85 protein-coding genes and 2 pseudogenes are annotated in these 99979 nt (G+C 43.2%); 48 read left to right on the top strand and 39 right to left on the bottom strand.

Going from position 1 to position 99979, the window contains the following annotated elements:
* Positions 1-459, top strand: a 459-nt coding sequence (locus M467_RS0115860; protein ID WP_235045163.1) for a hypothetical protein, incomplete at its 5' end; no start/stop codon positions are given.
* A gap of 118 nt (positions 460-577) precedes the next feature.
* On the opposite strand, the gene M467_RS0115855 is transcribed toward M467_RS0115860, so the two are convergent.
* The 19 genes from M467_RS0115855 to M467_RS31595 all read right to left on the bottom strand — a co-directional run bounded on the left by M467_RS0115855 (position 578) and on the right by M467_RS31595 (position 17235).
* Positions 578-2014 (bottom strand): ImmA/IrrE family metallo-endopeptidase, encoded by a 1437-nt coding sequence (locus M467_RS0115855; RefSeq protein WP_021065851.1) that lies wholly within the window; start codon positions 2012-2014, stop codon positions 578-580.
* Positions 2015-2018: 4 nt separating this feature from the next.
* The gene (locus tag M467_RS19630; RefSeq protein WP_021065850.1) at positions 2019-2306 is read right to left on the bottom strand and encodes a hypothetical protein; all 288 of its coding nucleotides are present in this window, start codon (positions 2304-2306) and stop codon (positions 2019-2021) included.
* Between the two features lie 5 nt (positions 2307-2311).
* Positions 2312-2761: a hypothetical protein gene (locus M467_RS31405; protein WP_021065849.1), complete on the bottom strand. Its 450-nt coding sequence runs from the start codon at positions 2759-2761 to the stop codon at positions 2312-2314.
* A gap of 9 nt (positions 2762-2770) precedes the next feature.
* Positions 2771-3925, bottom strand: coding sequence for a MobP2 family relaxase (gene mobP2, locus M467_RS19625; RefSeq protein WP_021065848.1), 1155 nt, complete (start codon positions 3923-3925; stop codon positions 2771-2773).
* Positions 3918-4169 carry a hypothetical protein gene (locus M467_RS19620; RefSeq protein WP_021065847.1) on the bottom strand — a complete coding sequence of 84 codons (252 nt, stop codon included), beginning with the start codon at positions 4167-4169 and terminating at the stop codon, positions 3918-3920. The genes mobP2 and M467_RS19620 overlap by 8 nt, the downstream gene beginning before the upstream one ends.
* Before the next feature lie 192 nt (positions 4170-4361).
* A complete protein-coding gene (locus M467_RS19615; protein WP_021065846.1) occupies positions 4362-5201 on the bottom strand; it encodes a hypothetical protein in 840 nt (279 codons plus the stop codon).
* The gene (locus M467_RS19610; RefSeq protein ID WP_021065845.1) at positions 5202-5780 is read right to left on the bottom strand and encodes a hypothetical protein; all 579 of its coding nucleotides are present in this window, start codon (positions 5778-5780) and stop codon (positions 5202-5204) included.
* A gap of 30 nt (positions 5781-5810) precedes the next feature.
* Positions 5811-6917, bottom strand: coding sequence for a lysozyme family protein (locus tag M467_RS31600; protein WP_021065844.1), 1107 nt, complete (start codon positions 6915-6917; stop codon positions 5811-5813).
* On the bottom strand, positions 6917-8869 hold the full coding sequence (locus M467_RS19600) for a VirB4 family type IV secretion system protein (protein ID WP_021065843.1): 1953 nt from the start codon (positions 8867-8869) through the stop codon (positions 6917-6919). Before M467_RS19600 ends, M467_RS31600 begins: the two co-directional genes overlap by 1 nt.
* Positions 8870-8886: 17 nt before the next feature.
* Entirely contained in the window at positions 8887-9507 is a 621-nt protein-coding gene (locus M467_RS19595) for a hypothetical protein (RefSeq protein ID WP_021065842.1), read from the bottom strand.
* Position 9508: 1 nt separating this feature from the next.
* Positions 9509-9808 (bottom strand): DUF5592 family protein, encoded by a 300-nt coding sequence (locus M467_RS19590; protein ID WP_021065841.1) that lies wholly within the window; start codon positions 9806-9808, stop codon positions 9509-9511.
* Positions 9809-9814: 6 nt separating this feature from the next.
* Positions 9815-11776, bottom strand: a complete 1962-nt coding sequence (locus M467_RS31395; RefSeq protein ID WP_420834470.1) for a pLS20_p028 family conjugation system transmembrane protein — start codon at positions 11774-11776, stop codon at positions 9815-9817.
* Positions 11777-11791: 15 nt separating this feature from the next.
* On the bottom strand, positions 11792-12208 hold the full coding sequence (locus M467_RS19585) for a hypothetical protein (protein WP_021065839.1): 417 nt from the start codon (positions 12206-12208) through the stop codon (positions 11792-11794).
* 16 nt (positions 12209-12224) lie between these two features.
* Positions 12225-12467, bottom strand: a complete 243-nt coding sequence (locus tag M467_RS19580) for a hypothetical protein (RefSeq protein WP_012390470.1) — start codon at positions 12465-12467, stop codon at positions 12225-12227.
* Positions 12468-12483: 16 nt separating this feature from the next.
* Entirely contained in the window at positions 12484-14718 is a 2235-nt protein-coding gene (locus M467_RS19575) for a VirD4-like conjugal transfer protein, CD1115 family (protein ID WP_021065838.1), read from the bottom strand.
* Positions 14719-14861: 143 nt separating this feature from the next.
* Positions 14862-15962 (bottom strand): hypothetical protein, encoded by a 1101-nt coding sequence (locus M467_RS19570; RefSeq protein WP_021065837.1) that lies wholly within the window; start codon positions 15960-15962, stop codon positions 14862-14864.
* 66 nt (positions 15963-16028) lie between these two features.
* Complete coding sequence (locus M467_RS19565) at positions 16029-16253, bottom strand: hypothetical protein (protein ID WP_012390467.1); 225 nt, start codon at positions 16251-16253, stop codon at positions 16029-16031.
* A 12-nt stretch (positions 16254-16265) separates the two neighbouring features.
* Entirely contained in the window at positions 16266-16448 is a 183-nt protein-coding gene (locus M467_RS19560) for a hypothetical protein (RefSeq protein WP_021065836.1), read from the bottom strand.
* Between the two features lie 298 nt (positions 16449-16746).
* Entirely contained in the window at positions 16747-17235 is a 489-nt protein-coding gene (locus tag M467_RS31595; RefSeq protein WP_021065835.1) for a helix-turn-helix domain-containing protein, read from the bottom strand.
* A gap of 334 nt (positions 17236-17569) precedes the next feature.
* On the opposite strand from M467_RS31595, the gene M467_RS19555 reads away from it, so the two are divergent.
* On the top strand, positions 17570-17791 hold the full coding sequence (locus tag M467_RS19555) for a helix-turn-helix domain-containing protein (protein ID WP_021065834.1): 222 nt from the start codon (positions 17570-17572) through the stop codon (positions 17789-17791).
* A gap of 450 nt (positions 17792-18241) precedes the next feature.
* Here M467_RS19555 and M467_RS19550 read toward each other — a convergent pair whose 3' ends face one another.
* From M467_RS19550 to M467_RS19535, 4 genes are read right to left on the bottom strand one after another with little or no spacing between them, the layout of a single operon-like run.
* On the bottom strand, positions 18242-20020 hold the full coding sequence (locus tag M467_RS19550) for a DUF7017 domain-containing protein (RefSeq protein ID WP_021065833.1): 1779 nt from the start codon (positions 20018-20020) through the stop codon (positions 18242-18244).
* Positions 20021-20032: 12 nt separating this feature from the next.
* Positions 20033-22921, bottom strand: coding sequence for an NERD domain-containing protein (locus M467_RS19545; protein ID WP_021065832.1), 2889 nt, complete (start codon positions 22919-22921; stop codon positions 20033-20035).
* 31 nt (positions 22922-22952) lie between these two features.
* Positions 22953-23969 carry a hypothetical protein gene (locus tag M467_RS19540; RefSeq protein WP_021065831.1) on the bottom strand — a complete coding sequence of 339 codons (1017 nt, stop codon included), beginning with the start codon at positions 23967-23969 and terminating at the stop codon, positions 22953-22955.
* Between the two features lie 35 nt (positions 23970-24004).
* Entirely contained in the window at positions 24005-24577 is a 573-nt protein-coding gene (locus tag M467_RS19535; RefSeq protein WP_021065830.1) for a hypothetical protein, read from the bottom strand.
* Positions 24578-24895: 318 nt separating this feature from the next.
* On the opposite strand from M467_RS19535, the gene M467_RS19530 reads away from it, so the two are divergent.
* The 4 genes from M467_RS19530 to M467_RS19515 all read left to right on the top strand — a co-directional run bounded on the left by M467_RS19530 (position 24896) and on the right by M467_RS19515 (position 28739).
* Positions 24896-26188 carry a hypothetical protein gene (locus M467_RS19530; RefSeq protein WP_021065829.1) on the top strand — a complete coding sequence of 431 codons (1293 nt, stop codon included), beginning with the start codon at positions 24896-24898 and terminating at the stop codon, positions 26186-26188.
* Positions 26189-26229: 41 nt separating this feature from the next.
* Positions 26230-26820 (top strand): tetratricopeptide repeat protein, encoded by a 591-nt coding sequence (locus M467_RS19525; RefSeq protein WP_021065828.1) that lies wholly within the window; start codon positions 26230-26232, stop codon positions 26818-26820.
* 46 nt (positions 26821-26866) lie between these two features.
* Positions 26867-27397, top strand: coding sequence for a zinc ribbon domain-containing protein (locus tag M467_RS19520; RefSeq protein ID WP_021065827.1), 531 nt, complete (start codon positions 26867-26869; stop codon positions 27395-27397).
* Between the two features lie 316 nt (positions 27398-27713).
* Positions 27714-28739: a tyrosine-type recombinase/integrase gene (locus M467_RS19515; protein ID WP_021065826.1), complete on the top strand. Its 1026-nt coding sequence runs from the start codon at positions 27714-27716 to the stop codon at positions 28737-28739.
* A 176-nt stretch (positions 28740-28915) separates the two neighbouring features.
* On the opposite strand, the gene M467_RS19510 is transcribed toward M467_RS19515, so the two are convergent.
* A complete protein-coding gene (locus tag M467_RS19510; RefSeq protein WP_021065825.1) occupies positions 28916-29968 on the bottom strand; it encodes an SH3 domain-containing protein in 1053 nt (350 codons plus the stop codon).
* A 377-nt stretch (positions 29969-30345) separates the two neighbouring features.
* Complete coding sequence (locus M467_RS19505; protein ID WP_021065824.1) at positions 30346-31476, bottom strand: sigma-70 family RNA polymerase sigma factor; 1131 nt, start codon at positions 31474-31476, stop codon at positions 30346-30348.
* 55 nt (positions 31477-31531) lie between these two features.
* Between M467_RS19505 and M467_RS19500 the strand changes: the two genes are divergently transcribed.
* The 10 genes from M467_RS19500 (at position 31532) to M467_RS19455 (ending at position 44254) form a co-directional block, all read left to right on the top strand.
* Positions 31532-34744, top strand: coding sequence for a DEAD/DEAH box helicase (locus M467_RS19500; RefSeq protein ID WP_021065823.1), 3213 nt, complete (start codon positions 31532-31534; stop codon positions 34742-34744).
* A 132-nt stretch (positions 34745-34876) separates the two neighbouring features.
* Complete coding sequence (locus M467_RS19495; protein ID WP_021065822.1) at positions 34877-35710, top strand: HNH endonuclease; 834 nt, start codon at positions 34877-34879, stop codon at positions 35708-35710.
* Between the two features lie 414 nt (positions 35711-36124).
* Positions 36125-37561 (top strand): hypothetical protein, encoded by a 1437-nt coding sequence (locus M467_RS19490; RefSeq protein ID WP_021065821.1) that lies wholly within the window; start codon positions 36125-36127, stop codon positions 37559-37561.
* An 850-nt stretch (positions 37562-38411) separates the two neighbouring features.
* Positions 38412-39476: a hypothetical protein gene (locus tag M467_RS19485; protein ID WP_021065820.1), complete on the top strand. Its 1065-nt coding sequence runs from the start codon at positions 38412-38414 to the stop codon at positions 39474-39476.
* Between the two features lie 704 nt (positions 39477-40180).
* The gene (locus tag M467_RS19480) at positions 40181-40963 is read left to right on the top strand and encodes a ParA family protein (protein ID WP_021065819.1); all 783 of its coding nucleotides are present in this window, start codon (positions 40181-40183) and stop codon (positions 40961-40963) included.
* Positions 40960-41649 carry a hypothetical protein gene (locus M467_RS19475; RefSeq protein WP_021065818.1) on the top strand — a complete coding sequence of 230 codons (690 nt, stop codon included), beginning with the start codon at positions 40960-40962 and terminating at the stop codon, positions 41647-41649. The genes M467_RS19480 and M467_RS19475 overlap by 4 nt, the downstream gene beginning before the upstream one ends.
* Positions 41646-42422 carry a ParA family protein gene (locus M467_RS19470; protein ID WP_021065817.1) on the top strand — a complete coding sequence of 259 codons (777 nt, stop codon included), beginning with the start codon at positions 41646-41648 and terminating at the stop codon, positions 42420-42422. Before M467_RS19475 ends, M467_RS19470 begins: the two co-directional genes overlap by 4 nt.
* Positions 42419-43228 (top strand): hypothetical protein, encoded by an 810-nt coding sequence (locus M467_RS19465; protein ID WP_021065816.1) that lies wholly within the window; start codon positions 42419-42421, stop codon positions 43226-43228. The genes M467_RS19470 and M467_RS19465 overlap by 4 nt, the downstream gene beginning before the upstream one ends.
* Positions 43229-43313: 85 nt before the next feature.
* Positions 43314-43871, top strand: coding sequence for a DUF6036 family nucleotidyltransferase (locus M467_RS19460; RefSeq protein WP_021065815.1), 558 nt, complete (start codon positions 43314-43316; stop codon positions 43869-43871).
* A 32-nt stretch (positions 43872-43903) separates the two neighbouring features.
* Positions 43904-44254: a hypothetical protein gene (locus M467_RS19455; RefSeq protein WP_021065814.1), complete on the top strand. Its 351-nt coding sequence runs from the start codon at positions 43904-43906 to the stop codon at positions 44252-44254.
* A 111-nt stretch (positions 44255-44365) separates the two neighbouring features.
* Here M467_RS19455 and M467_RS19450 read toward each other — a convergent pair whose 3' ends face one another.
* On the bottom strand, positions 44366-45112 hold the full coding sequence (locus M467_RS19450) for a hypothetical protein (protein WP_021065813.1): 747 nt from the start codon (positions 45110-45112) through the stop codon (positions 44366-44368).
* Between the two features lie 553 nt (positions 45113-45665).
* Here M467_RS19450 and M467_RS19445 point away from each other — a divergent pair.
* The 7 genes from M467_RS19445 (at position 45666) to M467_RS19415 (ending at position 56561) form a co-directional block, all read left to right on the top strand.
* Entirely contained in the window at positions 45666-48164 is a 2499-nt protein-coding gene (locus M467_RS19445; protein ID WP_021065812.1) for an MBL fold metallo-hydrolase, read from the top strand.
* Between the two features lie 16 nt (positions 48165-48180).
* Positions 48181-49623: a hypothetical protein gene (locus tag M467_RS19440; RefSeq protein WP_021065811.1), complete on the top strand. Its 1443-nt coding sequence runs from the start codon at positions 48181-48183 to the stop codon at positions 49621-49623.
* Between the two features lies 1 nt (position 49624).
* Positions 49625-51409: an Hsp70 family protein gene (locus tag M467_RS19435; RefSeq protein WP_021065810.1), complete on the top strand. Its 1785-nt coding sequence runs from the start codon at positions 49625-49627 to the stop codon at positions 51407-51409.
* 14 nt (positions 51410-51423) lie between these two features.
* Positions 51424-53130, top strand: coding sequence for a HEAT repeat domain-containing protein (locus M467_RS19430; RefSeq protein WP_021065809.1), 1707 nt, complete (start codon positions 51424-51426; stop codon positions 53128-53130).
* Between the two features lie 42 nt (positions 53131-53172).
* Positions 53173-54543, top strand: a complete 1371-nt coding sequence (locus M467_RS19425; RefSeq protein ID WP_021065808.1) for a hypothetical protein — start codon at positions 53173-53175, stop codon at positions 54541-54543.
* A 630-nt stretch (positions 54544-55173) separates the two neighbouring features.
* Positions 55174-56199, top strand: a complete 1026-nt coding sequence (locus M467_RS19420) for a restriction endonuclease (RefSeq protein WP_021065807.1) — start codon at positions 55174-55176, stop codon at positions 56197-56199.
* 20 nt (positions 56200-56219) lie between these two features.
* A complete protein-coding gene (locus tag M467_RS19415) occupies positions 56220-56561 on the top strand; it encodes a hypothetical protein (protein ID WP_021065806.1) in 342 nt (113 codons plus the stop codon).
* 174 nt (positions 56562-56735) lie between these two features.
* On the opposite strand, the gene M467_RS19410 is transcribed toward M467_RS19415, so the two are convergent.
* A complete protein-coding gene (locus M467_RS19410) occupies positions 56736-58616 on the bottom strand; it encodes a hypothetical protein (RefSeq protein ID WP_021065805.1) in 1881 nt (626 codons plus the stop codon).
* Between the two features lie 251 nt (positions 58617-58867).
* Here M467_RS19410 and M467_RS19405 point away from each other — a divergent pair, with 251 nt between their 5' ends.
* From M467_RS19405 to M467_RS19380, 6 genes are read left to right on the top strand one after another with little or no spacing between them, the layout of a single operon-like run.
* Positions 58868-60985 (top strand): dynamin family protein, encoded by a 2118-nt coding sequence (locus tag M467_RS19405; RefSeq protein ID WP_144060649.1) that lies wholly within the window; start codon positions 58868-58870, stop codon positions 60983-60985.
* A gap of 10 nt (positions 60986-60995) precedes the next feature.
* Positions 60996-63233 (top strand): dynamin family protein, encoded by a 2238-nt coding sequence (locus M467_RS19400; RefSeq protein ID WP_021065803.1) that lies wholly within the window; start codon positions 60996-60998, stop codon positions 63231-63233.
* A gap of 16 nt (positions 63234-63249) precedes the next feature.
* The gene (locus M467_RS19395; RefSeq protein ID WP_021065802.1) at positions 63250-65604 is read left to right on the top strand and encodes a dynamin family protein; all 2355 of its coding nucleotides are present in this window, start codon (positions 63250-63252) and stop codon (positions 65602-65604) included.
* Positions 65588-66373 (top strand): hypothetical protein, encoded by a 786-nt coding sequence (locus M467_RS19390; RefSeq protein ID WP_021065801.1) that lies wholly within the window; start codon positions 65588-65590, stop codon positions 66371-66373. Before M467_RS19395 ends, M467_RS19390 begins: the two co-directional genes overlap by 17 nt.
* Positions 66348-66641: a hypothetical protein gene (locus tag M467_RS19385; protein WP_021065800.1), complete on the top strand. Its 294-nt coding sequence runs from the start codon at positions 66348-66350 to the stop codon at positions 66639-66641. Before M467_RS19390 ends, M467_RS19385 begins: the two co-directional genes overlap by 26 nt.
* Before the next feature lie 13 nt (positions 66642-66654).
* Positions 66655-67611, top strand: coding sequence for a coiled-coil domain-containing protein (locus M467_RS19380; RefSeq protein ID WP_021065799.1), 957 nt, complete (start codon positions 66655-66657; stop codon positions 67609-67611).
* Between the two features lie 157 nt (positions 67612-67768).
* Here the strand turns inward: M467_RS19380 and M467_RS19375 are convergent, their stop codons facing one another.
* From M467_RS19375 to M467_RS19355, 5 genes are all read right to left on the bottom strand, one after another.
* A complete protein-coding gene (locus M467_RS19375) occupies positions 67769-70852 on the bottom strand; it encodes a type I restriction endonuclease subunit R (protein ID WP_021065798.1) in 3084 nt (1027 codons plus the stop codon).
* 14 nt (positions 70853-70866) lie between these two features.
* Positions 70867-72036, bottom strand: coding sequence for a restriction endonuclease subunit S (locus M467_RS19370; RefSeq protein ID WP_021065797.1), 1170 nt, complete (start codon positions 72034-72036; stop codon positions 70867-70869).
* Positions 72033-74597: a type I restriction-modification system subunit M gene (locus tag M467_RS19365; RefSeq protein WP_021065796.1), complete on the bottom strand. Its 2565-nt coding sequence runs from the start codon at positions 74595-74597 to the stop codon at positions 72033-72035. The genes M467_RS19370 and M467_RS19365 overlap by 4 nt, the downstream gene beginning before the upstream one ends.
* Positions 74598-74845: 248 nt before the next feature.
* Positions 74846-76696 (bottom strand): type I restriction-modification system subunit M/S, encoded by a 1851-nt coding sequence (locus M467_RS19360; protein ID WP_021065795.1) that lies wholly within the window; start codon positions 76694-76696, stop codon positions 74846-74848.
* A gap of 205 nt (positions 76697-76901) precedes the next feature.
* Positions 76902-77243 (bottom strand): YolD-like family protein, encoded by a 342-nt coding sequence (locus M467_RS19355; RefSeq protein ID WP_021065794.1) that lies wholly within the window; start codon positions 77241-77243, stop codon positions 76902-76904.
* 325 nt (positions 77244-77568) lie between these two features.
* Between M467_RS19355 and M467_RS19350 the strand changes: the two genes are divergently transcribed.
* The 3 genes from M467_RS19350 (at position 77569) to M467_RS19340 (ending at position 78766) form a co-directional block, all read left to right on the top strand.
* Complete coding sequence (locus M467_RS19350) at positions 77569-77892, top strand: hypothetical protein (RefSeq protein WP_021065793.1); 324 nt, start codon at positions 77569-77571, stop codon at positions 77890-77892.
* 67 nt (positions 77893-77959) lie between these two features.
* Positions 77960-78268 carry a hypothetical protein gene (locus M467_RS19345; protein WP_021065792.1) on the top strand — a complete coding sequence of 103 codons (309 nt, stop codon included), beginning with the start codon at positions 77960-77962 and terminating at the stop codon, positions 78266-78268.
* 162 nt (positions 78269-78430) lie between these two features.
* A complete protein-coding gene (locus M467_RS19340; RefSeq protein ID WP_021065791.1) occupies positions 78431-78766 on the top strand; it encodes a hypothetical protein in 336 nt (111 codons plus the stop codon).
* Between the two features lie 336 nt (positions 78767-79102).
* Here M467_RS19340 and M467_RS19335 read toward each other — a convergent pair whose 3' ends face one another.
* Positions 79103-79768: a hypothetical protein gene (locus M467_RS19335; protein WP_021065790.1), complete on the bottom strand. Its 666-nt coding sequence runs from the start codon at positions 79766-79768 to the stop codon at positions 79103-79105.
* A 203-nt stretch (positions 79769-79971) separates the two neighbouring features.
* The gene (locus tag M467_RS19330; RefSeq protein ID WP_021065789.1) at positions 79972-80313 is read right to left on the bottom strand and encodes a YolD-like family protein; all 342 of its coding nucleotides are present in this window, start codon (positions 80311-80313) and stop codon (positions 79972-79974) included.
* A gap of 371 nt (positions 80314-80684) precedes the next feature.
* Between M467_RS19330 and M467_RS19325 the strand changes: the two genes are divergently transcribed.
* Positions 80685-81140 (top strand): JAB domain-containing protein, encoded by a 456-nt coding sequence (locus M467_RS19325; RefSeq protein WP_021065788.1) that lies wholly within the window; start codon positions 80685-80687, stop codon positions 81138-81140.
* 235 nt (positions 81141-81375) lie between these two features.
* Here the strand turns inward: M467_RS19325 and M467_RS19320 are convergent, their stop codons facing one another.
* On the bottom strand, positions 81376-81957 hold the full coding sequence (locus M467_RS19320) for a DUF5067 domain-containing protein (protein WP_021065787.1): 582 nt from the start codon (positions 81955-81957) through the stop codon (positions 81376-81378).
* A 1162-nt stretch (positions 81958-83119) separates the two neighbouring features.
* Between M467_RS19320 and M467_RS31590 the strand changes: the two are divergent.
* From M467_RS31590 to M467_RS19295, 6 genes and pseudogenes are all read left to right on the top strand, one after another.
* Positions 83120-83350 (top strand): annotated as a pseudogene (locus tag M467_RS31590) (JAB domain-containing protein); the annotation flags it as partial.
* Positions 83351-83694: 344 nt separating this feature from the next.
* Positions 83695-83901 carry a hypothetical protein gene (locus tag M467_RS19315; RefSeq protein WP_021065786.1) on the top strand — a complete coding sequence of 69 codons (207 nt, stop codon included), beginning with the start codon at positions 83695-83697 and terminating at the stop codon, positions 83899-83901.
* Between the two features lie 136 nt (positions 83902-84037).
* Positions 84038-84421, top strand: coding sequence for a hypothetical protein (locus tag M467_RS19310; RefSeq protein ID WP_021065785.1), 384 nt, complete (start codon positions 84038-84040; stop codon positions 84419-84421).
* 412 nt (positions 84422-84833) lie between these two features.
* Entirely contained in the window at positions 84834-86279 is a 1446-nt protein-coding gene (locus M467_RS19305; protein ID WP_021065784.1) for a caspase family protein, read from the top strand.
* A 60-nt stretch (positions 86280-86339) separates the two neighbouring features.
* On the top strand, positions 86340-86948 hold the full coding sequence (locus tag M467_RS19300; RefSeq protein WP_021065783.1) for a hypothetical protein: 609 nt from the start codon (positions 86340-86342) through the stop codon (positions 86946-86948).
* Between the two features lie 553 nt (positions 86949-87501).
* Complete coding sequence (locus M467_RS19295; protein WP_021065782.1) at positions 87502-88530, top strand: hypothetical protein; 1029 nt, start codon at positions 87502-87504, stop codon at positions 88528-88530.
* A 99-nt stretch (positions 88531-88629) separates the two neighbouring features.
* Here the strand turns inward: M467_RS19295 and M467_RS31860 are convergent, their stop codons facing one another.
* Positions 88630-89790 (bottom strand): excalibur calcium-binding domain-containing protein, encoded by a 1161-nt coding sequence (locus M467_RS31860; RefSeq protein WP_021065781.1) that lies wholly within the window; start codon positions 89788-89790, stop codon positions 88630-88632.
* A gap of 961 nt (positions 89791-90751) precedes the next feature.
* Between M467_RS31860 and M467_RS0115810 the strand changes: the two genes are divergently transcribed.
* The 3 genes and pseudogenes from M467_RS0115810 to M467_RS19285 all read left to right on the top strand — a co-directional run bounded on the left by M467_RS0115810 (position 90752) and on the right by M467_RS19285 (position 92135).
* Entirely contained in the window at positions 90752-91324 is a 573-nt protein-coding gene (locus tag M467_RS0115810; protein WP_021065779.1) for a lecithin retinol acyltransferase family protein, read from the top strand.
* 181 nt (positions 91325-91505) lie between these two features.
* Positions 91506-91658, top strand: a pseudogene (locus M467_RS31880) (helix-turn-helix domain-containing protein); the annotation flags it as partial.
* A gap of 30 nt (positions 91659-91688) precedes the next feature.
* Entirely contained in the window at positions 91689-92135 is a 447-nt protein-coding gene (locus M467_RS19285) for a hypothetical protein (protein ID WP_144060648.1), read from the top strand.
* Between the two features lie 99 nt (positions 92136-92234).
* On the opposite strand, the gene M467_RS19280 is transcribed toward M467_RS19285, so the two are convergent.
* Positions 92235-93152, bottom strand: coding sequence for a tetratricopeptide repeat protein (locus M467_RS19280; RefSeq protein ID WP_144060647.1), 918 nt, complete (start codon positions 93150-93152; stop codon positions 92235-92237).
* A gap of 134 nt (positions 93153-93286) precedes the next feature.
* Here M467_RS19280 and M467_RS19275 point away from each other — a divergent pair, with 134 nt between their 5' ends.
* Complete coding sequence (locus M467_RS19275; RefSeq protein ID WP_034796973.1) at positions 93287-94591, top strand: M20/M25/M40 family metallo-hydrolase; 1305 nt, start codon at positions 93287-93289, stop codon at positions 94589-94591.
* A 76-nt stretch (positions 94592-94667) separates the two neighbouring features.
* Here the strand turns inward: M467_RS19275 and M467_RS19270 are convergent, their stop codons facing one another.
* Both M467_RS19270 and M467_RS19265 read right to left on the bottom strand, forming a co-directional pair.
* Positions 94668-95612, bottom strand: coding sequence for a DNA/RNA non-specific endonuclease (locus M467_RS19270; protein WP_031199913.1), 945 nt, complete (start codon positions 95610-95612; stop codon positions 94668-94670).
* A gap of 70 nt (positions 95613-95682) precedes the next feature.
* A complete protein-coding gene (locus M467_RS19265; RefSeq protein WP_021065774.1) occupies positions 95683-96066 on the bottom strand; it encodes a hypothetical protein in 384 nt (127 codons plus the stop codon).
* A 257-nt stretch (positions 96067-96323) separates the two neighbouring features.
* Here M467_RS19265 and M467_RS0115805 point away from each other — a divergent pair, with 257 nt between their 5' ends.
* The 5 genes from M467_RS0115805 to M467_RS19245 all read left to right on the top strand — a co-directional run bounded on the left by M467_RS0115805 (position 96324) and on the right by M467_RS19245 (position 99833).
* Complete coding sequence (locus tag M467_RS0115805) at positions 96324-96953, top strand: DUF1643 domain-containing protein (protein ID WP_021065773.1); 630 nt, start codon at positions 96324-96326, stop codon at positions 96951-96953.
* Between the two features lie 204 nt (positions 96954-97157).
* On the top strand, positions 97158-97973 hold the full coding sequence (locus tag M467_RS19260; protein WP_021065772.1) for an SRA domain-containing endonuclease: 816 nt from the start codon (positions 97158-97160) through the stop codon (positions 97971-97973).
* Between the two features lie 68 nt (positions 97974-98041).
* Positions 98042-98455: a hypothetical protein gene (locus M467_RS19255; protein WP_021065771.1), complete on the top strand. Its 414-nt coding sequence runs from the start codon at positions 98042-98044 to the stop codon at positions 98453-98455.
* A 314-nt stretch (positions 98456-98769) separates the two neighbouring features.
* Positions 98770-99612 (top strand): ComEC/Rec2 family competence protein, encoded by an 843-nt coding sequence (locus tag M467_RS19250; RefSeq protein ID WP_021065770.1) that lies wholly within the window; start codon positions 98770-98772, stop codon positions 99610-99612.
* Positions 99609-99833 (top strand): DUF3006 domain-containing protein, encoded by a 225-nt coding sequence (locus M467_RS19245; protein ID WP_021065769.1) that lies wholly within the window; start codon positions 99609-99611, stop codon positions 99831-99833. Before M467_RS19250 ends, M467_RS19245 begins: the two co-directional genes overlap by 4 nt.
* Positions 99834-99979: the final 146 nt, after the last annotated feature.

Below are 99979 nucleotides of genomic sequence, written 5' to 3'. Positions count from 1 at the left end.
GATTCTGTCCAGAAAGTCTTACGTAGTATGGAGGCAATCCAATCAAATGCACTGCAGGATTCCCTCCAAAAAGTCGCACGGAGCATGGAGATATTCAATCAATCAAATGTGTTACAAGAATCCCTTAAAAGAGCCGTAAATAATATAGAAATGTTCAAAATTTCAAGTGAAGTTTTAGAAAAAGATATATTACTGTTAGATAAAAAAATGTTGTCTTTCATTGCTTTTGAAGACACTTCATCTGAGATGATTATAGGTGAAGAAATAAAAGAAGAAATTGAAGAGGAAGTTGAACATTTAATTAAAACAGAAAACGTCTTATCAACTGAAGTGCTTGTTTGTAGGTTGATTATAATGTTGCAATGTTTACAGATGGTCGGAGTGGATTTTTTTGATTCAGATGCTGTTAACGGTTTAACTGCTGTGCTCATGTTTTATTTAGACAGATCACGTAAATAATTTTTGTTAGAACAACTAAAGGAGTTTAGGTAATAAAAATTCCTCACAAGGCAGACTTCTTCTATGAAAATTAATGCCTTGTGAGTATTTAATGTAGATATTCTTCATCTGCCACTATTTATATTAATCGTTCAACATTCAACAGAGTGATTCTTGGTAGAGATTTTTTTTCTTCTTCGAGCAACACATTATGCCAACTATCTTCAAGATTTTTGAGGGTTGGTTTTTCAAATTTATTGTTCTTTTCTAAATCGTGTAATGGATGAACGGTTCTATCGGGATCGAAGTGTCCACTGATCAACGGCTGATTTGGTAGCACCACTGTGTAGGCGACAATTGCATCTTCACTGAAGTCTTGATTGTTTGCGACACCGAATGACTGAAATCCGAATCCCTTACCATGAATGTACATGAGTGGCTCATCGACGCGATCCACTTTCAGGTTCGTCTCGAGGGCCGCTTTTGCGTTCAGATAGGGCTCCACCTCCTCGGGAAACACACTTTGTACGGCATGAACCCGTTCATAAAGACTGAGGTCAGCGTCCTTCCATCCCATGCGGAGGTCCATTTGCTCGATATACTCGATTGGGCTCTTTTCTTTCTCCTGTTGCAGGGTGTGCACCTTTTCTAAGTGAGACTCGATGTGGTCAAGGAAGGACGCAGATGTCTGGTGGACCTCCTGCAACAATTTTTCCTTGTCGAGCAGTTCCTTGTCTTTCGTCCAACCGGCCAGATAAGAGAGCGAGAAATCGTCCGTCGGGAACCCGAGTTGATGTGAGACGACATAGGCGACCATCTCGGCTTGGAACTCCTTCTCGGGTGCCGTGAGCGGTTTGTCTCGTTCGAGGTTCCGCTCTTGGTTGTGCAGTTCTGCGTGCGCGAGCTCATGGATCAGGACAGTGATGTTCTCGATCGATGTGTTCCGCGGGTTCAAGGCGATTGCATGCAACTCCGGATAGTAACAGCCTTTCGCCGTGCCGATCTCGTCGAGCGGTTCCTCCAATAGCGTCACATTCCGGGCATCCGCGAGCGTCGTCAAGGCGTCATGGATGTCTTGTTCGTTCTCGAGCCCGCCGTCCCGGTGATACCGTTTGAAGATGTCCGAGACCTCGATCCCTTTCTCACGCGCGTCGGTCTGCGTGTACTCGAACACGTGACCGATTTTGAAGTACATCATCTTACGTGACGGAATGCGTCCTTGTTTCACGCCGTCCTTGATCGGCTTCGGTGCTTTGCTGAGCGGTACCCATTCATCTTTGTGCAAGGCATACGTCACCGGACTTGGGACGAATACCTTGATGCCACGCTCACCTTTTTGCACCTGTGCGCCTTGTTTCTCCCAGAACGGATAAGAGCCGACCGCGACCGCGCCGGGGAACTGGGACTCGATCAAGACCGCGTTCCGCATTGAGTATTGATGGAACTTGCCGAGAAACTGCAGATGTTCCCGAATCTTCTCCGGACTCTCGAAGTAGCTGTCGATCTGTTTTCCCATCTGCTCGGTCAAGGCCTCGAGATCGGCCTTCCGTTCTTCGTTCGTCTTCATCTTGGCCATCGTGTCAGACTCCTTCCTTCAACAAATCGGTAGCAGATTCTTCGGTATCTGTGAATTCGTTCAGTTCACGTTCGAGTTGTGTCGACGTTTCCGGAATGTCCAGTAACAGCCGTGTCCGATTGAAATTGACGGGAAGCAAGACGATTTCGTCTTGCGCAATGGCGGTTAAAAGCTGATGCTCGGAAACGGACACCGGGATGTCGTACCGTTTTCCATAAATAAGGACCGAGACAGTTTTCTGTTGAAGCGTTAACAGTTGCCCCATCGTAAAGGGACGGTCAAGTGGTCGCATAAGGTTCATCCTCTCTCAAAAGTTAGTGTGTCCTTCTTCTGTTTTTGGTGTTCGATACGTTCCTGGACGACACGTTCTGCCGTCTCGAGGAACGTCGGCTTGAACTGGTCCGTCGTCATGATGTCCTCGATGCCCTCGGTCTGCATCAGTGCCTGCAGGAGCTCTGTCAGGATCTGTCCGTGACGGTCGGATCGGTTCGCGGCGAGCCGGATGCGTTCGAGCTCCGTCGACATCTGCTCGTGCACCAATTCCTCGATGTGACGTGAGACCTGCGTGCTGATCGAGCGGGTGAGGAACTGCATGTCCCACTTCTCGTCAGACAGTTGCTTATGTTCCTCTACTAGATGGTCGATGACCTGGCCGAGATGGCCGAAGCGTTTGTCGTCGGCGAACTCCTCCAAATACGCGACCGTCTCCGGCTTTAATCGAAGACGCATTTGTCTCAACTCTTCCATCGTCCTCCCTCACTTTCCATATTCGATGTCCCGTTCCAACTGTTCGAAAGCACGTTGATTCTTCAGGTGTTCGAATTCGTCATTCATGTGCCGCTCAATTCGGTACATAGATTCGTTGAATATCTTTTGTTGGTTGAATGCGCGTCGGACCGGATGTTTTAGGGCTCCATTCTTCTCACATGTCACCTGTTCTTTTGACAAGTCTCGCATCTCAGAGAGGATGGCATTCCCCATCCGGGCGTAGAGGTCCTGTCGTTTTGTCACCTGGTACCGTTCGGCCTTCTCCGTGTCGCCGTAGCTGCGACGATGGAACGACACTTCTTGTTCAAGCCGTTCGTTGAAGGCTTGAAACTCTGATTTGAAGTGAATGTCGATGTAGCGGTCGGTCAGACGGTCGAGCGACTCACGGAGCGGCTGCATCCCGTTCATGTTGTAGCGCCATTGACGTTTGTCTTCCGGCAACCGTTCATAGATGTCCTTGAATTGACGGACGAGCTCCGGATGCAGGAAACGGTTCGGGAGCGTTTGAATCTTCTTGTTCCGTTTATGGGCGACCAACTCGTCGCGGATGAAGGCGTTCAGTTTCTCCTGTTCTTTCGTCCGGTCGGCGAGGGAATGAATGACCTTCGACTTCATCAGCTCAATCGATTTTGGTTTGCGTTTGCCGCGCTTGCGCATGTGGCTCGTCTCGACGATGGCGACATGCACGTGAATGTTGTCAGTGTTGTAATGCACGGCACCGGTCCAATAGGCGTGGACCATCTTTTCTTTTTGGAGCATCGAATCGACCGCGTTCCGCGTCGCCTGGATCAATCGTTTCTCGTCGACGAGGTCATCGTGGAGCACACCGGTCTCGCGCAGCCAGGCGTTGTCGAACGAGATGACGTCCTGCCAGAGGATGCTCCCGTTCTCTTGCGCATGCTTGAAGATGTCACGGACGGCGCGACGTTTTTCGTCGTTCAACCGGTCGTCCTCGCGTGTGAACAGACCGCTCGATTTCGTCTTATCTTCCATATAGTCGTGATACGTCTCGAACTGTTCGCTGCTGTCTTTCGCGTCCGGACGATTGATGTAGTCGAGGTACGTCGTGTAGCGACGCGACTTCTTTTTTGTGCCCGGCACCTTGAACTTCGACTTGATGACGACACCCGGCGTCTCACGCATCCTGCATCACCTCGTTTAACAACCGGGTCACCTCAGCGAGCTCGTCCGCGCTCCGTTTCAGGTGGAGCGTATTCGCCTCGAGCTGTCGTTCGAGCCGCTCGACCTGTGTCGACTGGATACCGTTCGCGCACCAGCAGGCGAGCAGTTCTTTCAAATATTGTTGCCTGGAGCGGTTGTGTTCCTTCGCCCATTCATCGATCTGCTTCACGATGACGGGGTCGATGTCGCGGAGTAACAGATCCATCTGCCTGACCACCTTTCTAGAGGCTACATATTGCCGACGTTCGAAAAGTTCGTTCAAAGAGCATAAGGGGAAACTGCTATCACTCGTCGTGATAGACCAGGCAGAGCCTGGGGTTTCCGTGATATCACCAAAAGTCCGAAAATGGCACAAAATGTGCCAGTGAAACCAGTGGTTTGGCACGGAATGTGCCAGTTAAATCGACAGTTCCCGGAGCCTGACGTGCAACTTGTCGTGCTTTTCTTCGAGCGCTGTGACCGACTGTTCGAGCTTCTCGAGTTCCAGTGTGAGCTCGTCACGCTTCCGGCCGAGGTCGAAGATCTCGTTCTCCTGTTCGACCTGTTCGTCGAGCGAGAGGTAGGGGAGTTCACCTTCAAGCTCCTCTTGATCACGATCGAGTCGCTTGATCTGTTGCCGCTGCGCCTCGACCGACTGTTGTGCTTTTTCTAATTGTTGCTCTGTCTCCGTGAGCTCGTCCTTGACGAATAATCTCGTGAAAGTTGTCTCGTCAGATGAACTGTGGTTGGCTTGTTCGATGGTCCGACGGTCGGCATAGAGTGACGTCAACAGACTGTTCTTCCGTTCCTCGGCTGTGAGTGCGTCGATTGATTGTGACTTATTCAATCCATAGATTCGGACGGCGAGTTGGTCGAATTCGTTCGACACGTCTTTCAACTCGAGCACGTATTGGTCGTTCCGTTCGTAGAGCAACGTGACTTCCTTCTCAGAATTCGGACGTGCCTTATAGACATAGCGGAAGAGATGGTCGTTCGTGTTACCTGGTGCGTCATCGAGCGAGAGTCGGATGCGCATTGTCTTCGTCTCCGTATCGTAACTAGACGCGTGGAGCGTCACGGTCTCCCCGTTCGAGAGCCGAATTGCCTCGTTGATCGGCGTCTCATTGACCGGTGCCTCCTCGGCGAAGAAGAACGACGAGGTACCGAAAAAGAGGAAGCCGACGACAAAGAATAGGCCGAGTCCGAGGTAGAACCGGGAGAAGTTCTGGGTGAGACGCCGTCGCGTTTTCGGTCGCATCTAGATTCCTCCTTCCGGTGTCAGGTCTTCCATTTCGGTGACGACCAAACGTCCTTTGATGGACTCGAACGTCAGGGCCAACAGTTCTCGCGTCGTCTCTTCATAACCCGTCTCGGTGATCAACAGGTGCTGTTCGAACTGGACGAGGCAATCTTCTCCGGAGACAGAAGGGAACACCTCGATGTCGCGGACGGTCGTCTCGAACGTGCCGACGTCACTGCCGTCAGCGGCGAAGAGCGTGGCCGTGAGTTCCTCGGACATGACATCTTTCGCCTGTCGTTTCTGGGTCGTGTAACTGTCTTTCGTGATGGTGAAGGCATACTCGATGAAGCGCATCGCGCGTGTCACCAGCTCTTCCATTCGTTCCGTCTCCGTCGAAGCGACGACTGGTTCGGTGTCCGCCGGCATATCTTCGGAGGTTGCCGATTTCGAGGGAGCGACACTCTCATTTTCCGTTTCACTCGCCTCTGAGGTACTCGTGACAGCCGTCACTTGTTGATAGAAAAAGACGTTCGCCGCAATCGAAATCAGGAGCAGTATCCCGAACAGATACGCGATGTGACGTGCGGTGAAGTTCATTCTTCCTCCTCCTTTCCAAACATGCATGACTCAAAATCCGAAGACCGGGGCGGGGTCGATATGACCGGACCATTCACCCGTCTTGATCTCGAAATGCAGGTGGTTCCCGCTCGAGCGGCCGGTCGTGCCGCAGTATCCGAGCGCTTGCCCAGCCTCGATTTGTTGCCCGCTTTTGACGCCGAGACGACTCAGGTGCGCGTACGCCGTAATGTAGTTGTCGTGCCGGACTTGGACGAGATTGCCGTACGGTCCGCGGTTCCCGCTATAGATGACGGTGCCACTTTTGACCGCGTGAATCGTATCGGACGGGGTGCAACTGAAGTCGATCCCGGTGTGGTTGTCCCGTTGTCCAAAGACGACGCGCCACCCGAAACGCGATGTCACGTTGAGCGGAATGGCGAGCGGGGAACGTAACCCTGACAACAGCTCTTTCGTGATGACCCCATCGGCGACGGCGACCGGCGCGAAGTATTTCAACACCGAGTCGACGTACTCGATGTCCCCATAACAGGCGCCGTGCTGGACCGCGCTCGGGCGATGACAACGATAAATGCCGGTATGTTTCACGCGCTGATACATCATCTGGGAGAACGAGATGGCGAGCTCTTTCGAGTAACGTCCGCCGTTCTCCTGGACATAATCGATGAAGCCGCCGCCGAAGTTGTAACTCTGTAATGTGAGCTTTACGTCGCGGTTCGCCCGTTCGAAGACGGACGCAAAATGTTCGACGCCGTGGACGATGCTCTCCTCAGGAGAGGTGATGCAACCAATCCGTCCACACTTCGACTCGCTCGCTTGCATCGGGTCGTTCCCACGCCCGCCGCTCTCCTGCATCATGAGCGCGAGCACGAGGTTCGTCTGTTCGGTCAGTCCGTGCTTCGTCAGTTCCGATTCGACCAAGCCCCGATATTGGAGAACCTGGTCGCTCACCTGGAGACCGCCGGCCGTGTCGAACGTGACGTCGGTCGGTTGTTCGTTCTGGACACCCGTGAGCGTGTCGAGAATTCCGACGACGAGGATGACTAGGAACAACACGAGTGCCGCGATGCCGAGCAGGATGAGCCGCCACTTGAGCGTCGCGAGCTGCCATTTCGCTGTGACGGCGAAGCGGGCCGTCCGTTTCGCGGCCGCCCACATCAGGCACCTCCACCGAACAAGGCGAGTTCCTCGGGCGCGACGTCGACGTCAAAGATGAGGTTCTGCACGCCGGAAATGCTGAGGACGACACGCCCCGTCTCGAGCGAGGGGATGATCCGCATCTCGGAATTCGAGAGTTGGCCATCAAACACCGTTTGGATGATCGGGATACTTTCCGCGTCCTGTTCACCGATGATCTTGTATTGCGTCAATTGGAAGAGCGACTTGACGTTCTCGGCGTTCTCAGACTTTGATCCGGCCGGCACGAAGTCGGTGATCAGATGCGAAACGAAGAAGATGCCACCGAAGTATTTGCGCGCCTCGCGCATGCAGCGTTGCAGATACAGGATGGCCGGCTGCGCGATGTCGCGCGTGTTGATCAGGTGGTGTGCTTCGTCGATGACGATGAGATACTTGCATGCCTCCTCGGTCCGGAGTACGCCCTGGTTATAGGCCTTCAGTTGACTCGATCCGTTAGCGATCATCCCGTCCCACAGCATGTTCATGAGCGAGAACACCTGCGCCTGGAAAACCTCGTCGCGTAGGCTCGTCAGGTTCCGGAGCGGGAACGAGACGATGAGCTCCTCGTCGAACCGGTCAATCGAGGAGTGCCCGTCGAAGATGTTGCCGTAGTTATGGACGAGGTTCGTGACGGCGAGCTCGATGTTCTCGAGTCGTCGGACGCGGTTCGGACTGATCGCATCCTTGATCGAGGTGCGTGTGTCGTCCGTGTAGAGCTCACGCCGCACGAGTTTTAAGAAGTCGGAGAACGTCGGGTACCGGTTCGCCGGATGCGTCGTGATAGGCAGTTCGCCCTGTTCATCCCAGAGCCCGTGCCGGACGTACAGATCCCGGAGCAGGATCTCGAACTCGTTCGTCTCTTCCTGCGTCGCTGCCGGGTTGATGTAGTGATAGAACACGGCCATCTTTGACAGATGCTGCATGAACGAGAGTGCCTCGTTGGCGCTGCCGTCGTTATTCGTCACCGTTTTATAGACATGGAGCGGATTGATGAGACCGGCCGACCCGTCGAGAGCAATCTCTTTCCCGCCGAGCTGACGCACGAGGTCCGAGAATTCGCCCGTGACGTCGAGGATGCGGATCTTATTGCCCTTGATCGCCTGGTCGAGCACCGTCTTTTTGAGGAGTGTCGACTTGCCGGACCCCATCTTGCCGATCATGAGCGCGTTATAGAACTTGCGCTGTTTGTCCTTATGGAACAGGTCGAAGATGACGCTGCCGTTCGTGTCGGTCGTGCCGTAATACGTGCCGGTCGCGTCCTGGAGCGACGTGAAGTGGAACGGATAGCCGCCGGCGATGGAGAGGGAAGGGATCTCTTTCCCGCGGCGCCGGTTCGGGAGCTTTTGTTGCTGGTCGTAGCTCGTGAACAGGCTCTGCCACTCCCATTCCTGTTCGTTCAGGAAGATCGTCGAGCGGAAGTTTCGGGCCTCGAGCTCTTCCATCACTTCCTGTACTTTCACCTCGAGCGCGTCGAGCGTCTTCGCCTTCACATAGAGGCGGAGATGCAGATATTTCATCGTCTCGCCCTGCGTGATCTGTTCGTAGAGCTCGTTCAGTTCCTTATACGTTTCCCGGGCGTCGATGCGGTCGATGTTGTCCTTCGCGTTCTCGAAGCGTGTGTTCTGTTCGGCCATCGACTTGTTGATGGTCTGGATGATTTCACGCTTGTCGGCCGTCCCGATGTCGAGCGTCGTCAAAACGCCAGGCATGTTCAGGATGGGTTCGAGCCAGTAGTCATAGACGAGCGACTGATATTTATAGACATGGAGACACGATAGATATCCGTCCCCGAGCCGGACGAAGTTGGCGTCGAACTTAATGCCGCCCTGCGGCTGGATCTTGGCGATGACATCGGGATTGTAACCTTTCTCGATTTTTATGGTCTCTGGGTCCTGTTGTTTGGACATTTTGTCACGCAGGCGCTGCCACATGTGCGTCACTCCTTTCTTCAGGCGTCGAGTTGCGGTTTCGTATTCGGGTTGTTCAGTTGATAGAGCACATGGACCTTCTGGTCGAGCGTCAGCTCGCGCATCGGGTTCGAGCGGCGGAGCAGTTTATAGAGATGTGTCTTCCGTTCGCGTAGCGTCCGCTCGTCGTCGGCATAAAAAAAGAGGAGATAATCGCGATTGGTGCGATGCTCCTCGAGGTATTCGAGCTCCTGCTTCTTCTTGAATAAAAAGGGCAGGTAGGCCGGTGTCTGATTTTGTCGAATCTGTCGTTCGATGCTGATCTTCTGCCGTTCGAGACTGAGTGGCGTGTTCAGTGGAACGACTTTGAGCGGATGCGTGTACGCCTGCAGAAGATAGGCGAGGGAGAACACGTCATGGTCCTTTTCCTCCTCGTTCAAAGAATAGATGTCTTTCGAGGTGAGTTGGATCATGTCGAGATACGTCCCATCCCGCATCTCGAATGCATCATTCTCGGTGATGTCGACGATTGGTATCAATTCGGCGACCGTCGGCTTGACGACGACCTTGTCTTTGACCTTCCGTTTCTCGACCACGTCCTGTTCGTCGAGCCAGGTGCCTGTGCGTCTCGGTTCTTGTAGCGACTCCTCGATAAAAGCCATCTCAATCACGTCCTTTCGTGTGCGCGTCGAGCGCGAGATAGGTGTCTTTCCGTTTGATAAGCGCGTAGTAGAGTGCATGGACCATCCGCTTCTGCGGGTTCGTCGCCGGCCGGAGTACCATGAACAGCCCGAAGACGATGAGGAAGACCGTGAACGGGATGTGGAGCACGGACGGGATGAACGGGAGCGTCACGAGCCGGAGCACGATGAGCCCGACGAGGAACAGGAAATCATGCAGATAGAGCATCTTATTGATTTTCAGTTCGGTCGTGACCTCGTTTGGGATCCGGTATTTGCGCATGGGTCATCACTCCTTCTTCTTAGTTTGGTCAGGTCGCGGTGGCGAGGTCGGATAGATCCGTCGCGTTTCTTCATGATTCTGTGTATGACGGTGTATCTGATTCTTACGCACCTGTTCGATGACCTCGGTCTCGACGTCGATCATGGTATCCTGATGGATGGTCCGTCGGGCGCGTCCTTGGCGTTTCTCTTTTGCCGAATCACTCGAATCCGTCGCAGAGGACGAAGACGAGGATGAGTCGCTTGAATGTGATGCCTCATGAGGTATCGCTGACGTCGCGTCGTTTCGGGCTACCGATTCATTGTGACGATGGCCTGATCCGGATGTGGTATCGATGGACCGAGTGACCGGTTCAAGAGTCGATGAGGCAGGGCTTGAAGAATGACCAGAACTGGAATAATCGTGAATCGATTCCGGTCTTGGTGTCTCCGATGACGTTGTTTGATGGTCGGGCCTACGTTCGGTATTTGATTCAGGGTTCGTCGCATGGATCGATTCGGGAGACGGGCGGCTCGACGCTTCGTTCACGTGTGGAGATCCGTGCACTTCAAGCTCAGATTCTTGACCGTTGTTTGGTTGCGCAACGTTCTTCGGATTTGTCGGATTCTCTTGGTCGGCCTGCGTGCGACTGGCGGTTTGATTTTTCTGAGCAACACCATCTGGATCGATTTGTCTCTCAATATCCGCTCTTTGTGAATCTTGGGTCGCTACATTAAGCGGTGATCCTTTCTGAAGCACTGCGTTTGAATCTATCCGTGTCGTCGCGGCTTCATGGAGCGATGGCATCTTCTGTGCGCCCTGTGTTTCACGCGCGACCTTCGAGACCGCGTGGGCACCTGCCGAGGTCACGCCTTTCCCAGCGGCATAGGCGCCGAGGGCGACACCCCAGCCCCGTTTGAGCCCCGCATCGATTCCGAATAGCCGCTCGACCATGTTCGGCCCATCAATCAAGGCGACCGAGAAGGCGATGAGGGCGATCAGGTAGGCGAACCCGTCCAACGTCTCTGCGAGATAGGCGGTCCCGATCGTGTACAATTTGATGGAGACGAAGATCAGAATGATCACGAGGAACGTGTTCAAAATGCTCTGGATGACTTTCTTTGTTTTTTGGCCACTATGGAGATCAGCTGGTGCGACAAGGATCGCCAGGACATAGTTGAAGGCGAGCTCGAACGAGAGCCGCGCCAGTTTATAAGCAATGGAAAATAGAGTGAAGCCCATGATCCCGAGCGTCACGAAGATGGTCAACCAGTTCGGCTGATAGCGGTAGTAATACTGGTTGTTCCACTCAACGCCACCTTGGTCGAGTTTACCGAGACTTGTCTCTTTTCCGTTCCATAGAATGTAGGACTCGGCCAATTTGTTTCCGGTTGCCGATAAATCATAGTTGTTCTTGTCGAAAATCTCATTGATTCGGATATTATCAATCAATTCAGTCGGAATGGCATTTAATGATTCTCCTGTAGCAGCATCAAAATTTTTCGAATCGTGCTCAATCAAATCATGTACATTCCGTTTTAAGATATTCTCAGATAATGAGGCTCCCCCGTCATAAAGCGAATCTGCCCCGATTTCTGCGATTGCTTCATCAGAGAACTCCTGAATTTGGCTCATAGTTGGTGAAAGTAAACCTAAGATTAATAGTGTGATGAACAGGTTGATCAAAAAACTCTCACGTTCAAATTTCTTTTGAAAAATCAACAAGTACCCAGTGAACAAGAAGCTTCCTGCTAAAAGAACATACAAAAAAGGTTGAATCGTAAGAACGAATTCAACCACTTGGTCATTATTGAAAAATGTATTGGTTAATAGGATTTGATCCGTGATTGATTCCAGGCCGTCAATCAAGACTGATAGTCCTCTGACAAGAATCCATCCCATTAAGCGCAGTGCGTCATTGACCATACTACTTATTTGGAGTACGTCTTCGTATTCCTGTAATTTGGTGATTAAATCGGAATCAGCCATTGAAAGACCCCCAATCTACTGAGTCCTAGTAAAGAAGTCCGCTAACTGTTGTTCGTAATTGTCCGCCGTCAACATTCCAACATTGATTTCATCTGTGACGTTTCCATCTTGAATGGAGTATAGAACGGCACCTTTTAGTTCGTCAGTGTATTCAAAGTTACCACGATCGACAAGTTCCTCGCCATCTGGCTGAAACGTATTATAGAGTGTGACTTGTTGGTTCTCTTCGTTCGCTACCTCTTTTACGAATTCAACAAACTCTTCAAATTCACCATCTTCTTCTTTTACAATCAGCAAATAATCATCCTCTTCGGCTGTCATGACCTTCTCAATGTGTTCAATATCACGTTGAACCAAAGACTCATTGGAATTTGAGCAAGCTCCAAGTAAAAACAAGCTGATTCCTAAAGTACCCGCAAGTAGTTTCCTCATAACGTTTACCCCTCCGTCAGACGATTTTCCCCTTCAATAGATCCGCGACTTTTAAATTGACGCGGAAGTCGAACTTATCTATTAGTGTAACAGTTTTTGGGGTGTCTGAGGTGTCGTCCTGATAGACGGTCAGAAAGCCATCTGTCGTCTGGATATTGAGCACGTCGCCCCGTTCGAGGCGGACGCGCTGCGTCTCGATGATCCTTGCGACGACACGTAATTCATTCTGGATTCGCTTCTCTCTCGCACTCTCGGCCATGGGTTCGGCCTCCTCTCTACGGTGTGCCTCGCTTCAGTTTCTCGAGTCGTTTCGCGATCATCGTGCTCAAAAAGCTCTTCTGGCTGTCGGTGACGTCGTAAACTCCTAGGTTTAGGTTCGTCTCGAACTCAGGGAGAGACATTCCACCGATGTCATATCCTTCAAACATCGAGCGAAGTATGCTGTCCTGAAGCACGTCACGTAACGTCAATGACTTGTCTTCTTGATTCGATGGCGCGTTGGTATCCGTCTCGTCTTCCTTCTTCGCGAAACGGACGCGGATCTGTTCAAAGTCGAGACCGGCGTGACGGCAGGGGATGTCGATGTCATGCAGGGATTGGTCGGTGTCAAAGTCGTCCGCCAAGTACTCGTAGCGGTACTTCATCGCCGTCCTGCCGCTCAGGAAGATCGGATACGACTGGATACGCCGTTTCTTCGTGTCCTGACGCTTGATGACACGGACGATGAGCATTTCTCCCTCTTTGAGCCCCATGACCTCGGTCGCCGTCATGAGCCGGCGGCCGTCCACGTTCTCCGTCTTTGATTTCTTGAGCGAGAACGTCTGCCCAGACCGGGATTTTGTGACGATTGTCGCCTCACCGAGCTTCTTCGAGATCAGTTCGGCGGTCGACTCGTCCGCGGTCAACAGATAGTGCGTATTCCCACAGTTGCCGTCGATCGTCTTCCAATCCTCTCCATACAGGTTCTCGAGCTGAGAGTAGGCCTGGATGACGAGGTTGAAGCGCATGTTGCGCCCGAGACAGACCGTGATGATGTTGGCCATGCCCTCGATCGGCGGTATGTTCCCGAACTCATCGAGGAGGAAGACGACCTGACGCTCGCATTTGCCTTGTTTCGTCTGTGAGGCGACCCGGGCGAGTGCCGTGTACACCTGTTTGATATAGAGCGACGCGATGACATTGAATGTCGGGTCATAGTCTGGGACGATGAGGAACACTGCCACGGGACGCCTCTGGTGCATCACCTCGCGAATCTGGATGGCACCGTCGATGGAGTAGTGGAACCGCCCACTTTCCGCATCGTGCGCGTTCAACTGAATCGTCGCAGTGCTTGAGTCGGTCGAGATTTGAACGACATCCCCAATTTGGAGTGGTGACGTGTGATAGACGATAAAGCTGCCATCGTCATCGGTCGTGAGCGCATGGGTCGTCCCATCGGGGAATCTGATTGTGAGCCGGGTCAGTGGTTCTGCCCGTCCGCTAACCCAACGGTTGAATCCGATGCGTCGCATGTCGAGCGAGTTCATCGATGTCAGCTTCCCAGTCCCGTTCAAGGTAAAAATCCCGAGCTTCGCATTCGTATTGGCCAAGATACTTGCCCGTGTCTGTCCACCCGAGAAGTGGAGCGTCGCGAACTGGAGTCGGGCCGGGTGATTCTCCGGAAATTGCTGAAAGAACTTATCGAGCGCGGAGATTTCCTGACCTTGTCGCGTGACCACCGTCCGGGAACCGAGGTCCGAGAGCATGAGGGCGACGTTGTACATGTTGATTTTCTCCGGCGTGTCTTTCGCCTCCTCGCAGAGCCCGAGGATGAGCGCCGTACACAGGTCGATTGACGAGTTGGCCCAGAACGGGTCTCGTGCCTTCGGGTCATGGTACAACATGAACGCGACCGAACGCGCATACTGTTGGGCGAGCGAGTAGTTCTCCTCGAGGAACGCGTCGATCGTCAGCTGCAACAGGTTGTATGACATCGATTGGAGCGGGTTCATCAGGTTCAACACCTCGACCTGATAACCGCGCTGTTCGAGCGTCTCCTTCGAGGCGGCGAAGAGCTCGCCTTTCGGATCGTTGATGATCAGGCTCGCCTGGTCACGCGCCCGACTGTACAGGTCGATCGTTGAGAAGACGAATGTTTCGCCTTTCCCGGACCGTGTCGTCCCGATGACGAGGTTGTTGACGGGCGAGTCATCGATGAACAGCTTGTTCTTGACCCGTCCGACGGGGACACCGCCCAATCCGTCATACCGTTTCTTCCGGTCGGGTACGCGACGGTACTGTTGCTTCAATTCATCGAACGAGGTGAAGCGGGCGCTTCCTTTCTGATCCTTCCGCAGATCCCGGAAGTTCAGCCATACCTTGCCGAACAAGACAAGTCCGATGATCAGACTGAACACGATCAGTCCGAGCAAGACGGTCGAAGAGGGAAGACTCACTTCCAAGAACAAAGAGGGTGAGAGCGTCGGAATCGTCGCTCCGGCCAAAAGCCCGTCTTTTAGAATCGGGGTCATGATTTGTCGAATGATGTTGTAGACCCCGTTCAGCAGGTAAAAGATCCCGGCCGGCACTACCAACAGGCAGAACAGGGCGGGGAAAACTAGACGTATTGGTAATCGTGGTGAGAGAGACTGAGTTCTCAATTATTTCACCTACCTTAATCTGAATAAAGAATTGTATCTAGGTTAACTTCTTCTGCAGCGATAGCGGCTTGAATCTTCTCATGAGCCGAAGTGTCCTTGCCAGAGGTCTTCTTCAGTTTCTCGTTCAATTGGTCGATGGTGGCCGTGATGCCTTGATACTCGTCGATTTTTTCTTGTACGGCAGGGTTGCTTGTCTTGGACGCCCACTCATTCGCGGACTCGATATCCTTGCGAAGGAGATAGGCGGTCACTTTCGCAGAGATGCGGGGAGCAGTCCATTCTACATTTTCCGTCTTGGCCATAGTTTCATGGTCTCGTTCGAGTACGGCGATATCGAACGCACCCTCATCGGTCGGATATGACGCTTGAAAGTCTTGGAGCCGTTCCAATTTCTCCTTATTGGGTAGATCGAGCCCGGCCAACTTCGTCTCGATCAGGATCGGGTCATTCGTGAGCTCGAGCGCTTTCTGGTCTGCGCCTTCCGCGAGATAGAGGTCGACCAATAGGGCATTCTCTTCCTCGGACCGGTCTTTCCGCTCTAGCAGTTGGATAAGTGATGATTCTTCACCTTGGAGCGCTTGTTCATAAGCATCTAGCCACGTCTGTTCGACACCGGTCACCTGTTCGGCATACGCTTCCTTGTCGATGAACCATTGCGCGGCAGTGAACAGGGAGGTGAATAAGATTCCGGTCGTGGCCGCCCCGTAGATGAGACGGCGCTGCAGTCGGGTCAGGCGTGACTGATAGGTCGATGACACGACCAGGTTTGATTTGGCGGACGGACGCTTGTAGTCTTCCGGTGTCTCGGACTCGATCTCGTCGAGCAACCACATCTTCTTCGCGTTATCTTCCTTCTTCGTCCGGATCCGGTGTATCCGATCATGCACTTGATGGTACAGGTTCGGATAGGTTCCTCCAGTCCCGAACGTGAACGTCCCACGATAGAGCAGTTCATCTTTCTGGTCGAAGAGCCGGAAATCACCGGAACAGCTTGTCCCTTCCTCGCTACATGCCTGATGCAGGTCATGGGTCGCGATGACCGCCTCGACGAAAGTGAGCCGTTCATAGTTCTGGACACGTGTGTCCGGCACGTCGGTGAATCGTACAAACAGCATCTCGTTCCTCCTCTCGTTTCAAGCAACAAAAAAAACCTTCCAATTGGAACGCTGCGCGAATGTGCATTAGAATTTGATATTCTGGTCGACCATCTCGGCGAGCGTGAACGCACCCATGACGATGATCAGACCGACGGCGCCCCCGACAAGCCAGCCGACGGCCTTTGAGCGGCCGCGATCCCCGCCGAAGATGAAGTAGAAGCCCCCGATCGCGAAGGCGATGGCTGCGGCGATGACGGCAAGTCCTTGGAAGAACTGAAGCAAGCTGAGCCCTGTCTCATTGAGTCCCATGTCATTCCCTCCTTAATCCTGGTGCGCCGGCGACTTGAAGCTGAGCTTCGCCTCGAGCGCCTCCAAAATGAGTTCCTGGTTGTCCTGGATGACCTGTTGATGCTGTTCGTCGAGCCACTCCTCATAGTCCTTCCCACGGATGCGTAAGAGTTTCTCGGCGAAGCTGCGGTTCTGTTTCTGTTCCTTTGATGCCACAGTACACACTTCCTTCCCTTGGTCTCTTGATGTGCAGCAACACATCATTAAGGACAGTCGGATTCGGTGTGGTGGGTTTCTAGCCGTTTCCCCACGAACTCCGCTCCTCATAGATCTAAGGAGCTGTACAGGGTTTTTCGATGACCCGGAACGATGCGGTGACCTTGTGGCGAGTTTTAGGCGACTCTCGCCAAACCATCTGTGCGTAGATCCCGCTCACCCGGTCACTGGTGAGGGACACGCCGGTATGTGATTGGAGTAGACCATCCTTAAGGATGTGCTGCTGCGCCAGTGTCGTCTATTGTCGAACGTTTTTCCGTTTCTTGACGTGGATGAGCTCGTCGTCCGGGTTCTTCCGTTTGGCGAGCACGTGGGCGTCACTAACGACGGTACGGATCCGGTAATAAAGTTGCGTCAGTTCGACTGCCTCTCCGCTTCCTTTCTCGATGCCGATGAAACCATGCAGCTCATAGGTCTTTCCATCGAACGTGCGGACCGAGTCGGCCTGCGGCAGTTCCTTCAGGTCGAAGCGACGGCGCTCGAGCTTCGTGACGGACCGTTTTGCACCATATCCGAAGTCGATGACGTCCCACGGGACCGTCGCGAGCGTGTGGCCGAACGCACGAGCCAGATGATCGATGTCCGCAATCGAGGGCACCGAGCGATTCTGTTCGTATTGACTGATGGCGGGCTGTGAAATCTCTCCGAATGTCTTCTCCGATAGTTCGATCTGTGACCAGCCCGAGAGCCGGCGGTTCTCCTTCAACCACTCCCCGAATCGATACATAAGGCTTCCCCTTTCTGTTACACCACAGCGGCGACCAAACAGATGTTTCCTTTTGTTGCTTAGAATATAACAGGAAAAATCTATTTAGTCATCAGTTTTCTGATATGTCAGAAATTTATAATTTGCCGATTCTTGTCGAAATTGCCTTATAAAGAGGATAGTTAACAGCAGAAACTCAATATTTATTTGCCTAAAATGGGTTAAGTTAGTGTAGAAAAGCTTTTAGAATAATTATGAGCCTATATTTTGATGTCGAGATAGTATGATAAGGTAAAGGAAGAAAAATGTAGTTAAAGAATATAATGAATAGGTAATTTGATTGTGGGGTGAGCGAGTGGAGTTGAACGAGGCAATTATCGAGCGGATGAAAGAATTGGCAGCAGAACATGGCATGACCATCCATCAGGTCATTCAAAAAGGCGGTTTAAATCAGACTACAATATCAGAGTTAATGAGTGGGCGGACAAAACATCCAAAAGTCAGCACGATTCAAAAATTTTGTGACGGTTTAAATATGTCTCTAAGTGTTTTTTTTGAAGATGACAAGTTCAAGTAAGAAGATAGCCTACGTAATGATCGCATCCAACCTGAATTTGATATTAACATTCAACTAATTTAAAATTAAGTACTTTTCTTAAATCAGGATGCTTAAAATGACGAGTTTAGTCGCAGGGAAACACCTCTATTAGGTGAACAAGGAAAGATTGAGTCCAGGAAGCAGCCGTAAACATTGAGATTCATATGACAAGAGTCGGATACGCTATATATATATCGTGACAAAACGACTTTTGCTTGCTCCGTAGCTGATTCACTTGTTGGCCGAAGAGACTTTACATAGCTTTTCTCATTTTTATGGCAGGTAGAGCGCCTCAAATTCTTTGAACACAAAAACGAACCAAGTTTCGATTTTCACTTTGGTTCGTCAACAGCCTGAGTCGAACGGTTACCGTTCGGCCTTTTTTATTAAATTTAACGTCTAGTGAAATTAAGGAGATATATTCAGGTTCTATCTCTCTACAGAAGTTATTTGATCCACGGACCAACCCCATGTATTTTTCTTTTTATTAAACCTCATTTTTTTTACAAATTCGATTCGGTCGTAACCTTCTAACTCATGCTTATCTACTAAGATTGGAGAAATGAACACATCATTGACAAAAGCAAATGCGTTCTCATCATTTTTTTCTACATACCCAACCTCAGATTGAATGAAGTTCGAACGAAAGTCCGCGTCACCTTGCATTACTGCATGTACAGAATAAAAGTTCGGTCTACTGTGATGTTTGAATAGTTTTACCTTAAATACTCCCTCACGTTTCCAATCATGATTCCCTTCGATTGAGTCACTGTGGAAGTAACCGCTTCTCACAGATTTGTTGTTCAACAGGAAGTTAAAATTGACAATACTTTTTTCTTCGTTGACAGAAGTGATAAATATATCAGTAAACGGGAGTGTTCGATAAAGAATGTCTTTCGCTTTTTGCGCATACTCAGCTAGTTGATCTCTTGTGTCAACACTCTCCGTTTCGCTGTACCAATTCTCTTGTTTCCAACTTTCTAGTTTTGATGAGACGTTCTTCCGGTTTGCTTGTTGAGATTTAATTAATACATCTAGCTCTCGCTTGGCATGCGAATACATCTCCCGTTGTACCAATAACGGGATGATTTTTTCTTGTAGCCCCACAACCATTTCAGGTTTTGTTTTGCAAAGTAAACCTGCACATAGGCAATTAAACCGATCTTCCTCGTCGACTAGTTCACTGATCAGATTCCACACCCAAAATTCATTACTTTTTGTTCTTCCGAAAGAAGAAATGACGTTTAACGCTTCTTCTTTTCGATTCAATTTTAATAACAATCGTCCTTGGTGATAGGGGAGCCAAACAAACGAAGTATTTGTAGCAATACTTCTCTCCAACACAGACAAAAAAGTATTGACGCGTTGTTCTGTCACTATATGAATATCCATTTTTAATATTCTTTTTGCATAATGGTTTAACACTGATTCCTTTAAAGGTGGTATTTTTTTATCTTCTCCATCTTCAGTCTGAAAATGAGCTTCTCTATCATCACTTGAATCGAACCAATCAAATCCGATAGTATCGGTAAACTTGAGATAGTTATAATCATTTAAATGATTCATCATGTCTTTGATAAGTGAACGGGATGCAGAACGGGCATTCGGATCATATCTTGTTTCAATAAAATTGGAGTCACTTCCATAAAACCTTAAAAACTCGGGAAGTACTTTATCGGCGTATGAATCATCTTTTAAGATGACTCTCCGAATAGACCATAATATAGAGTCAACCAACGTTCTTTTTATATCGTCGGCTTGCCATCTATTCAATGTAATGGTCGCATTATCGTTCAATATTCTGAAATTTTTTAGATATCGATCAATTTCATTCTCAGAGATTTTCAGAAAATCATACATGATCCAACCAAACGTGATCAAAGTATCATCATCATTCGGATTATTGTTTAGGGCAGGCAAAATCTTTATAAATGCCTCTTTAGACTTATTTGCTTTTCTTAGATGTTTGGCTTCTTCGACCGGATCAGGGTCTAGTTTGCCACCATTTAAGCGGACTTTTTCAAATATAGCTCTTAAATCATCAAAAATCTGCTCAATCTCACTATCTTCCTTCTTTAGCTTTAACTGCTTGATAAAATCATTTTGACTAACTTCTCGTTCCGTAAAAGCTAATAACAACTTATATTTCACGAAACGAGTTTTAGTAATTTGATACAAATCATCCTTATAATCTTTCGTCGTATACATTCTATCCCTCCATTACGTTAACACGTATCTCTTTTGAATAAGTTCCACTACCTGTTTATAGACATCTACATCCCCGTCCAAATAATTGAATTTGCTCACCATTCCTTTCCCATTGTAATATGTTTGAACTTCAACATATTCTTGATGATTGTGAAACTGTAAAATCAGTTCCCAATCTTGAGCCTTAATCACACGCAATTGAATGTCGGCGTTCTGAAGATGTTGACTCAGTTCTTCAATGAAAGGTCTCATAACTCCAAGCTCGTTCACTAAATCCTTATCTACAAAGGTTAAAAGTGAAAGTAATTTCTCATATCCTGCCTGACTCCCGGATTTGAACTTCGGACTTCGCATCTCTCTCTTCCCTGTGTAGTTAAAGTGCACTTCGACGTCTTCTGAGTCTACCTCTAAAGTAACCATTTCCAGATATGGCCTTGAGACGATTGTTTTGACTGCACCTACACCAGACAACCGTTCGTTAACATATGTTCTTAAATGGTCCGCTGGCAGGCGTTGATCGTCTACAAAGGAAAAAATATTCTTTGGTCTCTTCTTATAACTTGTAATCTCTGGAGCGTCCGAGAAGTTGATCTTCATGAATGGCGAGATAGGCTTCCAGTTGATTAAGTACACTTTATTCAAAGCTGTCGAGATTCCCGTATAGAGCCATCTAAAATATTCTTTATTTGTCCGTCCTCGATTTTCGTCGTCCGTAATAAAGAACACCTCATTAAATGTATAAACCATGGCTTTGTTTACTGTCATAGCCCATCCAAATTTCACCTTCGCCGCGTTCAAAATTTTGAAATATTCAAACTCGGGATTATTTAATTCTTTTAGGATACGGTGTCGATATGCTTTTTCATAACTGGTCAACTTTCGACTATCCGATGAATCTCGATAGAGTATTTTTCCAGCCCGCTCGATTTTTGCGTATGTTTCAGGGTGTCTAATCATTTCCTCAAACTCAGGACTTTCTGAAAATGGGGACTTTTCTTGTTCGTTTGCTTCTAGTTTTGCCAACACCCTATGGTATGCGATTTGTTCATTCAGCTCGAGCTCATTTTTCTCGGCATTCAAAAAATTCTCTAACACAAGCGTTTCAATCACGACCCCATCCATGAGTCTGATAACACAAGGAACAAAACGTAAAACGATATTTTTGTCGTCCACCATTTCATTTTTTTCTATCTTTTCTGAATGAGAAATTCGTAGCACTTCCCCAAACATACCGTTATGTACCTGTCTGACTTCCGGAAAGGCAAAATGTGAATTTTGTGGATGCTCATCTTGAGATATACCACCATCATCACGTGTTTTTTGTACAGCAAGAGAAGGTGAGTTGAAAATCAGCAAATCTCTTGGTCCAATGTGTGATCCATTTTTGAGAAAGTGTTGTTTAATCCACTGATTAATCTTCCCCGCTTTATTATTCGTATAGACAATTATCTTTTTATCATGCGGATTTTGAAGCGCTGCTTCCATCACTTTTTCCTTATTTTCGACTTCATTTACAGACAGCTCGTTATATGATGATAGACTCAAGCTATTGAACTGGCCTTGTTTAATCTGAGATGAAATTTGATTACAAGTTTTAATAATCTCATTTTCGCTTTTATTATCAGGCAATTCAATGTGAGCTATATTTGAAATAAGATTTCGCTGTTTTAAAAGCGATTGAAGATAATTTGCTTGTAGTGCGTCTTCCATATCTGACCCAAAACTTAGTTTGTTCACATCACCTACAAAAATGATCTTTGTATCTGGGCGCTCTTCTAAATTAATATGATCCAACAAATCATTTAATAGGTGACCGGAACCATATTGAATGTCATCCGAATGAAGCTTGGAATTTGTAATCAACTGACTGTCATCAATGATATATAGGGTCTTGTCTTGAACAGAAATCTCAGCTCCATTCGAATTTTCTTCCCTAGAGAGGGGATGAGACATTTTCAAAGGAATAACTTTTTTATAATTTTCGTCCCTGTCATCCGTACTAAAATCAAATATCGAACTGAATAAAGATTCGACCTCTTCTAGATTCGGATGGCTCTGTAACATCTTTTGTTTCAACCGATTCGAGTAAGCGAAGACTGGGACATGTGTATAATTTGCATCGAATGCCAAGTCGCGTATGTGGGGAATCAACGCCGTCTTTCCACTTTTCGTATTTCCTGTCACGGTCATGATCTTCTGATCAGAACATAAAAAGTCATGTATTTCCTTCATTTGATGCTTATGATCATTCGAGGTTTTCAGTACAGGTTCTGGTATCACCTCGTCTATTGTCTCATTGAAGTGATACGGATTGGCTTGAAATACGATTTGAGTAAACACACGTTTAGCCGAATCTGACAAATAGTTCAAATTTCCGTGACCCATCACATCAAGAGTATCGACGATTTTATTTAGATAATTGCTTGGATCAGCAATCGAGAACCCTAATTGGAATTGGTGTGGGATTTCGCCAATCGTTTCAATTGCATCGTGAAAACATACCATCGTCGAGACTGTACTTTTATCAAACGATTGGATTCTGGACTGTAACTCTTGAATCAATCGAGCACGTTGCCTCTGTAACTGAGCATAAGGGTTGGGAGCACTACCGCCTTTAACGGTAACGTCTTTATTTAGCACCCATCTGCCGTATTTGAAGTCATGAGGAGAGGGGAGATTCAACACGCCTCTATAATTTTTAAAATCGATTACAATCATTTGATTCTGAGTGAGTAATAGACAGTCAATTTGTAATCCATCTTTTGTCACACACTCCGGCATGCCAATCAACACGCCGCTCCAAGATTTACGCTCAAACAATTCAAACAACTCAGCGGAGATTTTTCTAAAAAACTCATTTTCATAGGTTTTGACTGATTTACCTTTTAGAATCTCTAACATGTTTCTTCCTCCTTGACGACATAAAATTGATTTAAGGATGTGCGTGTGTCGAGCGCATTGAGTCAAAGTCATAATTTCTGAGTTGCTGATCCACCAGTATTGGCCAATCCTTGTTATCTGTTCTAATCAATAATTCATCGAACAGAGATTTCGCCTGTTCAATATCTTTTAACAATAGATGCGTCTGTCCTTTACGAAACAAATCATATTCTCTTGTCAGTACTCTTGAAGAGGTCTCACTTAAATCACTTTTTAATACGTATGACAAATACCGTCTTCCTGTCACCGCGTCATTTAGTTTTTGAATGTAGATGTTGCCCAAGTCAAAATACTGATTCATCATTTGATTCGTATACAATTCTAGTCCTAAGTACGGTTCGTCACGTAAACGAGTTTCAATTAAAGCAATGGCTTCATTCTTAAGTAATATGTATTCATCGTATTCTCGGTCTGTCTCGTAATAGCTTTGTGCAATATGTTGAATCAGCGAATAACGGTACTCCCGCTGCGTCGGACAAGTCATCAATTGTTGGTAATGCATCATGTCCCTAAGGACAAAGGCGACAGGAAACTCACGATTCAGCCCGTTAAATAATGATTTCAGCAAACGAAATCTATTCACAAGCGCATAATAGAGGGAGACAACGTCATCTTCCATATCGAGTGCCCACTTCTCTATCACCTCATCGAAATACATGAGCGCCACTTCCGCCATACCATCCTCCCAAGCCTTGATCCCTAGGTCGACAGCTCGGTCAACGTTCGTTTCAAAATCAAGCGGTAGGAGAGGTACACATTCAAGTTGAATGACGTGCCTTTGCTGTTTGTATGTGTTGTCTAGCATTTTGGAACGATTTCGGGTCGCCAACAAGTATTGGATAGCCTGTTTCTCTATCTCGTTTTGATTTCCCTGAGGAAGCGTATCAAGCAAATCCTGTAGCCGCCGGTCACTCGACTGTGCATGTTTTAAGACCTGGGTCTCAAAATTGCTACGCGTCTCTCTCATTTCATTCTCTACCACCAAAATAATCTCTCTGGTAGTTTTCAACTGATCTCACCTCATATATTTTTGCTGTTATGTGATTAGAACGGAGAGTCAAAGAGTTCGTTTCTACCCTTGACTACAAACAAAGATTGGGTAGATACCGCTTTCTGACATACTTTATCAAGTTCGGTGACATCGCCTTCGCTTAATTTGGTTAAGTCCATCTTCCATTCTGTCGTAGGCATTTCATGTCGTTTTAGATTCATATATCTAAACGCTTCTGAATGTTGATCTAATTCCCAATACTTTAGCAAACTCTCTAAGTTTGCGGTCAAATCTTCAAGACATATTGTCAATTCGTAATCTCCGCCAAACGGCATCTCTTTGGCAAATGAAATTAATCCATCAGACTGTTTTCGGGGATCCACTTTCTCAAACTCATATCCTAATGCCGTTAAATGATCATTGTCGTCTGAGTCCATCACCGCGCCAGTTGAAGCAAGTGCATAATAGATTCTAGGAATCAATTCCTGCTCTTTACTTGTTCTTAACTTTGTTAAAATACTTTTCGTCAAATCTAGAGCGGCACTTGGAAGCCCTCCCCATCTATAATAGGCATTTGCAACCGTCTCACCCTGAAACGCGATCTCGATAATTAGCCTTTCAGACATCGATTCTCCTCCTTGATTAATAAGTTATTTGAGCCTTCTAGGCGCAGATAGGACGTACGCCGCATCGTACATAATTTTGTATATATGAGAATAGAGCGCCTCTTCTTTCGGAGAGATTTCACTCCTCTTTATTAATGTGGGCCTCTACCCAGGGAAGAGAAGCGGTTTTTGAAACTATATGTAAATCTTTATTAAACATGTAAATATTATAACAGCATATTTGATAATTAAATATTTTTTGGGATTTTATATAATTTAATTGGGTGAGATGCTAACATATAATCATTGAATAAAATTGTGGAATGAGGTTTTTGAATAGTGTACGAAGATGAAGAAGATTTCTATGATGATGATTTTGACGAAGACTTTGACGAAGATTTCGAACCGGACCCACAAAATTCATTTTCTCTCAAAAATGAAGTCCTTTGTCTGATCGAGGAATACGATATCGCTTATCGAAGTCAAGAGGATACCCAACGATTTTTATCCGAGTGCATCGCCGATATTTGTAATTTCACATATCTTAAAGAGACGGAAATCATACTTAAAATTTATGAGCAGGCCATGACCTACGTATCCCCATTCATAGCGAATAGAATAATAGCAGAGAGCTTCCTGTTCTTGTTCAACCACGAAAAGACGTCATTGACCTCGTATCCCAATCTGGAGGATTGGGAGGAGGAACTTTTGGTCAGCAAATATATCAGCCTGTTGAGGAGTAGCCTGGCTCAAGATTTGTCAAAGCAAATGTCAGCCTCTCATAACGGGAGATACATTCTTGTTATCATCGAAGACCTTTTGTCCTGGATTGAAAAGATAGAGGGACGGAAAAGAGTATATCGATTCAGTTTAGATCGGGGCGCGTCAGTGAGCAGGGAGGACGATGACTGGTCCATGGAGGACATGGAAGAAGCATTGTACTGGATTGCCGCAGGCGAAGGGGAGGTGGATCCGTCCGAAGAGAGGACGACATCTTATTCAGGATTTTACGAGGAATATGAGGAAGTCTCCTTTCACGACGACTATCGAAACAAGCTAAAATTCTCTGCTGGTACACTGAGACTTTACTTCGAGCTCATCATAGACTCTCCAGATATCGAAATCGACTCCAAAGAGCTGGCCCTCACGACCTTCACGAGAAGACTCAATGGTCTCGTGGATAATCTATCTCTTTCAGATGTCATGGTAGCGTTCAGAGACAGGCTGTCCAACGAGAGCACCCAATTGGCGTCTACCTTGTCGCCGGACTCGGACCTTCGATTCATGAATGTTGTCAGAGGCTATGGTCCCGTACAGTTGGCGAGCGAAATAGATGGGCTATATGAGTCATTGTCCCAAAAACATAACCATGAGGCGGCCCTCGGCATGAAAGGCGCCTTGAGCTTAATAGCGGCGGTTCTGTTGGCGGATTATGATGACTCAATCCAAGAATTTGTGATATTCGGGATTGAACAGGTGTTCGAGCAGAACTGGGAGCCTAAGACTTTTGAAGGCTTTATCACGGCCATCGTCCGTGACAGGAGCAGCATATCTATCGACTGTTGGGAAGAGGTATCGATGACCCTCCGACAGAGACACTCTTGGATACGCACTCATAAAATCGCACGATGAAATGAGACCAAACAAAAAATCTAGAGATGTGAGGTGGAAAAATGAGCATATTTGATATGTTCTCTTCCAATAAGGACAACGGGAAAAGTGTCGAGGAACTGATCAGACTGGGATACACTGCTCATCAGAACAAGGAAAAATTTGAGGCCATCAAGTCTCTCGAGGAAGCATTAAAAAAAATCGATGCCCACAGCCCGAAACATATACTTAACGAGCTCTTCAATATAAAGTTGTTCCTAGGGGTGAACCATAAGAGGGCAGGTAACTATCAGAAGGCCTATTCCTACTACCTGGACATCCTGAAGCTCGTTCAGCATCCGGACGACGCCTGCGAGGCGCACAACGCCATGGGAAAAATCAGTTATCTGTCGGGGCGCCGTGATGAGGCCGTCCGTCATTATCTGTCCGCCCTCGAGAATGCAAATGATGAGAACATCAAGATGAATCTCCTGCACCATCTGGGTCATGCGGTCCTTGACCTGGGTGATGCCCGGCACATCCCTGTGGCACTAAAACCGCAGATTGTGGAGTATAGGAAGTCCATCAACGGCGAGGCACACAACTATGACTCGCGACTGGTCCAACCCTATGTGCAACACGGTCTGGAGGCCATCAATTCGAACCGCAGGTGACCTTGAATACATTCATACCAACATTATCATTAAAAGGTGGAAACTTATGTTGCAGACTAATTGTACGAAATGTGACCTCATGCTCGAAGAGGGTTTTAATTTTTGTCCGAAATGCGGACAAAAGATTTTTAGCGAGGATGAGATACCGGGGGATATCCTCACCCACAAGTCGGTGATTCAAAAAACGAGATATGTGATGTGGGCTTTGTTCGTCATCCTCAGCCTTTGGATATGGGGACACGCGACGTTTCTGTTGGAATCATATGACAGGGGAATCCTAGGTTATGAGTCCGAGGGAGTGAGGCAATTCCTGCCCTTCTATATCATGTTTGCGCTTATGTTGACGTTCGCGATTGCCGTTGTTATCACCAAGAGCAGATTGTGGGCAATTCCTGTACTGCTGTCCTTTATCTGTTTCGTCAAATTCGGGTATGGACTCGACAGCTATTATTATGAACAAGCTGCGCTTGACCACTATCAGGGAATCGCTGCCGCTTACTTCATGTTGACAGCTATAGGTCTGTTCGCACCTATGCGGATGGCCTATAACAGGGCCCAGGCCACAAAATCTTCATGAGAAGACCCCCTGAACCGGGTTTAACGGATTCAGGGGGTCTTCTACATTATTTCACCAGCCAATCCTTCAGGAACACGGCCGGTCAAAATAATTTCATTTTTAGGCATTCAAACTAACTTGTGATAATATAAGATTATCACAAGTTAGTTGATTTTATTTTTATTTAATTCCATAAAAGTAATACATTAAAAATTAATATATATGATTAATTACATTAGTAATTTAAACAAAAATACTAATGTAGCACTTATTTTCATTGTGTATTTTGTAAAATGCTGATTTTGAGTTAAAATATATAGCAAAAAGAGGGAGAGGCATGGAGATCGAGAAAAAGCAGCAGGCATTCGAGTTAGCATTACGAGAACTGACCGGGGCTAACCCGAAACTGACAGAAGCGTTAAAGAAGGACCATATCGATCTAAACACGTTGAATGACATCGAGATCATTGAATTGTTTTGGGCGACGGAACTATTTCCAATCTATGCAGACAAGAGCACACACACCCGACGCGCGTATAAACTGGACCTCGAGTTCATCCTTAATTTTGTGATGACGAAGACAGGTGGGTTAAAACACCTTACTGTGCTCGACATCCATCGCTATCTATTCGAGGTGAACGAACAGTATGCCCCACGCACGGTACAGCGGAAGAATCACATGTTAAAACGATTTCTGACCTACCTCCACGTCAACCAGTATCATCTATATAACCTGGCTTTCCACGTTAAGAACCAGCAACGCCCTGAGTTGCTCCGTCGTGAGGTCGATTTCGATGAGATCGAACGGATTGCTGAGTCGTTCCGTCATACCGTCAAACGGGCACAAAAAAAGGAGCTCATGGAGCTCCGGAACGAGACAATCGGTTATTTGTTGTTGACGACAGGCATGCGGGCAGCAGAACTGTTATCAATTAAGTTCACCGACATCAAGCGAAATCAGCACACATCCTATCTCGAAGTAAAAGGGAAACGCGACAAATGGCGCCGCATCCCGCTCACTGAGAAAGCGACGCATCTAGTGAACCGATTGCAGACATTGATGATGATTGAGGAGGTCTCTGCACCTTTCATCGCCTTCAGCACAAAAAAGAAAGGTTATCCAATGACCTATGAGGCCCTTCGCTTGATGACCCATCAAGCGGTTGAGCACGTAGCAACGGAAGGTAGAACCCCACCCCACTGGTTCCGTCGCGCCTATATCACGAAACTCTTAGCTAATGGCAGCCCGTTAATCGGGGTCATGCAACTGGTCGGCCACGAATCGATTAATACAACGAATGGATATTTGCAACTCTTGAATGAATTTTCAAATGTAACGAACACTAACTTACCCTTTGATTAGGTCTAATAAATAGTCTTTATAAAAGTTGTCGATCATGTTAGGAACAAATGATTCGCTATTTACACAAAAAGACGATTGAACCGACAGTAGTCGAAACGATCGTCTTTACTATTTTCCTCGTTCAAAAAGTGAAGAGATTTCCAATGTTCCAAACGGACATTGGTTTATCTATTATTTTAGTGATTCCAAAACACAGTAGTTTCATACCTCGAATTAATAAAATATTTTTCGAATTCAATAGTTGTTTTGTAGGGACCGTTATTATAAATATCCCACATTTTGTTTTCTAATCCCACTACGTCTCCTCCGTGCAAGATTGTAATTAGTTTTGCAGCTTTAGTGTACTCTTCTCTGCCTATTTTTAAGCCTAAACTTTCAACATCGCTAATTTTTATGAGATTCCCCTCATATTCTAACTGATAATCGTGATCACCGTAGGTTCTTGTGATTCTATAATATTGATTATCACTTACTGTTACTTCGTAATTACTTCCGTATACTTTGTTAATTACTTCTAAAGGTTTTAGTGTCTTGTATGTTGTTAAATATTTGGCTTGAATCCAACCTGTACGGTTATTATGTTTAACTTTGAACCAGTTGTTGAATCGTTCAACTGACTCTACTGATGCAAATTCAGGAACCGTGGTAAGAATATTGCTAGTAGTTAATGCACTAGATTGTAAAGGCGCTGATACTTTCACTCTGTATTTTTTAGGAGCAAAGGTCTCTTTGGTATAACGATGCTTCAATTTAGAACTAGCCACCCAACCTGCTTTATTTCCATAACGAATTTGTGACCAGCTTTTATTTACTGCCAAACGTGTCACTTGTTTGTTCGCAGGTACTTTAGTGACTACTTTACCTTTTGTTGATCGTGAGTCATACACAGTCACATTTTGTTTTGCATCATACACTTCAACCTTTTTAATCTCAACCAAAGCACGAGAAGCAACCCAGCCCACTTTGTTATTGTATCGAACTTGAGACCAACTAGAGTAAACTGCTAATCGCTCGACACGTGCTCCATAGGGAATTGAAATAACTCGTTTCGATTTTTTTGTGCTGCGACGATCATAAGCATCCGTTTTAGCATTTGCATACATCGCCTTCGTTTGCACACTCGCTTCAACTGTTGAATTGGTTTCGGAGATTGGTAACAATTTGGGTTCTAATCCACTTAATAGTGTCAAACAAAGAATTCCTGCAGTAATCTTCTTTAAGGTATTCACTTTTCTCACTCCTAATCTATTAATATATGAAATTATATCACGATAAACCAAAATAACCTTTTTATTCAAAAAATATACTTATATAGATTAAAATTTCTTATTTTTAACAAATTTTACACTGGTATTTCCTCAGTTTCTTTAGATTTAGAAAACTTTCGAACTCTTATATGTCATTTTTGTTCCCCAACTTAAGATATTCTGAGACAAAATAAATCAAAATCTAGATTAATAGTGATCGAAATGCTATGTTAATATGTATACTATTTCACAAATCAGTTTTATAAGTACAAATAGCTATAAAAAAAGAAGCTTCAAGAGCTTCTACAGTGAACTATCTAATAAAAAAATTATATTCATTTACATAGTAGTTTCTTAAATCAATCTTCACTTTGTATAGATGTTAAATAATGACTTTTTCTTAGTTTTCTCAATATTTTAGCTTCAATTTGCCGAATTCGTTCACGTGTTACACCCATAATTTTACCCACTTGTTCTAAGGTTTGAGGCTCCTGATTTCCAAGGCCAAATCGGAGCGCAATAATGTCACGCTCTCTTTCGGATAACTTATTTATTTCTTGATGGACGACTGCCGAAATTTCCTGAAGTAAAATGATGTCATCGATAGATTTTATTTCTTTTAAAAAATCACTATCCATCGCTGGAATGAAATCAATTATTTCATCATTCTCATTTTCTACAGTAATTTTTGAATTCAGTGAAACTTCATGTAAGAATCTATATTGAATTTCTTTTAATCTGTAATAACTTTCCTCAGTTATCTCCATTACTTGACATACTTCTTGAATATTAACGTTACTTTTTGCAGCCTCAAATTCTCTTTCGATTCGATTTAATTTATTAATTTTCTCGATAGCATGTACAGGAATTCTAATCATATTACTCTTATCTGCAATTGCTCTCGTAATACTTTGGCGAATCCAGATAAATGCATATGTTGAAAACGAATTGTCTTTACTTAAATCAAATTTTTCAATGGCTTTCATTAATCCGAAATTGCCTTCGTTTATTAAATCCTCAAGGGTCAAACTTTTACTCAAGAATAAATACTTAGCCGCTACACTTTTAACAAGATGCTGATTATTGCGTACTATTTTTTCAAATGTAGTTGCATCTCTTTTCTGATCGTTGTGATAAAGTTCAAGCATTCTTCGATTATCACGAAAATCTCCAGCTTTTTTTAAATGTTCGTCACTATCATAAATAGTGTCAAAAAAAAGATCTAATGTTAACTCTTCTTGTTCCTCTTCATCCTCATCCTCTAATATATCCACTTTCTTCGACTCATCTTTCTTATGAGTTACTTTTTGAATTTCAATTTCATTAAAGCCTGCATCTTTCAAAAATTCAATTAGATCTAAGTCATCAATATTTAAACTATCTCTCCCCAAAAAAGTTACTAGTTTTTGTTTAACGTCTGGTAGATATAGTTTTTCGTTAACATCAAAATTATTAGTAATAAATCGTTTTAAAAATAAGGATTTAATCATGCTACACCTCTATTGTTAATGACTGTTTGATATAATTTGGAAAAGGAGAGATATCATGAAACCACTTTTACGAATTTCAAAAGAAGATCTACAAAAACATATTAAAAATGAATCGAGTTCTAGAAAAACATTATTTGTATTATTTGGATTTAAACCAGATGAATTAAAAGATCTTTCCGATCATAAACTATTAGACGACTCTTTCCCTCAACCTTTAGAAGCTTTTGAAAATTCTTCGTCTGTACTCTCAAATGTAGTGCAAAAAATGGGATCATCAGACGCGTTTTTTTGGTGCACTGCAGAAGAGTACCAGTTTTACATTTATAATCAATTAGACAATTTTTTCGATATGCAATTATTATATAACAATCTTTACCATTCTACATTTCCAATCTTTTATACCTTCGACAATTTTAGTGAGGTTCTTAGCGATTTTGAAGAAGATGATCGAGAGATTATCGCTCCTAATTTCGAAGCTGTGGTGAAATTTTATAGTAATGTAATCAAATTAGACAATGTCTACGCATCATATTCTATTGATCAAGACATTTTGGATATGCTGACTCCATTTTATCAGGATTTGCCTAATTTAAGTCAATCCATGGACAGCTATGACGCATATGATATCGTTTTAGAATTGCAAGAAGATCAAACAGACTTTTTACTTATAACAAACAAATTACTACATAGTGAAAATACACAACTAGTCAATGTCGTGCATTCAAATCAACATGATTTATTTATTAATAATTACTTCAATCGTTTATCTACCCTATTAAAATTAAACAAAAAAATCAAAATTACCTTCACTCAAAAGTCGTTATCAGTGAAAAAGTTTGATGAATCGAAATATCTTCGAGTATTAGATGAATATTTTGGATACAGCTCATTTAGAAATTTAAAAATGTACAAAGATCCTGACCATTCGAAAGAATTAATAGATGTTTCTCAGGCTCAAATCATACACGATATCGTTGAAGAAATTGATAATGCACAAAAGCAGCTACCTTTCAGAGACATTTTTATCACCTCTTCAACAGGTGCTGGAAAATCCGTAATGTTCCAACTCCCTTCTTTTTTAATTTACAAAGAACATCAATTATTAACGATCGTTATTTCACCACTTATAGGTTTAATGAACGATCAGGTCAGAAATTTAAAAGAACGTGGCATTCATAATGTTGCTACAATAAATTCAAATGTAACTCCGGCTGAAAAAGCTGAAATTCAAGAACGTATTCGAAATAAGGAAATAGCAATTTTATATATTTCTCCTGAAACACTTTTGAGTAGATCTGACATTAAAATGTTAATTGGTGAGGAAACTAAAGTAGGCTTATTTATAGTGGATGAGGCACATATTGTCACTACATGGGGAAAGGCTTTCCGTTCAGATTACTGGTATCTAGGTCCTTACCTTCAAAAGTTGCGTAAAGAAATGAAGTTTCCAATTGCTACATTCACCGCAACTGCAATTTATGGTGGAGAAGAGGATATGTATAAAGAAACTCGTGATAGTTTGGGATTAATAAACCCTAAGTTTTATCTTGGGCAAGTGAAAAGAAATGACATTCAAATGAAGATCGATACTCATTCAAAAGATTTGAAAACAAATGAGTACCGCCTTGCAAAATTTGAATTCGTTTCGAAACGATTAAAATATTTTATGAAACAAAATTCTAAAGTGCTAGTATACTTCCCGACAATACCTCTTATCAATCAGCTGCAAACTTACATTGAAGAGCACCACCCAAGGCTCTCCAAAGAAATTGTCGTATATTTTGGGAGTTTGAATAAAGCAAATAAAGACGAAAATCATCAAAAGTTTGCTAACGGCGATTCAAAAATAATGTTCGCCACTAAAGCATATGGAATGGGTATTGATTTACCTGACATCAATGTCGTATATCATTATGCACCGACAGGAAATGTTTGCGATTATGTCCAAGAGATTGGTCGAGCAGCTCGAGATGAATCCATTTCAGGTCATGCATACTTTGACTTTTTGAAGAACGACTTTTCTCATATTAAAAGGTTACATGGTATGTCTACAATTCGAAAAAGTGAATTACAACTTGTTGCCCAAAAAATTTATAACATTTATAAAGAAAAAAAGCGTGCCCGTAACTTGTTAGTAAACGTGGAAGACTTTGCTTATATCTTCACATCCAATAACCGAATTGAAGATACCGACGTGGAAGGGAAATTAAAAACCGCTTTGCTTTTAATTGAAAAAGATTTTGTGAACAAGTTCGGTTTCGCTCCCTTTGTAGCCCGTCCTCGCGGCTTATTTTCTAGAGAGTACTTTACAGTTACACCTCAGGGAGAAAAACTTTTAAGACAAAATCAGAACCGTGAATTTGCTCGTTATATTCGTCCAATTAACTCCAATCTACATAGCGCGATTTACGAACTCAATCTAAAAGAAATCTGGGAAAAAAAATATCGTAAACTTTCATTTCCAGACTTTAAACGAAGATTTCATGAGCATGATGAAATGATTAAATTGAATTTCTTAAATGAAGTAGATCCTACATTCATTTTGAATTTCCAAAGTCAACACACACTTGAATACATTATTGCTCAGTTTTCTCAGAAACTTCAAAGCATTAATCAATTCTTCAGTCGTTATGCTTTAACTAATACGTATTTCCAACCGGAGCATCTAAAGGATTGGATTCAAAAGTCTTTAAAGATTGATAAGTATGAAGCATCTAGCTTAGCTCAAATTATTCTTCATTCAATGGTAAGATATAACACACTCAATTCCGCTACGAATGCAAAATCAGTGATTAAACCCAATGAAATATCCGGTTATCAAGTGGGATCTACTTATGAAGACTTCTTTAAATTTATACAAAAGCAGGCTTCTCACTATTTAAGTTCTCAAGCTGATCGGCAAGAAGATGGAAGTTACAATATCTATTTATCAAAAAGTGTACGCAAACCGATGGACCGATTAACCATTACGTTTGGAATTCTTGAAGCTTTAAAATTAATTAATTATCAATTGCAAGGTGGAAACACTCCTGAAATTTATATACGTATAAACTCCACTCTTACTCTTGAGAGTTTGATAAAAAATCCAGAAAAGTACCAAAATCAAATTTTAAATAATGTTCACTATCGTCACAAATTATCAATTGCGATGCTGAAGCACATTTTTGAAAACAAAATGGACACTGCTACGTTTTGGGAAGTAATTGAAGATTACTTTTTAGGTAAAATCCCTCAAGCTGTACTGATAGAAGCTAAAGAATTAAAGTGATACTCACACCATAAAAGTTAGCCGCAATGTGCTAACTTTTATGGTTTTTTTGATAAATGATTTAAGAATGCAAACTATAATATAAGAATCAGATACAATATATAAAATATTATTATTCTCACAGGAGGACTTATGAATTTTTTCATTGTTATGCAAAATGACATTTACGATCAACAAATGAAAGATAAACTTATACAATGCCCTCAAAAAGACTCTTTCGGTAACATTCCCCACTATTATTCAAGGATGATTGAATTACAAAAAAACGATCGCATTTTTCATTACACAAATGGGAGTATTGTTGCAATAGGGACTGTTGAAACAAATACATCTATTAGAGAATTTGAACAATCTCATTATTTTTTTGTTCCAGTGGATTATCAGATATTGAGTCATCCACTACATATTCGGACTCATTGGGCAGAAATTGAAAGTCGGCTCCCTGTGGAATACGCACCATTTCAAAAAAATGGTGCGGATAATACTGGCTATTTATACCCTTGTAATGACTTTCTCGCCTCTTCATTAATTAATAATATTGCTGTTCAAAATAGCAATTTAGAATTAGATGATATTAATCAATTAACTGAAAAACGTGCAATCGCAAACATGCGGATCGGGCAAAATCTCTACAAGGATCGACTATCTATCCTTTGGAATAATGAATGTGCAGTATGTGGAATTAACGTGCCAGAACTTCTTAAAGCTTCTCATGCGAAACCTTGGAAGGACTCTACTAATAAGGAACGCTTGGATCCCTATAATGGATTACTATTATGTGCACATCATGACGCTTTATTCGACAAAGGTTTAATATCATTTAATGAGCTCGGCAACATGTTACTGTCTCATAAAGTTTTAAACGTCATTCCGGAAATACCAAACATATCCTTATCATCGAAAATCACACTGTTCGAGGAAAATAAAAAATATCTCCTTTGGCATCAATCATACGTATTTCAATGAATTCTCATAACTATGAAAGTTTATATCAAACACAAATCTTTAAGACCATTTTTAGTATAAAAAATGAGCAAGTCATTATCATCATCGCAATATCCTATTTTATAGTCGTATTTAAATTCCTAGTAATAATGAAATCCCTAGGATTCCAGATCTTTATAGTGCTAAATTTTGTATGAGAACGATTTAATCACTTTATTTCCATATTAATTTATAGATGACTCTGATTAATTTATATTAGTAGAATTGACCATCAATGAGCTTTGATTATCATAATCTATTTAATTCAATTAAGAAGTAAAAGTATGCGCCGGCGCATACTTTTTATAAAAACTTACGGTATTTGAAATAATTTAAATTGGGTAAAAATATATGACTTAATTTGTGCTATATTTATCCTTAGAAGAGGTGATCAATATGGAGACTCAATCAACCTCCAATGGCCGCTCGCAACAACTCATCATTTCTCAAGCGGTCACGGCTATTCAAAGGCATCGCATGGAGGAGATTCTCCACAGCGTGTCTATCTTTGATATCCAGGAATTCGTCACGACACTTTATCAAGAGCACTATCAATTCGAAAATTTAGAGGCTTCTTATAAGAAGATACGTTATCATTCATTCAACAAACTAAAGAAACGATGGGTGCAGGCTGCCATCCGAAACTACGAAGAGGGGCGTGGCCCGAAGAAAGAATTGCGTGCCCGATTCGAGATGATTACCGCATATCATCATTTGGTCGGCCCTGAAGCCTTCCTGAAAGAGTTTCACGTGAAAACCATCGACGATTATATGCAACAATGCATCCTAGAATTGAAAGAATGGGCTGAGAATCCGAATCTGTTAATCCATACGTATCCTTACTGGTCCCAAAAGACAGTGAATCAGAAAAAGACCTCACTCAAGACGGATGTTTTGATGATTCTATGGGAGGTCGCCAAAGAAGTAGATCTCAACCAGCCGACTGCGCACCACTCTCCGACGCTCGCCGTCGATATCCCGTTCTTCGGTATGTCCGACCGCATCAAGAACCAGACAGACCTGTTGGATGAGAAACTGAACGAAGCGTCGCAGCTGAATCTCGAGCTTCAAAACTATGACACGGTGATCCCGAAATACAAGAAGGGGATTCCCGACCACCTCTCGGTCCTCGTCAGCAAAGAATTCATCCAAGAATTGAATGGGAAGGTACCGGACCTTGACTCGAAAGACTTCGAAGCCTTCACAGAGATTCTCGCATATCGGGACATGACGTTCCAGACTAGCCGGAAAATCATCTTCCCGCTCTCGCAGCTCGTCAAGAAGCTGTATGCGAACGATAGTGGGAAAAGCTACGATTTGACGACGCAACGTCTCATGAAGCTCGGTTATTATCGGGTCGCAGGACACAACGAGGACGGGGACTTCTTCATCCGAGGCCTGTTCTCCTCGGTGACCATTAAAAATGCGACGACATTAGCCGAGAGCCAAGTCATCGTCACGGTCAGTGAGGAAATCTACGACGACCTGTTGAAACAACAGATCGTCAGCATCTACGGGGAACAGATCGAACAATTGAAAGGCAGTTTCGCCTATCACCTAGCCTTCGTCCTACAAAAAGAGCGGATGAGCTCTATCCAGACAGGGGAGCAACAACCCGTCCGAAGGCACTGGCGCCAATTTACCTATTCAATTCGATTCAACAAGGTCCGAAAGGCCGACAACCTGAAAGAGCTTGAGTTGAATCTGGATCGAATCAAGGAACATGATTTCATCCTGAAGGATTGGCACCGTTCCGGCGATTATTACTTCTTCACCTTCTATCCATTGGAATCTTGGGAATTGCCGGGTCATGTGGACACATTACTGTTGTAACTGTTATCTCGAAGAACCCAGTCTATCTGGGTTCTTTTTCAATTGATTTACTTCATTGTTTCACATGGATCAAGACGATTCGAATCTGACAGTGAAGTTGGAACCACCACGTCCAATGATGTCGAGTATCGTCGGGCATCCTGAATTATATCTTTGCTTGTACCGTACCAAACTTACACTTTTCTCTCATTCTTCTTAAAACATGGGGTGGTTTGAATCTACCCTCCCTAAATTTTCATCTTAAGATTCGATAGATATTCAGTCAAATCGCCTTTCTTGGTGAATATGCCTTTCCTTTATATCAGATTTCAACGATTTTGGTAACAGATGACCGTACCAAACTTGCACTTTTTGTTTTTTGGTAACAGATGACCGTACTGAAATTGCATTTTCTCATTTTGGTCACGAAACACCGTACCGAAACTACATTTTTGCCGCTTCATGGCTCTATAGAAAATAAATTTTTGAGACTCTTTTTACCTTTTTGGTAACAGATGACCGTACTGAAACTACATTTCCTTCTTTTTTGGTAACAAACGACCGTACCAAACTTACACTTTTTCTTTTTTGGTAACAAAACACCGTACCGAAACTACACTTTTCTCTTTTTCAACTAAAAAAATCTACTCTATTTTCTACAGAAATGGCACTATAGAGCGGATGAATCAACTTTGGTAACAAATGACCGTACTGAAAACGCATGTTTTCATCGGTTCAAAATGGCTTTACATCAACGCATTTTTCATTTTGGTAACAAAATGCCGTACTGAAAACGCACTTTGACACTAACTTGAAAGAGCCGGATACTGAAACTAGCATATTTTAGGATAGGGGAGGTGTAGAAGAGACGATGGAGACGAACCGACATATTTTGATTGCCAATAAACTATTGGTCGCGATGAGCGGATTGACCCGCTGGACGAAACGCGCCGATCATTACCGTTATGAGCAGCATCACTATAACATCCCGGCCTGTTTCACGGCCTTCAAATGGACCAAGTCTCGAATCCGTCATATTCTCTCTATTCTCGCCTACGCTGACGACCAAGGGAAGATTGAATTCATCGAAGACCACATGGTCGCGGATTTTGCGTGCACGTCGGTCCGCTCCCTACATAACAACTTGAAGACCTTCGAACAGAATGGCCTCATGACAGTCGTCCGTCACTTCCCAGGAGTGATTACAATCCAATTGACGGATTACCTTGAAAACTATCGTGATTTATTTATAGACGGTGCTACGGTCGGTTCGAAGACCGGGTATACGTCGGTTTGGCATGGCCTCTTGTCTGAACTGATCGCGCTTGATAATGTGAACACGTTGCGACTCGCGCTACGTACAATCGTCCAGGTCGAAAAAGACGTTCATGTCCAGTCAAATGAACAGGCCATCCTGACCTACGATGAGATCAAAGGCTTCCTTCCTAAATATTGTGGCCATAAACTCGCCATCCAAAAAATGATGTCTGGTCTCAAATTCCTTCAAGTCTCGCTTGTCGAAGACAGTAAGCGCTTCTTAAATATCGTCAAACAGAATATCTCGCTCAAGAAACGATTCCAAGACGTGACGCGACCGCTCTTACTTGAAGTCCAACTATCTGCTGCACAAGACAGTAAGCAGATCAAAGAGAAAGACCGCACTGAGGTTCAGCTCAGTTGGTTCGAGTTGCGCAAGCGCGTAGGGGAGTTCTTCGACTTTGACGCTCTCAAGGTCAACCGTGATTCACTCTTCTCGATGAGCGATACATTCGGGGCCGAGACATTCAAACGGGTCGTCGAAGAGTTAAAACAGGCATTCCTACACCATCGTGAGGACTTGGTCTACTCGAGCACCCATAAGCTATTCTTTGAGGAGCCGATCTTCTATCTCCATCAACGACTAAAAGAAAACCAGACAAAATTGGCTATCGCATGATGGTCTATTTGCCATGTTCATTTTTGAAAATATATATGAAAACGACCCATTCTTGCAGGGATTTCCCTCTGTTTGTTTTGTTTTCCATTCATTCTAAGTCATCATTGCATGTTGACTGTACCATTTTTACCTTTTAGGAAAAAAATCAAACCAAGCAGTTAAATAATCAAGAATTTGCTGAATTAAATCCTATCTTGTTTTTCAATTCTCAAATCAGGGTTGAAAAAAAATGAACCCTTTCGAACGAAACGATGGCCCTTTTGAAATATCTCTTTTCACTTAAATCGTCAGAAGGATTGGTATGACTGGCTTAAGAGACCCTCTTCTTTTTCTAATTCTATTAATCTTTATTTAACTCTCTCTAATCTATTTATATTTTTTTAACTCAGAAGAATATGGTTTTATCTCTTCTTCTATTATTTAAATCATGTCCAGATGTGCCACTTATTTCTTCTATAGAAAAGATCTACAAATATGAATGACGTTCGCAACAGGAACTTTGTATAAATACCTAGGCCAAAAATGTCTCTGTATACGTTTCGACGTCGAAACGTATACAGAGACATTTAGATTCAAAAAATCGTATACAAATCAAAATTATCAACGTATACATTTTTATATTGGATTTATCAGTGTCTTTGCTGTTTTTCTGTTGAATGCAAAGAGTGAATGTGACATGATATGAAAGAGAAAGGAGAGAGAAGATGAACATACTCACGTTTTACATATCGAAAGGTGGATCAGGCAAGACGACCTGTTCTTTGAATATGGCTTACGCATTGGGTGAGGTGGGACAACGAGTCCTCATCATTGATTTGGATCCCCAAGGCTCGCTCAGTAAGTTGATGTTAAAAGAATCCGACACGATCAAGTACATGACGATGTTTGATGTACATACACGGAATCTCGATATCCGAGAAGTCCTGTTTGATGATGAAACGTATCACGTGAGTCTTCTCCCCTCGAATGAACGAAATGCCAGGTTGATCAATTTGATCTCCGAGCAAGACAAGCTCTTTCTATTAAAGGACATGATTGCACCACTCGAGAATGAGTTTGATTGGATCATCTTAGACTCGGTCCCATCAATCAATGAACTTTCGAAAGTCGTGCTTTCGACGTCAAATATGACAGTCATCCCGTTTATGCCGAAGAAGCTTGTGTTCGATCAACTTGCGAGTACGGTAAGGACCGTACAAAAAGTGAAGAAGTTCTATAATCCGGACCTCGTCATCACGGGAATTCTTCCTGTTGCCATGGATGCTTCGTTAAAGGCAGATAAAGAATACTATGAAGCAATGGAAGCCATCGCAAAGGAAGAGGGAATAGAGATCCTTCCGATGATCAAACGATCCACATTCATTGAGAAAGCCGCAGATAGTGGCAAGAGTGTCATCCAGTACCGCTCCAAGGAATCGAAAGGCCTCGCAGAACCGTTTCGACTATTGGCCAAACAAGTCGTTCTACAGGCAGGTGGGACGTCATGAAGGCACGGAACCGAAACATTCATAAAATTAAGCCGAGTGAGCAACATCCGTATCAGAGCGGTTTGACGAATATCAGTACACTCGTTCAAAAACTTCCGGTGTCGAAAGAAGTCGAAGATCTCGTCCATGAGATCAACGAACTCTCAAAAGTTCAAACGATTTCTGTATTCGAGATCGGGAAGCGGCTCGTCATCGCCCGTTCTGAGATGCATGACAAAAAAGAATGGATCGGTTTCCTCGAAGCCGTTTCGATGTCGAGTTCTCTTGCGTCCCGGTATATCAAAGCCTATGAGACGTTACATCCACTTGAAGCATCACTTGCGAGCTTGCCCGCTTCCAAGCTGTTTGAATTGATGTATCTCGATAATGTCGAGGAAGTCGTCGAACAGGGACTCTATATCGACGGCGAGTCTCGAGGTGTCGACGAATTGACGGTCAAACAAATTCGTGAGGCCCGTAAAACACGTGAACCTGTATCGAAGGTCAAAGTCAGCCCGTTTCAAAAAACTAAGAAACCATCTGCGGTTCTTTCAGCACGAATCCCGTCGGATCTGTCCGATCAGTTCCAACAGTATGCGCATGCACAAAACAGGAGTGTAAGTGAGCTGTTGACGGAAATCATCGAGCGGACGGTGAACGACAATACCATCGACGTCACAGACGAGAAGCGAGGAGACGAATCATGAAGAAAATCGCATTGTACAATCGAAAGGGCGGCGTCGGAAAGTCAACGACCACCATCAATTTGGCTCATGCCTATGCACGTGACGGATTACGTGTCCTCGTCATCGACGCGGACGACCAGGCCTCTTCGACGAACGGGCTCGGTCTGACAAACGATTATGAAGGCAAGGTATTACTCGATTGTCTGCTTGAAGAGAACGATCCATTCTATACACCGATCGAACAGGTCATTGTGACATGCGAGTATGAGACGGGAACGGTCTATCTTGTTCCGACGAGACGTTCGGCCTCACCTAGTGACCTGACGAGCCAAATCGGGTACGAGTATCGACTCAGTGAAGAGCTCGCCAAGATTGATGAGTTGTTTGACATCTGTCTCATCGACTGTCCAGGATCGACTTCTGCCCTCAACCCCTATGCCCGTTGCGCACTCGTCGCCCAGGATCGCATCATCATGCCTGTTCAGATGCAAAAGTTCTCAATGGACGCCGTCTATTCGGCGCCAGAGGAGCTTGAAGAGATGAAACGATTCCGGGAAGACATCCATATCGCTGCCTTTATCCCGACGATGGTGAGTGCCCGCTCGAAAGGGGATGTCATGACAGTCGAAGAACTTGAAGAACTCGGGAAAGAAGTCGGTATTCCGGTTTTGACGACGATTCCTTATGCGGTGAAGGTTCAGACGTTGCAGCGAGAGTCTCGTCCTGTCATTGATCACAAAAGCCCGGCAACCGATGCCTATCTACAACTTGCTGAGGAGGTATTGTCTTTATGACACGTAATCGAAAGAAACACACACCAAAAATTTCGACGTTCAGTGCCAATCTTCCAGTAAAACAGAATCAACAAGCGACGGATAGCCGCACAGAACAAGTCGAGGCTGTGAAAGAGTTTTCTGCTACAACGACTGTATCGAACCCCTATCAAGCCCTCCCAGCGACGGGATTGTCACGTATCATCACGAAACAGCTTCCCGAAGACATGGATGGGATCGTTCAGTATTACAATCACATCGATGCAATTCAAGCGACTAGCTTTGTCGAAAAGTGTCGTATACTAGCTCATGCGAACAGTCTATTCCGTGATCCGGAAACAAAAAAAGAGTTCCAAAAAGAACAAGGAACGTGGAAAGACTTCTTAAATAAAATCGGAATGTCCCAACCACAAGTCAGTCGCTTCGTTTCCTTTTGGAACACATTCGGTCCGAATATCTTAGAGAAGACGCTCGAGCAAGATTTTAGCGCGACGAAACTTGCTGAGTTGTTGTCATGGCCAGAAGATCCAAAACTCGCTCTTCTCGAGAATAAGAAGTACTACACGTCTAGCGGAGACAAGACTGTCTACGAAATGACGCGCGAAGAGCTTCGGGAAGTGAAACGGATGTTGATCGAACGTCAAGAGCAACGCGTACTCGAAGTCGAAAGCACATCTGTTAAACCGATGCGTGTACAGATTCGTTTTACTGATTTGACAGATCCTTTATATGTTGGATTAACGGAAGCTGCAAAAAAAGAACATGTGTCGGAAGATGAGATTATCCGTCGTGCTCTTAATGCCTACTTGAATGCGGATAACGCGTGATAATTGAAGTTGATACAAAATATAGCCCACTAAGGTTCCTTTTACGTCGAATCAAAGTGGGCCACTTTACTTAGGAGGAACATACATGTCTTACTCCATTCAATACAAGGATGTAGAAAGTATTATTGATACCTTGTTAGTCCTGGATACTTTTTGTGCATCAAAGAACATCGAAGTCGAGTTTGTCGTAGTGGGCGCTTCAGGGATCCTCCTATTCATCGAAATGATGAATAAAGAGACGCAATATCGTCCAACTCGAGATATCGACATACGCGTGACGGAAGGAATCGTCACCCCGGAACTTAGAGCCGCGCTCCACGAATACGAGATTGAAATTGTCGAAGGTGTGATTCAGTTCCCACCGCGTGAGGATTTTAAGGAAAATGACTATCGTCATAAAATCGAAGATCTATTTGACGCTATTGATGTTTACATTCCTGATATTGAGCTACTCGCATGTACTAAAATCTTTTCTTCTCGTCAAAAGGATCTGGAAGATCTCGAAAATACAAACCTATTGGAACTTTGCGATAAGGACAAGCTTCTTGAACTTGTCGAGGAATATCAGTCAAACATGACGTGGGAGGACCCATTTTGTAATGTCCATGACTTGGGTCGAATTTTTCAGGAAAAGGGTATATAATGAATCAAAAGAAACTTAGAGGAGGGTGACCGATGGCTAACGATAACAATGTGCGTCTCAATCGCGAGCTCACACATGAACTGAATCGCATGCAGGCAGGCGGGACGAGCTATCGTCAAGAGACAGCACTGATGGCTCTAAAGTTAAGTCGGCATGTCTCGGTCCCTGAATCGCTCCGTGATCGCGAAACCGCTCGTCGGTATGTGCGAGCCGCTCAGTTGAACGTGCACGAAGATCGGGTGGAGGACGTGGCCAAGATGCTTAGTATGGCAGCGCGGCGTGCCTACAGTACTCCCGAAACCGCATTTTCAGTAGATATGAAAGTACAGTTAGAAGAAAAGCGTAACCGATTCAAAGCCCGCGGATTACGCGTGAAATCCTAAATAGAACCACTCGTTCACTTCTAAGCAATGATTCGTGAAAATAGGTTTCTATAGAAAGAAAAAGTACTTAATTCATTCCGATACGATTGAATTAAGTACTTTTTTGCTGATTTAGATGTTATCTGGTCGATGGTTTCGTTCACGAAGGACGGCGAGTTCGATTTGTTCGTTCATACGATTTTCGAATACTTCTTTCTCCCGGCGTAAGAGCTGGACCTCAAGGTGAAGTTTTTGATTTTCTTCTTCTAATTGATCTGAGCGGCGGGTGCGTGCTTTTAAATCGTCGACTACGTCCATCAGGCTTTGGTTTTGGCGATTGAGTTGAGTACGCTCATCTTCAAGCTTTTTCAGATCTCCTTCTAGATTAAAGATTGCTCTTTTATGATGTTTTAGTTCTTCTTTAAAAGAAGCACGCTCCGTTTCTAAGGTATCGTGAGCGACTTGCTTTTCAGCAAGCAGTCGATCCATCTGATCTTGAAGTTGAGCAATCTCGGCTTCATGTGTCGAGACTTGCAGTTCGTATTCTTCTTTGAGTTGTTCTGACTCTAAAATCACGCTCTGTTCGAGGTCTTGGACCGTTTTTTTATAGCGAGAACTGATCCGTTCGTGCTCGTTTTGTTGGACTTCGAGACGTGTCGCACGTTCATGGAACAGTGCAAGCACCTGATTCAGTGCCGCTTCGAGGGCAGCGTTCTCCTCGAGAGTCAACGGATCAGGTGATTTTTTATCAGCCAACGTGATCAATTCTTCGAACAGTTGGTTCGTGGAAAGTTGTCGTTGTTCGGTCAGGCGCTGGATGTTTTCTTTTACTTCTTGTGAGACGCGAAATGACGTCACTTTGATTTCGTTTGATTGCATCAAAATCCCCACTTTATCAGTTTATGTATACGAGACTAAACACTTCATAGAACTAGATTATTATAAAATCACTTTTTCATTTTTGATACTTTCAGACATCGAATGAGTCACGCATGTTGATTGCATTTCGACGTCGAAATGTATACACGCTATATAATTTCATGTACTTTTTAAGCGATAAATCGCTTCTTAAAGCCAAAGTAGATTTTTAGACACTGTATCGATATCTACAGGTTTATCTTACCTTACTTTGATTATAGTTGTAGCTCTTAATTACTTGCTATGTAATTAAGGGCTTTTTTTAGGTTACACCAAGGATACTTACCCTGTAGGTACTCATGAAATCCAAGTGTTGAAATCATTAAACAACATTAAGACTTCGACGAAAAACAAGTGAGTGTCCTTAAACAATAATCTCTTCACAGAATTTAAAATAAATAATACAAGAAAAAATGATTTTTGTAATATGTTTTGGTAATATAAAGTGTTGTTATTTGGTAAAATTGAACTAGTATTTATAATAATAGGTTTTTAAGGTAAAGGTGGGAAAAATGTGATAAGAACTCTTGAACAACATTTACAAGAGGCGATTTATCTCGATAACAGAGGCTTTAAAGAAGACGCTAGAAAGCATTATGACCAATTAAAAGTGAATTTACATAGATTAAATACGGATGGGCTGCAACGAGTCAGTCAATTTTACGATAAATACCAAGAAGCCGAGACCGTATTTCACGCTGCCAAGCTAGGAATCGAAATGGGAGGTGATGCCAAAGTATTGGTCCCGCTATACATCGAGTCTTGGGAGAATCTTGACAGAGAATTCGAGGATTTAGAGTGGATTTTGAAAAAACTCAACTTTGATCATTTGACAAGGGAATATTTGTTAGTAGCTAGACATTTATTTGTGCAGGGTAAGGTGGAAAAAGCGTATATAATCGCATTGGAGATAGGCGAAAAGGTCGAGAGGTCGTTTCGACGAAACCCTAGTGAATATGCACTATACGTAGATTCCGTGTTACATCTTGTGGAATTGGAGCATCTGTTTGGCAATCAGACCCAGGCACGATTCCATGTGAGGAAACTCATTTTCCTCGAGAGTGAACGATTGGTCAGGGTCCAAGATATTACATATTGGGCAAGCCTTCTCGATGAGTTACCAGGTCTCGTTAAGCGTGAGGATTGGAACAAACTTTCGGAAGAGGTAACTGGAGACGTCGCGTTGGTTGCTCACTTTTATAACGAGTTGACTCAACGTGTGTTAACAAAAGCAACCGTTGAGCAGCTTGAAACAGCACGTTTTATCGATAAGGCGCTTGAAAAGAAGCGAAAGTCGTACCTAACCCTCCTTGCGAAGATGAGCGGACGGAAAGATTGGTTCAAAGGAATCTATACTGACCGTGATCAAGTACCGGATGATTTGCTCACGACCTTGCTATACGCAGATTATTTGAAGGCCGAGCAGCCGGAAGAACTAACGGGATTTTGGAAGCGAGAATTTCCCAAGCATGCGGATAAGGCTGAGGCGATCAATGCCTACTGGAACATGTCTAAAAGAACCCTCGATGAACGCGTCGAAACAAATCTCGACGATTGTTCGATCACTTTTTTTGGTGGCGGTCAGAAGATCGGTGGGACTTCCATTCTAATCAGCGTGAAAGGACATCATGTGTTGCTAGATGCTGGGATGCATCTAAATGAAGATGTCTATCATCCGGATTACTCTTTGTTGGATGAAAAGGGACTCACGTTAGATGAATTGGACGCCTTATTAATCACACATGCCCATATGGACCATACCGGTGCGATCCCGTATGTGCATAAGCAACGTTCTGATTTACCGATATATGCTACGAATCCGACAGTCGAATTGATGAAGTTGTTGCTGACGGATGCTGTTCGTATCAATGGCGGCGCTGATCCTGAAATGTATACGGAGGTCGACGTTCAGAACACACTTCTTTCGATTCGTCCCGTGGAGTTCCACCAGTCCTTTCAAGTGCCGTCAGGAGATGCCTCGTGGAAGGTGACATATTATCCTTCGGGTCATATTTTAGGAGCAGGATCCATCCATTTGGAGATAGAAGGTGTATCGATTCTCTTCACAGGAGATTATTCAATCGATGAACAGAAAACGGTACAAGGATTGCGACTGCCGTCTGATATAAAAGTCGATATTTTGATCACTGAGTCTACTTATGGATTTTTACCAACTAACGCAAGCATCGAGCGATCTCGTCAGGAGGAGTTATTCATCGAGTCTGTCAAACGGACGATGGACAAGTCAGGTTCGATGTTGATACCAGCGTTTGCAGTAGGTAGGGCCCAAGAAATCATCCTGATTCTAAAAGATGCTTTCAAAAAAGAAAAATACTTACCCTTTAATCTCTTTTTAGATGGTAGGGTGACGAACGTCTGTCGAATCTATGAACGATACTCAGAACAGAATCGCTACATTAATCCATCTGCCTTCTCAAAAGAAGATGAAGAATCATTGTTCTTTGGGGGTGGGGTTCAGTCCGCACAAGACATCTATTCAAATCGAAGAGACAGTCATTTTACCTTCGACGACTTCATGGACGACTATATCATGCCGGGAAACAACTGCATTGTGGCGAGTTCCGGGATGTTGACAGAAAACAGTGCTTCGGCACGTTACGCTGAACGTTTGATTGGTGAAGCGCAAAACACGATATCTTTCACAGGCTATATGGATGAAGAGAGCCCTGGACATCACATCCTTCAAAAAGCGAATTCTGAAGAGTTGGAAAACATCCGCATGAACGGACAGGAAAAAGAAATTCGTGCGAAGATCGAATCATTTCGTTTATCGGCTCACGCCAGCCGAGAACAGATTCTTCAGTTGATTTTGGATGTTCGGCCCAAGCGCGTCTTCCTGATGCATGGTGAGCATGAGAAACGTTTTGCGTCGACCCAGACGATTGTGACGGGGGAAAAGATTTATCCGTCCCTCATCGAATTGCTCACACCTCTTCAAGATGAGATCGAAGTCACGCCAGCGTTTAACGGAAATGAATACTTTTTAAATTAGAAGGGATTTGCCTAACATGGACATTCAATCACAAGTACTGAACGCAGTATTAAAGAATTATGGGATGAAAAACAAAAATCTTTACTCGAGCATAGAAGGGGTATCAACTGAAGAATTTGAAAATGAGTTAAAGAGACTTGAAATTTTTCAGCATAAATCTCGGGATAAGTTCGTCATGACGCTAGAAAACCTCACGGAAACAATGCTTTTTGAGAACAGGGAGAAAAGTGAATCGAATGTTTTTCCTGACTTGATTGCTGAAGCATGGAATAAATCCAATAACCTACCCATCACAAGTGATATAGCAATTACTGCACTTCAAACTACAAATCTTAATTTTCCCAATGCACGAAAAGCCTTCTTATATTTATGCGAGGGAGAACTTCAAGATTATAAAGTGTTCAATAATAAACCGAAGATGTTCGTTGAGCTCTTGCTAAAACTACTGATCAGTATCTCTAGTAAAAAACAGATGCACACTATCAAACAAGAGGTTGAGGAAGTCATGCCTTTACTCTTCGATAACATCGATACATCAGAGGTGGCGGCCATCATTAAAAGAACGGACCTCACATTTAAAATGGGCCCTTCTTATCCAAAAATGGTGACCTTCAAAAAAGAAGTTGGTTTGGATAACCTCGTATTTGCGAACGGTATAAAAGCAATCCTAGCGGATGCATTGAACGAGCGAGACGTATCAGGAGCGTTGATCACTTTAAAAGAAAAACTTGAAGATCTCAAAGATGGCAATGCACCAAAAGAAGTGTCTTTGAATCAAATTGATGTCCCCATTGAATCAGAGACTCAAAACACAGAGAACGTCGAAGTGTTCCCTGAAACGGAGGCGAGTGCTACCGACGAGATGACCCTCCAAGAGCAACCCGAAGCAACCGCTAACGGTGAGGACGTTTTGACTTCACTAGAGACAGCTCTTCTATCAGTTCAAACGGCCATTAAGCAAGTTACGCCATTGCTTGAAGACCACGACAGCAAGTCAACTTTAGAGCCATCGTATAAACTTGCTATCGCGGAAGAAGAGATAAACCGCTTAAATGTAGCCTTAGAACAGGAAAAAGAGAAGGCTGAGAAGATGGAAGAAGCCATTTATACAAAACTATTTAAGGCCATCGGCGGAGAATCGAGTGATTATTTGTTGTCAGATCTCATGGTCGAAAGCCAAGGAGAGCGACCTGAAAAAGTCCAACTCAGTCAATGGCGACTAGAGAGCTTATTCGATAAATTGGAATTTGAAATCGGGTTAGAAAAACATTCGAACAATCACGAATTGGGTGAGGTATTCACGGTTTCAAAAACTGATTTAATTAAGGATTACCACATCGACAGCCCAGTCGAGAGTCAGGATAGCATGATTCAAGTAAAGCTTATGAAGTATGGCTGGACATTGAATGGAAAAATCATTATTCGTCCACTAATTATTGAATTAAAAGGAGAACTCTAAAATGGCAAAGAGATATATTGGAATCGATCTAGGAACGACAAACTCGACAGTGAGTGTGGCTAACTTGACAGTTAGAGGGGACATCGAGTCATCAACCCTCGAAGTGGCTCAAGTCGATGAGAGTGGAAACTCTATCGTACAAGATCATACACTCCCTTCAGTACTTTATATAGATGATCAGGGTTATCCATATGTCGGACGTTTCGCAAAACGGATGAACGGGGTCTATCCGTCTCAAATCATCAAAGAAGCGAAACGACATATCGGTGAAGACGTTTCGTGGCCAATCGGTGAAGAGAATATCCGGCCGGAAATGGTGGCCTCCTATGTCTTAAAAATTCTTAAAGCCCAAGCTGAAGAATATTATGGGGAAGAAAAAATTGATAGTGTCGTGATCACCATCCCGGCCAACTTTAATTTCCAGCAACAGCAAGCCACGAAAGCGGCCGGCATGCTGAGCGGGTTTGATAAAGATAAAATTCATATGATTCCGGAGCCAACGGCTGCCTTGATCGACTTCTTAAACGAAGAGAAGAAGCTGGATGTTTCGGCCCGTCGCTTGACCCTTGAAGGAAAGAAGAAAAACTTGATGGTGTTTGACTTAGGCGGTGGAACTTGTGATGTATCCATCTTGCAAGTCGGCGAGGGGTTAAATGGTGGCATTGATATCCAAGAACTCTCGATTTCTCAATATACGGAGTTAGGTGGTATCGACTTTGATAAAAAGGTCGTAAACGAGCTATTCAAGAGACTTCTCAAAGAGTATGGTCTTTCGTTCAAACAATTTACAGCAAAATACGAGAAAAAAGACGTATTGAGATTGTTTGAGAACCTCCATGATTTTGCTGAAAAAGCGAAAAAGAGTTTCAGTACTAAAATTGAAAACCAGCTTCGACTTCAACAAATCGACTATTACGAAAACAGTGAGAAGTTTGATCGACTATCTTACCGTGAAATGTTGTCGTCCCAATTACCGGAAGAGCTCGTCACCTCTCTTTCCATCACCAAAAAAGAATATGACCAAATCATCAGTGAACTGCTCTATAAAGAACAGAGTAAACAAGGGAAAAATATTGAAGAACCTATTCTAAATGCCCTTCAGCATTCAAAAATTGGAGCGATGACCCCGCAGGACATCGATGGAGTCTTTTTAGTCGGGGGGATGACATACTATCATACGGTCCAAGAACGAATTTATGAGATTTTTGGTCGTCGAATGAAGCCAATTAAATCAATCAACCCGATGTTTGCGGTCAGTCGTGGTGCAGCTATCTATCATCATCAAATTGACAACATAAACTTCAAGTCTAGTGACCAGATTCAAGTTGCGGATACTGAAATTTCAGCAGAGACTGTCGTGTTCACAAATACGGTGCCAAATAACATTTACATTGATGTCATAGGAGCGGATCCTGTCGCGTTATTGGAAAAAGGAACGGTACTTCCGTTTGAACGAATCATTGAGGATCGTTTCATCGTGACGGGCGCGAGTTCGACAAAGGCTGTGAATGCCATGCAATTAGAATTGTTTACGGCAGTTGACGCAAAATCGATCCATACTAAAAAACTAAAATCAGCCACTGTGGCTTTCAAAAAACCAGTATCGGTCAATTCGAAACTCGTCTTAAAAGTAGAATGCAACCAAGAACGTGAAGTGTCGGTAAAGGCTTGGCTCGAACAAGATGAAACAGAAGTCATCGATGTAAATATCGGGGCACATGAGTTTACAGAGAAAGAAATCCAATTACTGAAACAGAAACAAGAACATATCAATAAGATCAAATAAAAGGAGTGGCTCCTATGTCGATGAAAGATAGAATTTCAGCAAGTAGTTTCCAAAAGCTAAATGATATGAAGAAACACCTAGTCGATCACGATGTACAAGAAAAATTCGTACTCAATGAAGATGAGGAAGAGAAGATTCGACAAGAGTTATTGCAACAAGCGGAACGAGAAGATGAAAGTGAGGAAATCGATGATGATTTCTTCACTTCCCTTTCCGGTCCTTCTCAACAGGACGGCAATGAAAAATTAGTTGAAGTTGAGTATATGGGACGAGTTGGATATGTCGACATCTCGTTTGAACACCTAGACGAGGACATCAACGAGACAGAAGCGAGAACCATTGTGGATTCTCTAGAATTGATGGCTTACAGTGATGATCCGGCCAAGCGGAAAGAAGCAGCAAAAGAAGTAGAAGCTTACGGAGAAAAAGCGGTCTCCATCATCTTCAGAGAATGTCGAAAATTCGATTTGACGGAAGATCAAAGAAAGAGTGAGATCGTTAACTTACTAGGGCGGCTTTCCGTCAGAAGCCTGAGAGGACGCAAAATCATCAAGGCTGTACTCGAAAAGGCGAATAGTACACAACACATCACGCTCTCGATGCTCGGAGCTGGCACCATCCGTGAACGTGAAGCCGTGGGAAGTATTTTGACACACATGTCTAACCCGGATTTTGTTGCAATCGGTTTGGAATCCCTTATTAAAATTCGGGATAAACAATCGGTCGAACCTATCATTAAAATCATCAATAATTTGGACTCGAACCGAAACGATATCATCGACCAAGTCATTCAGTTGGCCCCTCGCTTTGCTGACTTTGGTCCTGAAGCGGTTAAACCAGTATTTGATGCATATATTAAGGGAGAAAAGCGAGCAGTGCGCCCAGTCTTCACACTGGCGTTGCGTTCATTTAAAGAAGATGCGGTCCCTGTCTTATCGGCTGTCCTTGAGGACGAGTCGGATGAAGGTAAATTGATGCCGATTTGTATGACGTTAGGTGGATTGCGCATGCCATATGCGACAAAGTTATTAGTCGATGCCTTCCAAAAGTACCCGAACAAAAAACGAGTCATCGTTCGTGGTTTCAGTCATACCAATGACTCGTCACTAGTACCGATGATTGTCGCTGAATTGAAAGCTACACCAGATCTTAGGTTGCAACAAGAGTGTCTTGGCGCCATTGCATACCTCGGTCAAAACGACAGAGAACTGATCCCGACAATCAGACCATTCTTAAACGAGCAACGGAGCAAACTTTATCTTGATGCGCTCAACTGTATGGTCCGCCTTGGCGATCGAGAATCTTTTGAGCAATATATCGATTTATTGATGAACGGTGATGAAAATGAACAATTCGTCCTTCAAAAGCATTTACCAAAAATGCCATTCAGACTCATCGTGAAAATGGCTGAGACAATGCTCGTTTGTCCTGATGAAAAAGCGATCATGTTGGTAACCTCGCTCCAGCGCGCCAACATCATGCCAGAGGACGTGGGGCCGATCCTACAGAAAAAATTAAATCAAAAACCTTCTCCAACTTTAAAGTTAGAGATTTATCGATTGATTGGAAAACACGTGAACAAGAAGAAAGAGTTGTTGTCGCAAGACGTCCTCTATAAGGCAAAGCAAGATGAAAACGACCCACGGGTTATTCGTGAATTAGATCAAATCATTGAGAACATGCGCAAGGAGAAGGGACGCATCTCCACGGTGCGAAACTAATGCTTGGTCAGGAGCGACACAGATGAGATTGGAGGGATTAAGATGAGAAGAAAAAGTGGTCTCAAAGAAAGAAAAATTCGTTATATCGAGGTCGAGGGTGTGAGAAATGAGTATCTTGATGCAGCTTTGTTGAATACCTGTTCAGAAGGTTCGTTAATGGCACTTTTGAAAGACGAACACAAACTGCTAAAGAAAGCTGAAATTACAGCTCAAGATCTCAAACAAGACAAATTCGATCAAAATGAAGTGATTCGAATCATTTGTCCTCATCTACTCGAAAGTTATAATTTTTATAACTTCTTAGCAAATCAGGGGGAGAAGTATATCGAGCCTCTCTTAACAGAATTGTTCGAAGAGGAATACAAAAACTTTGATCTCAAACAGTGGGACTCGTCTATTCGAAAGGCACTTCTTGAAGAGCGTGTGCCTTTCTATGTGACAATCAATATTTTGCGATTCTATAAGAACGGAGAGTTCAAAGAACTGATCAAACCTTTAATGGAAGAAGAAGCGCATGTTTTACAATTTTACGATGAACTTGGGATAAAGGTTGAGGGCTTCGAATTAGACTGGGACGAACTTTTACGCAGTAAATACGAGGAGTTGTTAGGGTTGGAAGATTTTGGGGTTCCTGAAGAATCAATCACTTCTGATGGAGTAAAAGTAGCTTCTCGATTAAAAATCGCATTAAAGATGCTTGAGAGTGTAGCTGACGAGATCGATGCTTTAGGCGAACAAAAGGAATTGAAACAACAACTTGAATCTGAGAGAGAGCAAGTCGTGTCTCTAAAACAAATAAACAGTGAACTAGTACGAGACATGAAATCAAAAAATACACAGATCAAATCTCTAACAAAAGAAAACCGCATTCTCCTAAAACAAGCTGAAACGGCCACTAATAAAGCCGAGCAACAACAGAAAGAAGTGGGACGTCTTGGACAAACGCTCGGTGAGGTTCGAAAAGAGACGGAAGAGCTAGAAAAGCTCAAAGGGAATCTCGAACGTCGAGTTAACCTTCTTGAAACCGAAAAAAAATCGATAACAGCAAAACTCACAAAAGAGTTCGACAAAGAATCACTTAAAGTAAAAGTTTCATATGATGAAAAACTTGGTACTTTAGAGCAACAAGTCGCTGAATTGAACCGTCTCCTCGAAGAAGAAAAGAAAAATGGCCGTATGTTGGCTGAAGAAGCAAAAGTGGCTATCGCTGAATTGGAGCAAGCTAACCTCAGTTTAGAAGCGACGGAAGTTGAGCGCAATGAGTTGGTTGAACAACTGAAGCACGTCTCAGTTCCTGCCGCTGCAATGGTAACGGCAGCCAAAGCCGCTGATGATGACAGTGCCTTGTTCGACTTCGATGAAGATGAACTTGGTGATTTTATCAACTTTGATAACAAACCGACTCGTAACTGATGATCAATAATATCTAATTTGCTTATTAAAGAGCCCGTATACATTTCGATGTCAAAATGTATACGGGCTCTTTGTTTGGTTAACTATTCTTTGAGACGAAGATAAAATCATAAACATGATGATATTTTAAAATTGAAATTCGAATTGTTTGCCGCTAATTCTCTGAAGAAAAAGGTCCTTTTCTTGTTTCCGATTAATAAAAATGGATTATATCAAACACGTTATTTATTGATCGTATCTAAGTATTGTCTTCTAAATTTCACTACCTCTTCATTAACTGGTTTAATTATATTTTGGTAGTAATAATAACAAGTCTCAGCATCGTCTTCATCTTCTTCTTCATAATGAGTTTGGCTAGCAATGACATATCTTATGTTCCTAAACTCTGAATCATGTTCACCTGCAGATGGATATAAGAAAAATAATTTTTAAATATGAGATATTGAAAAAAATGATGTTTGTCGATATTCCTTTTTTTAACTAGTTTATCTAGGGTCTATTCATTCACGATAAAATCATAGCGAAAAATACCAATATTAGTGAATTCCATATTTTATATTACAGAATTATCTTATAATTGAACTAGTAAATAATCATTATCACACTATTGAATTGATGGGGGATATCAACATGACAAATCCGATATGGTTAGTCCGAGCGGGTAGAAATGGACATCAAGAGAACGCAGCACTCGAAAATAATTTAGTCGCGATAGGGTGGGAGGATCTTGGTGACCTTTCGGCGATCGATGACAGAGAAACATTAATCGAGTTATACGGAGAGACCTACATAGAAGATAAAGCAAGAGCCATCAGCAACATGGCTAATCAAATTTGGCGTTTTGCAAATGAAATTAAAATCGGGGATTATGTGGTGCTCCCTTTAAAAACAGAACCGGTCATTGCGATTGGTCGCGTGACGGGACCTTATGAATTCAATACAGCGATCGCTGACGAAGTCAGACACATTCGAAGAGTAGAATGGCTCACGACAAACATGCCACGGACTCGCTTAGATCAAGATTTGTTGTATTCTCTTGGTGCTTACATGACGGTATGCCGGATTCAACGAAATGACGCAGAAACTCGAATCCCACAGGCGATGCACCGATATGTGAATGGATTAGACCCTGTTTCTACCACTCAGGTTTCTGATATCGACGTGGAAGAAATCGTAGACCTTGAGGCGATTGGTCGTGACCAGATTCGGATCCTCATCGAACGAGAATTCGCTGGGCATCGTTTGCAGGATTTGGTCGCAGCGGTCTTGAAAGTGGAAGGTTTCCAGCCGGTCGTCTCTCCACCGGGGAAAGATGGAGGGGTTGATATTCTAGCTGGGAAGGGTGTCCTAGGACTTGAAGAACCACGTATTTGTGTTCAAGTCAAAGCAACGGCGTCATCAGCCGGTATAGACGTTATCAATAGCTTATTAGGAGTAGTAGCTGGATATGGGGCCACGTATGGACTGGTCGTCTCTCTCGGAGGATTTACAAAAGACGCACGTAATAAAGCAAAAGAACAGTTCTTTAAAGTTCGTTTATGGGATTCTGACGATCTGATTGACGCGTTACTTCGCGTATATGATCAGCTGGATGAAGAAATACAGGCATTTATACCTTTAAAACGAGTATGGGTCACCGTTCCGGCGGAAGGATAAGTTAAAGGGAGACGTAAACTATGCGGTGGAGAACGTTAATTATATTTGCGATAAGTAGCTTCTTACTAGTTGGTTGCGACGGCGTGGATAGATTTGGCGCTAATGCTGATCAAATCAGTGAACAATCAGGTCAAAATATGGATGAGCAAGCACGGGCGTTTGAGGATGTCGAAGAACAGTACCGAGAGTATTTAGAGATGGTAGATGAAGTAGAATTTCTTCGAGAAAGAAACGAGGAGCTAGAGGAAGAACTATTTAACTTAACTGAGAATCGAGATTGGGGAGCTGAATCATACGAATACTTTTGTGACTATGGGTATGACGAGATTAGCGAAGCCACATATAACGAATTGTGTAACTAACTTTTCCTTTTATCATCTGTAATTTTGGAAGATAGTCACTCTGATAGTTATATAGTCTTAATGAAATTTATAAAAAAGATGCCTGTATACATTTCGATGTCGAAATGTATACAGGCATCTTTTTGTGATTAGATATCCTCTAACCTCGGATAAGACAATAGACAAAGATAGGTCTTATAATTGAAGGTCCAGTCGTTCCCCGTTTATATTCTGTAGGAACATGTCACCGTTCTGATTCCGACTGCAAGTTGGACAATACACATCCCAGGTTTCAGACGAGAGCGGGTTGTAATTTCCAAACATATACTTCGTCACTTGAGTTTTCTTTGTTTGTTCATCATGATATTCCTCGTCATACGAATTTTTACATACATAACTGCCCCAGATCTCTCCACACGCACACACATAGGTCCATTTATAGGCCCTTTTTCGGGATGGGTAAGGTGTTCCATTCTGAATCGAACCGCAAGATGGACAATAGTCTAGATTTCCATTGTATTGATGCAGTATTCGACTTAGATAAGTCCTTAAATGGTTCGTCTGGTCCGGTGTGACATGAAAGTGGGCGTGTGAATACAAGGGAGATTCTTCTAGTTCAATGTTCCAGTTTGCCATCGAAGCACTATGAATCAATGAGGTACTCGTCATTTCATAAGCCGTCCCCGCTAAATCATGGATGAAGCGGCTTCGAGACCCCATCAGATGATGACGCAATAGATAAGTATAGTGTGGATTTTGATAAGGAAGATGTCTGATTTGTAGAGCGTGATGTTGATGAGACTTCTTACGTGCGTTGACAAAGGTGACAACGAGATCGGGTCGTCGAATCTCATGATTGCTCAACTGTATTTGGGGAGAAAATACGACAATCAATCGGTCTTGTGTTTTATAATGCTCGAACTGGATTGCCACACCGCTTAAGGACTTATGCTTTTTCAAATGTTCTTGAAGACGTTGCATGATTTGGGTCCGTGGTAAGAACTTTAAACGTATACACTCTGAATATAATTGTAGGAGTGTCCAAATCTCAAAAAGGTGTGATGAATCAAGCATCCAAGTGATGAACGATTCTGTTTCTGATGAGGGTGAGGGCCACAACTGGACCATCTCGTTATACAGATGGATGATTTTCTGACGCTGTTCCGTTCCAAGTGAAGCAGGGGTCGAATCATTTCCAGTTAAACTTTCGGGTGTCATGTGTGCTCGAGATTGTAGTGAATGGATGTGGTCAATCATCTGTCGCAACAGCTTCAAAGTGTCTTCGGCACTTTGTAAATTTTGTTCGAGACTGTCCAATTTTTTATGTATCGCAGTAGTGATCCCACGGTCGGCACCGGGGCGACGTAGTTCAGCAGTCTCACGACGAAGATTCATTTCGCGGTCGAGCCTGAGTTGAGATAAAGATATTATTTGGTGGCGATGTTCCAATAGTTGCTCGATGGTATGTGCCATAGTGTCGACTGATGTCGTCTGGTCCAAGGGTTCTTTTGTCAACGAGACGGGCAATTTTTCTCGATTGCCTACTGAGCGCTGAAATTCATCAAACAGTGACTGAACTTTAGCGAATTCTAACTGTTCGGTGTTACGATTCGGACGGTTGGAATAACCTTGATCCATCTCGAACCTTGTCAGTATGTCTCGTACTTCATGTTGAAGGGAGAGATAATGAGTGATTGAGAGCGTATGGGGTAATGCAAGCAAGGTCTCCTTTTCTAACAGATTTCCATCAGCGTCATACGCTTTGATTAAAAACTTTCCGCATTCTTTAAACAATGCGTCTCGATCGGGATGAGGTTCCAAATACCAGAGGTCTTCATGATTATTAGAATGAGAGAATTGTGCACCCGTAACACCTGACAATGTGATCCGAGAAGCGCCGTCTACCTGGACGCCGAGGTGAATCTGTTGTGCATCCTTCTCGTTATGTTCTTGAAAGATATAAGTACAGTGATGTCTTTCTAACTCCTTTAGAACTTTAACGTGGGCAGGTTGTACCTTTGAGACAAAAGCACTTCGCTCTTTTTTATTGATATATACGATATTAAATAATTTCAATTATCTTCACTCCTACATCCGACTGTTTGTGATTTGATACCACTTGGCACTTTAAAGTGAAAGTGGCATAGACAGCCATTAATATATGCATAAATTCCTGTATACATAGGATGAACGATCGATGTTTCTTTTTTCAACCTAACACTTTTTATTAATAAGTAAATGTGAAAAAATATAGTATAATTTTCCTATATCATAATATCTTATGACTTAAAATGTAATAATGAGTAATTTGTGCATGTACATATATTTTGTCGAATACAGCACTTATTTTTTCTAATACGTACGAGAGAGTGGAAACTAAAATGAATAAAAACGTCCTACGCTCAGAAATCAATGAGTTGGTCAACGCATACAAAGAGGATTTGTTTTTTGGAGACGAAATCGAGCTTCTTTCAAATCGTATCCATTCGTTAGAAAGCAGCATCGCCGTCACGGGCCAATTCTCTGTCGGAAAGTCAGCGCTGCTCAACGCGTTGTTAGGAGAGGAGATTCTATCGACCCGTCGGATTGAATCAACAAAAGTCTTGACCCGTATACGGAGTTGTCCTTCTCGGGAAGAAGCAAAAGTAACACTCACCTATTTAAAGGGAGACTCACGCACATTTCCAATCGAGGACATCGAAGACTTGGAAAAGTATACGACTTTTCAAGGGGAAGAAGTCACAGACCAGTTGGCGTCCGTCGATCTTTACTGGCCGGTTAGTTTCTTGAACGAAGAACTTGTATTGGTCGATACACCTGGCGCGAACTCGGTCACCAAATCGGCCTTTCAGACGACGCGGACACAGCTCAAAAAATCGTCGGCAATTCTCTATTTGTTCAATGGACAGAAAGGGCTTGAGACGACAGATCATGAGCTTCTGAAAGAGTTCATCTCAGATGGCAAGAAAGTATTCCTGGTCGGTACACATATCGATCGGATTGATGTGTCAAAGGATTGGGATGCTGTAGTAAAAAGCGCTCAATCGAATCTTCAAGAAATATCTGACCTCGACATCATAGGTGTATCCTCCATTTGGGGGTTACAAGGAAAAATCGAATCCAATGACATTCTTTTAAGTGAATCGAATATCACGACTCTTGAAGCCGTGCTAGGTGATTATATGGCCTCGGGTGATTATCACCGAGCCGACCTTCGTTCAATCGAAAGTGACTACATGAAATTACTCATGGAAATAAAAAAAGTCGAGGAAGATCAACTCGACGAAGAACGTGAAATAGAGGAAGAGCGGGAACGGAGACGGGAGCGTCTTATTGCGATTACCGAATTAGATTATGCGGATGTCGAGACATATGGAAAGACATTGTTACGTCGGCGCGAGGGCAGTGTGCGAGAAATGGGCTCGCGTCTAGAAGAAGGCGTGTTAAGGGACGGAAAAGATATTTTACATACAGTCACGGCATCCTATGCCACCTTCAGCCAACAGTTGAACAGTAAGATGCAGGAGCTTGCGTACGGAATGATTGACGTTGAGTCACTGAAACATGATTATATCAATCATTTAAATCATGTCGAACAAATCTATCTAGAGTGGGGAGAGACGATTGAGGCATCGGGCCATCAATTTGTTGAAGCGTTTGAGGCCCAAGTAAAACGTGCAGATAAAACATTTCTTCATGCCATGAAAACAATGGAGAATGACGTTGATATCCAGTGGGATCACTTTGATTCGATTTTGATGTCTATCGCCTTCGAACCTATGCGATTAGACATCGACTTGACTGACTTTGAAGTGTACGAGTCACAGGTCGACAAAGAGGAATCGAAACGGACAAAACTCAAAACGAAGCTATCCACGGTCGAAAAAGAGCAGCAACAGATTGCAAAAACGCTTGATGAACAAGTATCTGAGGTCGAGAAGAACAAAAAAAGTGTCCTGTCCCACTTGGGGGAACGACCGAAACCTGAGAGACAGTATCGGGAAACAGGAATGTGGTTTTGGAAAAAAAGTGTCCCTGATGGCTATGATTACTCTGGACCAAATCGATGGGACGAACGTTACAGAGAAATGACGACCGTGTATGAACAGGACTTAACTCGGATCAACGAGGTCAATCGAGAGCTTTCCATGAAAAACGAGAGAAAGCGAACACGTACATTGAAAGAAATCGATGAGCTTGAAGAAGAAATCCATTCGAAGCGTCGCGCTTTTTTAAGTGCGCTTTATTCCATCATCAATGACCAATCAAAAATTGTTCGTGAGACGCACAATGAGCGATTAAACGATGTTCGGCAAGAGTGGGAACGATTATTAACCATACAAGAGGAACGTCATAGCACGCACCTCCAGACGATTGAAGACAAGTTCGTGAAATTTGTGAATGATTCGAAACAAACAGCCATCAAAAAAATTAGAGTATTGTGAGGTCCATCCTATGATCAGAAATCAATTTGTGGAACGAAAGCAAGAATTACAAGAAAGGTTCGATGCCGCTTTACAAATCGGTAAGGAGCTTGAGGAACGTTATCCAGAAGTCCTGTCGGTGCGTCCTGTGATGGAAGACCTTCAGACATTGAAAGAAAACTGGGAGAATGAACGTTTTGAAATCGTCGTGGTCGGTGAGTTCTCAACTGGAAAATCGACGTTTATCAACGCTTTGTTGAAACGTGAGATCCTTCCTTCGAAGGTGACGCCTACGACGGCGACAGTCAATTTCATCAGACACCTCAATGAACTTGGTGAAGATTGCAAGGAACCAATCGCGAAAGTTCATTTTAAAAACGATGACGTCATCGAAATTCCCTACCACGACCTCTCTGACTACGTCACTGAGATGAGCGAGAAGGTGAATGTCAGTGAAAATATCCGCTATGTCGATCTCTATGTTGACTCGCCATATCTAGAAAATGGAGTCGTGCTTGTCGATACACCTGGTCTACAGGCATTGAATCTCGAACATGAGCGCATCACGAAAGAACAAATCAAAAAATCGAATGCGAGCATTCTTCTATTTAATATGGAACAGCCCGGGAAATTGACAGAGATCAAGTTTCTCCGCGACCTCTCGGAGTCAATCGATCGGATTTTCTTCGTCGCCAATCGACTCGATGGTGTTCCTCAAAATCAAGTGCAGGAAGTGAAAGAACAACTCGAGAAATCATTGCGCGAGAATGACTATCAACAAATCGCCGCTGCTCAGGCAGTGGTCTATCCAGTTAGTGCTTTACAGGCCTTGAAGGCGCAAGACGAGATGGTCGTCACACGACATTGGGAAGATGTTCCTGCAGACGAATTGATGACCTCATCGCGTTTCCCTGCATTCGTAGATCGTTTGGAAAATTATCTCTTTGCCGGCGAAAAGACAAACGACTTTTTAAATGTCCCTAATGTTTCCATCGAAAACTACTACGAACAATTGATTCGTCAGCTTGAACAGTACCAAGAAGCGCTTGAACGAGACGATGACATGGAGGGACTTGAGAAAGCCCATAAGTTAGCCAAAGATGAGGCGGAACTTCGAAACTTACAACTGAAGAAAGAAATCATCCGATTGAAAAATCTTTTCTCCAATACAACGCGAGAAAACCAAAAGCAATTCAATGAAGAGTTTGAGAAGTTGACGACCTCTACCAAACTTGCAGTCGAATCGATTGAATCATTTGATCGACTCGAGAGCCAGGTAAATGACGAACTAGAGTTATTCAATAAAGATTACCAGGACCTGTTCGATCGAAAGCTGTTTGATTTGGCAGAAGAATTGAACACCGCCATGCGACATGAGCTTGAAGAGTTTGAATTGAAAGTAGAAACGCCAAACCTAAACGAAGTGTTAGATGTTCGAGTTGGCGTCCATCGACCAAAAATAAAGACGGCTGAAGAAATTGAGGCGGAAGTGAAGAAGAAATTTGCCAATCAGAAAGAAGAGTTGGCAGAAGAAAAGCGGAAACTTGATCTTAAAACCAAACAAGAACATCAACTGAACGTCCAAAGACGAGAACTACAGCGCAAGAAAGAACAACATAAAGATGACCTGCGCTTCCATGAGATGCTAATCAATAGCACACCTCAAACCGAGGAACGTTACGGTGTCATTAAAAAAAGGCGTTTTTGGTTCGACAAGCATGGCACGGTGAAAGAAGAGAACAAGCGATATGATCAATTGATTGCCGAAAGACGAGAGACTGTCGTAGCCGCTCGTCGTGAAATCGATGAGCGTATCGAACAGGCTATGAGCATCGAAATGGAATTAGGGAATTTCGATGGCGTTTACACTGATCGTGAAGAAATTCTCGAGGAGCAGAAAGCACTCAATGAGAAAGAAGGAATGGCCCTCATTCAACGTATGAACGAAGAGCTAGTGGAATCGGGTCGATTGTTAAACAATCAAAAACGCAAAGTGACAAGACAGTTAGATTCCATCTTCACTCAATGCAAACGCGATTATCGAGATTTCATTCGGACATTGGATACGTTGAAACTAGCCGAACAGCAGATTGAAGAGTATATCCGTAAACAGGATGAACTATTATCCTCGAGTATGCGATTGGCTGCGCAGCTTGCCGAGCAAATTGACAGTTCTCTAGAGACGCGAGCATCTGTCGCAAAAGACGTGGAACAAGTGAAGCAAAAAGTAGAGGAAGAAAAAATGTTGCTGATGACGGCACTCATTTGAAAGGGAGAGACCAAGTATGATCGAAACGTTAAAACAACTTCCTCTGTTGCGGGAAGACATTAAATTTCTTGAGACGATAGAGGCACAGGCGTCGACACAAGAAATTGAAATTGCCGTGCTGGGATCTTTCAGTGTCGGGAAATCAGCTCTGATCAATACCTTGATCGGGGAAGGAGATATTTTACCGACACATACTAACGAGACAACTGCGATCCCGACATATGTATCAGGATCGGATGAAGACAAGGTGGAGGTCGAGTTCGTCGATGGACAGACTCGAGTGATCACGGTGGATGAATTACATGCTTTTGTGGCAGGCGGGCAAGTGGAAGATGTGTCTTGCATTCGACTGCTAAAAACGTCACCAGATTGGCTGCAGGGGATGACGATCATCGACACGCCCGGACGCAATACAAAATTTAACGCACATATCGAGGCCTCTGAGTCTGCGCTACGATCCGCTGATGTGATTATGTATGTGATGCCGTGGCAAGGTTTGACGTTGGAAGATATCGTCTACATCAAGCATGTTCTTCTCTATCAACCGAACCTCCATTTCATCATCAACAAAATCGATCGAGTGGATGAGACGCAAGGTGTATCCATTGACGAGTTGGTAGCGAAAGTCACAACGGACCTCTCTTCTCAACTTGGAAAAGCGTACCCGGTCCATGCGGTCAGCGCGACGACCGGACAGAACATCGCAGCTGTGTTAGACCTTCTCGCCAATCTGAAGAAAGAGATGAGAGCGGTCAAGTCAACGCGCTTCGATCATGCGATTCATCAGTTCCTTTTACGTGAGCAGAGTCGTATGAATCAACAGATTAAACTACTAGAGTTGGCACTCTCAAAGGACGAGTCGAAGCTTGAGACTGAGAAACAGGAACTTCTTATTCAGTTCGAGGAAGTGAACCTCGAAATCGCCAATCAAATTGATTCGATGCAAGCCGTACTCTATCGCACAGGCGAAGAAGTAGAAGAATTCATTCATTCGAATTATCTTACACTTGAGATACGCTTGAAGTCGCTGGTCCATCAAAGCCTGTCAATCGATGTACTGACCTTAAAAGTCGAAGATGAAGTATTGACGACCCGGAACGCTATATTCAAGACGGTACAGGAAAAATTGAATAACATCGTGGGAGAAAGCTTCTTCCTTACATTGAATCAAGAAATGAATCAGACTGTAAATCTTCACATTACAGAGCCAGATCTGTTCCATCTTCAGCAAAAGCATGATGCCGAGCGGCAAAGACTCTTGAAAAGAGTCGAGTCAGTGGCAACGGAACTTCAATATCTGCCGGTAGAGGTGGTGGATGAGGAGAGACACCTTCGACTCACACAAGAAATCGAAGGATTGACAGACGAGTTGGTCGAGCGTTACGTCCCGCAATATATCATCGATGAATCTGCTGATGACCAAACCGCGACGAAAATTGCGTCTGCAATCGGTTTTGTCGGGGATATCGGACTCGCGATCGGACTTGCAGCCGTGACGGCCGGTGCATCAGCTGGGGTACAAGTGTTGGCGAAAGGTGCCGGTAAGGCCGCGACTAAAGAGACAACGAAAGCGGTCACCAAAAAACTCGTAAAAGAAGCTGCATTAAAAGCAGCTAAAGAAGCGATGAAAGATTCGGCGAAAAAAGCCACGAAAAAAATTGCGGTAGAAGCGACCGAAAAAATGGCGATCATGGGAGCAGAGATGGTCGATCGAAAAGCAGGTGGAGAAGTCGGGGAAGACAGTCAACTCCTTCGAGCAGTGAAGACGTTCGATCAAGTCACCAGCCCGGTGCAGACATTGGCAAAAAAAATCGGTCAAAACATCGACGAGCAACGCAGACAACCGCCCGCGGAGGACATTCAATATCGTCGTGATTTCTTCGCTCGAAAACATGAGCTTGAAGTCGAACGTGATAAACGATTGTCACAGTTAAAAGAATTAGAAGAAAAAGCGACAACCAATGAGAAGATGCGTCAGGACTTACGACTCAAACGCCAGAAGATTGAAAAGAGTGTCGAACAAGAAATTGCACGCGTTCAAAACGAACATGAGCGGACGCTTCAAGAACTCAAGAATCGACACATGTATAAAGAAGTCGAACATCAAATTCAATCTGTGCTCTCAGAAGAACAAGAAAGCGTGCGAATCTGGTTCAAATCAGAGTTTGGGGTTGTCTCCAACTCAATAGAACAAATGATACCCGCTCAGCTGTCGCAACAGTTGGAAGAGTCGAAGGAACAGATTGAAGAGATCGAACGCTTCAAAAAACAAGGCAGCGACCGTGTAGAAGTCGAACTTCAAGCATCACGGCAGGCCATTCAAGAAATCGATATGTTATTGGATGGAACGCAACATGGACCATCAATCTGAGGTCTCTTGGTTAGCACGTCAATTGGAGAAACATATGCTCGAGGACGAACCGTCTATTTGGAAGGCAATGCGAGAAGCGGATTTTAAAGACACACGGCGATATAACGATGGAATCAGACAAGTGTACATCGTAGGTGAACCAGACGTTTTAGGTGAGTATACAAATCTTTTCGACACGGTACCAACCTCGATGGGACGAATCCAATCTCGAGAAGATCATCCGATTCTACAGTGGATGACCGTCCATTACTATCTTCCCTTAGATTTAGATGAAATCCCTACAGGCGTCCGAGTAAACCTGTTTGTCGAGGAACGGCTACCGACTTGGTCGCGCCCTTTGTTCCAAGCAGAAACTGTCGCAAAAGTAGTGAGTAAAAAGAAAATCAAGACATTGGCACGGTTAACGAGAGTGACAAATTCTTTATACGAAGAAATGACAATCGATCATCTCATGGATGACTTCCTCCCTATGGAATCGGTCGAGAAAGTATCGGAAGAATTGTTTCCGGATGTACCACGGCAACATCTGATTCGTTTGTCGACACTGACCGAACCACACGAACTGTCTGAAGTGATGGATTTGGCTGCGGCGGACATGTTGAACACTTACTGGCTCCAAAATCGACCGAGCTTTCCCGAATGGATGCCGATTCTAGTAAGAGAAGTCGCACAGTTTTTAACAATCAAGTCGTCGAATGCTCAAGGTGAAGAGTTGATTGAACAACTGAAAAGGTGGGGTGAACGTGAGAAACGAATTGATGGAAAGTGAGAGAGGATATCTGATGTTGAGCCATCGGTTACTTGAGATTACGTCTAGCGCTTATCCCTACATGCTTGAAACATTAAAGCAGCACCTAAACAATCTTGATCGATTAGATGTGTTCGAACGAACGTTGTATGTGGCTGAACTTCTTGAGGTGTTAGATTCGCAAAAAGACCATGACGGGTTCGATCAGACAATACGGACTTTGAAGTCTGAGGCGGTCAGCGATGCCGTGCTCGTGTTACTTAAACAATATAAGAAATGGATAATTTGAGGTGAGGGACATCATGAAGAAGTTGTATAGTTACATGTTTCCTATATCGTTAGGAGCATTTGCACTTGTAGCGACGCCAGTCGCTGATTCGAATCTTGTGATTTCGGTTCTAATATTGGTCGGCGTCGTGACATTGTGGTTAGGGATTACGTCTGTTGCGAAAAAAGCAGATGAGAATGAACAGAAAATGAACGCGCTTCTCAACAGTATCGAACACCAAACAGAAGTCGTCCGAGAGGCCGTCACCGAGTTACGACAGAACGGTGAAGTTGTCGCAACTGGATTGCAAAATATGCATGACGTAGCCTCTGAACTAAACAAGAGTTCTCAAGAGAATGTGGAGGCGATGAAGTCAAACACTGAGGCGATCACAGAGCAATTGAGCAAGTTGAAAGAGAGTAATCAGAATGATATCCAGGAGATCGTCAAGAAACAAGACGGGCTCTTGCGTCTGGCTGAAGAACTCGTGGAGATACAGAATGAGATCCCGAACGGATTCAAAGAGCTTCAGGATTCTATCTCCCAAGCAAACGATGACCAGATCGAAGTCATGCAAGGGCTCGAGACCCATATCTACGAAATGAAGAACGGCAAAGAGTCTTATCATGAACAGCTTCTCGAATTGAACGGTAAAATAATCGACACCGTGAATACCCGTGTGGAAAATCTGAGCATGTACATTCAAGAAGAAGCAACGACCTTGATGAAACGTTCTGAAGATGCACAAGTGCTCGCATTAAAAGAAGTCGAGGCGTTTGGAACATTGATCAAACAAATTGAAGAACTGAATCAACAGATGCAACATGTCTCGAAACACAATCAAGAAGCGAGCGTCAAAGAACTAGAAAGATTGACAGAAATCAGTGCCGCTCTATTGGAAGGTATCAGTCAACTGACAAACTCGAAGAGTGCAGAACGCAAAAAAATTTTGCTTGTACAAAAGAAGCTGATTGAAAAATTTGCAGATTAATCGAAATAAGCACTCCCAATAAAAGTGAATAAACAAAAGCGTTTGAAACCAGTCAAAAAGATGGATTGGTCTCAAACGCTTTTTTATATGGAGTATAAAATCTAGAGGGTTGCAACTCACGAGCTAGGTATACAATCCTTTGAATTATTGTGAAAACTTAATTGTACCGCTGCTTGATTTCAGCAATCAGCTCCGGGAGTTTCCCAGTTAATTTCATGACATGCATTAATCGATTGTTACCCGCTTGTTTGTTGACTGCGTCAAAATCAACACTTTTGATGAGTTCATCGATATAGGGTACAACGTCTGGCTGAGCAGGCGAATAAGAGCGAACTGATTTTTCAAGCAGATCACTATTCAGACCCCATTCCATAGCTAACTCATTTACGGCCGTTTGCATTTGGGTTGATTTCCACAGCTCAAACGCCTCATCAAAATTCATGCCACTAGACAAGTTCCCAGGTACCAACTCGGTATCGACAAACTCTCTTAACAGTTGAGCTTGCTCGTTATCTCCCATGTCACTCAATTCCTGAATCTGTTGATAGATGATACGGAGGGTTTCACTATCTACCGTTTGGACACCGTTTGACGTGGTGATCTTTGAATCAATCAAACTAAGAATGTGAGCGGCATCAATCACTTGGGTACCTGCTAGTTTGGTTTTGCCAACTAACACATTAACAGGTGAAGGCGGCGGAGGAGGCCCGATCTTCCGCGTTAAGTTTTTATAGGCCCCGACATACTGCAGCCACGTATGTTCATCAATACCAAAAGCATGGTCATCCCACTGAAATTCATAATATTGCTCGACTAAATTCAACTGCTCTGCGGCATCTTTAAAGGCGAGTAAGAAGGCTTCTTTTCTTACTTCGTCATGTTCAATCGTTTGCCAGTCTGTAGGATTAGGCAAGGTCGGAGTCATTTCGGCAATTTTTATTGCGAACTTCTGTACAGACGTCTCGTAAGGTTCGACAATAGCTTTGCTACTCTTACCGCCACTTCCATATAACCGTAACGCGTCATTAACTAATTCTTCAGTAATACGAGGGTACTGAAAGTTAATGATTGTCCCGAATTCTTTGGCTGGGCCAAACACTCGATTGGTTCTCGAGTAAGCTTGAATCAACCCTTGAAGTTCAAGTGGACGATCAATGTAGAGCGTATTCAGGCGCTTGGAATCGTAACCAGTCAAGAGCTGGTCTGCAACAATCACAAGGTCAATGTTCTTAGGGTTTCGCCCGCTTCCGCCTCGAGTGGCACGTTCTACAAGATCTTCAAAATAAGCATCTTCCCCATGTTTTTTATCACCGGCCACAAACGAAATTCCGGTAAATGAAGCGTAGTCCTTAAACATCCCTTTCACAATTTCGGGATCGAGGGGAGTAGGATCATTTTCATTGCCGAAGCTAAACGTCATGGCGATATTCAAATGTTCATTGTGCATTGCCATCTGTTTTTGAAATTCCTCATAATAGGCAATGACACGATTTTTATAGGCGACAGTTAAAATCGCGTTAAATTTTCTTTCTTGTGACTGCGAGTCCCAATTCTTTAGAATTTCTTCTACAACGCGTGGAATATGTGTCTCGTCATGATAAGTAAGAAGTCCTAACTTTTTCGCATGTCTTTCCACGTCGGCCTCGGACAATTCTTGAACTTGACGTTCGATATCTCTGTCCGCCAAGTCAGGCTTTTCTTCTTTTATTTTTTTGACCAGTTGCTCCCTTAAATCGTCATAACTTTTAAATTCACCGGTATTGATATAGTCCACATGAAATCCCAACACGTTTTTATCTGCGATGGCTTCATCAATCGTATACTGGTGCAAATTTGGACCGAACAACTTTTCCGTCGTATTGATCACTTCGCTTTTTTCATTTACCTTACCTTTGATTTTATTTTCATCAAATAGTGGCGTCCCGGTAAAACCAAAGAAGAGTCCATTTTTCTTGAAATATCGTTTAATCGTCCCCATCATATGTCCCATTGTCGTTCGATGAGCTTCATCGATAATAAAGATGACTTTTTTATCCACTAAGCTCGCATCTTGAGCTTCTTCTAATTCTTTCACTAGAGCGTTCAGCTTGAACGTTGTCGTCACGACAATGCCATTTTTAGGAGACTTCAGTATCTTCCTAAGTTGATAGGTATGCTTGGTATCATCAACAGACACAGATTCATAAGCTGCATACGCTTTGAAATTTTCACTGGTACGATTATCAAGCTCACGCCGATCAACGAGAAAGACGACTTTATCGAACCCGGCTCGTGTAGACAAGAATAGAGCGGTTTTAAAACTAGTGATTGTTTTACCAGATCCTGTCGTGTGCCAAACAAATCCTCCGTGAGGGATTTTTTCTTTATTGTCCCAACCAAAAGCTGCACCTTCTACGGCCTGCAACGCATGCACTTGATACGGACGCATGAGGATATGTCGTCTGTTTTCTTCAAGACGTGCTTCGTCAATGACCAGGTAATCGCCGACCATTTGATGCGCCATCGGGATCATCAGAAATTGTGCGATGACTTGTTCCCAAGCATTCACTACATGGTTATCTTTATCGGCCCAATGGAAGACAAAACTCAGGTTGAAGTCATCAACTGACTTCGGTGTGGCGAAGTAGCGAGTGGCGATTTCAGAAGTGATCACCATCATCTGTGAGAATGCCATGAAATTATGAGTGTATTCGCCGTCGCGATAATAGCGCATGAACTGACCATATGCTTCATCTAGCGTTTTGTCAGTGCGCTTTTGTTCGATATTGATGAGAGGCAGACCGTTAATCAGTAAGACCAGATCAAAACGATTGTTATTTGTTGTCTGTACTTCTCTCGCGATTCGGTAGCTTGAATCGCCACCGCGTACTTCGGCTTTTTTGAATATGGTCAAGGTAATTTGTTTTCGTGTGATGTTGGGATTGTCGTCACGATAAATCCCGTCGATCTTGCCTTTTGATTCTTCAATGGCTAACAGTTTTGCGGCTTCGTAGCTATTACTGATTTGACTCACTTTTGCCATGACCTGCTTGAACTCATTATCTGTCAATTCGATACCTTCAAGTTGGTCGGCATTTATACGGTTCAATTCTTTACGCCAATGTTGAATGAGGTCAGCAACAGTAACTTTCTGCCGATTCCCATCTAAGAAATCGGGGGCTTCCCATTTATATTTCTGTAGTTCTTTTACAAAGTTTTCTTGAAATGTTTTTTCTGCCGCACTTTTCGGTGCTTTGCTCATGACATCGTCTCCTTTTAAACAAACATCTCATGTAGATATGCTTTTTTTAGATTTTGTAGTTTATCTAACTTATGCTGATGAAGTGCAATAAGATCGTCTAGCATCAAAAAATATGCACCTATTTGTTGTTGTTCTTCATGAGATGCGGGAATCATTATTTCTTTCATTAGTAGGTCATTTTTCGTCATACCCTTGATAGATGTACCTTGAACAGATTTTTTTTCTTTTTGAAGTACATTGTATAAAGCATAAGTTGCAAACCATTTGTCTAAGTTTAAATTGCTAATGGACAAAAAATCTTGACTTGTAGCATACTCAAACGGTATTAACGCTAGCTTTCCAACACCGACTCGAGTTACAACAGCAATAGAATTTTTGGGAATAATTTTCGTTGCTGAATTATTCACAGCTTCTTCTGTTATTTTCTTTCTTGACTCTTTTATTACTACAATGTCTTCAGTTAAATCTGAGGATTGAATCCAAGGTATATTTCCATTCCAGTAGTCTTCACAACTTGTTTTTGGCGTACCCCCACTAGAGATTTGATTTCCGAATTCGAAAACCTTGCGCTGTTTCCAATCATCATCAAACTTTGTAAACCTTCTTTTAGGAACGAACTCACCCTCAGCAGGGAACATCTCTGAAAGATAGGCAGCCTTTAATTCTTTTGTCTTTTCTAGCTTGTGCTGTTGAAGGATGATGAGGTCGTCAAAGTGTTTAAGGAAATTGCCTATTCTAATTTGTTCGTCTATTTTAGGAATCGAGGTAGAATAATCATGGACGTCATTTCTATTTAATGTTGGTACTCCACTTCCACTTCCAAATCTAGTTAAGTTTACATTTTGATAAAGATAATAAATAAATAATGGATAATTATCAAAAAAGTTAGTGACCCATAAAGAAGTATTGTGCGGCCAAAAATCATCATCGATATATGAGACATTTCCGATTGATCCTGATCGACCTGTTACTACACCTGGACCTTTAACCTTGTATTCTGAATTCCATGCTCCAATACCATTTGAAAATACCACTGGGTAGGGGCCACTCTTCATTGAAGATTTAGTTAAGTCAAACCCCCTTTGTAAGGGAGCGATTTTTTTCAATTCAAGTTGATTCCAAACAATTTCATTATGAAATTGTTTGAATCGCCGCTTTGGTAATAGATTTTTTTGCTCTGTCATGATTCCACCACCAGTTCACTCATCAATGCTTCAAACGCTGATTCTAAGTTGCGACTTTCTTTGTCGATAGCTGACAGTGTATCAGCATAGCGATTATGCAACATCTGAAGGGTGTTTAACTCGTTTTGCAATGGTAGTTCTATTAGACGAACTAAAGCATTGACTGTATTACCGAACCATTTTTCATACATCAAGTTATCGATTTCGTCGTCTTTCAAAGTCAAGATTCGTTCTTGTACCGATTTTTTTAGTGCGTCTTCATCTGCAGTTACTTTTTTGTTTAGCGCAGATTTTTCAGATAGTAATTGTTCAACATTTTTTAGATGTTTATATTCAACTGAATCTTTGACCACTTGTTTCAATTCGGCTTTGAGCGCTTTGCTGACAAATGCTTCACCAGCTTCATTCAATGTATCACCTAATGCATTGGCTTCTTCGCTATCTTCGACCTTTGCAGCCTCGACTAAATCAGCTAATTCTGTTTCAATTTCTTGAATGCGTGATTTCTTTGTTTCAATTTCTTCTAACTCATCGCTGTATAGTTGTTTTTCAATCAATGTGTTCGATACAATACTGCCAATCCAACCGTCTTGTTCGACTCGTGTTTTTTTGCCAGTACCTCTCGTCACCATATTCGGTTCACGTGTACATCCGGCTGTATAGAAATCACTTAGGGCAATGATTTCTGTGTCATGTGATAAAGATTGTTTCCAGATTTCTGCGATAATTTGGTAGCCGTCATAGACATCAATATTGTCGAAGGCTGAAAGAATTACTTTTATCTCGTCCAGCATGTTCTCCATCAATTGTGGCAACGTACTGATACTCTCTACATTTCGAATCGTATCGAACTGTTTATGGATATAAGTCGTTATTTCATCTTCAAGTTCTTTTGATTTTTCAAGGACACGCGGATCATTGAAGACAAGAGTAGAGATTTCTTCAACCGGTTTCACCAACTCGACGTAACCCTTACGGACTTCCTTTAAAGACTCATTCAATACATCAGGCACCGTGGACTGCAATACTTTCAAATCATCAATGTTCTGTTGAGGAATCCCACCATACAAGTGCGCGTCTACATCTTGTGGAATTTCTTCATCTATTGCTTCGACATAACGTGAGATGTTCATGTTATATTGATTTCTAAGAATTTCTTCTCGCTTCACTAATCGGCTATAGCCTGTTTCTTCTCTACGTTCAACGAACGTATCAACAATTTTAGCGATATCTTTCTCGAATAGAACGTGCTGTTTTCCGACTTTAGTGAAACCGTGAGAAGCGTCTATCACGAGTACAGGTTCCCCGGTTTCTCGATTCTTTTTCAAGATTAAAATGGCTACAGGGATTCCTGTATTGGTAAATAAGTGACTTGGTAACCCAATAATGGTATCGATGTAGTTTTTCTCGAGTAAACGTTCCCGAATCTCGCCTTCTGCGCCTCCCCGGAAGAGAACACCGTGAGGCAATACAATCGCCATCGTCCCATTTTGACCTAAGTGGAACAGGCCGTGTAATAGGAATGCAAAGTCTCCTTTTGAGTCTGGTGGAAGTGCGCCGGCGACCTCAAAACGCGGATCACTGACTTTAAGTCCCGCTGCGTTCCAGTTCTTCACAGAGTAGGGTGGATTCATGACGACAGCATCAAACTGTACGCCTTCATTCGGGCGTTCAGGATCTTCTGGCCAGTCTCGCGAGAGAGTATCGCCATTATTGATAACCATTTTTTCTGGACGAACCCCATGGAGTAATAAGTTCATACGAGTCAAGTTATAGGTCGCTGTATTTTTTTCCTGTCCATAATAAGCGAGATCTTTTTGAACCTCATCACTTAAATGTTTCTTGACCGTTAGGAGAAGTGAGCCTGAACCGACGGTAGGGTCATAGATTGACTTTATATCGGTTTTTTTTGCGATGATTTGGGCCATGACTTCACTTACTTGTCGTGGGGTATAGAATTCTCCTGCTTTTTTCCCAGACTCCATGGCAAACTGACCGATGAGATATTCATAAGCGTCACCTAGTACATCACCTTTTTGTAAGGCAATCATGTTTAAGTCTGCAAATAGCAAAATCAATGCTTTAATATTTTTACTGCGTTCGTTTAAGTTACCACCCAACGCGGTATCCGTTAAATCTAGCGTAGAACTTGAGAACAACCCTTTGAAGTCACTCGCATCATCATATCCGGCGATGGTGCGCTCAAAGTTATTTAAACTATCCGTTACTTTTTGGACTTCAAAATCTCCGGAATTGATGTCTTTAATCCAAGTTTGATAGAGATACTCAGGTGCAACATAATAGCCGAGAACATTTTGAATCATTTTATCTAGCTGTTCTCCAAATTCGACGTGCGCTTTTGAGTATTCTTCTACTAATTCAGCTTGAGTCATATTCTCTAGACCACTCGTTACTTTGAATGTTTCTAACGTCTTATCACTTAAGAACTTATAGAACATCAATCCGAGCATATAATCCTTATAACGACTTGCGTCCATTGAGCCGCGCAGTTCATTTGCACCGTCCCATAATCTACGTTTAATTTCTTCTGATGTAATCACTGTATATCCCCCAATAATTTTCCTATGATATATAAATCGATGAAGCGGTGTCACTTACTAACGCTTATATCATATCAATATAATTTTATGAGTGTCGACTAACTAAAATCTATCTCGTTAATCGAATGCTATATGAAAGTAGGTTAGCTGCTTTACGCTTCTCATGGTTGAATCACTTAGAACTCACTTCGTTATCTAAGTGACCTTTCATGTGACGATAATGATAGACCAGACTATTCAAAAGCGCCTTAGGCTCTGTTCTTTATAGAGAACAGATCGGCTAGTCCCATGTCTTCGTAAGACTGTTTTTTGTTTTGCATCATTTCATTCTGAATACGTTGAATCTCAAAACATAATTCTGCATGTCTTTCTTCAGTTCGTTGTGCAATCCTTTTTTGCTCTTCTAGAGGAATGTTCAGGAATGGTAATTGTTCTAAATCTTTACGGTTAAGAACGGGGATGGTCGTCCCGCTTAATTTACTCGTGAGAATGAACTGTGCCACTGGGCTTTCTAGATAAAGCTTTAGGTATTTAGGATTTATCAATTCCCCACAACGAATGCCCAGAAAGTTTTGCGAAAACAGCAGATATTCGTCTTCTACATCGACGTGGGCAACCTTGATTGATCGTCCACGCACCGTGATAAGGAGGTCACCTTTTTTCAGTCTATAGTCTTCAAGATTAAATTTCTTCTGAATGCTATATCGAGTAACATTTTCATAAAACAGTTGACCATCTTGTACATCTGATGCTTTGACGACTTTATATTGACCTTCCGTATCCTCATCACTCGGAGAGACATTGTATCCTCTGAAAAATTTTACAAAATCACCTAGTGATAACGTATTCATCTCTTCTATTTTATCCATGGATACTTCGATATTGCCGAAAGGTTCGATTGTGAGTTGGTTTGAGAAGATGTATTGAGAGGGCAATAGATTGCTTTCGTTTAGTTCACTGTTTCGGACAATTTTGCTGAAGCCACTCTCAACTTTCCAAGATCGATACGTCTCGATAATTTTTTTCATTCCTTTTTCACTAATAGCCCGTTTTCGTTTACCGATTTCTTGGTACAGTTCTTCTCCATTAATAAACAAAATCTCGTTTTGTCTTTCTGAGTCTTTATCTTTATTCAGTATAATGAGGTGCGTTTGCAAGGCTGTATTTTGATAAAGATTAGATGGGAGGGTGATCACAGACTCGACATAATCCAAATCGATAATGTTTTGACGGATTTTCGCGCTCGCTCCCCCTGCATATAGGACTCCACCACTCATGATTACTGCCGATCGCCCTTTATCTTTTAAACTGACAAGTGCATGGGTCAGAACAGCAAGTTCCATCTTACTAGAGGGTGGGGTGCCAAATACAAAGCGATTATATTGGTCGCCTTCCGGTCGCCATGAAAGCCCAAATGGCGGATCAATAATGATATAGTCAAACTTTTCTAGACGTTCATTTTCTACGAATTGAGGAGAACTGATGATATCGCCAAACTTGATAGTCGCATCCTTGACTCCTTCAACGAAAAGTCTAACTTTTGTAATTGCAATATTAATCGGATTAATGTCTTGTCCTGTCAATTGAAGTGTCTCTTTCTTCATAGCTGCATGTTTATAGGCGGAAAGTAAACTTCCTCCGGGACCACACATGCTGTCATGGAAGCTACCACTACCTGGATCTATTAGTTGGATAGCTAAACTATTGATGGACGGAGGGGTAGGGAATAAATGCGAAGTTCTAGACCCAATACTAGAGAGTTCGTCAATCAGGTCATCAATAAAGATCGATAAGTCTTTTATTTCGTTCAAATATCGATCTAACTCTAGCCAAAAGCGTCTCAACTTCTCTACTGATTTGATGTCAAGATGTTTAATGCCTGATAGCTCAGAGTGTACCTCTTCTATTTCAGTTAGGATTGTATCGAGTTTCAGCTCGATATTATCTTCTTCACGCACAACACGACCCAGATAGTCTTTTCCTTCGACTCTTTCTAAATGTTTGAATAAGACACCTAAGACAAATGGTGAAATCTCAGGATCGTGATGTGTGGCATTACGTAAAGATTGAATCGCTTCATATAACGACTTTTTCGCCATTTACTTCACGTACCTTTCTTTTTGATATGCACAATATAAAATCTGTTTTGTTGATAAGTTGAATATAACAAACATCACTTAAACAAACAATACTTTTTTGAAAGTTATGCATAACTTTCAAAAAAGTTAATACGAAATTTTTTTATGGTGTATTGAAATGAATCACTATGTTTCGTGACGCAGACTTCGAACAACCGCCAGGGAGTTAGTCCATCGACCGCTCTACATGAACGATTGATACAAAGGGAACGTTGATAATCCCATCACGCTCATTAGCTATCTCGACGGCCCGCTCCAGGTAGTTCGTACGATGTACGAAGCCCTTAAATCGTTTAATTTGCCGCTCTTCTACATACTTTACTTCTACTGTGTCCCCGCTAAAGATTGCATCGTTCAACACATTCTCATAAATTGAGAGCCCTTGTTCATCGACATCGGGCATCTCAATCTTCTGAATCTCTTTGTAGTATTTCGTAAGCAGTGCTCGATGCTCCGGCATCAAAAATGGGATCCACTTTAACTCCCCCCGGTCACGATACCTTGTCATAAAAAGTCCCTACTCAAAAAAACGAACATTTGTTCTTATTTTATGCCCGCATTGTTCTGTTTGAACAGTCTTTTTAAAGATTCGTGACCCCGTGTGTCTTTTTTTCGTATCCTAACTCGTTGGCCTTTGGTGCAAGGTTAGTCAAAAAAAGTAACCTCTGACTCTACTAGGAAGGGCACTGAGAAAAGGAAAATTCTCTCGTGATAAAAATTAATTTATTGGGTTATAGAACTATATATTGGAATCTTTTTCAGTTAGACTTATGTTTGAAGAGAATAGCTTATAGTAAGGAATGCGAGTATATTTTGAGAGGAGAGTAACATGAATGTACACATATCGTTTGTTAACACCGACTGAGTCATTTGAAGTTTCAGAGCTTCATTACGTGGACGAGGAAGAAGTAGAAAAAAGTTATAAGAAGTCAAAGGGAGAGTTTCTGACAGAACCCGTACATCTAAGTGGAACGCGCATTGAAATACTCGATGACGAAGTGCGTATTTGGACATCTGATATTTCGGTACATACGTTTCAAATTCTTAATGGACCTTTTGGAGGATCCTTAATAATCAAAGAAGTGCAGCTCTCCCCGTCGACTGAATCAGGAATCGACTTCGATATCAGCGTATCGATTGGAAAACACATAGCATAGTGTTCTTCAGAATATGAAAAAAGTGACGCGACTTTTAATAAAACATACAAAGAGGGAGGTACTAGAAATGCATACCTATAAAATTATAACGCCGATTGAAGAAGATATTAGCGATACGTCTGAACATGATATGAAATATTTATTCGATCCTATGATACTAGAAGGTATCGGAATCAAAGTCAATTTTGGAAAAGAGATAGAAGTTCTCGTGTCAACATATATGAGTCAAAAATTCCAAGTGTTCGATGAAGCGTCCCATTATATTTCCGAAGTCATACTTGAGCCGTCTAATGAAGACTTGATTGATATTCTCGTTACTATTCCCATATATCTAACACCTAAAGAAGGCAACTCTGACTGGGATGTACTTGATTGAAAATGGATTAGTCTAAAGCAAGTTATTCAAATCTGAATGCTCTCGATTGCGTTGTTTCGAATTCAAACAAAACTGCTTAAACAAATTGCCTAATTACATGTTTGTAGTCCACTTTAGATTTTTGAACCATCCACCGTTTGAGATTAGGAAGGAGATATTGCAGTGTACACCTATCGGATTCTTACCCCTACATACTTTGCAAAAAACGAGTATGTATATGATACACCACGGAATTTAATCGAACCTTTTATCCTGTGCGGAGAAGAGTTGATTGTGCATCAGGACAGCGTTGCAATCTTTACATCAAAATATTCTTTGCATACTATTTCATTTCATACCTTCACTAAAATCGAAAAAAATTGTGACTTGACCATGTCTGAAATAAGAATCGTCCCATCTTCAGAAGAGAAGGTTGATTTAGATGTGTTATTTGTGTCTTTTGAAAAAATACCTCTCCCTAAGTTGAACCTTTCTGATGACGATTTAAAACCTTTTTAACTCCTGAACTAGAAGTGAAACGAACGCTCCAATGCTTCACTTAACGTTAGATGGCATATGGATATTTGGCGAAGCATAGAATCACGTCCGGCTGCTGAACCGGAACATAAAAAAGCCCATAGTAAGCTACCCGCGTAGAATGAATTTACTATCATTCATGCGAAGGAACTGCTATGGGTTAAAGGTCAATTCGAATAGGAGAAAACAGAGATTTGGACGACACCAGGAAATTAGACGAGTCAGATATATGACAAAACAAAAAAGGCAACGTCATAAAGAATCACTAACGTATCATTTTTCCATTTTTGTCGTCAGTACAACGCTCCTCATCACCAGTTAATCAAAATACTCTGGAAACAATTGTCTAATCATTTCATCAGTGGTTTCTTCATCGAAACGACGATCACTTTCAAAGAAATTATCACGTTTCCGTTTATTTAAAGAAATGAATAAGTTATTTTGTGTATCATTCTTGTCAAAAATGACTTCCTCATGGTCTTTAAATAGGTAGTAAGGTCTCGTCAGTTTTAGTTGAGTACTCCCATCCAAAGTTAATGATCCATGTGCATCTTCTTTATTAATGACAACAGTTCTATCCTTCATGATTAGTTTAAAAACAGGTGGGTCCTTAACAAAAAAAAATTCTGGTGCAATAGGACTGCTATGTTCTACAATCATTCCTTCCTTTCCATCTGGGGTCTCGATGATATCCCCGGTGAAAATAGACAATTTATTTATGGTGTACCCCGTGCTATTTCCTACATCATACATCGTAAGATTTGGCAGCTCAAAACTGCCAGTGTCTAATTCAGTCGCATGAATTGCAGACACGGTATAATCACTTGTATACAAACGTCTTAGCCTATTATATATTTCCGTAAGTTCAGAGATTCTACTAATTTGATGATCTTGAATCTGCGCTTGGGAGTTGATATCATTTATCAATTCTAATAGCGGTTCCATGGAACTAACTATATTGTCATTTTCGTAAATATCAGCCATCTCTCTCATCCTTCCATTTGGTGTTTGTAATTGTGATCGACTGAATCAAACAAATACTCGATACTGAGCTGTCAGCAATGCAACTTTCTCAACCATCCTAAATTTAGAAAATATTTCATAATTTTTTACACCTTACTATCCTTACAGATATATTTTAACACTTAAATGGAACTTAGGATCAAGATTTATAAAGTGTTCATCCGTTAGTCTGAAGACCGCTCCACATAGATGATTGCCTCGAACGGCACCTGGATGACACCGTCCCGTTGATTGGCCAGTTCGACGGTCCGCTCCATGTAGTTCGTCCGGTGCACGAATCCCTTGAATCGTCTCATCTCCCGCTCCTCCACATATTTCACTTCCACCACGTCCCCACTGAAGATCGCGTCATTCAATACGTTCTCATATATTGATAAGACCTGTTCATCGATGTTGGGCATCTCGATCCTCTGAATCTCCTTGTAGTATTTCGTCAGCAGCGCCTTATGCTCGGGCATGAGGAAGGGGGTCCATTTCAACTCACCTCGGTCACGATACATCGTCATCACAATTCCTCCTTTCCATAAAACGAACGTTTGTTCTTATTTTATACCCGATTTGTCTCATTTGAACAGTCTTTTTCGTAATCGGTGATCCGTGCGTCCTGTTTCCGTACTCTAGCTCGCTGGTCGTCGATGCAAGGGACGTCAAAAAAATGACGCACCCTTCGGCCCGTCTTCCTTCGCTCTTGGCTCAAAGCAAGGCTTTTCGCTCGTTGGCTACGGAAGCCTGGTCCTCCGTGCGCTCTACGCATTTTTTTGATGCTCTCCCTACGGTCGCCCTTGCACCGTCTCCCGACGCTCGCTTCGTTTCCGTCAACAGGACGCACAACGGTGTTCGTTCTGAGGTCGGCTTATCCGAAAGGGGACAAACTATCATGGAACTCACATCCATCATCGAGGTCATTCGTATCAAACAGGAGATTCGCGAGGAGATGGTCGCTCTCGAGCACGCGACGCTCCGCTCACCGGCGTGTGCCCGGTCCATCGCGGCACCGTTCATCGCTGACGACGACCGTGAGGTCTTCCTCGTCATCATGTTGAATACCAAAAACCGGGTAATCGGGGTCCACCGGGCGCATGTCGGGAGCGTCAACTCGAGCATCGTCCACCCACGGGAGGTGTTCAAATGCGCCATCTTGAACAACGCCTCGTGCCTCGTCGTCTGTCATCAACACCCGAGCGGGGACCCGACCCCGAGCCGGGAAGACATCGAAGTGACGGAACGGTTACATGAAGCGGGACAGCTCGTCGGCATCCCGGTGCTCGACCATCTCATCCTCGGAGCGGACGAGTCATACGTCAGCATGAAACAGCGAGGTTACATGGGTTGAATGGAATGGAGTGGGGCCGGGGGACCGGTCCGTCCGGTAAGGGCAAGGACGAAAAACATACGTTTTTCTTTGACGGGACGGGCGACTCGCGTTGCTCTCGCCTGGATCCGTAGAGCGGGATCCGGAAAAGGTTCGTTTTCGCATGACGAAAACGGTGATACGGGATGCAAGCATCAAAAAAGAACCTGTCGTCTTCTATACGCAGGTCCTCTGTGTCGTTCTGAGTTGTATCGTCTTATTTGATTTCAATCGTCTGTTCGCCCAATTCGTCACCGCCTATGCCTTGCGTGGCTACCAAGGTGACCGGTGTCTCCAAGTCGTCGAGTTCATAGGCGACGGCGTTCGAGACCGTGCCGTCCTGTTTGATGGTCTCGAGCTGACTGTCGAGGAACTGCTCGTCCGGCAGCATGCCAACCTCGAGGGTGTTGACCGCGTTCGGGTCATTGTCTTGGATCGCCTCGAAGACGATCATCCAGGCACTTGTCGGGTCGATGTCTTTCCCGGTCAGGTTCGTCGTGTCATACCAGATGGCGAGGACCGCTTTGTCGCCATACTCGTTCCCCGGCTCTCCGGGTGGGATCACTTTCGTCTCGGTGATCTGAATCTTGAGGTCAATCAATTTTGCTTCACCGTCTTTGAAATAGACGTCGCTCTCCGCCGCTTCGTTTTCTGTCTCTTCTGTTTCAATCGTCTCTGTCACGGTCTCTGACCCACTCGTTGTGTCCTCCGTGGTCGAAACCGTCTCCTCTGTCGCACCACATCCGGTGGCGAGTAGTAACAGCAGCGGGATGCCCCATAATCCGATCGTCTTTGCCATGTCATGTCCTCCTTTGATTTTAAATGTGCCTGTCATCCATCCTGTCTGAGTCCTATAAGACGCCAGAACAGAAACTGTTAAATATTTACTTGTTGCTTCATTCTATCACGTATGTCCGGTTCACCCATTACAAATAATCTGTCAGGTATTTGGGGCAGGAGATGTGTATCTTAGAGGAGAATCGGGGGAGTCTCACACGCCTGAGGATCCATTTCGCATCCCGTGCGTCGCCTGTCGGAAAGCCAAGTCGGGCTCATGCGTGAGCGTCTAGCGCCAGTGGCAAAGTCGCTCATCGCACCGCTGCCCCCCTGACGGCCCGATAACAAGAGCTGCTGGCTCACCGCCGCATCTCTATGTTCCTGGTCCTTTCTGACGGGAGGCACGGGGCGTAAGGGCAACGTCAAAAGCGAGATCGAGGGCGTGTCTAACGTCAGGTAAGGTACGTTTTTGCAGGACAAAACCGAGGTGGTCCGCGTGTGGATATTTCGCGATATGACGAACAGATTATTAATCACTAATCAGAGTATAAGCAAAGAAAAAAGAGAAAGAGGTTTCCGTAAAAGTATCGGAATCTCATTCTCATTTAATCCTGTTCTATCTAGTAAAATTATTTATAACAAAACGTAATCAGGCATTACACCCAAGTCGCCCGCCATTGGACCCACCAATTAATATACCTGCAAATAAGCTAACTCCAAAAGTCCAGAAAGTTTCCATGAGGATTGAATTCAGATGTTTTAATAGTATTTGCATATGCATCGCCTCCATAATTGTCATGTTTGATAGCGTGATACTAAAATAACGCAAACTAACAATTAGAATAAATGCAGGTAAAAAGATGGCAAAGTATCGAAACTTTGGATAATGCCTCATTACATTTTGTATTTATATACCTATTATGTCACTTGAATTGAATAAAGACAATTATTTAGAGTTCTCATACTTCAAAATCCAAATTTCATTCGACGAGATTGGTTTCTTCATGTACATAATCTCGCCTTTTTATTAAGTCATCAAATCAATAAGTCGACTTTTATAGCCGTCGCCGTCGCTGAAAGTTGTAATATTATTCAAGACCTTCTCATAGACCAATAGGGACAGTTCATCGACAGTCGGCATCTCAAATTTTTAATTCTCTTTCTAATACTTCGCCAGCAACGCCTCGTGCCTTATCGTCTGTCCTCAGCACCCGAGCGGGGACCCGACCCCGAGCAAGGAGGACATCCTCGTCTCCAAACGGTTACATGAAGCGGGGGGCCTCATCGGCATACCGGTGCTCGACCATCTCATCCTCGGTGCGGACGAGTCATACGTCAGTATGAAACAGCGAGGTTACATGGGTTTAATGGAATGGAGTGGGGCCGGGGGGGATCGGTCCCACTCCATCCGGTAAGGGCAAGGACGAAAAACGTACGTTTTTTTGTGACAAGACGGGCGACTCGCGTTGCTCTAGCCTGGATCCATAAGACGGATCCGGGAAAAGGGTCGTTTTCGTATGACGAAAACGGAGTGGTTCGTGCGTAGATATAAGATAGTATTTTGACGTGTCTCGTAAAGAGTTCTTTTGATGAAACGATAGAAGTAAAAACGCGGTTTGTTTATTAAAAATGACCATGTTTTCGAAACAAGCCCTAGGGCTTGTTTGAAACAACACCTGGGCTTACGTGAAATTAGGCGAGATGTTTCTTACGTGGATGCGAGGTATTGTTAGGCTATCAAATGGAGAGGATGATTCAGATGGATAAATTCCAACTAGACCAACAGACGATGGACGAAATGACGGAGGTATTGCTTCGACGCCTTCCAGACCGGCTTCAAGAAGAAGTTGACGATTTGAAACTCGTGAGCATGGATCTTCTTTGTGATGTGAAGGAAGGAGAACGCTTGACCCACCTCACCGTCTTTTTCAATACCAATATGATTCGACGGAATCGTCGTACATAAGAAAAAGGAATCATGGTATACATGTATATGTGTATACAATTTTTAAAAGTCTTCATTTCTGTAGGTTCATGAACAAGGACTGAACTGGCTCTGGACGGGGAATCGTTCTATAGACAACCGGAAAGGGGGAGACGTGATGGATGAGGGGCTGCTTGATGACTATGCGTTCGAAGAATTGGATCCGTTCGTTCGGACGGTGTTCTCAGAATTGATGGAACATCCCGCGTGGATGCGTGTCGTCGACAGGCAACATTGCGTCGAGAAGGTCGTCCGGTTCGATGAAGGACGGAACTCGCCTTACTTCCGCGTAGTGATCTATCTGGATGCAGAGGAGCGTCCGACCAAGATTGTGTATCTATATGGGACATGGGTGGTGGCGGATGGAGACGTCAGCTTCGTCGTCTCAGAGCTATCCAAAGGTGTATTCGAATATGAAGTGATGCATGTCCATTGGCTCATCAAGTATCGCTTCGAGGATTGGGGCGTGTCCGAGGACGGGGCATGGGAGAAGGAATGGTGATTTGGGCTCATGCGTGAGCGTCTAACGCCTGATGGCGAAGTCGCTCATCGCACCGCTGCCCCCCTGACGGCCCGATAACAAGAGCTGCTGGCTCACTGCCGCATCTCTATGTTCCTGGCCCTTTCTGACGGGAGGCACGGAGCGTAAGAACAACACTAAAAGCAAGAACGTGGGCTTGTCGATCGACAAGCGAGGGAAACCATTCAGTCGAATGGTTTTTTGTTTTTACCTAGAGGCACTTTACTTTTCAAATCAGCTGTTTATCAATGGTTCTTAGAATAAGGATTGAGAATGAAAGAGTCTGCGTTGACATGTCTTCTGAATCGAGTGATTGATTTTTCTATTCAAGTTTGGAGCATGTGTACATTGTATAATACAATATATGTAAATGATGAGAAGGTAGGGATTTATATTGTATAAAGCTCTATTAATTGCAGTCAATGAGCAACGTGACCATGAGATATCCGCTCTTCCGAATACGTTAAACGACGTAAGAGAAATCAATCGATTATTGACAGAAGAGCCCGCCGTATTCGATAAATCTGACGTCCAGATTTTATATGGGAATTTGACCACCAAGTCAATGTTAGATCATGCATTACATAGTTTTTTTAGAGATGCGTCTCCAAATGATGTCTTATTTCTCTACTGGGCAGGCCACGGGGGGTTCAGTCAAACCAATGCGTATTTCATTCCATATGATGCAGGTATTCATGCCATAGGTGACACCAGCATCAACATGTCCGATGTCAGAGACCATATCGATCAAACAAAGGCCCGCACAGTCTTGAGCTTTTTTGATACGTGTCATAGCGGTGCGCTCATGCGATCAATCGACAATCTGATGGAGAGAGGGCTTGAAATTAAAGGGTCCGGTAAGTTCGTCATCGCAGCGTGCACGGAAAATCAGTTGGCTTGGGATCGAAACGGGCATGGAGCCTTCACAGATCATTTGATCCGTGGCCTAGAAGGTGGGGCGACGAACCCGAGCGGGGAGATTGATATCTACACGCTTTATGCTTACGTCAGCCGGGCTCTCTCGAAAGAATTCGAGAATCAACATCCTGTCTTAAACAGCACGCTCTCCGGTCCACCTGTCGTCATCAAGAATGTAAAGACGAGAGAGGCCGGATCGAATCTGTCACCGGCACCACTCTTCGATGGTGGGCAGCGAGTGGTCGACAACTCTGGAGATTGGTTTCTACTAGGACGTGTACACGCACGCTACTTCTCATATCGCTACAACCGTTCTGACAAGGCATACAGCTTGATCTTGAAGGCCGAAGACAACTCGAGAGGGGTCGAGGAAGTGCTCAAGCAGATGTGGAGAACTGAGCAACCTTTCGCGATTGAAGATACGGCTGAATATGTCCGCGTGGCCGAGGTGAATGTGGAAGTGGTTGGGGGCGAAAAAACAATCAACCTCAAGCTGGTCTCGAGTGAAGACAGACATGGCAGTCATATGTTTAGTGAAATGACGGTCAATGGTATTAAACCCGATGAAATCGCTAAGCTGAGAATCGATCACTATCTATTCAACAAAGAAGTTCCAAGACATGTCAGAATGGATCATTCGGAAACACTCATTTACGGGAATCCATCCGGCTATGAGGTGTCCGATCGGTTAATCCCGGATTTGCTTGATCAGCATGTCACCCTGGAATGTATCAGACTACACCTCATAGCGGTCCTTGTATTCAAATCAATTGTGTCTGAAGTGAGCTCATTGCATTTATTTGTCGAACGCGGTGCCATCACGAGGATTACCATCGAAGGTAGGCGGCCCCGCGTCTACTCGAACGTCAATCCGTCAATAGTGTCAGTGGACGAACCGGTACATTTTTCATTGGACTATTGATACGATCCGCGTACATGAGTAAGCGAAAGACCATCAAATCAGAGAAGGCGGAGAGGCCAGATGAAACATGCCTTACCTGACACACGTTGGCTATATGAACAACTTTTGAACCATGGGCAACAGACCGCTGTCGATGACTTTGCGGCTAAATGCCCTATGCACGGGCAAGCGGAATTCGTAGCACAGTTATGGGAGACGGACGCGGAAATCGGAGGGATCGGCGGATACCTGCTTCCTAAAAACCCGATACAGAATCCGTTTCCCGGCGGAATGGAACGAACTTTGTATAGGCCGTTGCAGTATGCGGCGAGCGAACTAGAGCGGGACGTAGCGCATGGGGCGCGATACATCGTTCAATATGCAGGCATGCACCTGGAGGCCGTGACACGTCAATATTTGATGCGATCGCAAACGCTCGGGTCGCTTCGACACTCCCAGTCCACCTTAGGAAAAGCGGTCCATCAAATCGCCAAGCTACGAACGATAGATGAAAAGACGATTCAGAGCCTACTTGTATTCGTACGTTTGTACAACATGTCGAAACATGAGGTGAACCAAGACGAATCGAGAAACCGTCTATTCAGTGCGGAGGACGCACTGATTGCTTATCTGTCTGCTCGTATCCTAGGCTTCCGGTTGTTGACCGAGATCGGTTTGATTCCATCATAAGCAGTCATAAAACAACTGATGTCCTGACACCTCTATATCAATGGTCAAGATGTCTAGATTTTTAACCGTAGAAGATATCAATCCTTTTAATCGAACAGGCCATGAAAGTATGAATCAGACCATCTTAAACGAGCATGTATATATTTCGATGTCGAAACGTATACATGCTCTTTTTATCTACTATTCCATATGAAGACCTCAGAAAAGTGATATTTTGATGGTTTACACTGCTTTATAAATCAACCATTGGCCACAACTCATTCAATCTGTATCTATCAGCCTTACTTAATAGAGTCATTGAACCAGAAGCAATATGACGCTTTTGTATACATTCATGATGCATCGAAGATAGATCGAACATGGAACAGTCACACCACAGACAGAGGCTCCTAATACGGAAAGGCGTGCAATAAGAATGTATCCAAGGTTACAAAGCTTTCAATTGGTTGAAAAGTCAAAAGGAAATCAGGAAGAATCGCGCCCACCTGGATTATAATGCTCGAAATTTAATGTGAGAGGGTCAATTTTAAATTTAATGAGGGGAATGAAGATAATGTCTCTAAACAGCAAATTACTTGGAAAAACGCAACAAGACAAAGAGTTTATAAACGTACTTCTCTCTGTTGCACCTAATAAAAGTGAGTACTACACTCAAAGTGGTAAAAAAGCTTTTTCAAATGAATACATACTCAAAGTTCCGAACAATTTAAGTGTAACTCGGGATTCAACGTTGTTAGGAACAGCTTTTGATTATCTGGCGCGATTTAGGATTGCGAAATTTATCAAATCTCAGTACGTCACCTCTGGTTTAATGTCATATGAAGGAATGTATATGCTAAAAAACGTACCGAATATCAACGAATATTACTTTAATAAGTATCTACCGTGGGTGGAGAAAATCGAAAAAGTAGTAATGGGAAGGGCACAGTTAGCCGAACTATACGAAGTTGCTGTGCGTTTAGCAATGTTGGAACAAATCGTAAGAGCAAGAATCAACCCGAATGCTGTAGATTTGGATTACTTGTTTAATGATCCAGTACCTACTGAAGTGATACGTGAATTGGAAATGATGATACATCTATTTGAAGAGAACTTTATGATTCCGGAAGTCATAAAAAAGCATAGTAGTGTGTCATTCAATCCACATTTCGGTGTTTCGTCGCTATTGGTTGAAGGTGCAGATGCCGACGTATATATTAATGGGACCTTGTATGACTTTAAAACTACCAAAGACCATTCACTCAAGAGAAAAGACAACCTTCAAATGATTGCCTACTACTTATTAGATGAACTCTCATATTATGCTGGTTCCGAGGAGTTTGAATTTGGCGACTATCATTCTATAGACCGTGTTGCATTCTATAAGGCCAGATACGGGGAGATTGAATATTATGATGTGCAGAAGCATCTCACCCCAGAAATACTCAAGGAAACATTGATAGAATTGACTAAAACTTTTGAAAGGAACGAGGGAAATTTAAGAAAGTATGTGGAGATTGGAGATGTGGGTGGAGTATTGAACAGATTAACTCAAGTACGTAACGGCTTTTTTGAAATCGTAACCTTACCTACTCACTCGTAAATCATCAAGCAGTCAGGCAATACATAATATACAAACAAGCATCCTCCCATTAATGGAAGGGTGCTTGTCTTCAAATCAACTTGAAATTTACTAGATTTATTAGTCGCAAGCGAATCCATCTTTATCGCGATCCATTTTTGATTGGTATGCAGGGTGCGAAGAGTCTACGCCATTAGGATGGACTGCTTTTAACTCCGTACAGTTAGCAAAAAACTCGAACTGAGGAGTATCTATACTTACTTCAGGTTCTTCAACCACTTCTGGTGTTTCAACTACTACTTCGGGTTCTGCCTCAACAGGTTCACTCACTTCGGGTTCTTGAATGTTAGGGAATAGTGCGCGACTTAAATCTATACCGTCATAAAGTTCACCTATTACTGTTTCACCTGTAGGATCAACAATGATATCTTCCCATTTTGAAGAAAGTCTGTCATTACCCGATTCGTAAGGTCCATATGTTAGCATCGATGCACCAGCAACTTTATAAAGTGCTGTTCCATCTTGTAAATCAATTAAAAGGTAATCCGTACCGGCCAATTTTGATATGTCTTTTACGAAAAACTTGATTAAGTTGTATGACGTAATTTTATTCTTTGTTGTAGAAATAAACGCATAATCTCCTAAATTTTCTGTTTCAGACTCGTTCTTGAGGGATTTTACTTCAATGTCGCCTAACCTTGTAGATTGTAATTTTGGTTTTTCAACAATTTCCTTGATGATTGGTTTTTCGATAGGGTCTAGTGCTTGAAGAACTTCTGAAGAATCATCAGGTGTTATTGAATCCAAATCGTCCTCTCCGATACAACTTACTAAGGCGGACATCATTATAAAAATGTAAACGACAGAAGAAATGATTACCGGTAAACCGCTTCGGTAACTATCAATGTTTCTATACCAAGGTGCAGCCGGCAAAAGAATTCGTCTTTTTCTTTCAATTAGTTCAACGATGGCTTGACCATCTTGAGTGGTATTTTGAACTGACAGATAAAATCTATCTTTATAGGAATATATTCTTTCACTCAACGTCTGTTTCACTACTAATTCATCAGGTAGTTCTTCCCATTTATTTTTTTCGATTTCAATAACTCTTCCTTGATTTTCTTTCACAAACCTTAGTCCTTCTTGTGCAGAAGCCACAAGGAAAATCGGATTAAAATCCGACATATCATATTTTGTCCCGCCCGCGACATAAGAGGTTGGATATTTCTTTTTGACAATCTGCCAAGAAGTAAGTTTTTTCTTTTTAATTAAGTTATCCATTATTTGCTTCCTTCCGAAGATAATAACTTAATTTTAACTTTTCAGTACTTTATTCACCGAAAGAATTTTAATATTATGGTCAAAGATTCATCTCGATAAATTACGATATTCCATTTGATCGTATAGGTGTACTCATAGTGTGAAGGGATATTCTTCGCCGTTCCCGGATATGTGTCGATCGCCTTGAAGTTGGTCGCAATACATCGTCATAAGTATTTATTCTTTCAATTAAGCACATGTTTGCTCCTATTTAGTACCTAATTTATCTCTTTTGAACAGCCTTTTTCGTGATTGATAATTAGTGCGTCCTTAGGTCGACTTATCCGAAAGGGGATAACGTCATGGAACGATCCGCCATCATCGAGGTTATCCGTATCAAATAGAAGTTAAGAGAGGAAATGCTCGCCCTTGAACATACCAACATCTATTAGCCGAACAGTGCCCGACAACTCGGGTCATCGTCTATCAGGAGCGTCAACTCCAGCGTCGTCGGGGCACCAATTAACTACTGACTGATGCGGAAATCTAGAATCGTCACGCACATTGCCTATTGAAAATTGTCTAGGATGACACAAGAATTTTTGGTTAGGGCCGAACCATTTAGAGCGCCAATTGAATTAGGATGAGCAAAATAAGGTGTTTAAGCTGGACACTCCTGTCTCTCGACATGAAAGAGACAAAACGAATATTTATTACGAACAACTTCACAAAACGGAAATGGTGGCGCATCATCTGTTGGCTATACAAGTATCGAAGAATAAAGTCATTCATCTACCAAATTAACAAATGATAATAATCCCCTTACAATTTTGTTCATAGGTAATACGATAAAAATATAGTATAATTTTTCCTGTTAATGAATCTTAGTTTTTTATCTTTATACTTTTATTTTGTAAAGAATTCGACATCTTAATTTTTGAATGATATTTGATACAAAGAAAAAAAGATTGGAGATATACAGTTGAAAAATAGATTATTAGACAAAATTAAAGTCACGCAATCTAACAAAAAAGTACTAAAAAATATCGTTACTCCCATGTTATGGGCACGAGAAAAAACTTCAATTCATAGGCATTCCTCACTTTTGAATAAATCATACGATTTTATGCAGGAGCCTGCTATTGGTGCATTGATTTATTGCCAATTAGGTACAGCAGAACATTCGGGTGTATACATAGGAAATAAAAATGTTATCGACTTAAATCGAAAAGGAGAAATTAAAAAAGTTAGTCTGAAAGAATTCACTGGTAACATCCTTAGTACAGATAAAGACATTTTTATTCCGGTAATGAAGCATGCAATGTGGCCATTAGGAGATGAAAACATAGCAAAAGAAGCGTTTAAAAATCTGGCAGAAAGAAGAAAATACAATCTTCTTGATGATAACTGTCATCAATTTGTAGCAGGCTGTATCATAGGTAACCTTGAAAATGATTGTAATTTTTTGTTTATGGTCAAAGAAGAGTTTTCAAAATTCTTGAGTGTAGAGGAATCTAACATTGTTTGGGTTCGCTGGAAGTGGTATTTAAGTTAGGATGGCCAAGCCTTCAATCGAGTGCATCGATGGAGTGATAACATAAAATTATGGAGTGATCATCTACTTATGAATCGAGTGTATTCGTTTTATGAAGCATTTCTCTCACTTTTAATGCAATGAATATGGTGTTATTTAATGAAAACATCGTTGTGTTAAAAGGAGGCTTACTAGGTATACGATTGACGAGGCATTTGAGATTCCATCGAAGACCAAGCTCACGACCCACAAGAAAACCGTCCGGAACTGGGTACGAAAAGGCGTGATACAGGCGGAACCGCTCGAGTCTCGTAAAAAAGGATATCGAATCAGCGAGGAGGCTCTCGAGCAGTTCATCAAAGAACGGATGCCTGAAGGATGGGAGATGTATCCAAAGTCGGTGACAGGAGATGCTCGGGAGGTCGTCAAGAGTGAGGACGTGGCCCCATATCACGTCGAAATCGACGTGGAAGCAATCAAAGAGCAGGAGCGGATTGAAATGTGGCATCAAGTGGCCGGCCGCTGGCTGTGGGAAGGCGATTTTGAGATCAGTCGTAGGATGGTGCGGAACGCGGTCGCGCATAGACGTTATTCAAAAGAATTTGAACAGCTGGTCTGGGAAAGGTGTCTTAAGAACAGTGCCCCACGAAAAAAACCACGTGTCCTTTATTTGGTTGATGCGTTCTTATTTGAAGAAGAGCGGGTGCCATTTCACAAGGGTTTTGATATCAAAGAAGATCAAATCATGCAGGCATTGATTGAACACGTTCGTATGAATGCAAAGTCCGGAAAATATACAAGTGAATCTAGTGTAAATAAATTCAAAATTTAGACGCTTCTAACGAAAAGGTGTATTCTCTTTAACATTGAGAATACACCTTTTGCAATTATTGTTGTATTAAATGAAAGATTGCACTTGTACTTCTAAAGACTAGATTTCACTCTTAAGAAAATCGTCAGCACGACACAGAATGGTGACCGTCCATTCCTTGCTCAACTCGAAGGCGTTGATGCGACTTCCCTCCTTGTCAGTCGTAGAGATTGTATTGAAAAGGGTATCAAAGGAGGTCATTTTCTTTTTGAGACGGGATATAGATTGGCGTAAGTTGTCATTAGATATTCCTTCTCCGTTAAGCTCCGTGAGCTGAGTTTGTAGGGATTGATGTGTCGACTGAGAGCGTGTCGATAATAAGAACAACAAGTTAAAAAAAGTCATGTTCAATTCAACAGGCATCTCCAAATGAATTAGGGCATATCTCCCTTCTTCTGAGCTTTTTAACACTAGTTCACGAGGAGCAGGTAAGTAGTCATGAAATTCGGTCTCGTTGATGATTGTCTCCTGCCCGTTCCTGATTTTTCGATAGTATAATCGATCAAACATCTCGCCTTCTTGAACGAGCAGCTCCGCCCGATAGCGCTTGATTTTTTCTGATTCCTCATCGTCAATCAGCTCAAACATATCCTCCATGCCTTCAATCTCGAAGAGCGCTTCGCGTGCGATATGGATGCCGCAATTCACCGAGAACATATGGGCCAGTGTCATCTGGACCTCACTCAACGAATCGGTCGTCGTCCCGTCTAAGGCGATGTTGAAATGATTGACGGCACTCGCGTAACGACCGTCCCTGTAGTGGATATAGCCGAGGCGATAGTTCGCGAGCGGATGATCGGCTTGTAGTCCGATTGCTTTTTCGAGGATCTGTCGTGCCACCTTGAAGTCGGGTCGGTCGGACAGTTTGAAGTGTTCGGCCTGACGTACATATAGTGAGACAATCTCTTTCCGAATTTTCATTCTCTCTTCATTTGACTTTTCATCACGCATGCGTCGTTTTAACGTCAACTCTTCCATATAACCGCTCGTCTCCATCTACAATCCACTCCTCGTCAGCCGTTTCTCTTATCATAGTGTTCTTATGATCGGTGTGACAAGCTGTCACATCGGTATTGATATATTTGGCTCATCAAAACAGAAGGAGCTGGATGATGATGAACCAAGCAGAGATGATGGCAAGACACGGATTGAAGGAATGGATGAATGAAACAAATAAGGTAATGAAGGAATTAAGTTACTCTATTCAGAAAATCAGCGCTGGTGAATTGGTGGAGGACGAACAAATCGTAGCGTACATTGAGAGTCTTCAGAATGAGAAAGGATCTTGGAATTCTGTCGGTCAGGAGCATTTGTTCAACTCGAAGACTGAAGAACTGCCTTATTATGCGTTTGATGCCTATATCCGTGGCATCGTTCGTTGGATGAACGAATTAGGAATGATGACGATGATGTGTTGTGATGGACACGGAGAACGTCATGCGTACGTTGAGATGGACGGATTTTTGAATGATAGACAAATGCATGTATTGAATCTTGCGATCCCTTCGGATTCAGCGGTTCGTATCCGTTTCCGTAAAAATCGGCGTAGACATACCGTCCTCTTTGACTACAGTCAGACGGAGCGGAAAGCGTTGCTCGATATCGCGGAAATGCTATTCAAGATGTCGAACGACGAACGGTATATCCAAATGCTTGAGACAGAACGGTTCAAACATCGCCTTCTCGACTGGCTCGAGGTGCCTGGTGAGAGTGGACGGGAACAGAAAGTTCGTCGACGACTCACATCGAGTTTGAGAAAACTCACGGATGAACAACAAATTGATGAAGCAGGCAATTTACTGGCAACCGTTCGTCACGGAGAAGGGCCGACGATTCTATTGTCGGCGCACATGGATACGGTCGAGCGTATCAAGAGAGGGCGCGTCATCCATCAGGAAGGTACTATACTCACGAGTTCGGAAGGGATTCTCGGAGCAGACGACCGGGCCGGTATTGCGTCTGTTCTTGAAATCCTCGAACGTCTTCCGATGACGCATTTCACAGGGACTATCAAGGTGGCGTTCACGGTCGAGGAAGAAATAGGGTTATGTGGTGCGCGTGGCATCAATCAAGAATTTATCCGTGACGTGGATGCCGCCATCGTGTTGGACCGACGTGGGACACGCGACATTGTCACAGGATGCCGAGGCATGTTCGATTTTTGTGAAAAGTCTTATGGAGAACTGTTCGAAAGAGCGGGTCGATTGGTCGGAATGGATGATTGGAAGGCGACTCGTAACGGGGGATCGAGTGATGCAAAAATATTTGCCGAATTCGGTATTCCATCTGTGAATCTATCCATTGGTTACCGTGACGAGCATACAGACTTTGAGGAAGTTGACTATTGTGCAACATTTGAGACGGTGGTACTTGTCGAGACAGTCCTCAGTCATCGTCTAATTCAACAAAATAGCTGAAAAAATAGGAAGGAAGCACTTGAAAAAATGCTGCCTTCCTATTTGCAATCTTCCTTGTATTAAAATGATTCTATTTTCATTCTCCTACCATTCCGTCATTGTCGTTATCGCGCATATAAGGATAAAGCCAATGGTCACTCATGATTGGCATCGTGAAACCGGCGTCTTTCGCCTCCTGGATCGTCACCTGACCATTGCCATTCGTATCTACGCTCGAGACATCGCCTGTGGCCTCGGGCGCCGTTGCAGCTTCCGGTTCACTTTCTGTGAGGCCGAGTTCTTCGTTCACCTCATCCGGGTTGACATTGTCGAACGAATCGGTAACGACATTTCCTTTGACCGTATACGTGTACTCATAGTGTGATGGAATATGAGTTTTCGTACCCGGATATGTGATGATCGCCTCGAAGTCGGTCGCGCCGCCGGCCTTACGGATAACATCCTCCATATAGGCCTGGTCCCCATAGCGGTTGAGCGTGCTGTCCTGTGGTGTGATGTTATAGGCGTTCGAGACGCCCCCGAGTGAGTCAGCGATGACGTGACCCTCGTCGAGTTCACTGTGTTCAACGCCTGTGACCTTCGCCTCGTCATTATAGTAGCGGCCATCCGAAGTCACTTTTTCCATGTCATCATCTTGCAAGACGATTTCTTCAGCCAAAACCCTCACAAGTTGTCCATGTTCGTTCGTGAACGCCCAATACTCGCGTTCGCCATAACCGATATCGACGACGACATTCGCCTCACGGTAACCGGACAAATCCCCACCATCGACGTTGATCAATTGATAACCTGAAAACAGATCACTGTTTGAGTTGACAATGGGTTCTTCTGTCTCCTCAAGCTCTTCAGAAACCGGTTCAGCAGTAGCTTCTGTCTCTTCTTTGTCATCAATCGTTACAGTGACCGTTTCCTCTTGTTCAGCAGGTTCTTCCATCTTTTGATTCGGGGATGCAGTCTCTTCATTCGTACAACTAGCCATCAATAACAGGGCCAATGGTAAGGCAAGATATGTAGATTTCATCTTTCTTATTCCTCCAAACATCATGAGTAGACGCATCAATTCTTAAATACACTTCTATGCGCGTACAGATTCATTGTAACCTATGAATTCGTGTGATGCGCCAGTTCTCTATTTCATGGTTCGTCATGTATGTCGTCACACGTTCGATGATTCGACGTTGTTCTGACTTACAAAATACAATCGCAAAATCAGACATATCCAGTTCTATCTCTAACGTGACCTTCACTTTCTTTTGTCGGCGTTTAAATCGTCCTAACAGAACAGATTCCAAGTCATTAACCATTCTCCACGCCGTGACTCCATCATCAGAACGCAATGCGGTGACAAAGAGCGGATTGATTCGAGACAGGTAAGCTTCAATATCTACTGCATCTGCCTCGAGATAATGGTCGAGATGTTCAAAACGTAAGATGTGTGTCTTCATGTGGTGTTGAATCCATTCATAGAGGGACATAAGAACACTCCTTTTTGATTTAAGTTTAGCTCTATTGAATGCTTTTATCCGTGACAGGTTCATGTCTTCTAACAAAGAAGTTATCACAGCCATTTTCAAAAGAAATCGGTATGACGCATCCTCAAGAGAAATAGTGAATTATCGCTAACACAATCATGTGTATCGAGAAAGATCAAGTAAGGCCAGTAAAGATTATGTATCAGGTCGATTTTTATCCTCATTGTATAATCAAGGTATCAACTTTTGGAGGCGAGGATATGAAAAGGGCTTGGAACAGTCAGTACCGAGTGAAGGCGATTGTAGATGAGACGAAGCAGTATCGTTATCAGTTCTCTTGCGAATGGGGGGACGGAGGAAAAATTATCACATTCGTGATGTTGAACCCAAGTGTAGGCAATCAGGAACAAGAAGACCCGACATTGAAGAAATGTATCGCCTACGCGAAAAAGTGGGGTTACGACGGTCTCAACGTCGTCAATTTGTTCGCCTATATCTCCACGGAACCCAAGGAGTTGAAAAAGCAAATCGATCCAGTCGGACCGGATAATGATCGACATGTGCTGGAAGCCATCCGAAACTCGGAGAAAGTGATTGTTGCCTGGGGGCAGTCGATTCGAACGGCCTTCGTGAAGACACGCATTAAAGAAACATTGGAACTATTAAATTCGGTCGATACGTATACGCTTGAGCTAACCGTTTGTGGAGAGTTCCCGAAACATCCGTTATTCCTTCGCGGTGATCTGGTTCCGAAACTCTTCCGTCCCGCAACTAAAAAAGTCATTAAAGTCCCAAGACGAACCGCTCCATTGAACGCTCACACCTCAAGTGAAGGATTGATCGGAGATTCGGATGTTGGTCTTTTTAACGACCCTGATTGGGAACTTTGATGTCACTCAACGGATTATAGTGGGTTAATCGTGAGTAATATTCCAATCCTAATTAATTTGAATGTAAGTAAAATCATTTAAACCGTACTTTAAGTATTAAAATTACCAACGAAAGGTAACACCTCGAAGCCAATATAGAACGATGATTTAAAAAACAGAGCTTAATAAATAATAGTAATCTTTATAGCAGAAAGAGTGGGGAAAATGATATTAGTTCATAGTTTCGAGCAAGGAAAGTTATATAGACGCTCTGATTTACATGATCAATTTGGAGGAAACCGTCAACGTGGAATTAGCCCTTCCGCGAAAGAAGCAGTAATTTTTATATTCTCCGGGGAAAGTGGAGGTCAGTACGGTTATTCGGATGGTTGGAATGAGGATAATACTGTCTTCACTTTCACTGGTGAAGGACAAGTAGGCGATCAAACATTCACGATGGGCAATAAGGCGCTTCGCGATCATATTAGTTCTTCTAAGGATGTTTTTTTATTTCGAGCCTCCTCTAATGGACTTTGTAAATTTGATGATCAATTGACCTTACTCGGTTATGAACTAAAACCTGCACTTGATCGAAATGGAGATTCACGCACGGTTATCTCATTTATGTTTGAACCATTGTCGAAAGTAATTCAATCGGCTAATGAAATTGTAGAGGATGTCAGAGATCAATCGCTAGAGGAATTGAAGCAATTAGCACTAGATGATACTTCATCTGAAAATACCTCTGTGCAAGAAAGGAAAGTGAAAGTCAGAAGACGATCTGAAGCAGTTAAAGCATACGCAAGAAAACGAGCGGATGGAATTTGTGAAGCATGTGAGCAACCAGAACCATTTAACGCAAAGTCTGGTTCGGCTTTAGACGTACATCATTTGTATCGTCTTTCAGATGGAGGACCTGATCATCCTGAGCATGTGGCAGCGGTTTGTCCAAATTGTCATGCACGTATTCATCGAGGAAGCGACGGGGTCGAATACAATCAAGCACTGATCAATAAAATACTTAATAAGGAACAGTTATAAAAGATGTAGGGGTTAAGTTATGTATTTGAGCCGTGTCTAGAACCTTAGATCATAAGAGGAGGAAGAATATGGAAATTAATAAACAGATAGCTTCATCAGCAATTTTATTGATTGCTGCTGGTATAATCCAATATAGATATAAAAATAGTGACAAGATTACTTCGACAATTTCTCCTGATTTAGAAAAAAAACAGAACCTTGAATTCATAGAAGAGAAGCTTTTTGGAGGACTCACAGAAAACGAAATTAACAACATCGCTACGAAAACTCCTAGAGGATTAGCAGCATTTTTAAATAACGGAATGGTAAAGTTTAAATTTAGTTCTAGTTCCAATAAACAAATACTTGAAGCAACTTTTGAGATAGTCTCCGATGAAGTGGTTAATACTTTTGTGTCAGGACCTTATGGTAATCAACCCAACGCGCCTAAATTTTTTCAAGAAATGATTATAGAAGAAATAAATAGAAAGAAAAATCAATAAGTATTGGTTTGATAAAGAACGAGAAGGTTGCTAAATCATCCTTCTCGTTTTTTATTTGAATGAGTAATCAGTTTTCCTATTTTCTTGATCCTTTCTGAGTATATTTTAAAAGAGTTTTTAGGGAGCGGCGTGTGAACGTTTCTTAAAGCATATTTCCAATTATCCCGTTAATACTCGTAATTGTATGAATGACTACCTGCGTTATTTTTGGTTATGGATACAATCAATATTCTGAAGCTATTTAACAAATAACGGATTATAATGAATTTATGTTGAATAAATTTACAATAATTTTCATGATGGAGTGATATAAGATGAATAAATTGATCAAGATCGGGAGTGCAGTTCTATTTAGTGGAGCGCTATTGGTATCGCCATACGGAGAGGCATCGGCCGCTACGAGCATCAAAGTCCATTACATCGACGTCAGGCAGGGAGACGCCATCTACATCAAGATGCCGAGCGGTGAGGACGTCATCATCGACGGCGGGAACAAAGGAAAAGGGGACACCATCGTCGCCTACCTTAAAAAACAAAAAGTCGACGATATCGAAGTATTGATCTCGACGCATCCGGATGCGGATCATATCGGTGGATTGGACGAAATCTTGGATGCCTACCGTGTCGAGAACGTCTACGCACCAAAAGTAAAACACACGACCCAGGCCTACAAAGACTTCCTTCAAGCCGTGAAACGAGAAGGCAAGACCATCAAAACGGCACAGGCTGGCGTGAAACTACCGATCAAAGGTGTCAGTGCGAAGTTTGTGGGTCCGGTCAAATCCTACTCGAACAGTGACTTGAACAACTGGAGTGCAGTCCTTCATGTCACGTACAAGAAGAACACGTTCTTGTTCACGGGAGATGCGGAACACGTTTCTGAGAAGGACATGATGGCCAAGAAGCAGACGCTTCGGGCAGATGTCTTGAAGGTGGGGCATCACGGTGCCAAGACGTCGACAAGCAACACGTTCCTCAATACTGTCAAACCGAAGCATGCCATCATCAGTGTCGGGAAGAACAGCTACGGGCACCCGACGTCCGAAGTAGTGACGAATTTGAAGCGTCAAAAAGTGAATACGCTTCGTACAGACAAAAATGGCACGATCATCATTACAGGGAACGGTTCAAGTTATGCCGTAAAGAAATCAAAATGAAGCGACGGAGAGGTATCATCGATCGATTTGAAGGGGACTTGGCTGTCGTCGAATTCGGGGAAGTGATGGAGGATATTCCAAAGTCACGGTTCCCTGAATCGTCGCAGTCGGGCGATGTGCTTTGGTTTTACGAAGATGGACGAGTTGAGATGGATACTGGGGAAAAAGAACGGTTATCAAAAGAAATCGATGAGTTGATGGATGAGCTTTGGGAAGACTAGAGGTGTTATTGATAGAAAAAGGAGAGGCGGAGTATCTACATGGAAAAAAATCTTGATTTAGATAATTTTTCGGAAACAGATGCACTGCAGGATTCTGTCCAGAAAGTCTTACGTAGTATGGAGGCAATCCAATCAAATGCACTGCA

It is taken from the genome of Exiguobacterium chiriqhucha RW-2 (assembly GCF_000416965.1).
Taxonomy (GTDB): Bacteria; Bacillota; Bacilli; order Exiguobacteriales; family Exiguobacteriaceae; genus Exiguobacterium; species Exiguobacterium chiriqhucha.
The sequence above is the reverse complement of the archived record's forward strand: the minus strand, read 5'-3'. Positions and strand labels throughout refer to the sequence as shown.

Bases quoted from the DNA above. Each gene is read 5' to 3' on its own strand.
- M467_RS0115855 (WP_021065851.1), bottom strand. From the start codon at position 2,014: ATGGCCAAGATGAAGACGAACGAAGAACGGAAGGCCGATCTCGAGGCC.
- M467_RS19630 (WP_021065850.1), bottom strand. From the start codon at position 2,306: ATGCGACCACTTGACCGTCCCTTTACGATGGGGCAACTGTTAACGCTT.
- M467_RS31405 (WP_021065849.1), bottom strand. From the start codon at position 2,761: ATGGAAGAGTTGAGACAAATGCGTCTTCGATTAAAGCCGGAGACGGTC.
- mobP2 (WP_021065848.1), bottom strand. From the start codon at position 3,925: ATGCGTGAGACGCCGGGTGTCGTCATCAAGTCGAAGTTCAAGGTGCCG.
- M467_RS19620 (WP_021065847.1), bottom strand. From the start codon at position 4,169: ATGGATCTGTTACTCCGCGACATCGACCCCGTCATCGTGAAGCAGATC.
- M467_RS19615 (WP_021065846.1), bottom strand. From the start codon at position 5,201: ATGCGACCGAAAACGCGACGGCGTCTCACCCAGAACTTCTCCCGGTTC.
- M467_RS19610 (WP_021065845.1), bottom strand. From the start codon at position 5,780: ATGAACTTCACCGCACGTCACATCGCGTATCTGTTCGGGATACTGCTC.
- M467_RS31600 (WP_021065844.1), bottom strand. From the start codon at position 6,917: ATGTGGGCGGCCGCGAAACGGACGGCCCGCTTCGCCGTCACAGCGAAA.
- M467_RS19600 (WP_021065843.1), bottom strand. From the start codon at position 8,869: ATGTGGCAGCGCCTGCGTGACAAAATGTCCAAACAACAGGACCCAGAG.
- M467_RS19595 (WP_021065842.1), bottom strand. From the start codon at position 9,507: ATGGCTTTTATCGAGGAGTCGCTACAAGAACCGAGACGCACAGGCACC.
- M467_RS19590 (WP_021065841.1), bottom strand. From the start codon at position 9,808: ATGCGCAAATACCGGATCCCAAACGAGGTCACGACCGAACTGAAAATC.
- M467_RS31395 (WP_420834470.1), bottom strand. From the start codon at position 11,776: ATGGCTGATTCCGATTTAATCACCAAATTACAGGAATACGAAGACGTA.
- M467_RS19585 (WP_021065839.1), bottom strand. From the start codon at position 12,208: ATGAGGAAACTACTTGCGGGTACTTTAGGAATCAGCTTGTTTTTACTT.
- M467_RS19580 (WP_012390470.1), bottom strand. From the start codon at position 12,467: ATGGCCGAGAGTGCGAGAGAGAAGCGAATCCAGAATGAATTACGTGTC.
- M467_RS19575 (WP_021065838.1), bottom strand. From the start codon at position 14,718: ATGACCCCGATTCTAAAAGACGGGCTTTTGGCCGGAGCGACGATTCCG.
- M467_RS19570 (WP_021065837.1), bottom strand. From the start codon at position 15,962: ATGCTGTTTGTACGATTCACCGACGTGCCGGACACACGTGTCCAGAAC.
- M467_RS19565 (WP_012390467.1), bottom strand. From the start codon at position 16,253: ATGGGACTCAATGAGACAGGGCTCAGCTTGCTTCAGTTCTTCCAAGGA.
- M467_RS31595 (WP_021065835.1), bottom strand. From the start codon at position 17,235: ATGTATCGATTCGGGGAGTGGTTGAAGGAGAACCGCCGGCTCTCGGGC.
- M467_RS19550 (WP_021065833.1), bottom strand. From the start codon at position 20,020: ATGTATACGACGAAAGATTATAAGGATGATTTGTATCAAATTACTAAA.
- M467_RS19545 (WP_021065832.1), bottom strand. From the start codon at position 22,921: ATGTTAGAGATTCTAAAAGGTAAATCAGTCAAAACCTATGAAAATGAG.
- M467_RS19535 (WP_021065830.1), bottom strand. From the start codon at position 24,577: ATGTCTGAAAGGCTAATTATCGAGATCGCGTTTCAGGGTGAGACGGTT.
- M467_RS19525 (WP_021065828.1), top strand. From the start codon at position 26,230: ATGAGCATATTTGATATGTTCTCTTCCAATAAGGACAACGGGAAAAGT.
- M467_RS19520 (WP_021065827.1), top strand. From the start codon at position 26,867: ATGTTGCAGACTAATTGTACGAAATGTGACCTCATGCTCGAAGAGGGT.
- M467_RS19515 (WP_021065826.1), top strand. From the start codon at position 27,714: ATGGAGATCGAGAAAAAGCAGCAGGCATTCGAGTTAGCATTACGAGAA.
- M467_RS19505 (WP_021065824.1), bottom strand. From the start codon at position 31,476: ATGATTAAATCCTTATTTTTAAAACGATTTATTACTAATAATTTTGAT.
- M467_RS19500 (WP_021065823.1), top strand. From the start codon at position 31,532: ATGAAACCACTTTTACGAATTTCAAAAGAAGATCTACAAAAACATATT.
- M467_RS19495 (WP_021065822.1), top strand. From the start codon at position 34,877: ATGAATTTTTTCATTGTTATGCAAAATGACATTTACGATCAACAAATG.
- M467_RS19490 (WP_021065821.1), top strand. From the start codon at position 36,125: ATGGAGACTCAATCAACCTCCAATGGCCGCTCGCAACAACTCATCATT.
- M467_RS19485 (WP_021065820.1), top strand. From the start codon at position 38,412: ATGGAGACGAACCGACATATTTTGATTGCCAATAAACTATTGGTCGCG.
- M467_RS19480 (WP_021065819.1), top strand. From the start codon at position 40,181: ATGAACATACTCACGTTTTACATATCGAAAGGTGGATCAGGCAAGACG.
- M467_RS19475 (WP_021065818.1), top strand. From the start codon at position 40,960: ATGAAGGCACGGAACCGAAACATTCATAAAATTAAGCCGAGTGAGCAA.
- M467_RS19470 (WP_021065817.1), top strand. From the start codon at position 41,646: ATGAAGAAAATCGCATTGTACAATCGAAAGGGCGGCGTCGGAAAGTCA.
- M467_RS19465 (WP_021065816.1), top strand. From the start codon at position 42,419: ATGACACGTAATCGAAAGAAACACACACCAAAAATTTCGACGTTCAGT.
- M467_RS19460 (WP_021065815.1), top strand. From the start codon at position 43,314: ATGTCTTACTCCATTCAATACAAGGATGTAGAAAGTATTATTGATACC.
- M467_RS19455 (WP_021065814.1), top strand. From the start codon at position 43,904: ATGGCTAACGATAACAATGTGCGTCTCAATCGCGAGCTCACACATGAA.
- M467_RS19450 (WP_021065813.1), bottom strand. From the start codon at position 45,112: ATGCAATCAAACGAAATCAAAGTGACGTCATTTCGCGTCTCACAAGAA.
- M467_RS19440 (WP_021065811.1), top strand. From the start codon at position 48,181: ATGGACATTCAATCACAAGTACTGAACGCAGTATTAAAGAATTATGGG.
- M467_RS19435 (WP_021065810.1), top strand. From the start codon at position 49,625: ATGGCAAAGAGATATATTGGAATCGATCTAGGAACGACAAACTCGACA.
- M467_RS19430 (WP_021065809.1), top strand. From the start codon at position 51,424: ATGTCGATGAAAGATAGAATTTCAGCAAGTAGTTTCCAAAAGCTAAAT.
- M467_RS19425 (WP_021065808.1), top strand. From the start codon at position 53,173: ATGAGAAGAAAAAGTGGTCTCAAAGAAAGAAAAATTCGTTATATCGAG.
- M467_RS19420 (WP_021065807.1), top strand. From the start codon at position 55,174: ATGACAAATCCGATATGGTTAGTCCGAGCGGGTAGAAATGGACATCAA.
- M467_RS19415 (WP_021065806.1), top strand. From the start codon at position 56,220: ATGCGGTGGAGAACGTTAATTATATTTGCGATAAGTAGCTTCTTACTA.
- M467_RS19400 (WP_021065803.1), top strand. From the start codon at position 60,996: ATGATCAGAAATCAATTTGTGGAACGAAAGCAAGAATTACAAGAAAGG.
- M467_RS19395 (WP_021065802.1), top strand. From the start codon at position 63,250: ATGATCGAAACGTTAAAACAACTTCCTCTGTTGCGGGAAGACATTAAA.
- M467_RS19390 (WP_021065801.1), top strand. From the start codon at position 65,588: ATGGACCATCAATCTGAGGTCTCTTGGTTAGCACGTCAATTGGAGAAA.
- M467_RS19380 (WP_021065799.1), top strand. From the start codon at position 66,655: ATGAAGAAGTTGTATAGTTACATGTTTCCTATATCGTTAGGAGCATTT.
- M467_RS19375 (WP_021065798.1), bottom strand. From the start codon at position 70,852: ATGAGCAAAGCACCGAAAAGTGCGGCAGAAAAAACATTTCAAGAAAAC.
- M467_RS19370 (WP_021065797.1), bottom strand. From the start codon at position 72,036: ATGACAGAGCAAAAAAATCTATTACCAAAGCGGCGATTCAAACAATTT.
- M467_RS19360 (WP_021065795.1), bottom strand. From the start codon at position 76,696: ATGGCGAAAAAGTCGTTATATGAAGCGATTCAATCTTTACGTAATGCC.
- M467_RS19355 (WP_021065794.1), bottom strand. From the start codon at position 77,243: ATGACAAGGTATCGTGACCGGGGGGAGTTAAAGTGGATCCCATTTTTG.
- M467_RS19350 (WP_021065793.1), top strand. From the start codon at position 77,569: ATGTACACATATCGTTTGTTAACACCGACTGAGTCATTTGAAGTTTCA.
- M467_RS19345 (WP_021065792.1), top strand. From the start codon at position 77,960: ATGCATACCTATAAAATTATAACGCCGATTGAAGAAGATATTAGCGAT.
- M467_RS19335 (WP_021065790.1), bottom strand. From the start codon at position 79,768: ATGGCTGATATTTACGAAAATGACAATATAGTTAGTTCCATGGAACCG.
- M467_RS19330 (WP_021065789.1), bottom strand. From the start codon at position 80,313: ATGACGATGTATCGTGACCGAGGTGAGTTGAAATGGACCCCCTTCCTC.
- M467_RS19325 (WP_021065788.1), top strand. From the start codon at position 80,685: ATGGAACTCACATCCATCATCGAGGTCATTCGTATCAAACAGGAGATT.
- M467_RS19320 (WP_021065787.1), bottom strand. From the start codon at position 81,957: ATGGCAAAGACGATCGGATTATGGGGCATCCCGCTGCTGTTACTACTC.
- M467_RS19315 (WP_021065786.1), top strand. From the start codon at position 83,695: ATGGATAAATTCCAACTAGACCAACAGACGATGGACGAAATGACGGAG.
- M467_RS19310 (WP_021065785.1), top strand. From the start codon at position 84,038: ATGGATGAGGGGCTGCTTGATGACTATGCGTTCGAAGAATTGGATCCG.
- M467_RS19300 (WP_021065783.1), top strand. From the start codon at position 86,340: ATGAAACATGCCTTACCTGACACACGTTGGCTATATGAACAACTTTTG.
- M467_RS19295 (WP_021065782.1), top strand. From the start codon at position 87,502: ATGTCTCTAAACAGCAAATTACTTGGAAAAACGCAACAAGACAAAGAG.
- M467_RS31860 (WP_021065781.1), bottom strand. From the start codon at position 89,790: ATGGATAACTTAATTAAAAAGAAAAAACTTACTTCTTGGCAGATTGTC.
- M467_RS19285 (WP_144060648.1), top strand. From the start codon at position 91,689: ATGTATCCAAAGTCGGTGACAGGAGATGCTCGGGAGGTCGTCAAGAGT.
- M467_RS19280 (WP_144060647.1), bottom strand. From the start codon at position 93,152: ATGGAAGAGTTGACGTTAAAACGACGCATGCGTGATGAAAAGTCAAAT.
- M467_RS19275 (WP_034796973.1), top strand. From the start codon at position 93,287: ATGATGAACCAAGCAGAGATGATGGCAAGACACGGATTGAAGGAATGG.
- M467_RS19270 (WP_031199913.1), bottom strand. From the start codon at position 95,612: ATGAAATCTACATATCTTGCCTTACCATTGGCCCTGTTATTGATGGCT.
- M467_RS19265 (WP_021065774.1), bottom strand. From the start codon at position 96,066: ATGTCCCTCTATGAATGGATTCAACACCACATGAAGACACACATCTTA.
- M467_RS0115805 (WP_021065773.1), top strand. From the start codon at position 96,324: ATGAAAAGGGCTTGGAACAGTCAGTACCGAGTGAAGGCGATTGTAGAT.
- M467_RS19260 (WP_021065772.1), top strand. From the start codon at position 97,158: ATGATATTAGTTCATAGTTTCGAGCAAGGAAAGTTATATAGACGCTCT.
- M467_RS19255 (WP_021065771.1), top strand. From the start codon at position 98,042: ATGGAAATTAATAAACAGATAGCTTCATCAGCAATTTTATTGATTGCT.
- M467_RS19250 (WP_021065770.1), top strand. From the start codon at position 98,770: ATGAATAAATTGATCAAGATCGGGAGTGCAGTTCTATTTAGTGGAGCG.
- M467_RS19245 (WP_021065769.1), top strand. From the start codon at position 99,609: ATGAAGCGACGGAGAGGTATCATCGATCGATTTGAAGGGGACTTGGCT.